Raw genomic sequence first — 115343 nt, forward strand, 5'->3', positions numbered from 1 at the left:
AGGGAGACGGGAGGGATGTTTGTTTTCCCTCCCGTCCGTGAACCCCAGTAAATAAAGGGGTTCCGAGCGAAAAAGGGAGGAAGGGAGGGTAAAATCGAAAAAACTATTTTTTGGGGGTGCGAATAAGGTACGGTTATTGACAGATAAGGGACGGTTATTACAAAATAACCCAAGGTTATGGGGAGATAACCTTGGGTATTAATGGTAGCCGGGAGTCCGTAGGCTTCGGACTCTCAGTCCGACCCGTTCGGACTGGCAGTCCGTCGGGACGGACTAAATATTAGCCAATAACGGATCATTACCTGTCTGCTATTCCAGATACGCTGATTCTTTTACCTAATGACATACTTCTTTCCACCCCGGATGTAAATGCCCTTCGAAAGTGACGTAGCGGATGCTGCCGTAGCAACTTTGCAGCCGCTGAGATCGTAGAAGTCTCCACTCGCTTCTAACCTCTCAACACTTAACTTCTGTATGCCGGTAGTGGTGATGACCTGCGTGGGCGTGTTGTTGCCCTCGACATAGTAGCCGTGGTTGACAAAGTTGACGCCATCGTAAATCTTGTTGTTGCCGCCATTGTAGGAGATAATCAGGTTGGCAGGTGCCTCACTTACCTTTGTAAAGGTATATTTGTATATGTTGCTACCTGTGTCGGTCTGTCCCATCAGCGTCATGGCATCGCCGGGCCAAGAGGTATTGATGCAGTAGGCCTCGCCACCGCCCAAGTCGCCCCATGCCCAGACGGCGTAGTCGCGCTCGGTAGCAGTCTCGAAGAAAACACTGATTTCGTCAGCGGTCTCCAGTGTGGGTGTATAGACCTCGGGAGCTGGCAGTTCTTCCTCAGGATAGGAACCACAGACAAAGACGCGGTAGCCCTTGGCCTCAAGGCTGATACTCTGTGTGACCGAAAAATATTGTGTCTTACGGCTGACCCCCTGGGCAATGGTTTCGCTGTTAAGCCACAGGCTCCAGGCTCCTGCGGTCATTCCTGTGAGCGTAGCGGAAGTTTGAGTAGTCGCCATGTTGAGCACGACCAGTACCTCGCTGTCGCCAGACTTGCGGGTGTAGGCCAGCACGTTGGCATTGGCCGGACTGATAGTAACCCAGTTGACGCCCACCTTGTCGCCCAGAGCTGGCACGGCATGCTTCAGCGCGGTGAGCGTGCGGATGGTGTGGTGCATCTTGGCGTCCTTAGTGCTCCAATTGATTTTAGCATCGGTGAAATAGTCGAGTACTTGATTGCCACCGACCTCCTGACCATTATAGATGAGAGGCATGCCGTAGAGAGTATACGCCAGCACGGTGAGCGGATAGCGGTTTTGGCCGTACTTCTCGGTCAGCGTCTTCTTGCTCTCGTTGTAGTTCTGGTCGTGGTTAGTCAAATAGAGCATCCGACCGAACGACACGCCACTGGAGGCGTTGAGCATGGTGTTGGCATTGGCCTTCAGCGTGGCGGCATAAACACCATTGCTGCCATAGTTGACCAGACTGCTCTGGTAGCCCCAGGCATAGTCGTAGTCGAAGCCTGCAGTCTTCAGGCGCGTCACGTCCTGTGCAATATCCGCCTCACCAAGGAAAGTGATGGTCTTGCCAGCCTTGTAGCCCTTGATGTCAGGGATGGCAGCTTGCCAGTAGGTGACGGGAATTTCCTTACTGCTGATATAGTCGCAGCGGAAGCCGTCGACATCGGTCTGGTCAATCCAGAACTTTAGACAGTCTGTCATGGCTTTCTGCAAGTCGGCATTGTCATAGTTCAGCTGGTAGACATCACTGTAGTTGTTGGGGTGAACCATCTGTCCACTTCCATTTTTCTTGTAGTATTCAGGATGGGAGGTCACCCAGGTGGCATTGGTAGCCGTATGGTTAGGCACCCAGTCGAGCCACACCTGCATATGAAGATTGTGAGCAGCCGTCACCAGACTCCTGAGGTCGGCGATGGTGCCATAGTTGGGATTAGTCTGTTGGAAATCGGTGGGAGCATAGGGGCTGTTGATGCCTCCCCCACGCGGATAGACGGGCATCAGCCAAAGGATGTCGACACCCAGCGTCTTCAGTTCACCCAGTTTCTGCTGGGCAGCAGCGAACGTTCCCTCAGTGGTAAAGGCACCGACGTTCATTTCGTAAATGACCTGATGGCCTGCTTCATTCTTGGCGGCGGCTGAGTTGATGTCATCAACATAGTCAGCAGCCAGCATCTGCATAGGCAGCAGTGCAAAGAGATAAATAAGAATTCTTTTCATTGTTTGTCGTATCTTTTTAAAAGCGGGTGGCCGTTCTTCCCAGAGCAGCCAGCCCGAATGTCGTTAAAATTTTAACTCTAACAAACAGTAATTTTCTGATGAAGCAATGATTACTGTTTTACGTAAACTACAAAGCCCTTGGCGTCGAGTTCGACGGGGACTTCCGTATCAAGTGTGACGTCGGTGGCTGAAGGACCGTCAGCGATGGTCTTGCTGTTGAGCCACTGCGTATATTTACCCGCTGCAAAGGCATCGCAACGAAGGGTAACGGGGGCGGTTCCGAGGTTCAGGAATACGAGCACGGGACCGCGCTGATAGGCCAGCACCTGGGGGCAGTCGGTGGCGACATATTCCACAGGAGCATCGGCAGCCAGCGAGGGCTGTGTGTGGTGGAGTGCCACGAGGGTGCGCACGGTGTGCTGCATCTTACGGTCGATGCGGTCCCACTTCACCTTGCCGTCGGTAAAGTAGTTCAACGTGTCGGGGTCGCCAATCTCCTGTCCCTGATAGAGCAGCGGCATACCGGTAAAGGTGAATTCCAGCACGGTGAGCAGGTAGCGGTTGTCGCCATAGAAATCCTTCAGCGTGTGACCACCGTCGTTGTAGTTCTGGTCGTGGTTGGTGAGATAGACCATGCGGCGGTTCTTGATAGCCTTCGACGCCTCCAGCAACTTGTCGCAGAGCATCCTCAGCGTGTCGGCACTGTCGCTGTTCTTGAATTTCCAAGCCAGTGCACCCTGGAAGTCCCAGGCGTAGTCATAGTCGAATCCGCAGGAGTCGATGCGGATATTCTCCGGGTTGCTGATATCGGTCTCGCTGAGGAATTCGATTGGTCGTTTGGCACTCATGCTCTTCAGTTCGGCAATGATGTTCTGCCAGTAGCTGACAGGGATGGTAGGACTGCTGACATAGTCGCAGCGGAAGCCGTCGACATCGCATTCGTTAATCCAGAAACGCAGGGCATCGTTCATGGTGCTGACGAGTCCTTCGTCCTGATAGTTCAGTTCGTAGACATCGCCCCAGCCATGGGGGTGAATCATCTGCCCCTTGCTATCCTTGGTGAAGTATTCTGGATGCTCTGTCACCCAGGGGTTCTCCACGGCCACATGGTTAGGCACCCAGTCGAGCCACACCTTCATGCCACGCTCATGAGCAGCGGCCACGAAAGCCTTCAGATCGGCTACCGTACCGTATGCAGGATTTACCTGCTGGAAGTCCATCGAGGCGTAAGGGCTGTGCATCATCGCGCCACGTGGATAGATGGGCATCAGCCAGAGGATATCCACACCAAGGGTGTCCAGCCGTGCCAACTGCCCTTCGGCAGCCTTGAAGGTTCCCTCTGGGGTGAAGGCACCCACGTTGAGTTGGTAGATGATGCGGTTCTCCTGTGAAACAGGCTTAGTACCATCAACCGAGAACGCACCCTTCCCTGGGCCGCAGGCTGCCAGAAGCAGCGCTGCGACGAGGGTCAGGATTGACAATAAGTTTTTATTCATACCTCATTAATTTGCGGTGAACGAATAACTCTGGTTGGCTACAACCTGCGAGATGTCCTGCTGTACACCGTCGCCCTCGCCGTTGAGGATGAGGTTGTAGGTGCCGCCGTCGTTGGGCAGGGGGAACACCAGTATGCCGTTCTCGTTGCTGGTGGGCTTGATGCCGCGCCAGCCGCCATAGATCTCGCCATCGCCCCAGGCATAGAGCCGCGGGTCGGTGTAGCCGGCATTGTTCTGGATGGTCACCGTGTTGGCAGACTCCACCCATGAGTCATTGACGTCGAAGAAATGGCTGCCTGCGGTTGATATGGCAGGACCGTCCTTCTGCGGACTTCCATTGTCATTCAGTATGAGGTTGTAGTTACCGTTGGCGGGCAACTCAAAGAGGCACCAGCCGTTGTCGGTCGTCTTCACGGGAGCAGCACCAGGCCATCCGCCGCAGGCCTCACTGTCGCCATAGACATAGAGATGCGGAGCGGCATAGCCAACGCTGTTCTTTACGGCAATGATAACCTTCTCGGCAACAGGCTGTGGCTCCGGATCAGGCGTGTCGCCACCCTCGCCGGGCTGATAGTCCTTGTCGATCACTTCATACCCACCATCGTAGATACGGATGTAGATGTCGTGGTCGATGGTGAAGTTCAGGTCGCCACCTTCCCACTGCACACCATTGTTGTTATTATTGGGTATGAGGTTAACGTTCAGACCGGTTCTGCTCTCGCCGAGGTCGAAATAGACATACTCATTGCCATTGATGACCTGTGTACCGGTGGGAGCCATACCGGGCCAGCCGCCAAACAGGTCGTTGGCATCGCTAAGGCCGTCGCCCCAGGCATAGAGCGCCAGGTCAGTCTGGCTCGACTGGTTCAGGACGAACAGTGCATAGCCGTCGTGTGCCACGCCCTCCGGTTCGCCGATTTCCTCGACGCCGTCGGCAGTAACACGCAGGTAGATGTTGCGGTCGATGGTGAAGTTGTAATTATCCAACTGTATACCGGCACCGCCGTTGTTGAAGATGAGGTTCTCGTTCAGACCGGTATTGGCCTCACCGAAGTCGAAGTACTTCCAGACGACACCGCCATGCTTCCACGTACCGGTAACCTCCATACCGGGCCAGCCGCCATTGAGGTCGTTCACGTCGCCCCACATATACATGGTGAGTGTCTCCCAGCCCGTCTGGTCGTCCACATAGACGCAGAAACCATCGTGCTTAGGCTCCGGAGCCTCGCCGCCCTGCCAGTAGTAAGCCTCCCAGCGCTGTCCCCAGATATTGGTGAACGTGCCCACTCCGGGATTGTCGTTATGCACGGCACCAGCTCCCGTGAGGGTATACTCCTGTCCCTGTGAGACGGAATAGAAGCGGAAACCGTCGGCCAGTGTCTTGCCGTCGACGAAGCTTTTGGGGTCGAGATAGATGCCCCACTTGGCATTGCTCTTCTCAGCCTTTACTAGTTTATAGGCCTCGTCAAGGGTAGGCTCTTCGTAGTTGCCCTCCTCGTCGGGCGTCAGCGCATTGCCATTGAACGGGCCGATGATGTACACCTCCTCTTCGACCGTAGTGCCGAAGGGAGCAATGAATTCCAGCAGGATGCGGTCGGCTCGCGTCTCAAACTGCTGTCGCTCGTGGTCAAACACGATGTCGTCGTTGCTCTTGCAACTGCTTATCACTCCCGTCAGGGCAAGCAGTGCGAGGAACAGACTATATATTTTCTTATTCATAAACTTCACTGTTTATTGGTTATTATCCTATTGTTGACAGGTTGTTTTACTTATATGCTGGGTTCTGAATGAGACCCGGATTGACGGAGATGGCCGTCTGCGGCAACGGATACCACTCGAATTTGCGGTCGCGCTTGGCAGGCAGGCTGACACCATCCTCCGTGGCTCGTCCCCAGAACCACCACTGGCCCTGTGTGAACTTGTCGAAGCGGCGCAGGTCGGTACGACGGCGGTTGCCCTCGCCCAGGTATTCCTTACCCCACTCAGAAAGCATCCAGTCCATGTCGAAGGCCGTGAAGCCTGGTCCGGGAATGCTCAGTGCACTGGTGCGGTCGCCGGTCTTGAAGTAACGCTGGCGTACGGCATCGACATACTCCTTGGCGACATTACCATTACCCTTGCGCATCTCGCACTCGGCGATGTTATAGTAGACCTCAGCCAGGCGGAACTGTACGTCGTCGATAGACTTGAAGCCTTCGCTGGCATCAGCGGGATAGAGCGGATACTTCACCAGACGGATACCCGAGTTATTCTCGCCCCAGCGCGGACTCATCACGGTCTCCAGGTCTCTTCCCACATTCAGGAAGGTGCCCAACTGGTCGACATAATCCAAGTCCTGTCCTTTGCGCTCGGCGTCAGACGCCATCGGTTCGCCCGTACCGAAATTGGCACGTATCAGACCTTTCAGGAACATGCCCGGTCCGTGTGTCTTGGTAGACGTGTCGTAGACATAGTTCTGCTTTCGGATGTCACGGTCGTCGAAGCGCTCATAGGGAGCACCCAACTTGTCACCATAGTCACCCAGGAAGCACTTGGCACCAATCGTACCACCACCGGGCAACACCGTTCCTGAGTTGTCGTACGACGGAACCAGACAGACACAGTTCCAGCCACCGATGCCGTCGTATTTCTGTCCAAAATACTGCTCGTAGTCCAAGGGCATGCCTACCATGGTGCGCACGTTCGAGATGGCATTGGCAGCACCCTGTCCGTCCTCACAAGCCAGTGCGAACACCACCTCAGGACTCTTCACGTTGTCGATACTGTAGAGGTTACGATAGTTGCTGTCAAGATCATAGTTGCCATATTTGCCGTTGAGGATCTCCTTCGACAGCGCCTCGCACTCGTCGTAGTGCTTCTCGCCGATGAACACCTCAGCATTCAGCAGCAGACGCGCCTTCAGCATGCGGTTCATGGCCTGGTTGGCACGGTTCACCATCGAGTGGTTGGCATCGTCCTGAGCCAGAGCGCCGACAGTCTCGTCCAGTTCGGTGGCAATGAAATCGTAGATCTTCCGGCAAGAGGTGTCCCAGTCAGGATCAGCCGTTCCAGGCACCTCACTGCCTGCCGACGTGTTCAAGGGCAGTGCACCGCCCCAGAGCTCGAAGATGCAGTAGTAGTTCCAGGCACGCAGTGTGCGAACCTCAGCCACATACTGAGCCAGTTTCTCATTACTCATGCCGATGCTTGCCGCGCTCAGTCCCTGCAGGTCGTTCAGCAGCAGGTTAGCCAGTCCGATACCCGTCCATGAGTTGTTCCATGCCTCGCGGATAATCGTCGTCTCGGAAGTCCAGTTGTGCCACGACAACACCGTCTTCATGGCCTCGTCCCATCCCCACAGGCCACCATTCCATACGCGCCACGTAATCTGGTCGGCAGGATATTCAGAGAGGTGGAAGAAATTCTCACCGGCCAGTGTCGACGACATCTGACCATAGATGGCAGCCAGGGCACCCTTCACACTCGCCTCGTTCTGGTAGTAGACACCAGCGTCGATGCGGTCGTAGACTTTCTCGTCCAGGTTGGTACATGCCGTCATGCCCATACCCATAGCCATCGCTATAATGCTATATTTTATTGCTTTCATAACTTGATCTGTTCAGTTTTAATTAATGAAATCTCACCGTGACACCCAGCGTAAAGTTGGTAGCCTGAGGATAGGCACTGTTAGAGTCGATGCCAGGAGTGATACCCGTAGAAGTGACTATCGAGGGATCATTACCCTTATAGGCCGTCAGCGTGAAGAGGTTCTTGGCAGTCAGGTACACGCGCAGACTCTCTATCAGTTCACGCTTCTTCGGCACGAAGCTATAGCCCACCGTCACGTTGTCCAGCTTGAAGTAGTTGCCGTTCTCCAAGAAATAGCTGGTGATGATACCACCACTCGAGAACACGTCGGCATCGTCGGTATAAGCCGTGCGCAGAACGTTCTCCGTACCGGCACCCCTCAGTCCCATGCCATACTTGCGCATATTGAAAATCTTGTGGCCGAAGGCACCGCGGAAGAGCGTGCTCAAATCCCAGTTCTTATATCTGAACGAGTTGGTCCACGACAGGAAATGCTTCGGGGCGCCATTGCCTATGTTACGCTTCCATGCCGGGTCGGCACTGGCAGCCGCCTGTGCGTTGCCGTCGTTGTCGTAGACCAGCAGACCGCCATTCTCGTCGACACCCGCATGCTCGTAGCCATAGAACTGACCGATCTTGCCACCCTCCTCCACACGGAAGAAGAACTCACTGCTGCCAGGTCCCGGCTTCTGATAGAGGTTGAGGTAAGCCATCTGGTACACATCACTCGACAACTTGGTCAACTTCGTGTCACCCGTACTCCAGTTGATGCCCGTAGTCCACTTCAGGTCCTTCTTAGCCAGCACGTCATAGTCGATGCTAACCTCAAGACCTGTGTTCTTGGTAGTTCCCACATTCACCAGAATGGTGTTGTAGATGAACGGAGGCTGTGGTGCCGTATAGTTATAGAGCAAGTCCTTCGAACGGCGGTCGAAATACTCCACGCTACCACGCAGGCGGCTGTTCAGCGCCACGAAGTCGATACCTACGTTAAACGCCGTAGACTTCTCCCATGCCAAGTCTGGGTTCGCATTCAGCGACGGCGCATAGCCGTTCAGCCACTGGTTGTCGATATAGTACGAGCTGTAAGTGCTGTAGGTAGCCAGCGACTTATAGGCATCAAAGTCAGAACGACCCGTCACACCGTAAGACACGCGAGGCTTCAGACTCTGGAAGAAGGCGCCGACAGACTCTGCGAACGGCGTGTTCGTGATTTCCCAAGCCAGCGAACCCGAAGGGAAGCTACCCCACTTAGTGTTCGTACCGAACTTAGTGCTACCCTCGCGACGCATAGAGGCAGAAGCGAAGATGATATCATTATAGTTGTAGTTCAGTCGCCCGAAGAAACCGATGAGCGTAGACTCCGAGGAGCCAGCCCACAGATTAGCCTTACCATCCTTCAGATAGCTGCCAGAGCCAATGCCGTGATAAGACAGCGCATCATATACAAAGCCCATGTTCTCGTTGCCGCTCTGTTCCCACTTGTTACGCTCCCAGGAGTATCCCAAGACAGCCTTCAGCTGATGCTTGCCCATAGTCATCGTGTAGTTGACAAGCCACTCCAAGCGGTTAGTCCACCACTTCTGATAATTAATACGAGCCCTACCGGCATAGCCGTTCCAATACGACTCCGACGACTTCGTCGGCGTGTAGAAGTTATCCTTCAGGTCGTTATATTGCAGCGCATAGCTCAGCGACGTGTTCAAGTTGTGCTGCTCAAGTTGCAGGATATTCACCTTCACATCAGCATTTCCCAACAGATAGATACGGTCGCCTTGGCTCACATTCTCCCTCAAGTCATTAACGGGATTGTGAACGCCTGTCGGAGAACTGGCCTGGAAGTAAGAACCGTCAGCATTCTTGACGGGAATGGTGGGATTGGTTGTCAGCGCGGTGTCAAACAATCCGTCATTGCCCCACTCCTCATGCACCTTACGGCCTGACAGAGAGGCATTGAACTGAACATAGTTCTGCAGTACGCGCTGCTCCATCACGAAACGTCCGCCGTACTCCTCGCGGTTGCTGACAATGTCAAGACCATTGCCCTTCTTATAGTTGACGGAGGCTCCGAAGTAGCCGTTCTTGGTAGAACTGTCGATAGAAATGTACTGGTTCAGGTTATAGCTGGCTGAACGGGTAATCTCTTTCCACCAGTCAGTGTCGGCGCCATAGTCGGGACCACGGCGTGAACGACGGTACTCGTCGGTAGAGAGGATATCAGGCTTTCCTTTCTGGAAGTTCAGCGCGATGTAGCTGTCGTAGGTGACGTTGGTGACACCGGCAGTGCCAGAACCTTTCTTGGTCGTAACCAGGATGACACCATTGGCACCGCGCGTACCATAGATAGCTGCCGAACCGGCATCCTTCAATACGGTGATAGACTCCACATCCTGCGTGGCAATGTTGCGCAGGTCGCCGCCAGCAATACCGTCGATGACAACCAACGGACCATTGGAGGCAGACAGCGAACCGGCACCACGCACCTGGATATCGGTCATGGCATTAGGATTCGCGTCAGCTGACGTGGACACGTTCAGACCAGCCACCTTACCGGCTACCAGTGCCATGGGGTCGCTAGCAGCACCTTGGTTGAACTGATCCTTGTTGATCTGCACTACGGAGCTGGAGATTTCCTTCTTAGCCAGCGAACCATAACCCACTACCACGACTTCGTTCAGCTGGGCTACGTCTTCCTTCAGTGTGATGTCCATGCCGTCCTGTGCCTTAACCTCCTGAGGTACGAAGCCTACATAGGTGATGACCAGTGTGGTGCCAGGCTTACACTGAACCTTAAAATTACCGTCAAAGTCGGTGACGGTGCCGCCTTGAGTCCCTTTCACAACGACGCTGGCTCCGATGATGTCTTCGCCGGTATCGTCCTTCACATGACCACTAATGGTGCTCTGTGCTGAAATGGTCAAGGTAAAAAGCATGGCCGCTGCCAGAGATAGCATACGGCGGAAAAACACTTTTCTTTGTTCCATTTTTACGATATTTTAAGTTATTAATAAGAGATAATAATTCTCACTTTTTTCATTTTTTCCTTGGCTCAATCCTGACTGCTGCACCGCCGCTGCGTGCCAGGTTCAGTATGAGTTCATGCTGACTGGTAACGTCCAACTGACGGATGGTCATCGTATAGGGATTGTGCTCGTAGTCTGCGTCAGGACCGTCCTCATAGATGATAGCACGGTATGACTTGTCGGCATCCAGGAAATCCATACTGACGCGAAGTGTGCGGGCCTCCTCATTGGTGATGCTGCCGATAAACCAGCGATCGCCGTTTCCTTCCTTGCGGGCTACCGTCACATATTGACCTATCTCACCGTTGGGTACCAGCGTCTTGCTCCATGTCGTAGGACAACTCTCGATGAATGAGAGTGCAGGCTGACCTTCGTAGTTCTCTATGGCATCGGCAGCCATCTGCAACGGACTGTAGATCACCACAAACTCACCGAGTTGCTTGGCAAGTGTGCTGTGGGGATGTGTTCCCTTCACCACTTCCGAGAAATTGAAGATAGCGGGGGTGAAGTCTGTAGGACCAGCCAGACAACGCGTGAAGGGCAGGGTGACGGTATGAGCCGGAGGATTACCACCCCTTCTGTCCCAAGCGTTGTACTCTTGTCCGCGCACGCCTTCCTGTGTCATCAGGTTGGGCCATGTGCGCTGGATGCCGGTAGGCATGGCTGGCTCGTGATTGTCAATCATGATGTGGTACTTGGCGGCGGTCTCAATCACCTTGCGGTAGTGGCGGATGCCATACTGTGACTTAGCCAGTTCCTTGCCATCGAACAGTTGGCCTACATAGCCCGTCTTCACAGCACGGATACCCAACCGACTGAACCAGGCGAAGGCCGAATCCATCTGTTGCTCGAGCAGACGACTGTTGCCCCATGTCTCCATATGACCGATGAAGCGAACGCCCTTTGAAGCTCCATAACGACAGACCTCTTCCATATCGAAATCGGGATAGGTTTTCAGGTATGAGACTTGCTCTCCCTCGCCCCATCCAGGGTTCCAGCCTTCAGCCAATACGCCACTGAATCCATGACGAGCGGCAAAATCCATATATCGTTTTACGTTTTGTGTGGTTGCACCATGTGTGGGACCCATCTCCCACGTGTTCTGCTTCTTGTGAATGCTCCACCAGATACCTATATAGCGACCTGGCTCTATCCATGAGGTATCTGTAATCTTTGAAGGTTCATTCAAGTTCAGCATCAGTCGTGACGTCATCAGTTCACCTGCGGTCTTACCTATTATAATAGTACGCCAGGGGGTTTTCGTCGTCCCCTCGCCATACACCTTTACACCGTTTTGCCAAGGACTTAGTGCCGTCAGCAGTCTGACTGCACCATTCTCAGCCTGTCGCGGAGTCAGGTTGATACTGGCATAATCCTCCAGTGCTGCTTCGTGTATGGCTAAAAACAGGTCACGCTCATATTCTATAGTTAGCGGCGTGCATACGGTATCCTTCTGGCTAAGTAAATCAGAAGTATAAATGCCTTCGAAATAAGCGGTGCGATTGGTAGGAATTGACCAAGCCTTGGCGTCGTGCGCCAAGGTAATCTCGGTCAATTCATCCTGGATAACAAATTTCTCACCTTTTTGATTAGGCAGTATGTAACGGAAACCGACTCCATCATCGAATACGCGGAACACGACATCCATGCGTCGGCCATTTTTCTCCTTGAAATTCACCGTCAGTTCGTTATAGTGATTGCGCACGCGCTCGTCCTCTCCCCAAGGCTGTACCCAGGTATCATCCTTCGAATCGCTGTGCTTGCCAGTCATCGTAACGTGATTGCCCAACTGGCTGTCGCCTAACAGGAAGCCGAGGTGCGAAGGGGTTACCAGCGTTTTTTCACCATACTTTACCGAGTAGTATGCTTTGCCGGTCTTTACCCCAACAGCGACCATCACGGTGCCGTTGGGGGAAGTAACCAAGAGTTCCTTTGCCTGAACAGTGGCAAAGCAACAACTACAAAATAAAACTACTATACTAACTAACTTCTTATACATATTGAAACATTGTTTAGGTGTTGTTTTCAGTTTCGACTGCAAAAGTAGCGGGTATTTCATGGACAAGCAAGTCGGCCTAACAAAAATCTAAATAATCAAAAACGTAACTTGTTGGTTATTAGAAGTTTTACTTGTTGACACTATGCTTAAAATCAAAACTTTTGCAAGCCGTATTAAGGTATTTTCGGCTATTTTTGCGGCTTCCTGTTTGGTGGTTTCAATAAAAAAAACTACCTTTGTCATCGAATACAAAGACTAAAAGCAGCAAAGCTATGAAACATCTATCGGTCATCCTTTTTACAATGCTAATTATCACGGCATGTGGAAGACAGTCTGCCAACACGGAGACGAGTAGGTTCTACGACACGCTGGACAGTCTGATAGCGCACCATGACGAACTCGTGGCGGCGAAGGAGGCGCAAATCAAGTCGCTTGCCGGTAGCACTCACGGGATAGCACTCACACCAGAACAGACGTTCGACCTCAATGTGCGTCTTTATGACGAGTACCTCGCTTTTCGTTTCGATTCCGCTTTCCATTACATAGACCTTAATTTAAAAAGCCCCTTGGCTGCCAACGACCCTGAGCGCTATGCCATCAGTGCCATCCGCATGGCTCACATCCTCAGCGTGTCGGGTATCTTCAACAATGCCCGACTGCTGCTGCATAGTATCCAATTGACCAAACTGTCTACCGAAACGCGCGTAGCCTATTATAACCAACAAGCCGAGCTAAACCTCTACCGATCGGAGATGGCACAATACACGCCATATTTCATGGATTATATCGACAGTGCACAGTACTATCGGCAGCTATTGTTGCAGATTGCTCCCAAAGAGTCGTTTGAATATATGACCAGCCGCGCCAGTTTTACCTGCGAACAAGGTGATGTGGAAGGGGCTATCCGTCAGTATGAGCACTATCTGCCCACGCTAAAGATGGGAGACCGCCGCTATAGTATCGTAGCCAGCACATTAGCCTATTTCTATTGGAAAAGCGGACAGCCTCAACAACAAGAGCATTACTTGCTCCTCTCGGCTATCTGCGACATGCGGGGGGCCATTCTCGAGAACAACGCCTTGCGTGAACTGGCTTCCATCCTAATGGAACGTGGAGAACACCAACGGGCTTACCGATACTTGCAGCGGGCCAGCAACGATGCACAGCAATATGGCAGCAGACTACGCAGCATGCAGGTGGCGCGGATGGCACCAATCATCACCAAGGCCTACGACACCGAACGGGAACTTGCCCAGCAACGCACTAACCGACTCCTGACCATTCTGGCCATTATAGCCCTGTCGCTGGCAGCATCCATACTCTTTACCATCTGGCTGCTACGCAAGCACCGCGTGGCCAACAGGAAGATCAGACAGATGTATGAAGTATTGTCGCATCACAACGAACAAATACAGGCGATGAACAATGAGATGAAGGAGGCCAATCGCATCAAGGACGAGTATATAGGGCGATTCCTGGAGCTGTGCAGCGCCTTCATTTATCAAGGGGAAGAGCGTATCAAGAAACTTAACCGACTGGCACGTGAGCATAAGCTGGAAGACCTCTATGCCGAGATCAAAAGCAACACACCCGTTACAGAGGGTATTCGCATGTTCCACCAAAACTTCGACACCGCCTTCTTGAATATCTATCCTCATTTTATCAGCGAGGTAAACAGCCTGATGAATGAGGAGAATGCCTTCGAGGTGAGTGAAGACTCGAAGAAACTGACCACCGAACTGCGCGTGCTGGCGCTCATTCGATTGGGTATCACCGATAACCAGAAGATTGCCGACATCCTACGTTCGAGCATCACCACCATCTATACTTACCGCTCAAAGATGAAGGCTCGAGCCCGCGACAAGGAAGCCTTCGAGGACAACGTGCGCCGCATAGCAACGTATTGAGAACGGAGCATTAGTTACTGGGACTTGTTTCACTCAGTCATAAAGTGTTCTTTCTGGTGCAAATAAGGAGCACTTATTACAAAATAACCCAAGGTTATGGGAAAAGAACCTTGGGTATTAATAGTAGCCGGGAGTCCGTAGGCTTCGGACGCTCAGTCCGAGCCGAGCGGACTGGCAGTCCGTCGGGACGGACTAAATATTAGCCAACGACTGATAATACCCCTGTAAAGCCATTTGGTCATCAGCAGGATTGGTGAAGACCTCGAGCAGCATGGGGGTGTCGCTCTCTTGACGGACAAGGGTGGCGATGCCCTTTTGCACTTCTTCCGTGTTGGTAGCCTTCAGGTAGTGCACATGATGCTGCATGCAGATGCCCTCAGCGGAGGTATGATGCTCGGCAGCTACCAACTTGTCGCGGGCAGGACTCTGGTCGAGGCCTGGCAGCATGTGGAAGATGCCGCCCTTGCCATTGTTCAGCAGCAGGATGCGCAGGTTGCCGCGCAGGTTCTGGTTCCACAGGGCATTCTGGTCGTAGAAGAAACTGAGGTCGCCAATGACGCAAAACACCTTCTCGTCGGTGACACAAGAGAAGCCTGCTGCCGTACTGAGCGAGCCCTCGATGCCATTGACGCCACGATTGCACCAGACAGGATGCCTGGCATAGATATTCGCCAGGCGAATAGCGCTGCTGTTGGCATAATGGGTGAGCGGTGAGAGGTGAGAGGTAAGCGGTGAGATGTAACGCTCGAAGTACTTCACCGCCGCCATTTCAGAATAGACAGGGTCGTAGGTCTCAGCATGGCGACGAACACGAGTCAGCAAGTCGTCCCATAGCTGAACAAAGGGATGGGGCTGTTGTTCCAGCATGAAGCGCACCTGATCGGCCACAACAGCACCGTCGCCCACAATGACATGCGTCAGATTCATGAAGGTGTCCGTCACCGCACCGGTCTCGTTGACCACCCACGTCTCCTTAGCTTTCCGCAGGAAATGCTTCAGGCGCTTGCTGACAATGCTTCCACCGATATACAAGACGAAGTCGGGCACATAGCGCTCGTCGTCCGCCACCATAGAGACCGCCTCGTCGAGGTTGGGGTTCATGGGTTGACCGGCAATGAGCATCGGGCGCTCAGCCTGCATGAACATGCGGACGACATGCGACAACACATGAGGCTGGACATCAGCAGGGGTGAGCGTTATCTTCCGCTCAACGGGCAACGACGCCACCGTGAAGTGGAACAACGGTTCGGTGATGGGCACATTGATATGCACGGGCGCATTACGGACAACCAGCGCCTCGTTGACCAGACGGTTGCAAAACCACCGTTCTTCCTCATTGCGAGGCTCGGGCAGTGACACCGCCTTAGCCACAAAACGCCCTAAGGCATCCGGCTGGGGCAATGTCTGTCCGTCCAGCTGGTCAATCCACTGAGCCGGTCGGTCGGCACTGATGACGACGACACGACGATGCTGATAATAAGCCTCGGCAACGGCAGGTGCCAGGTTCAGCAATGCCGTCCCGCTAGTCACACAGACCGCTACGGGTTCGTTCAGACACTGTGCCATGCCCAAGGCGTAGAAGCCCGCCGAGCGCTCGTCGGTAACGGGGAAGCACCGGATGGCAGGACACTCGTTCAGATTATGGACAATAGCGCCATTGCGCGAACCGGGGCAGACCACCGCATGGCGAACGCCGTGAGCCACGAGCAGGGCAGTCAATATGTTTACATGCTCTTTATTACTGTACATGATGATGAAATAAGCATCGGATAGTATCTAACTTCGTTTCCGTCTCTTGCCACTCCAGTTCTTCCACACTGTCCTTCAGCAGTCCGCCACCGGCATAGAGTCGATAGCCATCACGAAAGAGCTGCATACAGCGCAGCGTGACGAAGAGATGAGTCTGACGATGCAAGAACAGCGGTCCCAGGAATCCACTATAATAGGAACGGTCGTGATGCTCGTTCTGCCGGATAAAGCGGAAAGCCTCCTGCTTGGGGAGTCCACAGACCGCAGGGGTGGGATGAAGCGCCTGCAGCAAATCGCCCACCACGGACTCGTCGGGCAGTGAGAACAGGAAATCGCTGCGCAGATGGGCAAGATGTCCGGCGCGTGCCGTTCGCGGTCCCTCTTCGGTGAAATCGTGGGTGAACTGCTCCAGTTGGTGTGTGATATAAGTAGCCACATAGCGCTGTTCCTGAATATTCTTGTCACTCCACCGCAGTTCCTCCTCATATTTCATCGTACCCGCAAGGGCGATGGTCTGCCACCGGTGGTCCTTCCCTGCCAGCAGGATCTCGGGCGTTGCGGCAAGCCATAATCCGCTTTGAGGGGTATAGACCAGACAGATCATCATGCGGGGATAGCGCTCACAAGCCCGTTGGAACAACTGCAGCGGCGTCTCGTCGCCAGTACGAGGGAGTTCGATGCTACGCGACAGTACCAACTTCTGGAAACTGTGATTACAAAGCTGCGCATGGAAATTGGCAAAATTCATGTGGTAATCGGTATGGACACCCTTGTCTAATGCCGTCAGACCGTGCGTGTCCACCAGATCAGACAAACCGTCCAGATCTGTCAGGTCACTCGTAACCTCATCAGCCCTGATGAGCAACAGCGGATGGCTGGGCGACACCGCAAAGGGAGCCATGACAAAGCCTTGCTGCCCCGAAAGTTCATTGCACGCCATCAGTTCTTGGGGCACTCCTGTAGTCTGCACAACTAGCGTACACCGCTTCTCGTATGGCAGGCGGAACAATGCAAAACTCCTCATCATTTGCCCTGACGGATAATAAAGTTAGTCACTCTGACGGTAGATATCAGGTCGCCGGCACTATCCTTGATGTCCACTTGCCACACATGCAACTTCTTGCCCTGATGCTGCAAACGTCCATAGGCCGTCACCGTGTCACCCTCCATGACAGCCTTCACATGACTGCCGCTCACCTCGATTCCCACACAGGCACATCCCGGACACAACGACGAAGATCCCACGCCAGCTAAATTTTCAGCCAACGCCAACGAGGCACCACCACTTAAAAAGCCAAAAGGCTGACGGTTTCGATCGTCAACCTTCATTGTTGCCATACAAGTATCGTCTTCAGGGGTGGATATAAACTCCATTCCCAGCGCAGTACTCAGATTCGGTTTACTCTCGATAATTTTTCTGATATTCTCTACATCCATCTATACAAACAATGAATATTCTTTCACTTGCCAAGCTAACACACTGGCTCCAAGGACATCCCGTTCGCTGTTATCCAACTGGGAGACCACCAGTTTTACCTTTCCGCGGATATTGCCGAAGACGTGCTCGTCGAACGATGCCTTCATGGGCTCAACAAACCATTTTGACGTTTCAGTCAACTCACCCGTCAGGATGATTGCCTCAGGATTGGTGATGGTAGCATAGTTCGCTAAGCCAAGGCCAAGGTAAAAGCCCATACGACGATAGACTTCCTGAGCCATCGCATCACCTTGGTCGACACAGGCACCAATCGTCATCGGTGTCAACTCCGGCAGGTCGCGCATCAGACTGGGTTCGTCGGACGACTCCATCAGTTCACGGGCCGTGCGCACGATACCGCGATCCGACACATATTCCTCCAGACAGCCTTTTCGTCCACAGGTACACAGACGACCGTCCTCCACCACACAGCAATGTCCGAACTCACCAGCAGAACCCGTAGAACCGAGGTGAGGATGACCGTTGGTAAAGATGCAACTGCCCACCCCGCCATGACTTAACGATATCACGACAAAGTTCTGCATTCCATGAGCCGAACCATAGACATGCTCACCTGTTGCCGTAGCATGCGCATCGTTGCCCAAGGCTACTGCCAATCCTAAGCGGTCGCGCAACATGGCTGCCAGGGGGATGACGCCCTTCCAAGGCAGATTACTGGCATTCTCAATACAGCCTGTCTGGAAGTTGGCACTGGGTGAACAGACACCTACCGAGCGGACGGTATCATATCCTCCGGTGCTTTCTGCCAGGCTGACGACATGCTCACTGAGTCCCGTGATAAAGGCGTCCACCGTAGCATAGTCCGTGGTCTTGATGGTGTCACGAGCCAAAATAGCTCCGCGCAAGTCAACCACAGCAATGTTGGTCTCCGATACGCCAATATCTATGCCAACAACCTTCGTCTTGATATTCTCATTCATAGCTAACCATTATTTAAACAGCGAATATTCCTTGACTTCCCAAGCCAGCACACTGGCGCCCAAAAGATCGCGCACATGCTCGTCCATTTGGGATACGACAAAGTTTACTTTCCGCTCTATATTATGGAACACATGTTCTTCAAATGTTTGGGCGGCTGGTTCCAAGAGCCATCGGCCTGCTCGCGACACACTTCCCGTAAAGATGATAGCCTCGGGATTCAACAGGGAGCAATAGTTGGCCAACCCCAAACCCAGGTAATGTCCCGTACGGCGATAGACCTCCTGTGCCAGTTCGTCACCTTGTTCACAGAATCCTGCAATCATCAGGGGGGTCAGCGTTTCCGCCTCACGCATTTTCGATGGGAGATTGCTCTCTTCCATCACTTCTTTGGCTGTCCGCAGAATACCTTTGATTGCCGTATATCCCTCCAGACAGCCGCGATTGCCACAACCGCACGCTCGTCCGTTGTGTTCTATGCAGGTATGTCCTATCTCTCCGGCAAAGCCGTTAGTGCCCAGATAGACTGTGCCATTTGAGAAAATGCAGCTTCCCATACCGGAACCCAACGAAACAATAATAAAGTCGCGCATACCGTGTGCTGCCCCGAAAGTGGCTTCACCCAAGGCCATCACATGCGCATTGTTGCCAAGAGCAACGGCCAATCCCAGGCGGTCGCGCAGCATGGCTGCCAAGGGGATGACACCCTTCCAAGGCATATTGGGGGCATTCTCAATGCAACCGGTTACGAAATTTGCACTCGGAACACTGATACCCACCGAGCGGACTGTCTCGTAGCCGCCATTCTCATCGAGCAACTCCAAGATAATCTCGCAGAGCACAGCAAGATAATCACTGATATTCGGGAAGTCCAGCGTCGGGAAATCCTTGATGGCGATGATGTTCCCTCGAATATCTACAATGGCGCATGATGTCTTGTCAATATTAATATCTACACCGATTACGCGCGTTTTTATGTTATCTAAAATCATAGTATTATTTCTTGTTTGCGACAAAGATAGAGAATAATCCCCAATCTGCCAAATTTTTTGAAAAAAATTTTGTTTTTTTGCTCGCTTATCGTAACCTTGACTCATCATCGAAGATACTTTCGCTCGACAAAACAAATTAAAAACAAGTTTTTATTTGGTTTTTTGCTCGCTTATTCGTATCTTTGCAAGCAAAATACATATTATAAGCAGAAATGAACGTATTAGAACTTAGTGAACAAGAAATCGGCAGACGAGAAAGTCTGCAACAGTTGCGCGCTATAGGCATCAATCCGTACCCCGCAGCAGAATATCCCACAAACGCATTCTCAACAGAGATTATAGATAACTTCCAGGACGATGCTGCTCCCCGCGAGGTAAGCATTGCCGGCCGCATGATGAGTCGCCGTGTGATGGGCAAGGCTTCGTTTGTTGAGCTACAAGACTCCAAAGGCCGCATCCAGGTGTATATCACCCGCGACGACCTCTGCCCCGGTGACGACAAGGAATTGTACAACACCGTATTCAAGAAATTGCTTGACATAGGCGACTTCATCGGCATCAAGGGCTTCGTATTCCGTACCCAGACGGGCGAGATCAGTGTCCATTGTCAGGAACTGACCTTACTGTCGAAGGCCCTGAAGCCCCTACCTATTGTAAAATATAAGGATGGTGTGGCATACGATAAGTTCGACGATCCCGAACTGCGTTATCGCCAGCGTTATGTTGACCTGGTTGTCAACGAGGGCGTGAAAGACACCTTCCTGAAACGTGCCACCATCATCCGCACCCTGCGCCGCATCCTCGACGATGCCGGCTATACGGAGGTGGACACCCCCATTCTGCAGAATATTGCCGGCGGTGCCTCTGCTCGTCCGTTCATCACCCATTTCAATGCGCTCAATCAGGATATGTACATGCGTATCGCCACTGAGCTCTATCTGAAACGCCTCATCGTTGGCGGTTTCGAGGGCGTCTACGAGATGGGCAAGAACTTCCGCAACGAGGGAATGGACAAGACACACAACCCTGAGTTCACCTGCATGGAGTTGTATGTCAGCTACAAGGACTTGCTCTGGGGTATGACCTTCACGGAGAATATGCTGGAACAGATTTGTACGGCAGTCAATGGAAAGCCAGAAGTGGAGATTGACGGAAACATCATCTCTTTCAAAGCTCCTTTCCGTCGTCTTCCCATCCTTGATGCCATCAAGGAAAAGACCGGCTTTGACTGTGACGGAAAGAGCGAGGACGAGATTCGTCAGTTCTGCCTGTCGAAAGGCATGGAAGTCGACGAGACCATGGGTAAGGGCAAGCTTATCGACGAACTCTTTGGCGAGTTCTGCGAGGGCAGTTTCATCCAGCCTACCTTCATCACCGACTACCCCGTCGAGATGTCACCTCTCACCAAGATGCACCGTTCTAAGCCCGGTCTCACCGAGCGCTTTGAACTGATGGTCAACGGTAAGGAGTTGGCTAACGCCTACTCTGAGTTGAACGACCCCATCGATCAAGAGGAGCGTTTCATCGAACAGATGAGACTTGCCGACAAGGGTGACGACGAGGCCATGATCATTGACCAGGACTTCCTCCGTGCATTGCAGTACGGTATGCCTCCAACCTTTGGTATCGGTATCGGCATCGACCGTCTGGTCATGTTGCTCACCGGAAAATTCACCATTGGCGAGGTGATGCTGTTCCCCCAGATGAAACCTGAGAAGAAGATTCCGCAGAGCTCGATTGACGAGTGGGCAGAAATCGGTGTTCCCGAAGCTTGGGTTCCCGTGCTACGCAAGGCTGGGTTCAACCTCATCCAGAACATTGCAACAGAGAAAGCCCAGGGACTGCAACAGAAGATTGGAGATATCGTCAAGAAATACAAATTGGATATGCAGAAGCCGTCAGTCGACGACGTGCAGAAATGGATAGACAAGGCGAATGTATGATTGTGGGCGCATAGCGATTATTGGCGGAGGCTCTTGGGCTACAGCCATTGCCAAGATTGTGGTGGGACATACTCACCACATCGGCTGGTATATGCGACGCGACGATCGTATTGAGGACTTCAGACGATTAGGGCACAACCCTGCTTATCTGATGAGTGTCCACTTCAACATTGACGAGATTTTCTTCTCATCGGACCTCAACAAGATAGTGCAGCAGTACGACACGTTGGTGTTTGTCACGCCTTCGCCCTACCTCAAAAGTCACCTGAAGAAACTGAAGACACGCCTGCGCGACAAATTTATCATCACGGCTATCAAGGGTATCGTACCTGACGAGAACCTGGTATGCTCAGAGTATTTCCATCAGATATACGATGTTCCATATGAGAACCTGGCCTGCATCGGAGGTCCCTCACATGCAGAAGAGGTCGCCTTGGAACGATTAAGCTATCTGACGGTAGGATGTTCCGACAGGGATAAAGCACAGGCCTTTGCAGACATTCTTACCAGTAATTTCATCAAGACCAAGACATCTACCGACGTCATCGGTATCGAGTATTCCAGCGTGCTGAAGAACGTTTACGCCATTGCCGCCGGTATCTGCAACGGTCTCAAGTTCGGAGACAATTTCCAAGCTGTACTGATGGCCAATGCCGTACAAGAGATGTCGCGATTCCTGCAGGTGATACATCCTATCGAGCGCAATATCGTTGACAGTTGCTATCTGGGCGACTTGCTCGTGACAGGCTATTCCAACTTCTCGCGAAACCGCACGTTCGGCACTATGATAGGCAAAGGATACTCCGTCAAGTCTGCCCAGATAGAGATGGAAATGATTGCAGAGGGTTATTTCGGCACAAAGTGTATGAAGGAGATTAACCGTCATTGTCACGTCAATATGCCCATTCTGGATGCAGTATACAACATCCTCTACGAAAGGATTTCCCCACAGATTGAGATAAAACTATTAACAGATTCATTTAGGTAAAACGAACTATAAATTATTATGAACAACATCAAACTTGACATCACAAAAGCCGCTTGTTTCTTGGGAGCAGGCGCAGTGAAGGCTTTTGAACCTAAGGTAAAAGCCGCTCAACAGGCTTTAGAAGAGGGCACTTGCCCCGGTAACGATTTCCTTGGATGGCTTCATCTGCCAAGCAGCATCACGCCCCAGTTCCTGGATGAAATTCAAGCTGCTGCAAACACCCTCCGCGCTAAGTGCGAGGTCGTTGTCGTTGCAGGTATCGGAGGTAGTTACTTGGGTGCCCGTGCCGTTATCGAGGCTTTAGGAAACTCGTTCGCCTGGTTAATTCAGGACAAGAAGAATCCTGTTATCCTTTTTGCTGGCAACAATATCGGTGAAGACTACCTGTCAGAGATGACCGAATACCTGAAAGGCAAGAAATTTGGCGTCATCAACATCTCTAAGTCTGGTACGACGACAGAAACGGCCCTGACTTTCCGTCTGCTGAAGAAACAGTGTGAAGCACAGATGGGCAAGGAAGCTGCCAAAGACGTGATTATTGCCGTAACAGACGCCAAGCGTGGAGCTGCGCGTACTTGCGCTGACAAGGAAGGCTATAAGAGTTTCATCATCCCCGACAATGTAGGAGGTCGTTTCTCCGTTTTAACTCCCGTAGGTTTGCTGCCTATCGCTTGCGCCGGATTCGATATCAAGGCACTTGTACAAGGTGCTGCTGACATGGAAAAGGCTTGTGGAAAGGATGTTCCCTTCGAAGACAACCCCGCTGCCTTGTATGCTGCAGTCCGCAACGGTCTCTACGGTGCAGACAAGAAGATTGAGATCATGGTAAATTACCAGCCTAAGCTGCACTTCTTCTCTGAGTGGTGGAAGCAGTTGTATGGTGAGTCTGAGGGTAAGGACAAGAAAGGTATCTTCCCTGCTTCTTGTGACTTCACCACCGACTTGCACTCAATGGGGCAATGGATTCAAGACGGTGAGCGCACCATCTTCGAGACAGTCATCAGCATCGAGAAGCCTAACCGTAGCCTTCTCTTCCCCAATGACGATGAGAACCTGGACGGTCTGAACTTCCTGGCAGGCAAACGTGTTGACGAGGTTAACAAGATGGCTGAGTTAGGAACCCGTCTGGCTCACGTGGACGGCGGTGTACCCAATATCCGCGTTTCCGTTCCGGAATTGAACGAATACTATATCGGACAGCTCATCTACTTCTTCGAGATTGCTTGTGGCATCAGTGGTAACATCCTGGGAGTTAACCCATTCAACCAGCCCGGCGTAGAGGCTTACAAGAAGAACATGTTCGCCTTACTCGAGAAGCCTGGATATGAGGCAGACACCAAGGCCATCAAGGAACGTCTGGCAAAAGAGGATTAATCACTTATTCGACTATTGATTTGAAGGAAATTAATAAATACTTAAAGAAGCACGGCTTTGAGCGGTTTATTCCCAAAGCCGTGCTTTTTGATATGGATGGAGTCATCTACGACTCTATGCCCAACCACGCAGTCTCATGGCATGAGTCAATGGCTGACTATGGGTTAGACATGCCGATGACTGGCGCCTACGAGTATGAAGGCATGCGAGGTGTTGAGACTATCAAACTGCTGGCAAAACAACAATGGGGACGAGACCTGAATGACGAGGAAGCACAATTAATGTATCAGCACAAATCAGAGAAGTTTGCTGCTTACCCACCGGCAACGCTGATGCCTGGTATCGTTGAACTCATGCAGCAAATCAAAGCCTGCGGGTTAAAGATTTGCATCGTGACGGGAAGTGCCCAACATGTGCTGCTCGACAAGTTGCAAAACGACCTTCCCGGACTGGTTACCCATGAGCTCATGGTTACCGCTTTGGATGTCAACCACGGGAAGCCTGCCCCGGAGCCGTATCTGAAAGGTATGCAGAAATGTGATATTCACCCATGGGAGGCGATTGTCGTAGAGAACGCTCCTCTCGGCACAAGGGCTGCTGTTGCTGCTCAATGCTTTACGATAGCAGTCAATACAGGTCCGTTACCCGACAAGATGCTGGCCCAAGAAGGAGCCGACATCATCTATCCCAGTATGACTATATTGAGTCGTCAGTGGCAGGCTCTATTTGAGAGTCTGTGTCCATCTGGACATCACGTTTAATAACTAATTCTCCCATCCTAGACAGGCGAATGACCAAAGGAATGTATTCGTCTGTCTGCGGATGACCTACACTGGCTCCGAAAACCAGCCAATCGCCTTCGGCCTTGTCATACACAAATCCTTCAAAAAGGCCAGTCTTTCTGAAATCGTCATCCAGATAACTATTCAGTGATGCTTTTGTAAAAGAGCGTTTAAAGAACACAGAACCGTCTGATCGTGATACCGTCACCGTAAAGATGTTATCCACATATTTCTGTCCCACCTCATCTTTTATCATTTCCAATGAGTCCGAAGACTTGCGCGCAATAGTTACATGATAAGTCTTGCCAATCCACGCGACATCACGCTCATCCGTATAGTCCTGCATACGAATAGGAGCTTTGAGCTGGACTTTCTCTATGCGTGGAGCAATAATATCCTCACTTTTTTTCTTTCCTCCACATGCTGCCAAGACTGCTACCAAAACGCCAAGTCCGACAAATATAACTAGTCTTTTCATTTCTTACTTGCATTGTTTCTGTCCGCAAAAGTACGAAAAAACCTTGAAACGTGCAAGGAAATGGCATAAAAAGAAATTTCCCGTCCATCACGACGAGAAACTTCATTTCCTTAGTAATATTCTTATTTAGGGAAATACTACTAATAGAGGGGGCACGCTTGCCCAAAAAAACACTATGTTAACCTAAATCACTATGATGTTTATTTATGTCATTTCTTGTGTTGGCAACCTTTTAACTATCGTTTTGACGTACAAAAAGAGAAATAGTTTAATATCACAGCAAAAAAAAATTACGATTTGTTATCATTTTGATAATTTTTAAGTATCTTTGTGCGATGAAATGAAACAGTTTATTCTATTACTAGCCACATTAGGAACGTTGTCGGCACTCTCCATGTCTTGCAGGGACAAGACGACGGAACAGCCGGAAGCCATCGTGACAGACACGGTGCCTCCACTATTCATGCAGATACAAAAGACCTCACGACTTTACACCACCGAGTATCATATCCATAAAATCGTGACACATGACGATGTCGTAAGGCTGAAAGGCAACCTGCTGAAACAAGATTTCGACATCCCGCTCCCGTTAGGAGAACGTAAAGTGGCTATTCCGATGGATGCCACCCTCAAGGCATATATTGATTTCAGTGAATTCTCCGAGAAGAACATCGAGCGAAACGGCAAACACATCACCATCTTATTGCCTGATCCGAAAGTGACGCTGACCAGTTCCAAGATTAACCAAAAGGAAATCAAACGCTATGTCGGACTGACGCGTTCACATTTCACCGACAAGGAACTTACCAGCTATGAGCAACAAGGTAGAAAGGCTATTCTTGACAACATACCCAACATGGACATCCTGCCTACAGCACAAGCTAACGCTACCCGTGTATTAGTCCCCATGCTCACACAAATGGGCTACAAAGAAGAGGACATCACCATTGCTTTCCGCAAGAATCCCAGCATCAAACAACTCATCAACTCTAGTCTTGAAGAAAAATGAAATGGAACCCCAGATATAGTTTTTATGCTCTTACGGCCGTCATAGCAATGATTCTTCTTGTATGGCTCGTTCGCGCAGCAACCCAAACAAAGGTTGCTATTGAAGTGGATGACCGCATCAACGTCACACCAGAACAGATAGAAAGCATCAAAGCTATTGGTGAGTGGGAATTTCTTTCCATCTCCGACGAAGAGCTCATTGACACCGTGCGTAAAGGTTTTTTCTCTGACGACCATTTAGTACGTATCTACTATGGAACCGTACGCTTAGGCATCAACATGCATCAGGTAAAGCCTGGATGGCTAAAGCCTTCCGGTGACAGTATCGAGGTAACACTACCCAAAGTAGGACTGCTTGATCGTGATTTTATTGATGAGGCACGCACCAAGAGTTTTCACGAATCGGGACGATGGAATCCCACTGACCGCGAGAGTCTATACCGTCGAGCTTACCAGAAGATGCTACAACGGTGTCTGACTCCTGAGAATATCCGAAATGCGCAACAGAATGGGGAACAACAATTCCGACAAATGATGAAAACGATGGGATTTGAACATATTCTCATCAAGTGGGAGTAATCATCATTTTAAAATCTCCCACTTCTCGACACGCAAGACACCATCTGACACCCTAAACCGGATGTCGTAACCCTTGAAAGGCATGCCATACACCTTTTCTTCATCGGTATGATAGTGCGGACGAGGGTCTAATGACAAAAGTTTCTTCAGCACTTGTACATCAGCAGGCAGCAGGACCCTATTCAACTCATCAGGCAGTTCTACTTGCAACTCATTCCATGAATGCTGGTCGGTAAATCCACCACGAGCATCCGGATGACAGTCTACATAAGGAAGATATGGTTTGATGTCATAAATAGGTGTGCCATCCATCAGGTCAGCTCCCAGCACCTCAATGGATGGAGTCTTTACATCTATCGAGGCTATGCGTACTGACGACAGGCCAAGATTATTAGGCCGAAAAGGTGAACGGGTTGCCCATACCCCCATCCGCTCATTGCCTCCCAGTAGCGGTGGACGGACAGTAGCATGTTTCTCTGAGTTCACATGTTCTGAGAATCCCCATATCAGCCACAGATAATCATACCCGTCCAATCCTCTTAGCGCATCACCATTGGCATATTCCGGAACAAAACAAATCGTACCGTGTAAATCACTGACGATACCACTCTGTCTGGGAACACCAAACTTCGACGTCAGAGGTGACTGAAAAAAAGCGATGGGCTCTATCTTCATATTGATTGTCGCAAACAAGAAACATTACATCTGCAACAAGGCATCACGACACTGTTCCATAAGCCACTTGGGCGTACTGGTCGCTCCGCAGATGCCAACAGAATGGATATCAGTTAGCCAGTTCTGATCAATCTCCTCCGGTCCTTCTATCAGGTGAGCATTTGGATTTACGCGAAGACACTCGTTAAACAAGACCTTTCCATTAGAACTCTTTCGTCCACAGACAAACAGTATGAGATCATGGAGGCTGGCAAACCGCGAGATACTGGGCATACGGTTAGCAACAGAGCGGCAAATGGTATCGAAAGAACGGAAGATAGCATCAGGGGAGATATGTTTCTGGATATATTCAATAATTCGATGAAACTCGTCCAGCGACTTCGTCGTCTGAGAATAAAGATAGATATCACGTTGGAAGTCCAGTTGTCTGACATCATCGAAATGCTCAATAACAATGGCATGACCCAGCGTCTGACCTACCAGTCCGAGGACCTCAGCATGTCCTTTCTTACCAAAGATAACAATCTGGCTGTTGTCTGACGATTCGTGACTATTGGTGCCATACTGACGCTTGATGCGTTTTTGCAATTGCAGCACAACGGGGCATGTCGCATCTATGATGTCGATATTGTTTCGCTCAGCCAATTCGTAGGTCTCAGGAGGTTCTCCATGAGCGCGCAACAAAACCTTAGCATGATGTAATTGGCGCATCTCGTCATGGTTGATGGTAATCAGTCCCATATCCCGCAGACGCTCACACTCCATACCATTATGTACAATGTCACCCAAGCAATACAACTTGGTACCCTTCGCCAATTCCTCTTCAGCTTTTTGAATGGCTGTCGTCACTCCGAAACAGAATCCACTCCCACTATCTATCTCTATTTGTAAGTTTCTGCTATTTCCCATTTTACTGTTTATCATTTAGCAATTTAAAATACGTGTCGAGCAGGCTCTGTGCTGCCATGAAACTGGTCTGATGACCGGTAAGGACACGTTGTTCTGCCTGCTGCAACTGCTGCTGGATGACAGGATTGTTATAGAAATTCAGCCGTAGATGTTCGTTGATGCTCTCATACATCCAGTACTTCGACTGTTCATTACGACGATAGTCGAAATAACCGTTTTTACGAACGAAATCAATGTATTCATATATCATATCCCAAACCTCCTTAATGCCATAGCCATAAAAACCACTATAACACAAGACGCGAGGCATCCACCCACTTTCCGACTTAGGGAAGAAATGAAGGGCATTTCGGAAATTAGTTGCTGCCATATGGCACTTGTCAACGTTGTCACCATCACATTTGTTGATAACGATGCCGTCACAGATTTCCATAATGCCACGCTTAATACCCTGCAGGTCATCACCCGTTCCTGCCAGTTGGATTAGCAGGAAGAAATCCACCATCGAATGGCAAGCCGTTTCACTCTGACCTACCCCTACCGTTTCAACAAAGATCTTGTCGAAACCCGCAGCCTCACAAAGAATAATGGTCTCGCGTGTCTTGCGAGCCACTCCTCCCAAAGAGCCTGCCGTAGGACTAGGACGTATAAAAGAGTCCGGATGAACGGAGAGTTTCTCCATGCGTGTCTTATCGCCAAGAATGGAACCCTTGGAACGCTCTGACGACGGGTCAATAGCCAACACAGCCAGTTTTCCGCCCTTCTCGCGAAGCACATGCACACCGAACTCATCGATGCTTGTCGATTTACCTGCACCAGGAACGCCACTGATACCAACACGGATACTTTTTCCGCTATATGGCAGGCATTTGTTGATGACTTCCTGTGCCTTGGCTTGGTGGTCGGGGTTTACACTTTCCACCAAAGTAACGGCTTGCGAAAGAATGGTTACATCACCTTTGATGATGCCCTCGACCATCTCTCCCACAGAGAGTTCACGCCGGCGAAAACGACTGCGTTTCAAATAGGGGTTGATGATGGCGGGCTGTTCTACGCCACTATTAACTTGCAAGCCTGCATATTCTTCACTGTTCTCCGGATGTTCCATCATAGTACTTCTTATTTTGCATTAATTGTTATGGTTATCTTGGGGTTACTCGGGTCGTTGGTAATCATCAGAATACGCGGACGGGTGCGCACCTTTGACAAATCCTCGCGCATGGCCGTAATCTTAAGTTTCGTCGTCTCACCAGGATTTAAATTACGCTTGCCAAGAGACACTTTCAAACCACCTGTAAACAACTGTAACGAAGTGATATTAAGCGGTGCCCCACCCGTGTTCGTGACAATGATAACATCTGACTTTTTGGACTTCCCGTCAAACTGGATGTCGACCTGGTTCTTTGACAGTTGCATCTTGGGTGCCTGACTCTTGTCTAATGCTATACCATCGAAAGAAGGAAGGAGTACTGCCGAGACCCCAATCTCATGATCTGGACTCACCTTATCACCAGGATTGCCAGCCAGATAGACAAAGGTCTGAGTGAGACCATAGTCGCGCAACAAGGCAGAGTTAAGGACAACCGTAATCTTGCCTGAGCGACCGGGTCCCAGTCTCTCTGGTGTTACGACGGCTGTCAGGTAGGAAGGCAAGTGCATCAAGTTGGGGTGATACACCTTTATACCATTATTATAAATATGCAACTCCTGTACCTGCTGATCCCCCCGATTGACATCATCGAATTCCAAATCCGCCTTGTCCAGTCGCAAGTCGCCCATCTCAATAGGATAGGAACCTGAGAAGTCCTGCAGATCAGCCAGTACAACGCCTTTCATACGAATATAGAAAGGCTTCGACGAGCCGTTGCTGACAATAGCCGCCTGCTTGTCGAAGTGTCCCAACTGACGAGCATCATAAGTCATGCGAACCTCGAACTTCTCATTGGAGCCAACCTCGTTTTTCGGATACTCGATGGTGGTACAACGACAGTCTGGGACAACGCGCTCTATACGCAATTTGCGATGACTCTTATTACGAAACTCAAAAACAGCGGTGACCGGTTGCATGTAGCCAGTTTTACCGGCGTCCACATCAGCCTTTATCGCTACCAGTTTCTGGGCGGCCACAGGTAAGGCTGCCATTAGGAAAAGCGGGAGAATGATTTTTATTCTGTTCATCATTTATTTGATTATTGTACATTAAAAGATATCGAGGGCGCAGTAGAACGATACTCCGGAGCATAGGCACAGCCCACAGTACAGGTACCCGACTCGTAACGTCCTGCGCGATCAACATAATAGGTTGTCTCTATCACATGTTTGCCCTTAGTCAACTGATTAAAGAAGTAATGAGTTGCAGCATCCTTCGGTGATACATAGGCTCCATGACGGTAGCCTGACAACTGATTGACAGGTTCCATACAGGCTGCTCGCCTATCAATGACCTGCACAAAGTCAAGGTCACGAGAAGATTCTATGGTGATACGCACCTTAACACGGTCACCGACCTGAATAGAGGTGAGAGGTGAGAGGTGAGAGGTGAGAGATATGATTTCACGCTTCACCTTGATGCCACTCTGAGCAGCCTCTACCTCTGAAGTCTTTTGGAAGAACTGGGCATAGACGGCACCCCACGATGTACCCTCTGAAGTCTTGTTGGCTGTAAAGGTCTTGCCCTGAGGCTGACTGATAGCCGTCTTCACATAACCCAAGCCAGCAGTGGCTTTTGGCTGGTTGATGGGAGAACCGTCGATGGCAAAGACGGCAGGGTTAGTGTGACTAGTTAGACTAACTTGACTAGTATTATTTGCCATAAATGCCCATATAGCATTAACACTATTGATTGGGGTATCCCATGCCTGCGTACGTTTCTCTTGCAATAGCCAACGACGCATTTCATCAAGTACCTTCGTCTCTTTGGGTGTGACCAACTGAATAGCCTCAATAGCAGCCACCTCTGTCGGTATCTTATAGTCGTACCAGGAATAGGTCGCCCGTGGGGTATCATAGTAACGTCCCATCTCCTCAGTAAAAACGGAATACTCCTTCAGGCTCTGTACATAAGCGACAGCATTTTTGTGTTCCCCGTGCTTGGCAAGGACAACTGCCGTTAGTGCCTTTTCATAAATAGTCTGGCGCTTAATATCTTTTTTCATAAGAGCTATCAAGTAGTTGTTAGCCGACTGGACAGCCGTTGTCAAATGACGACCATCAAGTGCACAGAGGTATAACCATCGAAGAGCTGTAAATGAGGGGAATGAAGGCTTTTGTCCTATCTTCTCGGCCTTCTTCATCTCGTTGACCAGTTTGACCATCTCCTGACCTACATAATCGAATGCTTTCTGCTGCATCTGTTTGGTAGCCGACTGTTCGCCAGTCATTTTGTCCAAGCGTACCAGCATCTCCAGAACAGCAACGGTTATCTGAGTGCTACCTTGCATGCCAGGATACCATGAGAAGGAACCGTCGGCACGCTGCAGTTTATTCAGTTTTTCAACGGCAATCGTCAGACGCTGTCCTATTCCATTCTCATCAAAGAAATCAGCCAGACGCTGTTTCTGTTCCGTATCACGGTCGGCAGCAGCCACCCACGGTGTTTCGTTGAGAACGAGGTCTTTTAACTCCTGGTTCTTTTCAAGGGACGAGTGAAGAGTGGCATGTGACGAATCTTCCCGTTTCCACTGTTCGAAGACGGCTTTCACCTGTGGGTTCTGCGCCAATAACTTCTTAGCCAAAGAATTACTGTAATAGGAGGCAGCCTGATCAATAGCACTATGTTCCCAAGGTTGTCCTATGACGGGCAACGACTGTACCATCAGCCATGCTGGGTTATTGGTATATTCCACGGTAAGTTTCTGCTGAGTGGTTCCAGCGGGGAACAAGTTGGTCAGGTCGAAGGTCTTCACCCCTGGCTCATGCTGTGTATAGGGCACCGTCTTCGTTACGTATTCTTTATCCGACAGTACGGGCAGATAGTGCTGTTCACCATCACTAAACCCGTCAAGTCCATCAGTCACAGCCAAGGCTGAAACTTTACAGGTATACAACATGGGCTTCAGTACGGAACCAGGAATTCGGAAACTGACAACGATCGTTTTTCCAGCTTCCACCTCGAAGGATTCCGAGAGCGACAGCACCTCTGTCTCCACATCGTCGAGTCGCAATAGAGCCGTACCGTTTTTCAGCATATGCTGTCCTGTGTTGGTGATGCGCATGCTGATGACAGCCTCATCGCCTTCACGCAAGAATCGTGGTATATTAGGCTGAACCATCAGTTCTTTCTGGGCTATCGCCTCTCCCTCTATATTTCCGTACAGCATGTCTACCGTATTTGCCACGCCCATGAAGCGCCAGGTAGTCAGACTTTCAGGCAGGGTAAACTTCAACACGGCATGTCCGTCCTTATCCGTCTCCAACAAAGGATAGCAGAAGGCGGTTTCATTCAAGTTCTCTCGTACCTGTACCTGTTCAGCAGCCGGTTTTTCTTGTGGCTGTTCCATCTCGTCTGCCACCTGTTGGGGCGCTATGGCATCCGCATTCATCATGGTCTTTTCTTCCCTGGAAATTTCCTTAGACCTGGCCATTCCCCCCTTTGCAGCTGCCATCAGCATGGGACGGCTGCCACGGATGTAGATGGTCATATAATAGGGATAAACACTATTGTCGAAACGACTCCACTCGAAGGGGTGTTCTGCAAGATACTTGAAAGACTGGCTACCGGCAGCAACCCAGTTGTAGTCTGAATTGCTGTACCAACTGGTAGATGGACGTGGCAAGTAGTTTTCTGGCACGAACGACCATTGATGGCGGACAATAGCATCAAGACTCTTGTCATAGAGAACGGCCATCAGACTGGCATCTGCTGGAGAGCCGTCAGGATGCTGTATTTTCAGTCGCCATTCTTCCTTTTGTCCGGGTGTCAGACGATCGCGGAAAGTCTCCCACGTCATCTTCAACTTCTTGTCAGGTAAGGGACGTCTGATGAAAGCCTGGTGCGTATGACATTGGCCATTCTTTATCCATGCATAAGTCAAAAGGATACCATTTCCATAGGTTTCCTTATAGGTAAACTGACGATTGACAAGGGCAGCATCTTTGTCTGCTGCACCACTCTCTATCAACTGATTACCCGCATAAATGCCATAGACGATATGTATGTTAGGGTCTGACGAGCCCACCTGTACGGTTACGGGAGTTCCGTCACTTGCGAACTGCTGATCCGACACGTAGAACCAATCGTCGGTCTGTTTGGCAGGTTTCTTGTCGTCCAGGCCAAACACCACAAAACGGACATTCAGTGTGTCTTGTTCACAGATGGCTTCGAGGAGGTGTTCGCCACTTCTCATCTGAGAACCGAGAACAGAAGAGGAGGCGTTTGCTGCACATTGTTTCCACTTTCCTCCATCCAGACGATAGCTGACCGTACCCATAATCTCCTTCCCTGCAGCATTAAGACGGGAGAATGTCACCTGCGGCAGCTGGTCTTTACGCACCTGCGGTGCTAAGTCACACGCCAGTGCGGTAGGACGATTACCCAACGGCAGGCTCAACATGCCATGATGTGTCTCACCAGCCTGGTCGGTGACATCTGCATCCACAACGAAGTGGTAGAACATCGGACGACGAGCTGCATCACTGGGCAGGAACATCGGAACATTGATTGTAAACGACCCGTCATCAGCTGTCGTTGTCTCACCCTCTCCAAGCGATTCTTCCTGAGCATAGTAATGCCACCAGAAGGCGACCTTTCGGCGTAAGGAATATTTCACTTTTCCACCTTGCACGGGGACACCGGCATAAGTCATAGCCTTACCTTGCACACGGACTGTGTCACCCTGGCGATAGGCCTGCTGGCAGTCGGCAAATTCCACCTGGAATGTCGGACGTTTGTATTCCTCCACGCGAATACTACAACTTTGGTTATTGGCACGGATGGTAAAGCGACCATTCAACAGTCCTACGGGCAATGTCAAAGGTACTGTGCACTTTCCAAAGCGGTTGGTCGTCACCGTCTGTTCACTGACCATCCTGTAATTGGCATCTCGCAACTCAATCTTTATTTGTTTGTCAGCGACTGCCACGTTGTCGAGTGCTGACTGTTCACGCCATACGATAGCCGTCACCTGTACCGTTTGCCCGGGTCGGTAGACGCTACGGTCTGTAAAGAGACTGGTGTGTTCCCTATTGTAAAGTTGCTCGTAGTAGGTATAACGTCCATAGGCATTCTGCACAGGACAGTAGACGTCTGTCGGTGTAAAGGCATAGACTTCCTCCGGTTGTTGGTTCTGCACATAATGATACACCACCTCACCTTTCTCGTCACAAGTCAACTTCTGGGTCTGTACGGACTTCGTCCACCGGTTGAACTTAAGGCGCAAAGAAGCCTTACCGACCGGTTGGCCTGTCGTTGCGTCAACCACCACATAGCGTATGCTGTTATCTGGCTGAGCCTGTGTCATCAGACGAAGCCCTGACACGTAACAAAGCATACGTGAGACTTCAGTTTGGGGCTGGGTAGAGAATTCCAGAAGGTAGACACCAGGCGAAAGGCCTTCCAGTTGCAGCGAATCCTCAAACTCCTCATAGTCCTCTCGTCCCGTAAAGTTCAAGGTGTGCCTCATCTCCTTCAGTTCACTCATGCCAGCCTTTATCTGCTGATACTCTTTGGCATTCTGAGGATCCAACTGGCTTTCCCCTGTCAGTCGGGTACGATAAACGCTCATGGTCATGTGCTGCAGATGGCACAACTGTCGCAAATAAACCATCTGCGACTTGTTTACCTCCATCACACGCTGTTTCAGTTCTACCTGATAACGCGGTTGCGTCAGGGCTGCCATACTGTTACGAAGGCTGTTCGCCCGTTGATATGAGCCCCACCGTTGCAACGACGTCTTCAACCACGCTGCTTTCTGGACCGGCGTGTCGTTTCTCATCAACCCATAACGCTTGATGGCCAGTTCACAAGCCTCAGGCAAATCGCCATAAACGGCAATCAGCGAGTCAATCGCGCGGATGTCGTTCACCGTCTCCAATGCCGTCAGACAAGCAGCCTGCCTATGGCCAGCCTTCGCATAATAGTCATGCAGTTGCTGCCATGCGTTCAACTCCATTCCTATCACACTCAACAAGTCATGTCCGAAAATCCGGCTATCTTTCCCTTTGACGACAAACGGCACATAGTCGTCTGTCTTCACGGCAGCCAGTATGTCGGGATGAGCCATTGCCTGCTCGGCATAGTGTCTGCTCTTTTCCTGATAGTCGTCAGACAACTGTCGGTTATTCTTATAGATGAGAGACAGGACAGCATCGTAGACCGACCTCAAGGGCACATCCTTGACTGCCTTTTCCTGTTGTTCCAACTGAGCGACAGCAGGGCGCAGCGAGTCGGGAGCAATCTCCGCCTGCAGGCGAGCATGTAGCAATGTCGATTTCAGCAGTTGTCCGAAGGCATTTTCCTTCTTGGCCTTTGCCGCTATCTTTTTCAGATGACCGATAGCCGTTTGGGGCAGGTCTCTATTCTGAGCCTCCTCCACTTGTTTCCAAAGAGTCTTATAGTCCTGTCCTGCTATTCCCATAGGCACCATCAGCAGGACAGCCACAAAAACGCATATTCTAAGTCTCATACCTGTGCACATTTGATTACAATAGGACAAAGGTACGAAAAACTCGTTAAACAGCCAAGCCATTTAACGAGTTTTACCAAAAACATATCTTTTTTACGCCTCATTGACGTGTAAGGCACGCATGGCATTCAGCACAGCCAGTACGGTTACGCCCACGTCGGCAAAGACGGCCAGCCACAGGGTAGCTACACCTAGGACAGCCAGTATCAGCACAGCCACCTTCACGCCAATGGCAAACACCACATTCTGTCGGGCTATGGCTAAGGTACGGCGTGCTATGCGGATGGCCAGGGCTATCTTCGAAGGCCTGTCGTCCATCAGCACCACGTCGGCAGCCTCAATGGCAGCATCACTGCCCAGACCTCCCATCGCAATACCCACATGGGCTCGAGCCAGGACGGGAGCATCGTTGATGCCGTCGCCTACAAAGGCCAGACAGGACTGTTCCTTTTCCACAAAAGCCACCTTGTCGGCAGGCAGCAGTTCCGCATGGTACTCCGTCAGTGCTAACTGCTCTGCCACATGGGAAGCCACCTCCTTGCGGTCACCCGTCAACATCACGGTACGCTGGACACCCAGTGCCTTCAGTTTGGCTATTGCCTCTGCACTGTCCTCCTTGATACGGTCGTTGATGACGATATGTCCTGCATAGACGCCGTCAATGGCTACATGGATGATGGTTCCCACATGGGTACAGTCGTGCCACTGGGCACCCACCGTATCCATCATCTTTGTATTGCCTACACATACCACCTGCTCACCCACCTTGGCACGGATGCCCTGTCCGGCAACCTCTTCCACATCGCTGATCTTACAGCCGTCTGTAGCTTCCTCTGGGAAGGCATCACGCAGGGCGGTTCCGATGGGATGCGTAGTGAAGTGTTCCACATGGGCAGCCAGATGTAACAGATGGTGCTCGTCACAGGTATCGGGATGTACGGCAGTCACGGCAAACAGTCCGTGTGTCAGCGTTCCCGTCTTGTCAAACACCACGGTGTCTATCTTCGACAACACATCCATATAGTTGGCACCCTTCACCAGGATACCCTTGCGCGAAGCACCGCCGATGCCTCCGAAGAAGGTCAGCGGCACACTGATAACCAGGGCACACGGACACGACACGACGAGGAACATCAAGCCACGATAGAGCCACGTGGAGAAAGAGGTGAGAGGTGAGAGGTGAGCGGTGAGAAAGAGGTATAATGGCGGCAACACGGCAATGGCAATGGCGGCAAACACCACGACGGGGGTATAGATACGGGCAAACTGGGTGATGAAGGCCTCACTCTGCGACTTGTGCTCTCCGGCATCCTCCACCAGCCGGATAATCTTCGATACCGTACTCTCGCCAAAGCTCTTGGTGGTGCGCACCCTGATGACTCCGGAAAGGTTGACACAACCCGAAATCACCTCGTCGTCCACCGTGATGTCACGAGGCAGGCTTTCTCCCGTCAGTGCCACCGTGTTCAGGGCGGATGTACCTTCTATGACGACACCGTCGAGGGGTACCTTCTCACCTGGACGTATCACGATGACAGAGCCTATCTCCACCTGTTCGGGACTCCTATCGCTAAGTGTTTCCCCACTTCCCTTCTGCTCCACATGGGCCACATCCGGACGGATATCCATCAGGTGCGCAATGCTCTCACGGCTCTTCCCCTCGGCATAACTCTCAAACAGTTCGCCCAGCTGGAAGAAAAGCATGACAAACACCGCCTCTGGAAATTCCGTCTCAGCACCTGGCAGGAAGCCGATGCAGAGGGCGCCGATAGTAGCTATGGACATCAGGAAATGCTCGTTGAAGGCATCGCCTTCCAGGAGGCCCTCCAGCGCTTCCTTCAGTGTGTCGTGACCTATCAACAGGTAAGGTACCAGATAAACCAGCAGCAACTGCCATGTGGGCAACGCCCAATGGTGTTCAATGAGTACGGCAGCAACCAGCAACACAGCGGTTGCAAGGATGAGCAGCAACTGGTTTTTCATCCCACCATGATGATGTTCGTGTTCATGCTCGTGAGCCTGTTCGTGTTCATGTTCGTGATGATGTTCTGACATATTATCTTTCTCTTTTTGATGATTTCTGCTGCAAAGGTACGACAACTATTTCGCAACTCGGTTGCAAAAGAGGTAGGTCTGCACCAATCCACGCATCAACAGGTACATCAGCATGGCTATCCACAGTCCATGATTTCCATAGCGTGGCATCAGAATATATACACAAGCGAAAAAGACGAGGGCAGCAATGACTGACGACTGGAGCATTCCCCGTGTCTGGGTGATTCCGACAAAGACACCGTCCCAGATGAAAGCCAGCATACCTGCTACCGGAACCAGCCAGGCCCATCCCACATACCGGTAAGAAGCCTCCACCACCATTGGTTCATCGGTCAGCAGGCGGAGGAAAGGCTGTCCACCCAAGACATAGACGATGGTGAACAATGCCGTCACTCCGACTCCCCACCCTAATAGTCTTCTGACTATCCCCGAGAAAGCCTCCTTGTTTCCTGCTCCCCAATAGCGTCCACCCAGGGCTTCTCCGGCATAGGCAAAGCCGTCCATGAAATAGGAGAACAGCAGATAGAGTTGCATCAGCAAGGTATTGATGGCCAACACGACAGCCCCCTGACGGGCACCGGCGGCAGTAAAATACAGATTAACGGCTACCAGGAAGATGGTGCGCAGAAAGATATCGCGATTGACGCGCAGAAAGGGGGTAATGGGCAACAGGCGAGTCTTTAGCGACAACCGACGACCTCGCCACAGCCTTCGGTAGTAGCGCCAAAGGAGAAAGACACCCGTAACCAATCCCGCATACTGGGCAATGACCGTGCCCAGGGCTACACCGGCTATCTTCATGCCCAGCCCATAGACCAGGAACAACGATACGAGGATGTTCACCACGTTCTGCAACATACTTACCAACATAGGCAGGCGTGTGTTCTGCATACCGATAAACCAGCCCGTCAGGGTAAACAGGCCCAGCGAGGCAGGAGCACCCCATACCACCATATAGAAATAGGTAGCTGCCAACGGGCGCACATCGGACGTTGGTCCTATCATTTCCAGCATCAGTTCACCAATAGGCCATTGCAGGAGGATGAGAAGGAAGGCAACCGTCAGCGACACCGTTGCCGAGCGCTCCAGCAGACTGACCACCTCCGTCAAATCCCTACGCCCCCGGGCTTGTGCTGTCATGCCGCTGGTTCCCATCCTGAGGAATCCAAACACCCAATAGACCAGATTGAATATCATCGACCCTACGGCCACAGCACCGATATAGGCTGCTGCTCCCATGTGTCCGACAATGGCAGAGTCAATCAATCCCAACAACGGTACGGTGATATTCGTAACGATAGCCGGCAGGGCTATCTTTAATATGTCAAGGTCATTTTTATTCATTTTCTAAGCAAAGATAATGATAATTACAGAAAAAAGCACTATCTTTGCAGAAACTTTAATACTATTAAACATTATTGCTATGCAACTGAAAGAGCACAAATCAGCCTTGGCCACACTGGCCACATTAGGTATCACTGCGATAGCCGCAGGAGCTACTGCCGTCGTTAAGATCAGGAAAAAGCGCAAGCAACGTCTTCAGCAGGAAGCAAAGGAAGAGGCAAGCGATGGACATCTGACTGCCGACCAGATGATGGTCTATAACGAAGCCGTACGCGCCTTTATCACCATCAACGAACGCATCTACGAGTTGCGTAAGCACCGCAAAGAACTACAACCGCTCATCAAGTGGCTGGCTACCGACGGCGAGCGCCCTGCCATCACATTCGACCAGGAGGAACTGGAGGCGCTGGCCAATGAGATAGAGGTGTTCCTGACCACTCAGCAACCCTTTATCAACGCTTGTCTGAGCACCGTCAGCGACGAGGGTCTGACCTACGCCGATAGTGTGCATGCGCCTATTGACGGAACCTTCGACACCACCTTGGACGAGGAACCGACAGGCGCTGACGTCAAGGACGGCACCCCGGTCAGCTTCGTTCTGAAACTGGGTTATTTCTTCCCTGAGTCATCCATTGCCATTCATCCCGTTAAAGCCATCGTACTCGTATGATTAACCGAGAACTGTTAGACCCGCAGAGCATCGTTGTTATTGGTGGTTCCAACAATGTTCACAAGCCGGGAGGCGCTATTGTGCGCAACATTCTACAAGGGGGATATCAAGGTACGCTGCGCATTGTCAACCCCAAGGAAGACAGCGTACAGGGTATCAAGGTGTTTCATGATGCCAAGGAACTGCCTCCTACTGAGTTGGCGGTGTTGGTCATTCCTGCCAAGTTTTGTCCCGATACCGTTGAACTGCTGGCTCGCGACAAGCAGACACGTGCCTTCATCATCATCTCGGCAGGCTTCGGCGAAGAGACGAAGGAGGGTGGTGAGATGGAACAACGCATCCTGGACACTTGTGCAACCTACGGGGCAGCGCTGATTGGTCCTAACTGCATCGGGCTGCTCAACCGCAACCACCATTCCGTATTCACCCAGCCTATTCCTAAGTTGAACCCCAAGGGTGTCGACTTCGTCAGCGGCTCGGGTGCCACAGCGGTCTTCATCCTGGAGAGTGCCGTCATCAAGGGCTTACAGTTCAATAGCGTGTGGAGCATTGGCAACGGCAAGCAGATAGGTATTGAGGACGCGTTGCAATACATGGACGAACACTATAACCCTGAGACGGACTCGCCGGTCAAGTTGCTGTATATCGAGAACATCAGCAATCCCGACAAGCTGCTGTTCCACGCCTCGTCGCTCATCCGCAAGGGTTGTCGCATAGCAGCCATCAAGGCAGGCTCGTCGGAGAGTGGCAGTAGGGCAGCATCCAGTCACACGGGTGCCATTGCCAGCAGCGACTCGGCTGTCGAGGCTTTGTTCCGCAAGGCAGGCATTGTGCGTTGTCACAGTCGTGAAGAACTGACCACCGTCGGTTGCATCTTCACCCTTCCCCCGCTGACAGGCAAGCGCTTTGCCATCGTCACCCATGCGGGCGGTCCTGGCGTCATGCTGACCGATGCCTTGTCGAAAGGCGGGCTGGAGGTTCCGAAGTTGGAAGGTCCTGTTGCTGAAGAGCTGAAGACGAAGCTGTTCCCGGGTTCCAGCGTAGCCAATCCTATTGATATCCTGGCTACGGGTACGGCAGAGCAATTAGGAACGGTCATCGACTATTGCGAGCATCAGCTGGACGATATCGACGCCATTGCCGTCATCTACGGCACCCCGGGACTGACCACGCTCTACGAGGCTTACGAGGTGCTGCACCAGAAAATCACGGAGTGCAAGAAGCCTATCTTCCCCATCCTGCCCAGTCTGCACACCGCAGGTCCTGAGGTGGCTGAATTCCTCGCCAAGGGCCACGTCAACTTCAGCGATGAGGTGACGCTGGCTACTGCCCTCAGTCATATCATGAGCACGCCAGCCCCTGCGCCTCCCGAGGTGCAACTGTACGGCATTGACATTCCGCGACTGCACAAGACCATCATGGGTATCAAGGAAAACGGCTACCTGCCACCAGATACCGTCCGCGAACTTCTTTCCTGCGCGGGCATTCCCATCGTTCCGGAGATGGTGTCTTCGTCCAAGGACGAGCTCATCAACTTTGCCAGTCGCGTGGGCTATCCCGTAGTGGCGAAGGTTGTCGGTCCCGTCCACAAGAGTGATGTGGGCGGTGTGACGCTGAACATCCGCACGCCGGAACACCTGGCTTTGGAGTTCGACCGCATGATGCAGATAGAGGATGCCACGGGGGTGATGGTTCAGAAGATGCTGCGAGGCACGGAACTGTTCATCGGTGCCAAATACGAACAGCGCTTCGGTCACGTGGTGCTCTGTGGTCTGGGCGGCATCTTCGTCGAAATACTGAAGGATGTCCAGTCGGGCTTGGCGCCGCTGTCCTACAACGAGGCCTACTCCATGATCCACTCGCTGCGCGGCTATAAAATCATCAAGGGCACACGCGGACAGAAAGGACTCAACGAACAGAAATATGCCGAGATCATTGTGCGGCTGAGCACCTTGCTGCGCTTTGCCACCGAGATTAAGGAGATGGACATCAACCCGCTGCTGGCCGACGACAAGGATGTCGTTGCCGTTGATGCCCGCATACTGATAGAAAAATAGTAAATAGCCAAATGGTCAAATAGTAAATGGTCAAATAAATAGTAAATAGTAAATTGTCAAATAGTAAATTATAATCATGGAACAACAAAAACGATATGGTCACTTCGACGACGAACACCGTGAGTATGTGATTACCGACCCCAAAACACCGTGGCCCTGGATTAACTACCTGGGCAACGAGGACTTCTTCTCTCTCATCAGCAACACCGCCGGAGGCTATTCTTTCTACAAGGATGCCAAGTTCCGCCGCATCACACGCTATCGCTACAACAACGTGCCGATGGACAACGGAGGACGCTATTTCTACGTCAAGGACGGCGACACGGTGTGGAATCCGGGCTGGAAACCCTGCAAGACTCCGCTCGACTTCTACGAGTGCCGTCACGGCATGAGCTACACCCGCATCACGGGCCGCAAGAACGGTGTCGAGGCCAGCGTGCTCTTCTTCGTACCCTTGAAGAAATGGGCGGAGGTGCAGAAGCTCACGCTGACCAACCAGAGCCAGGAGGTGAAGCAGCTGAAACTCTTCTCCTTCGAGGAGTGGTGCCTGTGGAATGCCGCTACCGACATGGAGAATTTCCAGCGTAACTTCTCGACGGGCGAAGTGGAGATAGAGGGTTCTACCATCTATCACAAGACCGAATACCGCGAGCGCCGCAACCACTATGCGTTCTATCATGTGAATACTGATATCCAGGGCTACGACACCGACCGCGAGACCTTCGTAGGTCTCTACAACGAGTTTGCCAATCCCGATGCCGTCATGGAGGGCAAGCCGCGCAACTCGCATGCCCACGGCTGGAGTCCCATTGCCTCACATTATATCGAGGTGACCCTGCAACCCGGCGAGTCGAAGGACTTCATCTTCTTGCTGGGTTATATCGAGAATGCTCAGGAAGAGAAATTCGAGGCTCCGCAGGTCATCAACAAGCAGAAGGCGCACGCGCTCATCGCTGAGCTCGACACCACCGCCAAGGTGGACAAGGCTTTCGCCGAGCTCTGCCAGTACTGGGATGCCCTGCTGAATATCTATAAGGTGAAGACGGGCAACGACAAGCTGGACCGCATGGTGAACATCTGGAACCAGTACCAATGCATGGTCACCTTCAACTTCTCGCGCTCGGCATCGTTCTTCGAGAGTGGTGTCGGACGCGGCATGGGTTTCCGCGACTCCAACCAGGACCTCGTAGGCTTCGTCCATCAGATTCCGCCTCGTGCCCGCCAGCGCATCATCGACATCGCCTCGACACAGTTCCCCGACGGTGGCTGCTACCACCAGTACCAGCCCTTGACCAAGCGCGGCAACAACGACATCGGCGGCGGTTTCAACGACGACCCCTGCTGGCTCATCTTCGGTACCGTGGCGTATATCAAGGAGACGGGCGACTTCTCCATCCTCGACGAGATGGTGCCCTTCGACAATCAGCCGGGCTCTGAGGTGACGCTCTTCGAGCACCTCAAGATTTCGATGGACCACGTCATCAACAACCTCGGTCCGCACATGCTGCCGCTCATCGGACGTGCCGACTGGAACGACTGCCTGAACCTCAACTGCTTCTCGTGGGACCCCAACGAGTCGTTCCAGACTACCGAGAATGTCTCTGAGGGCACCAAGGCTGAGTCGCTGATGATTGCCGGCCTCTTCGTCGTTACCGGCAAAGAGTACATAAAACTTTGCGACAAAATCGCAAAGCACGATGAAGGGCAGCGCATGCAGAAAGCTGTGGATGCCATGATCGAGGCCGTGAAGAAGCACGGCTGGGACGGTGAGTGGTATCTGCGCGCCTACGATTTCTACGGTCGTAAGATTGGCTCCAACGAGTGCGACGAGGCCAAGATATTCATCGAGTCGCAAGGCTGGTGTACGATGGCTGAGATTGGTACCGAGGAAGGTATGGTGGCTAAGTCGCTCGACTCCTGCAAGAAGTACCTGGAGTGCGAACACGGCATGGTGCTCAACAACCCGGCCTTCTCGAAATACATCTACGAGTACGGCGAGATTTCCTCCTATCCCGAGGGTTACAAGGAGAATGCCGGCATCTTCTGCCACAACAACCCGTGGGTCATCATCGGCGAGTGTCTCGCCGGGCGCGGCAACGATGCCTGGAGCCACTATGCCAAGATCCTGCCCTCATACGTCGAGGAAAAATACCAGACGCTGCACAAGGTGGAGCCTTACGTCAACTGCCAGATGGTAGCCGGCAAGGATGCCTTCCGTCCCGGCGAGGGCAAGAACTCGTGGCTTACGGGTACAGCCGCCTGGATGTGGTACACCGTCTCGGAGTTCATCCTCGGCATCAAGCCCGACTACGACGGCATCCGCATAGACCCCTGTCTGCCCGAGACAGCCTGCGACTACACCGTCAGCCGCAAGTTCCGCGATGCCCAGTACGAGATAAACATCCACCCCAACGGACAGCAGAAGGGTGTCAAGCAGGTCATCGTCGACGGACAGCCCATCCAGGGCACCGTCATCCCCTACTCCGCCGGCAAGCATGTGGTGGAAGTCACGATGTAATAAGGACCTGCTCATAAAACAAGAATCAATGCGACGAATGTTATTCATGGCCATTATGGCCATGTACCAGTGTGTGTGTTCGCTGGCTGTCAACGTAAGCAAATACGATGCTGGCGGGGTGCCGGACATTCACCCGACGGGGTGGCTGCAGACCTTGCTGCAAAGACAGCACGACGGACTGACAGGGCACCCTGAGGCGCTGTCCTATCCCTATAATTCATGTCTGTGGGCGGGAGAGATTTCACGCTCTGACGAGAGTTATGGCGACAACTGGTGGCGCTATGAACAAACGGCATACTATACCGACGGTCTGCTGCGGCTGGGCTACGAGCTGAACGCCAGCGAGATGGTGAACAAGGCCATGGAGGGCATAGAATATACGCTGGCGAATGCTACCGATGCCGGTGTGCTGGGCAACAGATCGCTGACGGGCATCACATGGCCTATGTCGGTGTTCTTCCGCGTGCTGCAGGCGAAGTATGAGCATGATGGCGACCAGCGCATTCCGGCGGCTTTGGAGCGTCACTATCTGAACTTTACCGAAAAAGACCTGGCGGGAGGCATCGTTGGCGGACGGAATATCATGTCACTCGAAGGCATCTTGTGGACCTATGGCAAGACCGGCAACGAGCAACTGCTGAAGTTGGCCGAGGATGCGTGGGCCATACAGGATAAGTTTGCGGTCGACGAGACGGCTATCACCAGCAGCGAACCGTTCTATATGCACAGCGTGACCTTCTGCGAGATGCTGAAACTGCCGCTGCTGCTGTATGCCTATACGGGAAAGACGAAGTACCTGGACCTGGCCATCATGGCTGTGCGGAAACTGGAGCGTGAGTCAATGCTGCCAGACGGCGTACCGTCGAGCGCTGAGTTCCTCGTGGGAAACGATGTACATCATAGCCACGAGACCTGCGACGTGGTGGACCTGACATGGACCCTACACCACTACCTGGCTGTGACGGGCGAGGCAGAATGGGCTGACAAGATAGAGACGGCGGTGTACAACGCCGGACTGGGCTCTATCACCAAGGACTTCCACACGCTGCAGTATTTCTCGTCAATCAACCAGTTTATCGCTACTGGCTCGTCAAACCACAACATCTACAAACATGGCTCCACGTGGATGGCCTATCGTCCGACACACGAGACGGAATGCTGCGCAGGCAACGTCAACCGCATGCTGCCCAACATGGTGAGCCGCATGTGGATGAAAGACAGCGAGGGTGGCGCCGTGGCTACGATATACGGGCCCAGCGAGGCCACCTTCACCACGGCACAGGGCAACCTGACCATCGCCTGTGCTACGGAATATCCCTTCGACGAGGTGCTCACATTCACCGTCAGCGGACAGGACGGCGCATCCATACCGCTGACACTACGCATTCCGACATGGTGCCAGCATGCCTCGATGACCATCAACGGAACAGCTGCTGACGTGGAACTGAAGGCGGGCACCTTCGTCCGACTGCCCGAGAAGGTGAAGAAAGGCGATGTCGTAGTGCTGACGCTGCCGATGACCGTTGAGAAGAAACTGCTGGACGGACAGGGCATTTACTTCCAGCGCGGTCCGCTGCTCTTTGCCTATGCCATACCGCAGAAGATGGAGGAGGACACAAAGGTGTACGAGAACATGCACGGCAAGGTGTCGGAGAATCCTGACTTCAAAAGCTGGAACATCACGCCGACGGGAGACTTCAACTATGCCTACGATGATGACGGAGCACAGATACATGTGAACCGCCCGACGGTGGAGAAGCCCAGCGGTGCCATCCCGTTCGACGCGCAATACACACCGGTCAGGCTGCAAGTTCCCGTCAGACAGATAGAATGGGAACTGGAGGAGAACAACTTCACGCCGCATCTGCCCGAACAGGGACACTTGACATTGCTGGGCGGTGAACGGAAATACATAGAACTGGTGCCATACGGATGTACCGAACTGCGGCTGACGGTATTCCCTGACACAAAGGCCCAGCCAATGGAGCAATCCACACCTGACTACACCCGTCCGGCTGATGCCCCGGAATGCGTAAAGGTCGAAGACGGCCGCTACTGCGCCTACTTCGAACTGCCCCGCTTCTGCTGGGACGAGCCCGTTTGGTGCAAGGTGCGCAAGGCTGGCGACGACCATGTGAACCTGCATAGCAACATGGACGGAGACCCGTGCGTGATGGTAGGCACTACCGCCAACGGTCGCAAGATATGGAAATGGACAGGACCCGCCATCACGGAACCCTCACCAACGGAAATCATCTTCACCAACCACGACCTGCTGACGCAGATCATGCCTTTTGCCAATGGCGGCTACTATAACTATGAGCGCCTGATGTACAAGGCAGGACAGGCCACACCGACTAGTGTGAAGACGCTAAAGGCAGGCCATAGCGTCGACAGCTACTATGACCTGCAGGGCCGCCGCATCAATGGCAAGCCCACGCAGCGCGGCGTCTATATCAAGAACGGCAAGAAAGTGGTGGTCACGATGTAAACATACACAACGGTACTTATGGCACAAATAAGAGTGCACAGCGGAACCGCATTCTATGGTAAATTCCAAACATATTATGCGATTTAACTATATATTTAACATTTGAGTATCTATGCAGCTGATTTATTTATCTGATAGACATAATCAGGGTTGTATTTTATTCTGTCTCTAACCATTGCTACAAGGGCGTGCAGCATCTTGTTCTTGATATTATTGTGAATCAACAGAGGATGCTTGCCACGCTCTATGAGGCGTTGATAGTAGTTGTGTATATTGATATCTGACTTGATAGCTGCTAATGCTGCTTGTGAGAGTAGTGACTTAATCATCCTGTTGGCAAACGGACTGACTTTTGGCCTGCTATTGACACTGGTTCCTGATTGCCGTCCAAATGGCGCTATACCATAATAGCAAGCTATTTTGCGGGAATCCATATCAAACTTCTGGAAATTGTCCGTATAAACCATCAGGCACGTGGCATTCTGTACACCTATGCCTGGCATAGAAGTGATGATGTCAAAGATCTCCCTGAGTTCGTCATCAGCAGCAATAGTCTCTTTTATCTTCTGGTCGCATTTGTAAATGGCCTTGTTAATCTCCGTGATGAGATGCTTGCTAGTGAAGGACATGAATGCTCTCGCATCTGATTTCTCTTGTGTGAGCCGTTTCTCGTCTCTTCTGACGGTCAGTGCTACTTTTTGTCTTACAAGACTATGACGATATAGAAAAACCTCTCTTAAGCATGTCAACGAGCTACTCTGAGGCTTGTGAAGTCTAATCTTGTCATAGTTACGCATAGCATATTCTGCAATAACCATGGAGTCTGTTTTGTCATTCTTTGCCCGCAGAATACCTGCAGAGTGTTTGATCTTGTAGGCACACTCCAAGCACATATCGTAGCCAGAAGCATAGAGATAGTTGCTTAGACCAATACTGTAGGCACCAGTGTTCTCGCCACAGAAGATCCAGGTATCAATAGGTAGCCCCTCGGATTGGGCCTTCACCCACCTAACCAGACGACGGAAGCCCGATGTCTTGTTGTCAAACACTTCGTGCATACTTGGAGCACATTCCTTCAGTCCCTCCGCTTTAATGAGGGTCGCATCAAACTTTTCCTTCGAGAAATCGATGCCAATAAAGATTTTTTTCATACCTTTGTACCGTCTTTAATGAAGGAATTGGCCAATAGTTGTCTAGTCTTGGACTCTAAATAGGCTACAGTGCCGCTGGCATTCTATCTGGACTTTGCAACTAAACAGGAAGGACTTAGGCGGTTCATAGACTCTAAGGACTTTTGACCCCGTGATAGTTTCCCTTTCCTGTCGGCCTTTTCCTCCTTCTGACAACAAAGGTAAGGAATTGGCCGGTATTGAGCAAATTCTTCACTGATATTCTCTATCAGAATGCAAACTTAGAGTCCCCGTGTATGTTCCGAGTGCACAGCGGAACCGACCCTATTGTGCACTTTTTGTGCCACAGGGTGAGTGACAACTAATGTCTGATGGCTGATTGACGAGGTAGATAGCCTGTGTGCGAACAACTAAAGGGATTAACTATTTTTTGCACATAATAGTGGGGTGACGATTAGGTCAGTCCATTATTTTTTTTAATTTTGCGTCCGCAAAAAAAGGCCACACCGTGCCAGGCACGATGTGACGAATAACAAATAACAAATAACAAAATAACTTTTCCTTTCTTTATTCTTACACTTTACGAAAAATATCACTATCTTTTCCTCTCTGACATGGAGAATATAAATGCTGTGCTCATTAACGACGGTATGCCACAGGGAGAACGGCTGGTGAAACTCAATCAGATAGCTATCCAACAGATGCCGAACTGTCGTAATGATGCGTCATTGCTGATATATCATTTTAAATCCATTTCCAGAACCACTCAGCCAGAGGTGATGGACAACTGATCAACCCACCGTTTGACTGTAGATTAAGGAAAGAGAAGCGGATGCGGTGCAGAGGATGATATTTGTCGTTATACACACTCAGACTCCTCCCGCTGATGCAGTTTTCTGCTTTTACCTCAATAGGAATAATCTCGTCCTTCCACTGAATCAGCAGTTCCAGTTCAGCCTTACTATCAGGCGACCAATAATTTGGCATTTGATTGTTCATCATCGGCATTAGCGATTGCAACACAGCATTCTCTGCCATAGCGCCCTTGAATTCTGTATAGTTGGAACTCGAATCCATGATGGTACTGGCAGGCAGATGAGCAAGCTGACGCAACAGGCCACAATCGCAGGCATATACCTTAAAGGCATCTGGCTCTTCATAGGCCTTCAACGGCATGCCTGGCTTGGAAACGTTGTTGATGCGATAAATCATGCCTGCATCTTCTAACCATAGCAACGAATCCTCATAATCTTTGGAGCGAGCCCCCGTCTTGATAACCTTGAATATGAACTTACGGTTCTCTTTACCCAACTGTGAAGGCAAGGAGTGCCAGATGGCACGAATACGTGGAATTTCACGTGGTTCCGCATACTTGGCAAAATCAAGTTCGTACAAATCCAAAATGCCTTGTAGGACATCGTCCACAGATTGCATTCCTTGATTGTTGAGCATGGCAACAACAGCTTCAGGCATTCCTCCGCATATCATGTAACGGCGATATTCCAATTTCAGTTTGTTCAATATAATCTCAGGAAGATGGGCGGGCGATTCTATTCCTTCCACATATTCAAATGTCTGTTCATCACTGACGCGCAGAAATTCCCTGAACGAGACAGGATACATTCTCATGACCCGAACCTTGCCTACGGGAACAGTCATCCTGCGCCTTTTGACAGCCACCCCAAGCAATGAACCCGCAGCAATGATATGATATTGCGGGGCTTCCTCACAGAAATATTTGAGACTATTCAGAGCCTCCTCGCACTCCTGAATCTCGTCAAAAATAAGCAATGTCTTCCCTGCTATCAATGGAACATCACAATACAGAGCCAGTTCCTTGATAATGCGCTCAGGACTTTTTGAAACTTGAAAGACAGATTTTAGTTCTGGCTGTCGGTCGAAATCGAATCTGGCATATTGTTCAAAGCACTCCTTGCCAAAAGCTTCCATCACCCAGGTTTTCCCTATCTGACGAGCACCTTGTAACAGAATAGGCTTACGCTGTGGACTATCCTTCCACTGTTTAAAGTCTGCAATAATGTCTCTTCTTATATCCATACAAACACTTTTTACTGCCGATTTATGTGCGTTTATAACACTTTTCGGCACTTGTCGCTGCAAAGTTAAACATTATTTCTGAATATACAAATAAAAACCAGATAAAATGAGCAAGAATGTCAACGGAGTGTCACACGGTGCCAGGCACGGTGTGATAACAAACCCAAGCTGAGCCGCGAAGAGTTGGCCAACAAACGTGCGAAGGGCATCGCTAACCGACTGGCACTTGACGGGCAGACCACAACGAAGTTCGTAACTACTTTTATGGACTACCAAAAGGAGGTGTGGGCACTGGGGGCCAGAGTGCGCAACAAGGATATGGCCGACAAGTCTGACGCAGAGGTGGAGCAGGCCATCAAACAGCGGGGAAATCGGTGTCGAAGAGAAGAAGAGTTGTTTCAGAAGTTTGTTACTATATTCGTTTATTTTTGCTCCTTTTATGTTCAAAAAGTTAGCAAAAAGTTATGTTTTACAACAAAAAACGACTAACATAACAAAAATTGTTAGTAAATATACATTTTTGTTAGTACATATTGGCTCGTTTTTTACTACCTTTGCACACAACATTAAAAATATACGCATGAGAGTTGCACAAAAACTAAGGGTGACCGTCATGATGCTGTTAAGCGCAAGCCTGCAAGCGTGGGCTGATGGCGGTAGCGGTAGCGGGGAGTGCAAGATGGTAAAGATCGTAGCCGAACGATTGCCAGACCTGAGCATTCCCCGCCACTCGCATTGTGCATTCTTCTCTCCGCAAGGCGAGCTGACGGTGGTGGGCGGCCATACAAAGGGTTTTGTGCCGACACCGACGGCGGAGTACCTGAAGGACGGCAAGTGGCAGGTGGTGCCGATGGTATATTGCCACGACGATGGTGTCTGCGTGCCGTTGCACACGGGCAAGGTACTGCTGGCAGGCGGCTACGAGAGGAACCTGGGTATCGGTCAGACCTTCGAGGTGGAGATGTACGACCCGGCGACTCACAACTTCAACGGCTTTGGCTGTCTGGACAAGAGACGCACCCACGTGAGCGGCGTCGAACTGGCAAACGGCCAGGTGGTCATTTCGGGCAACTGGTATAACGAGGACGCCATAGCCACATGGAACGGCGGAATGTATTTCGAGAGCGTCAGCAAGGTGTCGGTGCCACGCAGCTCACCCTATCTGTTCCCCATTTCGGACGACAACATCATGGTAGTGGCTGACGAACAGGACAACTACGGAAAGCCCGTGGACGCAAGCATTGTGGACCGCATGAAGGGCGAGAGCTTCCGCGTGCCGCTGCTGGAGGAGTGGACCCCTATCCTACTTCACCACCAGACCCACGCCAATGCCTGCGCGATAGGCGACCACCAATATCTGTTCCCCGTACACGACAAGTCTGGCCAGATGGCTATTATAGAGGTACGCGACACGGTATTCTCGCTACTGCCTACAGCCTGTCCCATACCGGTGCACACCAAGTTTGGCGAAATCGTCTGGTTTACGCAGATAATGGTTGACCGTGAGCACCAGTGTGCCTATATGATGGGCTTCAACGTCGAAGAGACAAAGAAGTTCGTGCTGGCCATCAACTACGCCGAGCATCCTGCCACCATGATGTGCTACTATACCGGCCAACGGATGGCGTCAAGTGTGACGCTGCCCGTGCTGACGCCCGACGGCAACCTGGTGATAACAGGCGGATTCGACAGCAACACCACGAACTTCGACCCCACGGCCGAGGTATGGCTATTCCCCCTAGCCAACAAAGAATTGCCCCAGGCAGCAATCAACACCACGTCGTCCAAGGATTACTATCCACTGATCGGTGCCGTCGTCCTGCTGATTCTTGTCGCAGGTGGATGGATTTACTGGAAGCGTTGTCACCGCAAGGCTACGCCCGAAGTGAAGGAAAGCCCGACAGAAGAGGCTACGCCTGAAGTGGAGGAAAGTGCGTCGGAAGAGGCTACGCCCGAAGTGGAGGAAAGCCCGACAGAAGAGGCTACGCCTGAAGTGGAGGAAAGTGCGTCGGAAGAGGCTAAACCCGTTACCAGATCGCCACTCATGCCGAAAGAGGCAACCGACCAGTTGCTTCTGCGTATCCGACAGCATATGGACGAACAGCGTCCCTACCTTAACAGCGAGCTCAAGGTAAGGGACATAGCCAACTATCTGGGCACCAACAGCCGCTACATCTCCTACAGCATCAAGCGGGTCGAGCAGTGTACCTTCTCGGCGTACATCAACAAGCACCGCGTTGCCTATGCCCAGCAGCTGATACGTCGCCATCCCGACATCAAACTCACCGAGGTGTACCTCAAGTCCGGCTTCGCCAACGAGATATCTTTCTTCCGTACCTTCAAAGACATCACAGGTATGACGCCCAGCGAGTGGAAGGCGAAAGAGCTGGCAAACGAAAAGGGCGACGCTATCTAATTCCTGTTTTTTGACTAACATTTTTTGACTTTTTAGTCGTTTTTCGAAAATTGTAAGTCACTTATGGTGGTTTTCTCCTTACCTTTGTGTTATTAATAAAAATGATTCCGCGTATGATGACACAAAGACCATTCAATATGCACGTTGGTATCTATACCAAAACCCTGTGTGATGACCTCCGTAAAGGCTTGCTCATCACTCTCACCCTATTGTTTGTATGCCCTGGTGTGTGGGGAGCAAATGTTAATGTTTCACAGGCATCCAATTTTGGAACGCTAAGTAGCGGTTATTACACTTTGACAAGTGGGAATACATATACGTTACAAGAGGACATTAACCTAGAGGGTTATCTGTATATAGGATCCGGTAAAACCGTTACCATAGACCTAAACGGCCATACACTTCGCCGTAATTTGGACAGTCCAATAGCAAACGGAAATGTAATTAGTAACTCGGGTACACTAACCATTCAAGACTCAGATGCTGGGGAAACAGGTACAATCACAGGGGGAAACAAAAATTCAGGCAATGGAGGATGTATAATAAATCAAGGAGGTGGCCAGTTAATTCTTAAAGGAGGTACTATCACTGGAAATCAGACCACTGGCAACGGTGCAGGAGTCTATGTGTCGAGCTCATCAACTATTACTATGAGCGGGAATGTAAGGATTACTGGAAACACAACAGGAGGGAATCCAAGTAACTTATACATAGATAGTTCGTCTAGCCTAATCACAATTGGCGAAGGAGGTTTGACCTGTAGTGATGGCAGTATTGGTTTTAGCAGGCCATCAGTAGGAGTCATTACAAAAGAAGCCACTTTAGCTAACAATTATCTAAAATTCTTTTCCGACAATCCCAATTACGTGATAGGCAAAGCTGGTAGTACTGACTATAATGCCAAGCTGATGACGCAATGGGATGTTTTGCAAGAGCAATTGACAGCTGGTGGCGAGGTCACATTAAACCAAGATTATACCGCCATTAGCGGTGACGGTCCTCTTTCCGTCACTGGTACTGTGACCATCGACCTCAATGGATTCACTATCAATCGTGGACTGAGCAGTAGTGCCACTACCAATGGGAACGTGATAACGGTAACAAGCACAGGTAACCTGACTATCAAGGACACAAGCACTGGAGGCAAGATTACTGGCGGCTTTAACAGCGGAAATGGTGGTGGAATCATCAACCAAGGAACGCTGGCAATTGAGGGAGGAACTATCACTGGTAACAAGTCAACAGGCAATGGCGCTGGAATCTATCACAACGGCACGTCTCTGACCATGATAGGCGCTCCCACCATCACGGGAAACGCCAAAAGCAGTGCCGCAAACAATGTTTATCTGACAACAGGTAAAACTATCGCCATTGGCGCTGGAGGTTTGACTACGGGTGCAAGCATTGGCGTTACCTTGCAGTCTGTAAAAGGAACCTTCACTACGGGAGCTACAAGTGCCGTTAATACCTATTTCTCTTCTGATGACGCCAGACTCCAAGTTGTTGCTGATGGTAATAATGCCAAGTTACAAACACCTTGGGATGCATTACAGACGCTGTTAGATGGTAGTAGCACGGTTACATTGACTCAAACATACAACGCTATCTCCGGGCTTGACGGCCCTCTAGTTGTAAATAATAATGTGACACTTAATCTTGCCACATTTGATATTAACAGAAATCTGACCAGTGCAGCCACGAATGGTTATGTTATCAAGGTGGAAAGCGGAAAGACGTTGACCATCCAAGGAACGACAGGACAAATCAGAGGCGGCTATAACAATGGTAATGGTGGCGGTATCTACAACGCTGGTACTGTTGATTTGCAAGGAGGTGTTATCACTGGCAATAAAGTGACGGCAAATAACAATGGTGCTGGTATCTATAATGCAGGCACACTAAAGATGCAGGGTGCCCCACAAGTGACAAGTAATACCATCAATAATACCACTACAAATAATAATGTATATTTACCTAGCACTAAGCTAATTGATGTTTCCACCCCATTGACAGCTGGAGCTTCTATTGGCGTTACCTTGCAATCTGTAAAAGGAACCTTCACAACGGGAGCGACAAGTGCAGTTAATACCTATTTCTCTTCTGATGACACTAGACTCCAAGTAGTCGCTGATGGCGATAATGCCAAGTTACAGACTGAATGGGACTTTTTGCAAAACCAGTTGAATGCAGGAGATTACACCTTAACTAAGAGTTACGTAGCCATTCCTGGCATTGACGGACCACTGACAGTTACTGGCACCCTGACACTTAATCTTGCCACATATACCATTGACCGCAAACTGACTGGTGCCATAGACAATGGTTATGTTATCCACAATAGTGGTACTCTGACCATCACTGGTACAGGAACCATCAAAGGTGGCTATAACAATGGTAATGGTGGCGGCATCTACAACGCAGGTACACTACATCTTAATGGCGGAAATGTCACAGGGAATTATGTATCCTTAGAAAAGAACGGAGCGGGTATCTATAACGAGGGTACACTGACACTGGCTGGTTCAGCAAATGTAAATAACAATAAAATAGGTGGCTCCTCTGGAACAAAGAATAACGTCTACCTCTTGGCTGGTCAAACAATCGACATCACTGCAGCATTGACAGGAACAACAGGTATCACCCATGCAGACGGACATGCAGTATTCACGACAAGCCTTAGTGGAAATGGCACAGCAAATAATTTCTCTGCAGATATCAACAGTTATGGTATCGGCCTTGACGCTGCGGGTAATGCTATTGTAGGACAGTCATATTCGATCACAACATCATCATCAGATTATGGAAGTATTGCTGTCAATTCATCTGCTGTGGAAGGTGAAGTCCTTAATGTGACTTTAACCCCCACTACCAATTATACGACTACATCTCTTATTTATTCATATAACAGCACTGACAACCCGGTCAGTTTCCCAAGAGAATCAGATACCTTCACAATGCCTGCCTATCCCGTTACGATATCTGCAACATTCAATAGAGGAGGCTATTGCGGTGACCCCAGCGTAAATGGTGGAAATGATGTAAAGTGGTACATCAACAGCAGCACTCTATATATCATTGCTGATGGTAATAAAGCGATGAACTCATACTCGCAAAACGATGTACCTTGGAAAACCCCCTCATTTACAGCGGTAACTTTGGATAACGATTTAACATCAATAAGTCCATATGCTTTCTATGGCAAAATCATCAGTACCATTAATATTCCAGCCTCGGTAACGACCATTGGAACATTTGCCTTTGGTAATTGCACCAGTCTAACGGCAATCACGGTAGAAGGATCAAACTTCTCATCAGAAAATGGAGTTCTATATAATAATGATAAGACAACCCTGATATGCTACCCTGCTGGAAAGATGGATGAAGGATATACGCTACTCGAATCCGTGACCAGCATCACTGAGGGTGCTTTTGCCTATAACACCTATCTTACGACCATCGATGTAGCTTCCGAAACTAATTTCAAGGCCCCAGGGGGTGTATTATACAATAGTGCATTAACACATCTTTATTGCTACCCAGCTAATAAGGCAGGCGATTCATATACCGTTGCAAGCACAGTAACCAATATTATGCCATACGCATTCCATAGTAACAGAAACCTAACAGAACTCTACGTACTTGCCGAATCACCACTTACCGTTGGTGGTACTGCTATGTTTGGCAATTCCTTCCACAACTTCCGTATATGGGTTAAAGAAGGACATGGTAATGACTACAAAACAGCAGCATATTGGAGTGACTATGCCGGACAAATCTTCGAAATGACACTAACAAGTGCCGTCATCACACTAACAAGTGATGAGGATGAGTATGACTACACCGGCCCTGCTGCTCCTTATCCTGCTGAAGCTACGGTCAAACCTACCGTTGTAAGTGTGAAAGTAGCAGGAATAAGCCTGCGAGCAGAAGACTATACCGTTTCGTGGACTAACAATTATACTGCACGCACAGGTACTGTTACCATAACTCCTTCAGGAGAGTACAGTGGTTCCAACGCATCTATAGATTTTGACATCACCAGAAAGGTTGTCATTAGTGTTGCTACAGGACATTATTCTACCTATTACAACTCCGACGCAGTTCCTTTGACGGTTCCTTACGGGCTGCAAGCCTATAAGGTAACAAAGGTTGACTTTGGAAAAGGTACGACAACGATTGAAGCAATTGGATATCTTCCAGCCGGCACTCCGGTCCTGCTACATGCATCAAGCGGGACTTGCAATGGCACTTATCACTTGAAAAAGACAACAGGCGACGTACCAGGTGATTGTTCAGAAAATTATATCGGTAAGGGAGAAAGTGACGCAAGAGACTATGGTTCATTGCTGACAGACAATACTGCCATCTATGTACTGCGAAATGATAAATTCTACAGAGCCTATGAAAGTGGCAATCAGCTACCAGCTAATCGCTGCTATATCGCCAAGCCAGCAGCTGCATCCTCGCCTGCTGCTCCACCCACGTTAACTATAGGTTTCGGAGGTGGTGACGTAACAAGCATCAATATGATTGAGGATGAAAACAACGGTGCGAACGGAACAGGAAACTGGTACACCTTGGATGGACGTAAGCTGCAAAGCCAGCCTACGAAGAAAGGCATCTATATAAGAGACGGAAAAAAAGTGATTATAAAATAAATTAAGGAGGACATGACTATGAACAAGATACAAAGAATAGTATTCACAATGGCCTGCCTCCTGACATCTTTGGGAGGATATAGCTATAAGATTGTTTCAATGGGCTCTTATCCTGTAGACAAATGTACCGTTACGGCTACGTATAATAGTAATAACGTTATTGCAGGCACAACAGACATCCCAGCCAGCAACAGTAATAACGTCACGATACATATATCGAATATAACCCCAGGCTATTATCTTGACAGAATTGAATATGAATATGTAACAGACCTGGGGCAGGCAGAGGCGCCAAGGCGTGCTAGTGGTCCTGGCATCCAGACGAAAGATACCATCCCTCACAATAGTTCTCATATTACACATTATGCAGGTGACTATGGCCTTGCCATGCCAGCTTCAGATATCATTATAACAGCGATATTGCAGGAATGTACATCCATCAGCACATATAGCCTAACGCTTGACGGGACAGCCACCAGTCTGGTATATAATGGTGCAGACCATACCGTAACGCTGAAGAATGGCGGGACAACTCTGGTAAAAGGAACTGATTACACCGTCACCACTGGTAATAATACATACAAGGATGTTTTCAGTTCATCTATTACGGTAACAGGATGTGGAATATACAAGGATACAAGAACACAGGCCCTTAGTATTACAGAAGCGCCTTTGACTATCACGGCAGACAATAAGAGCAGGGATTATCTTGATGAAAACCCAACGTTTACCACTACCATTACGGGATTTGTCGGAGACGAAACTGTTAGCGCACTCACTACACCACCCTCTTGCGCCACGATGGCAACAGCCTCATCACCTATAGGGAGCTATACCATCACGCCCTCAGGAGCAGTTGCGATCAACTATAGTTTCAATTACGTGGGAGGAACTTTGACTATCAATCAAAGAAATATCGGTAGTACATCGACAAAAGGACAAGCTGTCATATCCTTGTCTGGATCTGGTTTTGATACATCTGACAATTATTTCAACTACAATGGTAATGTGCAGACACCCACTGTAGCTGTGTCATATAATAGCAGCCCTCTCTCAGAAGGTCCAACTAATGATTACACACTGACGACTACTGGACATTATACCAATGCTTTAGATTTGTCAAAGCCTGATATCTATACTGTCACAGTTACCTTCTTGGGCAACTACACCGGAACCAAGACTGCAACCTATCAGATTCGCCCGAGATTACAGTTGAAAGATGATGACCCCTATCGATGGGAGGCTTATTATAATACCGAAGCCTATAACATGAAAGTGCCAACAGGTGTTCAGGCTTGGGTTGTGAATGGTTTTAACACCACTGCTGTCGAACTTACTGGAAAAGAAGTTATAAAGAAACAGACCCCCATGTTGCTCTTTAGGGAAGGAAGCACAAAGACATTCTATCCAGAACTGACTGCAGAGACACCGACATGGACGGGAGGAGCCTATTTAAAGTATTGTGATTCACCATGGTATTTAACTACGGATCCAAATATCCAAAACGGAAATACAAAGATATGTATCTTGGTACGTGACAATTTTGTGCGTACAGTAAGTGGTACGCTGGCAGCAGGGAAATGCTACTTAGACTTAAGTGGCACAACATACTTTGGTGCTCCCTTGCGCTTAGACATAACACCGACAAGCATTGATACCCCAGAAAAGACGCTTAACGACATGAATAACGGGAAATGGTACACCCTGGATGGTCGCCAGATACAAGGCGTGCCCACCCAGAAAGGTATATATATTGTGAACGGAAAGAAGATTATTATTAAATAAGGTATAGGAAAAAATGAAGAATATGAATAAGATACATTACATTCTGTTTACATTAGCAGCACTACTTGTGTCCACCTCAACATGGGCAGCAGGTAAGGTGACGTTTAAGACCTATTCCGGTCCTAAAATAACTGCGAAATACAGTGCAACCGGGAACACTATTGTTGAAACAGCAACTGATGGAGCAACTTCTGATATCACTTCAGTTAATGAGGTTACGACAGGTGCACTTGTGACGCTAACCATTGCTGCCAGCGATACAAAATATCTTTCTGGCTTGACGATACAGGCCGTTGTTGATGCTGGCGCTGCTGCACCAAGACGAGCACTTGAGATTGTGAATACCATTTCTTATACGACAAAGACGAAATACGTTTCCTATGAGTTCGTTATGCCTAACTATGATGTTTGGATTACCCCGACGTTTGCGGATAGGAAAAACATCAGTAGTGGTACTTATGAAGCAACTATAACCCTTGCTGAATCGAGCCACGTCTACGACTGGTTGGCACACACGCCTGCTATTAGCAGTGTCACCATAAGTAGTGGTTCCGTCACTCTTACAGAAGGTACGGATTATACCGTAAGTGGCATTTCTGCTCAAACAGAAGCTGGTTCCTACCCTATCACCATTACTGGTAAGGGGGAATACAAAGGTACTAAGACTGTTAATTATAATATTACTCAACGTTCCATCAGTGATGCAAGTGTACAGTTTTCGCCAACCAGTTTTGTATATAACCACCAAAATCAGGCTCCCGCTGCAAATACAGTACAAGTTTATCTGCAGGGACAGCATTTAACGTTGAATACTGATTACAATAATGTAACCATTCCCACCTCACAAGATGCAAATACATATACGATATCAGTTAATGGTAGAGGTAACTTCAATGGTACAGCCAGCAACACCTATACCATCACAAAAATGCCAATTTCAAATTGTACGTTTACTGGCAGCACGTCCTTTACTTATAATGGAGATGTACAAACACCGACAATTACATTGAATGATGGCGTGGATAATCTGACAGAGAATACCCATTACACCATAACACACAGTAAACATGAAGAGGGGCTTCCGGAAAATAATGCAAGTAAAGATGTCGGCACCTATACCATGACATTTACTGCCAAAGAAGGAACGAACTATTCTGGTTCAAAAGAAATAACCTATTCTATTAATAGTGCTGGTTTCGCCATTACTGCTATTGCCGACCAAACCTATACAGGTGCAGAAATCACACCAACAGTTGAGGTAAAAGACGGAACAAATGTACTTACATTTGGCACCCACTATGATGTCGTTTATAGCAATAACATCAATGTAGGTACGGCAAGAGTCAGTGTGGTTGGACTCAATTCGTATAATGGCAAATTTGGTGAGGTGACCTTTAGCATCAATGCAAAGGACATTACAAGTAATGCCAATATTACAATTGCATTAGGTTCAGAGACACTCACTTATAATGGCAACAAACAACGGCCTACTGTAACAGTGAGGGATAAAGATAGGGCCACAGGTGACGGACTTTTATTAACAGAAGGTATAGACTATACCCTTAGTGACGGGGTTGTTAATGCAGGAACAACACATAAAGTCACGGTTACAGGTAAAGGCAATTATACAGGTTCGAAAGTATCCGGTAATTACACTATTGGTACTCTCAATATGACATCTACCAATACGATAGTCACCCTAGAGTATAACAGTACTGTCTTTAATGGAAGCGAACAGAAACCCCAAATTGAGAGGGTAACGGTGAATGGTATTCAGTTGACGGAAACTACTGACTATACAGTTTCGTATCCAACAACAGGCTCAGACTACACCAATCAGGGTACGAAGACGATTACTATTTCTGGAACAGTAAACTTTGCTGGTTCGAAAGATGTAACATACAAGATTACGCAGAAGCCTCTGACCAGTGATATGATTACGCTGAGCAGTAGTAATCCAACAACAGACCCGTTTGTAAATAACAGTTTTACCTATAATGGTTCTGCTCATGTTCCTGATGTAGCAGTGAGTGATATACCAACAGGACATACATCGTCTATCATTACTGGAGATGACTATACTGTCACCAATGACGGTGGAACGGCAGTAGGTGTTTATTATGTGACGGTTGCGGCAAAAACAGCAGGAAACTATTCTGGTACCATTAAGGTGCCATATAGCATTGTATCAGATAATTCAGAAACGGGTGTCACTGTCACTTGGACGGAAGCAGCTACCGATATCATCTATACGGGTAATCCTATTACTCTCCATCTCACGGTTAAAAAAGGAGAAAACACGACACTGACTGCTGGTACTGACTATGAGTTTGCCTACAATAACAACATCAACGTAGGCGAGGCCACCATTACCATCTTAGGTAAGGGTAATTATCACTTTGTAAAGTACGCAAAGTTCAACATTCTTCGACGTCCGCTGACAGCAGCGATGGTGTCATTGTCGGCAAACAACTTCACCTTTAACGGCAGTGCCCAGAAGCCAACCATTACAGTAACGTATAATGGTGTACGAACGGAAGGTTTAGACTACACACTGGTTAATGAAGGAACTACGGATGTAGGCACAGGTTATTACGAAGTAACAGGTATCGGAAACTTCTCAGGAACGTTGAAGTCAAGCGAAACAGGAATGTCAGAAAAGAGATATACCATCTCTGCGCTCGATATTTCCCCTAATTCAGAGCAGGTAAGCAAAGTGAAGATCTTCCTCTATCCATTGCCAAATGCTGTCTATGACGGCACAGACAAAGAACCTGGCGTTCAGAAAGTGGTGATTACACTGACAAACAACACCCAATTGACATTAACTTCTGGATATACTTTCAGTTACAGTAATAATAAGGATGCAAGTACAACGGCTCCAACAGTTACAATTGGCGGAGCCAACTTTGGTACAACAACTGCATCTACCACTTTCACTATCTTACCCAAGCCACTGGCTGACGATATGGTGACACTGAACACAACGAGTTATACCTACGACGGTACAGCGAAAGAACCAACGGCAACCGTAAAGGATACCTCTTTGCCCGCAGCTCTTCAGACACTGACATCTGGTACGGATTATACTATTACCTATAGCCCAGACCATACCACTCCTGGTGAAAAGGTAGCCACGATTACAGGACAAGGTAACTTCAAGGGTTCGGTAAAAAAGACCTATACCATTGTAGGAGCTTCGGACGTGACCATCACACTGCCAGCGGGCACCTATACCTACAATGGTGCTGAGCACAAGCCGGTGGTTACGGTGAAGAAAGGCGACGACCCATTGACGTTGAATACCGACTATACGGTGGCCTATAGCGCCAACATCAACGCAGGTATAGCTACCATTACCGTAACGGGTATAGGAAACTACGACTTCACACAGACGAAGACATTCACCATCGGCAAGAAGCCAATGACGAATGCAATGGTGACGCTGACAGGTGCTCCGTTTACCTACAATGGCAGTGTACAGAAGCCGGCGGTTACCGTGAGTGACGGAAGCCCCTCTATCATCAGCGCCAGCGACTATACCATCAGCAATGACGGAAACATCAATGCGGGCAACTACACCGTGACGGTGACGGCAACAGCAACGGGTAACTACTCGGGTTCGGGCAGCCAGAGCTATACCATCAATCCCTACACGCTGAACGCCACGAATACCAGCGTTATTCTCGACCAGTCGACCTTTGTCTATGACAGGACGGCAAAGAAGCCGAATGTTCTGCTGGTCAAGGTGGGCGACACGATGGTTGTGCCGACCTTCACCACTGCCTATAGTAATAATGTGAATGCAAGCAATACGGCAACGGTGACCGTGACTGGTTCGGGTAACTTCACGGGCGCTGTAGATAAGACGTTCGTCATCACAACGAAGTCTGTCACGAGCGACATGATCAAGTTCAACAAGGAGAATTTCGTCTATGATGGAACAAACCAGAAGCCGACGGTGACGGCAAAGGACGGCGAGAACACGATGACGCCGGGTACAGACTATACACTGACCAACGAGGGTGGTACCAACGTTGGCGTATATTATGCCTATATAGACGGTAAGGGCAACTATAGCGGACGTGCCTCGAAGCCTTTCTACATCATCACCCAGAACGCAGCGGCATTTGTTGTCAGCGACATTGCGGACACCGAATATGACGGAACGGCCAAGGAGCCTGTCATTACGGTTACCGACAACAGCACTGCTCCGGGTACGGTACTGGTAAAGGACGAAAACTATACGGTGAGCTACCTGAACAACAAGGATGCCGGTATCGCTACCGTCATTGTGACGGGTATGGGCAGCTATGCGGGTACGGTGACCAAGAACTTCAACATCACGCCCAAGCCCCTTGCTGCCGAGATGATATCTGTGTCGCCAGGCACCTTCACTTTCAACGGTAGCCTGCAGCGGCCTGACGTTACCGTGACGGACGGAACCATCATGAAAGCCAACGACTACACGGTCATCAACAGCGGTAATGTGAATCAGGGTACGTACTATGTCACCGTCATAGGACAGGGTAACTATAAAGGCACCATTACCAATGTCGCCCAGACAAAATATACGATTACACCGCTCAGCATTGCCGAGGCCGACGTCAACCTGTACGAGTTGCCGAGCTATGTCTATGACGGAACGGCCAAGAACCCCAGCGTGCGCGAGGTACTTGTCAACAACTACGTCGTTCCTACGACAGGCTATGATGTAAGCTACGGTACCAACATTGTTGCTGGACCGGCAAGCATCACCATTACTGGTAAGGGCAACTTCACGGGCACCAAGACCGTTAACTTCACGATTGCTCAGAAGGACATCACGAGCGACATGATTCTGCTCAGCAACACGGAATACATCTACACGGGTGAGCTGAAGAAGCCGGAGGTTACCGTGAAACAAGGTGAGACAACGCTGACGCTGGACACGGACTATACCCTGTCGAACAATGGCGGTATCTACGTAGGCCAGTATAACGTGACGGTCACCGGAAAGGGCAACTATACGGGTACGGCTTCCCAGACGTATAACATCATTGCTCAGGAAGCAGGCAGCTTTGTGGTAACACTCAGCACGGAAAGCGTGGTATATACCGGTGGCGAGCAGAAGCCTGCCGTCACGGTGAAGAAAGGTGATGTGACCCTGAACGAGGGCACCGACTACACGGTCATGTACATAGACAACATCAACGTAGGTATGGCTACGGTCACCGTAAGGGGTAAGGGCAACTACGAGGGTACCGTCAACAAGACCTTCTTCATCACGCCCAAGACGCTGACCGGCGACATGGTGACGCTGAGCGCCAGCTCGTTTACCTACAATGGCGTACAGCAGCGACCGGGTGTGACTGTCAGTGATCATGACTTCCTGACATCCAACGACTATTATATCACCAACGAAGGTGGCGTAAACATCGGCTCCTACAATGTTATCATCACAGGTAAGAGCAACTATACGGGAACGGTTACCAAGCAGTTCAGCATCACGCCGCTCAGCCTGAACGACGCCAATATCGTGCTTTACGAGATGGCCAGCAACATCTACGACGGAAAGCCCAAGAACCCAGGCGTACGCGAAGTAACCGTCGGCACACTGGTAGTTCCTACCACCGGCTATACCACCAGCGTATCGCCTAACATCAACGTAGGCACAGTAACCGTGACGGTGACCGGTAAGGACAACTTCACGGGATCGGCAGAAACCACGTTTGTCATCATGCCGAAGCCTCTAACCAGCAGTATGATGACGCTGACACCGACGGTATTCAACTACAACGGTACGGTACAGAAGCCTAGCGTAACCGTAAAGGACGGCAAGGTGATTCTGACCGAGGACACGGACTACACGCTGACCAACGAGGGTGGCAAAGAGGCTGGAACCTATGAGGTGACCGTGAAGGGTATCGGCAACTACACCGACGAAGCCACACAGTCGTTCATCATTGTAAGCAGTGGTGCAAACACCTTTGTGGTGACCCTGGAGACCAGCGAATACACCTTCGACGGCACAGCACACAAGCCTGCAGTGACGGTAACGATGGAAGAAAGGACGCTGAGCGAAGGAACGGACTATACCCTGACATACAGCAAGAACACCAATGCCGGAACGGCTCTGGTTACGGTGAAGGGCGTAGGCGACTATACCGGTGAACAGGTGAAGACCTTCACCATCCTGCCGAAGGCATTGACTGACGCAATGGTAACACTCGACAAGACTTCCTTTATCTACAACGAGAAGGTACAGAAGCCGGAAGTGACCGTTGCAGACGGCACCATCATGACTGCGGACGACTATACCGTGACCAACGACGGTGGTACGGATGAGGGCACCTACCAGGTAGTGGTTACCGGACAGAACAACTACAAGGGTGTGGTTATCAAGTCGTTCACCATCACCCGTGAGGAGATTCACGGCGACGACGACCCAGAACATCCTGACGAGAAGCCTATCACCTACACGCCAACCGAGGAAGGTAGCGACGAGGTGAAGGTTTCGAGCCTCGAAGGATCTGAGACCGAACTGGAACAAATCACAAGTGTGACTATTCCTGCTACCTGTACCGCTAACGGAAAGACCTATTCCGTAGTGGGTGTTTCAGCCAACGCCTTTGCCAACGTGCCCAACCTGACAGACATCTATCTGCCCGACACGGAAGAGCCGCTGGAGATTGCCGAAGATGCCATTCCCACATCAGTCACCGTACACACTACCCTAGCCCTGCTTGATGACTACGCACTGATGCCCAGTCTGTCGGAGAACTTCAAGGCTGGCAAGATAAAGGCTACCGTAACGGCGAAAAACCGCTACTGGACCTTCTCGAGTGGTGTCGATGTATATGTGCCGGACGGCGTGTCGGTGTACATTGTCCATGAGCGGAACAATGCCGCAGTGACCATCGTAGAACTGTCGGACAACGACCTGACAGTGGGCGGACAGCGTATCATCAAGCACAACAACGGCGTACTGATCGGCAGTGAGGGTAATGAGACTCCTTACGACCTCGTGGCCTGCGGACGACGCATGAGCAGTGGAAGCACCATCACCACGGACGACTTCAAGGACTACGGTTCACAGAACTGTCTGGTACCCGTCATCGTACCGACTCACTTCGATAAAGGCTACTACTTCTTGAGGAACAACGAGTTCTACAGCATCCAGGAGGAGGGCGAAGACGTGAAGGTACCTGCCGGAAAGGCTGTGCTCTACTTACACCAGGCAGCTTCCAGTCCGTCGTACAGCTCTGTTATCCAACTGGTGAACACGGGCGAGATCACGAATATCAACGGTGTTGAGCGTGATGCCGACGAGGGCGACTGGTATGACATGAGCGGACGTAAGCTCAACGGTCGTCCCACGAAGAAAGGTGTTTACATTCAGAACAACAAGAAAATCGTAATCAGATAAAAATGCGTATTATGAACAAGAATATTCTTTTCGCCATCATGTCACTGCTGTTGCTGGTAACAGCCTGCAACAAGAATGATGATATTGAGAGAGTGCAGTCGATGGTATTTGTCCCGGAACACAGCAGCGGTTGCATCCGTGTGGACGGGACCAGCCCGATGACGTTACGCTACCGTGTTGAACCCAAGAAGATGATACCGGAACTGGTAAACAACAGCAAGGCATTCACCTTTGAGAGCAAGTCGCTCAGCGAGACGCCGTCGCTCACCATCAACACGATAACAGGTGATGCCACCAGTGGTGTGCTGACACTGGAAGTGACGCCAAGCGCAGGGTTCGAGCATAACGGCGACTATGCCTTTGCACTGCACTACAGCAACGACGACACCGGATTCACCAGTGCCTTTACCCCCGTCTTGGTGGTGGTACACCCCACCAACCTGACTTTTGGAGGTATAGACATCACGCAGCCGCTCATTGCCGGCAACACCTACAAGCTAGAGCCCGTCTTCACACCGACGTACACGACGGAGAAGGGTGTCACATGGGCTTCGAGCAACACGCAAGTAGCCACTGTGGACGAGAACGGCCTGTTAAGCCTGTTGGACAACGGCCAGACAACCATCAGCATCACGTCAACAGACAATCCGGACATCGGATATAGCATCACCATCACCGTGTCGGGAGGTAACATTCCTGTCAATCCAGGCGACGGGACAGGACAGGACCAAGCGGAATAATAGCGGAACAGGCAGGCAATAAACGGCTTGCCTGTTCGTTATTATATACGTATGCGAAAGATATTGCACCTGACAATAGTATGTGTGGTCTCCATATTCCTCATGGGATGTGGAGCCGACGCGGCTATGAAGAAGGGTGACAAGTTCTACGCTCTGGGTGAATACTACGATGCGGCAACACAGTATAGGAAGGCATATTCGCAGACACCTTCCAAGGAATGACAGCTGAGGGGACAATCTGTCCCTGCGTTCCACTTTAGTAACGAAATTTCATACACAAAAACGGGGTTTTGTGCATTGAGGATTATTAACATAAAAAAGAGTGGGTTGCCTAATGGGCAATCCATTTTATTTTTGTAAATTTGCCGATGTTTTTTGAAAACCGATAACTGAAAAGGATACATATATGGCTAAAGATGCAGAGGAACTGAAGATAATTCTCGATATGGCCGCCAATGGCGGTAAGATGCAGGCTCAGAACGAGATGCTGCTGAAAAGGATTGCGCAACTGGAGAATGACTTAAAGCGTCAGAAGAATGAGAACAAGAAACTGAAAAACGACTTGGCGGATAAGACGAAGGAGTGTGAGGAGAAAGACCATAGGATAGAGGAACTGGAGGCGAGGCTGATGTGTGAGACGCCGTCTGGGAATACGGAGACCTGTGCCCAGGGGCCTGTGCTGATGGTAAATAATTTCTACTACGTCCTGTCGTGGCCTAAGACGGTGGAGTATGTGGGCAAACTGGACTCTCAGGGGCGCATGAGTGCAGGACATTTTATCCATCAGACGTTGCCTGACGGTATCAACATGAGTTTCGTGAAAAGGGTGGACGAGCTGACGAAGTTGGAGGCTCCTCAGGACCAGCGACTGGCTGATGCTATGGAGAAGGTGGCAGGACGTCCGACAACACAGAACATCTATGGCGACAAGAATGAGTTCACGGAGGACTCGAAGATGGTGAAGCTGGCTCTTCCCAATGATGCTGATCCGGCAGAGATAGTCACGCAGATAACAGAACAACAGAAACTATTGGATTAAAACGATGGGTGATACGAAGGAATATATCAGGGGCGACAAGCATGTGCATCAGGCAGGCAGCGTGATGATTAAGTTCATACAGTATAACGTGCCAGGCCAGCAGAGTGACTGGAAGCAACAGGAAGTGCGGGAGGCGGAGGTAGTTCGGGATGATGGCGAACTGATAGAGAAACTGAAGCCTATCTTCTATAACAACGAAGAGGATGTGAAACTGTTCTTGAAAGAAATCACGGGTATGAAGCCTGGCGATATTACCGACCTGGTAAACAGGTGGGTGAAGGACAAGCGGATTTCCGATTACGGCTACAGCAGGAAGGGCGTGCTCTGGGAAATACTATACGAAGCGGGGCTATATACGAAAAGCCGACAGAACTGGTGTAAGAGAGTCGATTGACTCTCTTTTTTTATGCCTTTTTATGAGGTTTCCGAAGCTGAAAGTTTACGGTTTCGGTTTATAAAAGTTTCAAGTAGTTTATAATGGTTTACGCCTTTTAAACTACTGTTTTTTTTCTTTCAAAGACTACTTTTTTGTGCCTAATTTTGCAGTGTGAATCAATCACAAGCGATCTTTGAGCTTCGCTCGAAAATCGGTTTCGCCTCAGCAAAGTTTGAAAACGAGTTTTCACTTTGCATTCGGCTCACGCGATCTTTGACATACTGGAACAACGAAAACGACAGATGGAGCTGGCGGAATAATAATTGTGTACCATGGTGAACACACTTTTTACCAATAACACATACGTGCGCAAGTAAATATGCGTGCGTACATTTATTAATCTTTAAAACAACAATTAAAATCATGAAACAGAAAGCAATTACAATCAGTTTGATTAAGAAGAACAACAACATCGAAGACAATGCCGCTGTGCAGCGCATGACCTCACTGGAGATTGCCGAGCTCACAGGCAAGCAACACAAGAACGTGATGCAGGCCATCAGAAACATGGAGCCTGCGTGGGAGAAAACAGCCGGGCTGAAATTTCAGCTCGGGTCTTACGAAGACGCCAACGGACAGATGCGACCCTGCTACTCACTGACCAAGACGGAGTGCTTATACATTGCCACCAAGTTCAACGACGAGGCACGCGCAAGACTGGTGTTGAGATGGCAGGAGTTGGAGATGGATCAGCGCGAGGCACTGGAGTGGGAACGCTGGAAGGCACGCTGGAGCCAGATAGAGCGTCCGAAGGGTTCTATTGCCCTGCTGGGATGCACCGAGGAGGAGATCCTGGACGAGGCCGACGACATCATCGGCGAGGAGCTGGACGAGCTGAACCAGCGAAGCGACGACTGCTACACACCTTCCGAGATTGGCAAGCCTTTCGGACTGGAAGGGCGCGACCTTAACTCGTTCCTCTGCGACCTGGGCATCATCCAGTGGGCGAAAGGCCAGTGGATGCCGACACGCAAATTCATGAATCAAGGGCTGACGGAGAACCGCAGCGTTGTTATTCACGGTCGTAACGGTCGACGCCGCACGGTGTCGCGACTGGTATGGACAGCGAAAGGGCGCGACTTTATCATGAACATCATTAAACAATAACCAATAATTATTTAAAAACACACAGAAAAGCTATGGAAACATTAGTAACTATTCAAGCGGTAGGCGCATACGCTGAGCGCCAATATCAGAGACAAGACGGAACGACAGAGTATTTCAAGAGTCGTGGGGTAACAATGAGACGTGGAGGTGACATCTTCTATGGTGAGATGACTGGCGAGTTGGCCTCTAAGAACCGTGATACACAGTATGCACAGAACATGCCATACATCGTGAAGGGCTTCTGGAAGCACCGCACATGGGGCGACAACAACGACCGACACGAAAACACCTTCTATATTACTGACCTGCAACCCCTGTGCTAACAACCAATAGTCAAGTATGTTTTGTATTCAAGACAACCAATATTTTTCTCCCGCAGTGCCCGGCACTCGGGAGAAATTTCATGAGGTACTGGACTCGCCACTGGTAAAGTGGAAAATAGAAACAATACGCAAGGTCAGGCTACCTGAGGCTATCAAGCTATGGGCATCGAACGCCGACTTTCAGAAATTCTGCCTTAAGGAAGCAGGAAAGAAAAAGACGGGTGACGCCTTCAAGAGTCTCACGGACGAGGAGAAACTGGCTCGATGGGCTAACAGTCTGAAGGAGTCGTTGCCATGCCTGATTTTCGGGGCACGTGACTTCGACGAAACGCCCATGAAAAAGGATCCTGAGAAGAAGATGAAACGCAGGGTGCTGCAAGGCATCCATCTGAGTGGCCTGTTCATGTTCGACGTGGACCATGTGGATAACCCGCGTGAGATTTTCGAACGGACACAGCAAGAGGGATTTCCCTGGGAGGTGGTGTTTGCTCATGTGACGTCATCGGGTCACGGATTGCGACTGGTGTGCAAGGCCAGAAAGGAGATTGGCAACATTGCCGATAACCAATTGGCACTGGCCAAGGAACTGGGCGTGACGCCCGACCTGAGCTGCATCGACGCATCAAGAATCTCGTACGCTCCCATGCGTGAGGATGTGTATTATTTGAACGAAGAAGAACTATTAAACTATTATGATGAAGAATTTGACAAGAAGTATTGCGAGGCTTATCGGCAGGGGAAGACTAACGGGAACGGGAACGTTAACGGGAACGGGAACGGGAACGTTAACCCTAACCTTAACCCTAACCTTAACGGGAACGGGAACGTTAACGGGAACGGGAACGGGAACGGGAACGAAGATGTTGAACTAAAGTATCATGGAATTGAATATGGAAAAATCTGTGAAGCGTGGCAGACCGCGCAAGGTGGTGCGCCTGCCGTGGGAGATCGCCACCGAACCATGCTGCAACTGGCTCTCGACCTTAGGTATATCTGCGATAACCAGCCGGAGATGGTGTGTAGGGCCCTTAAACGGTGTGGATTTGTGCAAGACATCATCCGTGAGCGAGGAGAAGAAGAGGTCAGGGCAGTTGCTGATACGGCTTGTGAGCGAAGAATGTACAAGGACATCCCGAAAAGGATGCAAGGGGTGCTTGAAAGTGCAGGTGTACAACTCGGCCAGTCAGCAACAGCTGAGCGACCTGTGGCAACGGTTGACATCCCTTACGAGCAGTTCGCTGAAAGGCTGGAACCTCTCCTTAGCGCTCCTTATGCCGAAGCCTGTAGAGGTGTGAGCCGACATAACCGGCTGGGGGCTGTGATGGCTGCTGGAGCCATGTACTGCACCCTGCTGACACGATGCTGGTATGAGCACTTCAACGGTGCACGACAGCGCATGAACCCGCAGGTGCTGATTATCGGTGACCCTGCCTCGGGAAAGTCGTTTGCCAAGGATCTGGACGACCAGATCATGAGTTCCATGAGGGCGAAGGACGAGGAGGTGCGCGCCCAGGAGACTCGCTACAAGCAGGAACAGAAGAAGCGTGGCACTTCGTCGAAGGCGCAGAAGCAGGACGCACTGGTGGAGCCTGACGGTATGATCAGATACCTGCCTACGAAGACGTCGAACAACATCTTCTTCCGACGACTGAAAAGGGCGAAGGAGGAAGTGAACGGAGAACTGCTGAACCTGCACCTGTATATGTTCGACTCGGAGCTGGACTCCAGTATCACGGCACAGAGCGGTGGCTCATGGATTGGCAAGCACGACCTGGAACTGAAGGCGTTTCATAATGAGCTGAGCGGTGTTGACTATGCCAACAACGACTCCATCAACGACATCCTGCCCATCTACTGGAACTCGGTGACCACGGGTACGCAGATCAGCCTCTACAAGAAGTTCACACCCCGGAACATCAACGACGGACTGTGCAGTCGTGTAGCCATCTTCCCGATGGAAACGGCACGATACCAGATGGTGAAGAAGAAGGTGGTGGACTGGCAGGCCAATGAGGCCATGAAGTTGTGGGGATTTAAGTTTGAACAGTTGCATGGCGAACTGCCCTTGCAGCGACTGACGGACCATGTGTATGACCTCTGCGAGCTCAGTGCGCAAGAGGCGGAGGCTGCTGACGACCACGTGCTGGACTATCTGAGAAAACGTGCGGTGTTCTATGCCACCTGGCTGACCATTCCGCGCATCCTGGCTCGTGAGTATGACACGTTCAAGAATACAGGAAAGCTGGAGGTGACGGACGACGACTTGAAGTTCTCGACACTCATCTACGATGCCGTCATTTACTTCCAGGACCACTTTTTTGGACAGATGTTGCAGGACTCCTGGGACAATGCGGCACGTGAATATGTCCCCAGACGCAGGAATACCAAGAATGCAGAAGCATACAAAAGTCTGCCTGAAACCTTTGGGGTGAAGGAAGTAATGAGTATGCTGGATTTGGAGAATGCTGCAGCTCACAAACAATGTCAACGCTGGATGATGCACGGGTTCGTAGAACGTGTGAAACAGGGAAAGTACAGGAAAGTGATCAAGGATGTAATGGTGTAGAAGTTTAAGAATTGAAAAATTGAAAAATTGAAAAAATAAACCGCAGATTACGCAGATTATACAGATTTAAAAGAATTGAAGTTGTGAACAGTGAAAAATTAATGAAACTCAGCGAGCATTTTTCGCTCGCTGAGCTTTGCAAAACAAATACGGGAATAGAGAACGTGCCGAATGAGGCACAAGTAGAGAACTTAAAACGGGTGTGCCGATGGCTGGAATGTCTGCGGAAGCGGTGGAACGACAAGTACGGCGATGGTGATGACCCGATTATCATCAACTCGGGATTCCGCTCGGAAGCGGTGAACAAAGCGGTAGGTGGTGTGCCTACGTCGAACCACCTGACGGGGTGCGCGGTGGATATCCGTTGCATCGGGATGGAACAGGCATTGCGCTACGCTGCCATCTTGCTCGACATCAGCGATATGAGCCGCGAGGACTTCGACGAGCTGCTGATAGAGCAGAAGCGTAGCGTCGTCTGGATTCACTTCGCAGTGCGCCCCTCGGGGAATCGGAGACGGTGTAATTTTAAACGGTAAATCGAAAAAGAGCTTCCGAATCAACGCGGAAGCTCTTTCTTATGGTCGATAAGTTTACTCCTCTTTAATAATCGGTTTCTCAGGATTGATGAAGGCGAACAGCACGGCACTGACTATCAGCATGACGGCAATCATATAGAGGGGCAGGTTGTAGTTGCCCGACTGCTGCACGAGTTCTCCAAACAGAATGCCACAGCAGAAGCCACCGATGTTGCCGGCGGTGTTCATGGCGCCACTGATGGTGCCGGCATGGCGCTTGCCCAGGTCGATGCAGAGTGCCCAGGCGGAGGGCAGCATGAGGTCGAAGATGCCAAAGCAGAGGGAGAGGAACACGAAGACCGCCATCTTGCCCGGAATGAAGGCGGCAAGGAACATGCAGACGGCTGACACGGTGAGTGACGTGGAGCCGAGTGCCTTGCGACCCACCTTGATGCCATAGCGGCGCGTCAGCCGGTCGGTCAGGTGACCTCCAGCAATGTTTCCTATCATGCTCATGATGAACGGAACGGCGACGGCATAGGTCAGCTCCGACTTGTCGAAGCCGCGCCCCAGTTCCATGAACGTGGGGAACCAGGAGAAGAAGAACCAGGAGCCGAAGGCATAGAAGAAATACATGCCGCAGATGAGCCAGAACTGAGGAGAAGAGACCCACCCCCAACCCCTCCCTGTATGGAGGGGTGCAGATGGTTTCGGCACCGATTCTTCTTTCTCAGAGCAACTACTCCCCTCACTCGCAGGGAGGAGCTGGGGGGTGGGTCTATAATACCAATACCACACAACGGACCAGACCACACCCAGAGCACCTAAGAGATAGAATGCAGCACGCCAGCCAACGGACATCATGACGGGGATGACCACAAAGGGGGTCAGCGCACCGCCCATGCGAGAGGCTGCCCACACATAGCCCTGTGCCTTGCCCACCTCGCCCTTCTCGAACCAGCGGCTGATGACACCCGTTGTACAGGGTGACGAGCCTGCCTCGCCGATGCCGAACATGAAGCGAATGACCAACAGCGAAGCCAGTCCGCCTGCCAAGCCTGTGAAGGCGGTGAAGGCAGACCACCACAGCACGATAGCTGCCAGTATCTTACGGTGTCCGAAGCGGTCGCCGAGCGCACCCATCGGTATCTGTAACAGGCCATAGGAGAGGATGAAGGCACTCTGCACCCATCCCCATTCAGAGGGCGACAGGTTGAGGTCGTGCATGATGCTCGACCCTGCCACGCTGATGTTGATGCGGTCTAAAAAAGTGACCATGCCCAGGATAACGAGCATGGTCAGGATGATATTCTTACGTTTCATAAGCCCAGGAACTTACGCAATCCCTTGACACCCAGAACGGGACTCGAGAGCACGGGTTTGCCCGTCAGTTCAGAGAGCCGCTGTTCCATTCGCGCCATGGAACCTTGAGCCAGCACGAAGGCATCCACTTGCGATGCGATACGGCCTGCAGCCTCAGCAATCAGCCGGTCGTGCGTCTCACCATCTCCACTCTGTCCAGCGGCAAAGGCACCATCAGCCAGTCCCTCGACAAGCGTCACTGCCCTACCCGCCTTACGGGCCTCGTTCTGAAGTAGTCGACAGGTGGGATCGAGCGTAGTGGGCAGTGTGGAGATGACACCGATACGGTCATACTTAGCCACAGCCTCAGCAGCCATCGGCTGGTCGATGCGGAACACGGGAATGCGGGCATACTGGTTGCCGTAGTCTGCCACGTCGCCCACGCTGGAACAGGTGTTGAACACCACGTCGGCTCCGGCATCGGCAGCGGCATTGTAATAGGCCTGCAGACGGCGGCGCACGGCAGGCGTCACCTCGTTGTTGGCAATGACCTCCTTGATGAGCGACGAATCAGCGATATGATTCACGTTCACCTCGGGCATGAGTTCGGCAAAAAGTTTGGTCAACGGCTCCACCAGAGCCATCGCCGTGTGTACACAGATTACATGTTTCATTGATTAGTTCTTTGAGTTTGTCGTATTATTTGGAACCACCGCCCAGAGCGATGTACAGTTCGATAACAGCCTGGGCAGCATCATACATATTCATAGCAGCACCCAGCTGGGCATCGAGCAGCGACTCCTGTGCCTTGAGCACTTCCAGGTAGCTGGCCTTGCCGTTGTCCATCAACTCGTGGGTACCAGTGTATGCCTCGTGGAGCACCTCCACCTGACGACGGAAATAGGCGTGCTTGTCACGTGCAGCCATGCAGTCGGCCATTGCCTCGTTCACCTCGTTGCCGGCATTGATGACGGTCTGCACATACTTCTTCTGAAGGTCTTCCTCAGTCAACTGGGCGATCTTCTTGTTGGCAATGAGCTTGCCGCGGGCGAAGATGGGCTGTGTGAGCTGGGCCATGGCAGTGAGCAGCATCTTACCTGGGTCAACGACCATTCCGCCGGCTGAGTTAGTCCATCCGGCAGAACCGTTGAGCGTGATACTTGGATAGAAGGCCGAGCGGGCGGCTGCCGTGTTGTAGAAAGCCTCCTCCATGGCATGGTTGGCCATACGGATGTCGGGACGGTTCTCCAGCATCTGGGCTGGCACGCCAATCCTCAGGTACTTGGTATCGAACATGCGCTGTTCGACATCACCCATGGCTTCTGCATGATGGAGCATGGAACTGCCCCACTTCTGACGACTGATGTGCTGCGGACTGACGGCAAGCAGCTTGCAGATGGCATTCTCGACGGCACGGATATTGCGGCGCGTGTCCACAATCTGCGTCTTCACACTCAGGTAGGATGCCTCCATCTGGTTGACAGCAGTGCTGTAGGCCTTGCCATTCTCCCAGAGAGCCTGCTCGGTCTCGAGCGACTTGTTCCACAAGCTGTCGGTTTGCAGGAGGATTTCCAACTGGCGGTCGAGCACTTGCAGCAGGAAATACTGCTGGGCAGTGACGGAGACAAGATTGGCGCGCACGGCATCCTGACGCAGCTGAGCCTGCAGGAGAACGGCCTTGGCAGCACGCTTCTTGTTGGTGATGGAACCAAAGACATCGATATCCATCGACAACTGCAGCGGTAGGTTGTAGGTCTTCACGGCAGCGCTCTTGTCGAAACTGCTGAGCGTGCCCTGTGGGGCCAAGCTGAGCGCTGGCAGATAAGCCATGCGGGCAGCAGTCAGCGAGGCCTGGCTCTTCTCAACGGCGATGCGGGCAGAGTTGAGGTCAGTATTGTTTGCCAGCACCTGTTCGATAAGTTGTTGGAGCATCGGGTCAGTGAAGAACTCACGCCACGACATTTGCGCCAGCGTGCCCTCACCCTGGGCAGCAGTACTGCCCAGCATGCCGGCATCAGCACCGAAGGCATTGGCAGGTGCCTCCACCTTCTGCTCATACTTGTTATATATTCCGCAGCCCGTGAGCATCATACTCACGGTGGCTGCGGCTACGACTTTCTTGAAATTCATATACATCATTCTGAAAAATTAGTTAGTGGTAGCGATGGGAAGAATCTGCAGCAGCATGGTCAGCAGGTCGGCATAGTCTGTCGAGGTGACGCTTATCCGCGAAGCAGTCTGTTGGTAGAGATTCATGAGCTGTGCATAGGTGTCGGCATCCACGATGTCTTTCAGCAGCGTGTAGTCCGACGAGTAGTCAAGGGCGAAAGCCGGCATCTTAAGCGTGGTCTCGCCTTCCTGCACATCGACGAACTTCATGGGAATGGCACTGCCATCCTTGCCGCAAGCAATCTGCATGTCGCCCTTGATGTTGCCCGTGACGTACAGGTCGTCAAGGATGCTGGAGCTGACTGTTATGCTGTTGACCGTTTCCATCATGCCGCGTATCGACTTGATGACATAATCGGCAGGCAGGGGAATGTTCATGTTCGCATCCAGGATATTCAACTTGTTCTGCACATAGCCTAACTGGAAGTTGACATTGCCATCAGACTCCCTGGAGCCTACGATGTCGATGGTGCTGGCCTTGGCGGCGTCCTTGGCATCGGGCAGGAAGTAGTCTATCTTGCTCTCGAAGCTGAACGTGCCCAGGGTGATGGCCGCCATGCCCGGAAAGTCGGAAGTCATCTTGACGGAAGCCACCGAACTGTTGAGGACGACCTCCTTGTCCTGATACATGCAACTTAACGTCACACGGAGCAGTTCAGGGACTTCATTAAAGTTCCTGTTGCTGGCCATGGACAGCTTATAGAGCATTTTCCCATATCCGTCGACGGTGGCGGGGAAGATAAACACCATGCCTTCGGAAGGACCGACCTGGTAATTTCCCTTCTCGTCAAAGATGATACGCAGCCCATGGGAGTTTGTCCGGTCGGTAAGGTTCTGAATGGTCAGAAGCGCTATCATCTTCTTGACATCCTCCTTGAAAGTACGGCTCTTGTTCATCAGCGCCAACAGTTGCAACGTTGTCTGGGAAGACAGCGTGATGGCGTCGAAGTTCAGATTGTCAGCCAGCACGGAGGCGTCAGCCTTGAAATGCGTGGCCAGCATGTCGCGGTTCCTGTCTGCCTCGGGATTATACGGATCATCCGCAACAGCACACCCCACCAGCAAGGAAGAGCCGCTTATCAGAATCAGGGCAATGGCCCAGTTGAGCATTCTTTTCATATCTTACTTGCTGTATTTCTTACCATTGAGAATATAAACGCCCTTGTTGGGTTTGCCATTGAGCTGACGACCCTGCAGGTCGTAGTAGCGGTTGCTGCCGTCGGTATCGATGGTGCGGATGGTTGCGATGCCTGTCGTACCACCGCCCTGTACCATATCACCTGCATAAAGGTCAGCAGGGAACTTCACCAGACCGTCGTGTTCGAAGGCATCAACACCAAGCGCACGCTTTGGAGCATTTGCACTATTGATGCTCTGACGTACCATCGGGGTAAAGTCGGTCTTTTCTGTTGCCTCGTTCATCTTCATGAAGGCATGGAACGAATTAAGGTACATGCCTGTTGGCAGTGGCTTCCAGTGACCATCAGTATCCATGACGAAAGCATTGGTCAGTCTCTCGTCATCGCTTGAGGCATTGCTGAAGAGACCTTGCCATGTTCCTACAACGGAAGGTTCTGACTCGTTGCCATAAGCGTAAACATCGCTGCTCTTAGACTGGTTGGTGACAGTTGTCTGAATAGCGTTCAGACTGATATTGCCGTAGTTGACAACTACCAGGCAAGGCTGACCTGCAGCAACATTGCCATCGGTCTTGCTGAAGATGAACTCGTTGTAGAAATTATCCACGAAGCTGAGCTTGTAAACGCCTACCTGCTCCTTGGGATAGTAAGCAGAGAAGTTGAAGTCGTAAGGCAGGCTGAGGGTGTATGCTCTGCTCTTCCATGTGCCATCCACGTTCTGTTCTGCCGACAGCTCACGGTCGAAGTCGATATTGACCACCTTACCATTATATTCATCCAAGATTTCATGATTATCTGCATTTTCAGATATCTTCACTGGCTCATCGGGGTACTTCAGGCCGAGGAAGTTGTCGAGCGAACCGGTTCCCTGGAACTTCAAACGATAGACTCCTGTATAGGGAGCCTTGAAATAAACGGTTCCGGACTGTGCGTAATAATTGTAAAGAGTCCATTCCTTATCAACGTCACGACGATAGTACACAAAGAGCACAGCGGGGTCGCTACTGCCATCGAATGCACCTGCCATATTGCTCATCATGTCGATATCAACATCGAACTTGAGGACATCGCCCTGAACGGCTTGCAGACGCGGGGTAATGAGTTCGTATTCTTTTGATTCGGTAGTGGCCATCCATGTCTTGGGCTCACCACCGCCACCAAACATTTCCATCATGCCGCCGCTGGGCTTGGTAACCTTCCATCCGGTAGATTCCCATCCCTCGGGCAACTCGCGGGGAACAGACTCGTCCTCCACGACATATGGGGTTTCGAAGTCTTCCGACCATGCCTGGTCACTAATCTTATAGGCTCTGACAGCCACGGACTTCGCCTGCAGCACTTCGCTGGCTGGAGCAAATATCAGCAGGGAATTATTCTCGCCATAGGCAGCGGATTCGTAAACGAACTCGACATCCACGAAGACGCTGTCGGAAGCCGGTACGTCGATGGTGCCAGTCTTGACGCTGAACACCTTCTCGTCGGTAGAGCTGACGTTAACGACAACAGGACCGGTTCCTGAGTTATAGATCTTGAAGGTCTCCTTGACGTTCTCCTTGCATTGTCCGTAGAACACGTAGTTCGTCGACTTGCCATGATGATAGACGTGCACGTCAGGGGCATTCTCCTTGATCTTGAAGCCTGCAACAGAGTCGATAACAACACTGTCAGCTGAAACGAAACGGAAGCGATAGTCGCCAGGTTCAATGCCGGAAATCCACTGCACGCTATACACGGAGTCGATGTCGCTGATGATCTTTACCTGTTCCCACTTGTCACTGCCATAGACTGACTTCTCCATGGTGATGGTAGGACCATTGCCGCCACCGCCCATCATGCCACCCATGCCACCCATGCCACCGCCGGCATCGCCGTCCTTCACGGAGAACAGCAGGGCTTGTGTGTTGCTTTCCACCGTCACAGGGGGTGTGGTCAGGTAGAATGCCGAGCCTCCAAACATACCAGTGCCACTGGGCTCAGCGACTGTTGCCACGCCATGGCCGACCTTCCATCCTTCTACTATCCAAGACTTGGGGGCCTCGTCAGCGTTGAAGTCCTCCACCCATACGTTGGGCTCGGTAATGATGGCATAGGTCATGAACTCATAGTTCTCCACACGGCTGTCAGTAGGCTTCAGGGTAGCGAGGGCCTCGTTCTTGCCTGGCTGGCCTGCAGCGAAGGTGAACTTTATGTTGACATCCAGCGAGTCGCCTGCCGCAATCTCCATCGTTGACTTGCTGAAAGAGAACTTATTGGCATCCGACATGCTGTTGTTAACCTTCAGCTTACCCGTAGCGGTGTTCACCACCAGCACTTGCCTAACGGCATCTGACTTGCAAAGGCTGAAGTCTATCATCTTCACCGCACCCTTGTTACCACCAACGGTATCTATGACGAGAACGTCGGGGGCATCCATATCAATCGTGAAGCCTGCGACGCTGTCAATCATAACCGTACTGGCGGAACGGAAACGGAAGCGGTATTCACCGGCCTCTGTGCCCGAGATGGTGAAGGTCTGGTAGTCAGAGGTCACCTCGGTGGTAAAGTCGGCCACCTGTATCCACTTGTGCTGACCATAGATGGTACGCTCTACGACAAAGGTAGAGTCCTTGCTTCCCATGAAGGAATCCATTCCTCCTCCACCTTTCTTGGCAGAGAACACCAGGTTCTCGCCGCTGGCGACTTTCAACGGAGGAGTCATCAGATAGGCAAAGCCTTCATCGCTTCCACCCATCATCTGTTTCATGTCAAAGCCTCCAGAGGATGAGCCTTTCTGAGCGGCATTGTCCTTTACTGTCCAACCATCGGCATACCATCCGTATGGTATCTTACCGTCATTGAACCTTTCGTCCATCTGAGCCTTTATGCTGTTTGCTCCCATGACAAGGAGCATACCGCTCAAAACCAATAATCTATTCATCTTCATTTTCTTCTGTATTAGTTAGTTTTTGAGGATTCCCCTGGAATTTCTCATGCAGGTTCTGGAACACGATAAAGAATGCCGGTACGACGAAGAGCAGGGCAACGGTGCCAATGCTCATACCACCAATGACACCCAGGGCAAGGGCGCGGTTACCATTGGCACCGGCACCACCCTCGATAACAAGGGGTATCATACCAATAATCATCGTGGCCACCGTCATCAGGATAGGACGCAGACGCTCCTTACAAGCCTCGAAGGCTGCCTCGGAAATGCTCAGTCCTTGCTTGCGACGGTCTGTGGCAAACTCGGTAATCAGGATGGCGGTCTTCGACAACAGACCAATCAGCATGATGACACCCGTCTGCAGGTAGATGTTGTTGTCCATGCCTGGCAATCCTTGTGTATAGCCCAGATAGGCAAATACAAAGGCACCCATCAGACCGAACGGTACGCTGAACAACACGGCCCACGGAGTGAACCACGAGTTATACAGAGAAGCCAGGATGAGGTAGATCAGGATGGCACAAATGACGTAGATGAGCGCCGTGGCGTTAGAGCCGGAAGTCTCCTCCACCTCGCGCGACATACCGCTATACTCGTAGGTGGCAGTTTTTGGCATCTCCTTCTCGAACACCTCGGCTATGGCCTGATGAGCGTCGCCCTCGGTGTATCCACTGCCGGGTTTCACGATACAGGTGATGCTCTGGAACAGGTTGAAGTGCTCGATATTGGACGGGCCGACAATCTGCTTCAAGGTGACGAACTGGGAGATGGGAGTCATCTTGCCACCTTTCACCTGCATGAAGATGTTTTGCAGCGACTGCGGATCGAGACGATACTCGGGTGACGAAGCAGCCATGATGCGGTAGACCTTACCAAACTGGTTGAAGTTACCGATATACGCACCACCGCAATAAGAACCTAGCGTGTTGAGTACGGCTTCAGGTGTCACACCGGCGCGGTCGCACTGGGCGGCATCGACATTGACCTGATACTTCGGGAAGCGCTCAGAGTACGTCGACATGGCAGTAGCTATCTCCGGGCGTTCTGCCAGTTTGGCCAAGAAGTGCTCAGTATGCTTGGCAAACTCCGACAGGTTACCATCTGTGGGATCTTCTACCATGAGCATAATGTCGTTACTGGTACCATAGCCTGGAATCTGAGGCATCTCGAACGGAATCACCCGCAAGTTCTTGATATCTTGGCAGTCAAAGTAGAAACGGTACATGACGAGCGTCAGCAGATGGTTCATGCCAGGACGCTCATCCCAGTTCTTCAGACGTACCACCATCGTACCATAGTTGGAACCGGCGCCCGAAATCATACCATAACCACAGACTAAGGCGAAACTCTCCAGTTCGGGAATCTTCTTCACCTTAGCCTCAACGGCTTTCGCCATCTCACGGGTCTGCTTCAGTGTAGAGCCTTCTGGAGCTTGTATCTCAACCAAGAACACGCCCTGGTCCTCCTGAGGAACGAGACCTGAAGGCAGGCTCTTCATGAAGAACACCAGCAGCACGGCAGCCAGCGCCAGGAAGCTCCATGCCAGGATGGGGCGCTTGATGAACTTTTGGACAGCCTTACTGTATTTATTATAGATAGCGCTATAGCTGACTTCATACGCTTTCTTGGTATAATAGGTCAGGCTCTTGCCTTCCTTCTTGCCTTCTGTCACGCGCATCATGATGGCACAGAGGGCTGGACACAGCGTCAGGGCCGATATGCACGACAGACCTACGGACGAGGCAATGGTGATACCAAACTGAGTGAAGAACGTACCCGAGGTACCTGGCATGAAGGTCACGGGGATGAACACCGCCATGAATACCAAAGTACATGATACAACAGCAACCGACACCTCGTTCATGGCCTGACGAGTAGCCTCACGGGCATCGCTGATACCATTCTCCATCTTTGCCATAACGGCCTCCACCACCACGATGGCATCGTCCACCACCGTACCGATGGCCAGCACCAGAGCGAACAGCGTCAGAATGTTGAGCGAGAAACCGCATATTGACACGACGGCAAAGGTGCCCAACAGCGACACGACAATCGAAATAGAAGGAATGATGGTGGCTTTCAGGTTCTGTAGGAAGAAGAACACCACGAGTACCACCAGAATGATGGCGATGACAAGCGTCTCCACCACATTGTGGATAGCAGCGAACAAAAAGTCATCGCTGGTCATCAAAGTCACGAACTCCAGTCCGGCAGGCATCGTTGCCTTCATCTCCTCAAAAACCTTATTGATGCTTGCATTCACCTGAGTGGCATTAGCACCTGGAGCCGCGAACACCATGCAGATAGCACCCGGCTTGTCCTGGATGTTCGATGTGAAGTTGTAGCTCATAGCACCAATCTTCACCTCTGCTACATCACTCAGGTGCAGCATACCGCCGCCACTGGTACGCAGTACGATGTTGTTGAACTCCTCGATGGTCTTCAGCGTACCCTTGTACTGCATAGAGTACTGGTAGGAGTTCTCCGACTGTTCACCCAAGGAACCCACACCAGCCACGAAGCTCTGTCCACCGATGGCGGCGAAGACGTCATTAGGCGTCAGTCCGTACTGTGCCATCACGTCGGGCTTCAGCCAGATGCGCAGGGCGTACGTGTTACCTAAGCTCAGTACATTACCTACACCCGTGACACGCATCAGTTTCGGCTTGATGTTGATATCGATATAGTTCGACACGAAGTCTTCGTCGTACTTGCCGTCGGCACTCTTCACAGCGAAGATGCGCAGGATGTTGTTCTGTCGCTTTTCCACCTTCACACCGACCTTGTTCACGTCAGCAGGCAACAGGGCCTGTGCACGGGTGACACGGTTCTGCACATTTACCGTTGCCATGTCGGGGTCGGTACCCTGCTTGAAATAGACGTTGATTTCCACATCACCATTCGACGAGGCTTTTGAGGTCATATAGGTCATATCATTCACGCCATTGATGGCCTCCTCCAGCGGCTGGATGACCGATTTCATCACTGTGTTCTCGTCAGCACCAGTGTAGCTGGTGCTGACATTGACCGTAGGCGGTGCAATGTCGGGATATTGCTCTACTGGCAGCGTGCTCATGGAGATGTAGCCCACCAGCGCTATCACTATCGAGATGGCACACGCCATCACGTACTTATTAATAAATATATTGTTCTTCATAATGCGGAAGCGTATTATTCACCTTTCACTTCTTCTTCAGAAAACAGCACCTTCTGGCCCTCTGTTACATTATTGGCACCAGTAGTCACAATCTGGTCGCCCTCTTTCAGACCGCTTGTCACGATAAAGTCCTTGCCGTTGCCAGTGTCTTCTGTAGTCACTTCGATAGCCGTTGCCGTGCTGTCGGCCTTAACCTTATAGACCTGCGCCTTGTCCTGCAGACGTACCACGGCATACTGCGGAACTACGATAACCGACTTCTCTGCGAAAGGCATGACGATAGTGCCTTGAATACCAGAGTACAGATGACCGTCGGGGTTGGGGAACGACACCTTGCTGGTCAGCGAGCCCGTCTCTGAATTCACGACACCTGTCAAGCTGATCACGCGGCCTTTGTGCGGATATTCCGTACCGTTCTTCATCACAAACGTGGCGGGGGGAAGATTAGCGATATACTTCTCTACCTCGCCGGCTTTCATGCCTTCCTTCACCATGGCTTCGACAATAGCCTCAGTTACTGAGAACTCTGCGTACATCGTCGTATTGCCACTCAGCATGGTCAGCTGTGTCATAGGCGATACCTGGTCACCGACACGCACGGGAATTTCACCGATAATACCGGGTACGGTTGCCGTGATGGTGCAGAAACCGAGGTTCACCTTCGCACGGTTCACCGCTGATCTGGCCTGGGCCACTGAAGCCTGGGCTTGCTTGTAGGAGTTCTCAGAGTTGTTGAGCATATAGCTGCTTACGATTTTCTTCTCAAACAGGTTCTTGTTTGACTCGTACTCCAGCTTGGCAGAGTTCTCCTGAGCCAGGGCTGCCTGCAGGTTGGCCTGTGCAGCCTCCAGTTCCAGTTGAGCGTTGCGTGAGTCAATGATAAAGAGCGCCTGACCCTTCTTGACCTGCTGACCTTCTGTCACGCAAATCTTCATCAGCTGACCGCTGACCTGCGGTGTAACTGTCACATCGTTCTGACCTTTCATCTTGGCACTGAACTTGTATGGTAATTCAATGTCCGATTTCTTCACTGTCATCGTTTCAAACGATGATTTCGTCTCCTTGGGCACGTCTATGCCGCAAGCGGTGAAACTTACCGCTACCGTAGCGACGGCTACTGTCAACTGCAAAATACTTTTCTTTTTCATGTTGTTATTTGTTATTTCATTAAGTAATAGTCTATTCTCGTTCGTTCAAATTATCAGTAAAAATCTTGGTCATATTATTGCTTCGTTTCTCTGATATGGGGGAAAGGAAGATATAAAAAGAAATGACGATAACAGCAAAAATGCCCATCATGCCACTCCTAGGCAGCGAATTACCAACAATAAAAGCAATGAAGGCTGCAGCAATGGCTAAACGGAGAATGCCAAAGGCCCAGAGTTTTACGCGCTCGACGCTACCTCCTTCATACCACAGTTTATTGACGTTGGCACTATTGCCACCCCTACGCATCAGCGACCATAAGAAAGGTGAGCAAATAGAGAGTGTGACAAAGGCAATGACAATACCTGACCATGGATCAGGAAGCAGTTTCAAAATCAGGGGTGCACCATAATAATACATAAGGGCAATAACCGCTACGCAAAGCACGCTATTTATCAGCAAGATGAACACATAGCGCTTGAACTCTTCACGCCATAGTTGACGCATCTCATTGGTCTCTGGCTCTTCTGTTTCTTCGGTCGTATCACGTTCCAGCTTCTCCAACCACCGCTCCGGTAAGATACGTACCACCATATGGTAGGCTGGTTCTGCCAAACGAATCATATAAGGTGTCGTAAAAGTCGTGAAGACTGATACGGCGACGACAATGGGATAGAGAAAATCGCTGGTGACATGCAACGACGTTCCCAATGTGGCAAGGATAAAGGCAAACTCACCAATCTGTGTTAGGGAGAACGAGCATTTCATGGAGGTCTTCAGCGACTGACCTGACAACAGGAAACCGCCTGTGCTAAGAATGGTTTGTCCCAACATGATGGCGACAACAATGCAAATGATAGGTACGATATACTCGATGATGAGTGACACATTGACCATCATGCCAACGGATACGAAGAAAATAGCACCAAAAAGGTTCTTGACTGGCGAGACCAGGTGTTCTATATGTTCTCCCTCCGTTGTCTCTGAAAGGATGCTGCCCATGACGAAAGCGCCAAATGCTGCAGAGAAACCTACAGCAGAGGCAAATACCACCATACCGAAACAGAAAGCGAGTGCTATGATGAGCAGCGTCTCTTCGTTCAGCAGCGGCTTCACCTTACGTAAGAACAGCGGAATGGCATAGAGCCCCACCACAAACCAAAGAATCAGGAAGAATCCCAGTTGAAGGATAGAGGCTAGCATCTGTGTGCCTTCAAACTCCTTGCTGACAGCCAGGGTCGAAAGCATCACCATCAAGACAATAGCCAAAATATCTTCGATAATCAACACACTGAGCACTAGACCGGCGAAGCGCTCGTTTCTCAATCCCATATCGTCAAAGGCCTTGAAAATAATCGTAGTCGACGACATGGCGAGCATGCCACCCAGATAGATACAGTCCATCTCGCTCCACCCGAACAAATGACCAGTAAGGGCTCCAACATACATCATCCCAAGGATAATGGCAATAGCAGCTATAATCGGTGCTGCACCCATTTTCAGGATTTTCTTGAACGAGAACTCCAAGCCGAGGGCAAACAACAAGAAAATGACACCTATCTCACTCCAGAGGTGGACGCCATGCATGTCGGTCACGCTGGGCATGTAAGGCATGTTCGGCGAGGCGAGGAATCCCGCTACGATATAACCTAACACAATGGGCTGCTTGAAGCTCTTGAAAAGGAGCGTCATGACACCAGCACAGATGAGAATGAGTGCAAGGTCTGCAATAAGTGGTTCTAGTTGTGACATAAAGTTAGTAGTAAATTATGATAATATGCAAAGATAAGCAAAATCAACAAAATAACATTTTCACTGACACCTGCCAAATGCTGTTTTGTGGATTTTTAAATGCTTTTAACAGCTTTTATGTTTCCGATATAAAACAGGCCACAAGTCCATAAGTGATGGTAGGGCGTATCCAGATTTCCGTAAGCAGATAGTCTGTGTATTCGTCAATAGGCTCCAGATAATAGATGTCATAGTGGTACAACAAAGCAATTACCATATCAATGACAAAAATCATCCAAAGATTACGCTTGGTATAACTTTTCCAATCCTTACGTGAATAAAAATAGGTAAGTGTCATGAGAAGCCACACTGAAAGGGTGAGGCATGTCAGGCGGAGTGGGTAACTGATTAGTTCGGGGGCAAAAAGGATGTCGCGTAGCAGAATAGTCACTCCCAGACATAGAGAGCACCAGTAGTTGAACTGGTCTGGCTTGAGACGATTGAAAAAGTACAACCCTGTCATGACTAGACAAGCGATATAAAACAAGTTGAGGAGGAGTTCAAACCACGCCACTTCCAGTCCGAAATGGGCAACACCATAAAGCATAACACCTACCGAGAGCATAGCTGCCACACTGGTAACACTCACATCCATCAGTTTCAATCTGTTTTTGAATCTTATCATAATAGATTTTTTGTTATTGAATATTACGTTAGTCTATTTTAGTTATTGAAGAACACTTTTGTTAAAGTGTAGAGAGACTCCATTTCTGAAGTCTCTCTTTATGGAATCACCGCAATGCGAATTACTTTGCGTATGCCACTGAGCGGGTCTCGCGGATGACTGTAATCTTCACCTGTCCAGGATAAGTCATCTCATTCTGAATCTTCGATGCAATCTGTCCACTGAGTGCTTCGGTCTCTGCATCATCCATTTTGTCAGCACCGACGATGACACGAAGTTCACGACCTGCTTGAATAGCATAGGTCTTGGTAACCCCGGGATAACTCATCGCAATAGCCTCCAAGTCATTCAGACGCTTGATGTAGGCCTCAACTATCTCACGACGGGCACCAGGACGGGCACCTGAGATAGCATCACAAATCTGTACGATGGGCGCGAGAAGTGTTTGCATCTCCATCTCGTCGTGGTGTGCACCGATGGCATTGCAGATATCGGGTTTTTCTTTGTATTTCTCCGCAATTTTGGCACCATAGATTGCGTGTGGATCATCAGTATCCTCATCAGGAACCTTACCGATATCGTGCAACAAACCGGCACGCTTAGCTTTCTTGGGATTCAAACCTAATTCGGCTGCCATGACAGCACAAAGGTTTGCGGTCTCTCGTGCATGCTGCAAGAGGTTCTGGCCGTAAGAAGAGCGATATTTCATTTTACCGATGATACGGATGAGCTCAGGATGCAAACCGTGGATACCGAGGTCAATAGCTGTTCGTTTTCCTGTTTCTATAATCTCGTTCTCCAACTGTTTCTTCACCTTAGCAACAACTTCCTCAATGCGTGCAGGATGTATACGTCCGTCAGCCACCAACTGATGGAGTGCCAATCGACAAGTCTCACGACGCACGGGGTCAAAGGCTGAGATAACAATTGCCTCAGGAGTATCATCGACGACGATTTCAACACCACAAGCAGCTTCCAATGCGCGAATGTTACGTCCTTCACGTCCAATGACACGACCTTTGACATCGTCATTATCGATATGGAAGACGCTGACAGAGTTCTCCACAGCAGTTTCTGTGGCTACGCGCTGAATGGTCTGGATAACGATCTTCTTAGCCTGTGCATTGGCGTTGAGCTTTGCCTCGTCCATAATCTCGTTGATATAGGCCTGCGCATCTGTCTTGGCTTCATCCTTGAGCGACTCGACTAAACGTGCCTTAGCTTCTTCAGCAGAGAGTCCCGAAAGTTCTTCGAGTTTAGCACGCTCCTGCATCTGCATTTTTTCAAGCTCTTCTTGTTTCAGTGAAAGCAATTTTTTCTCGTTGTCTATGCGGTTCTGCTGGTTGTCGAGCTCATTCTTGCGACGTCCCAACTCTTCCTGACGCTGGTTCAGCGAGATTTCGCGCTGTTTCAGTTTGTTCTCGTTCTGCTGGATGTGCTGATTGCGCTGCTGAACTTCTTTCTCCAGTTCACTTTTCTTGTTGAGGAATTTTTCCTTAACTTCAAGCAGTTTCTTTTCCTTGATAACTTCCGCCTCTTTCTTGGCGGCATCAACCATCTCATTATATTTTCCCTTGATGACAAAGCGGAAAATCAAAAAGCCACACACACCACCCAAGACAAGGGCAGCGACGATGGCGATAATAGCAACAATGATATTCATAAAAATTTTATATAGAGTTAATGTTCTTACGCTTTTTGCTTTTCATCAAGAGCGCTTTCTATCTCAGCAGTAAGCCGTGCAAGAACATTATCATAGGGCAAGGTATCGTTGTGAGCATGCTCTCTCTGATACATCAGCGAGATATCTATCAGGGTCATCAGCGAGATGACATGATCACTTTTACGTCCCTTATATGCCTGAGCGTAGGCATTGTAACGTTCGGTAATCAGTTTGGCTGCCAAGCGATAGTATTCCTCATCTTCACGATTGATGACAACTTCTATCTCTTCGTCATAGACGTGCAGCCTGATATGTAATCGATTCTTGTCCTGTTCCGGCATGGCTTGTTCTCCTTATTGGTTTTCGTCACTGAGGATTGCAATGCACTTATTGACGTCTCGTATCAGCTTTGACAATCGGTCTTTGGCATTAGTCAGATTGCCGTCAGTAATCTCGATCATCTTAGCCATCTTAAGCGAATTGTAGTCGTTCTGCTGTTGTTCCAACTTTTCACTCAGCGAAGCGATTTCCTTCTTGCTGTTTTCTAACGATACACACAAACGAGCATTCTCCTTTTTCAGTTCTTGGAAACGGAGAATCATCTGCCGCAAGCGAGTTTCAAAGTTCGCTAAAGTTTTCTCATTAGCAGTCATACTCTTCACTTTATTCTACAAAGGTAGCATAATCGAATGAAAAATGAAAGATGGAAGACCAAAGATTAAGTTTTTTTAATACTTCAGCCTGCCAATCATGTCCTCCGACTATTATTCTTTTGAGCTCGGTTCTTTTTTTGCCAACATAACAACCTTATAGACGAAATTGGTGGTCCATTCCTGAGTGAATCCCAATTTCTGGGAATATTGTCGGATAGCAACAACGGTCTTCATAACCCCCGGATCATTGAAATCATTTTTATGATAGATGTCGTTGACGGTCTTCTGCGTCATCGTAAATATGGCACTTTTGAAAAATCCGGGTAGCCGCAACTTAAACTTCATCAGATTGCCTGTAAGCATCATCAAATCTTGAGTGAAGCCAGAGAACTGGTACATATAAGTTTGTACGTCCTGCACTTTTTTGCAGCGCTTATGGATACTGGCGTCTATCTCCTTGGTAAAATTGTCATCCATACCATAGAGTTCCTTCAACATCTTCTTACAGCGTGACTTCTCAGCCAACCCAAGTCGATTGTTCTGTGTAGGCACCTTCAGCGTAGCCTTGAACACACGCAGATCGGGCAATGCCGCCAAATTAGTAATGCCTAGGTCTGCTGCCATAACAGCCTGAAAATATACACGAATGAGCGTCATGAAGTCCTCCATGCCGCCAGTTTTTTTTTCATCCCCCTTCTTTCCGAATAGCTTGCTTATGATACTCATTATTAAACTGTTTTATCCATTTTTGCGTGCAAAGATACAAAATAATTGGTAATAGACAATTGATAATTAATAATTATTTTCTATCTTTGCAACGAAAATACAATAAAACAACATAAAATGAAAGGCATCGTACTTGCAGGAGGCAGTGGAACACGCCTCTACCCTATCACAAAAGGTGTGTCAAAACAGCTTATTCCTATTTTTGACAAACCCATGATTTATTACCCCATCTCTACACTGATGTTGGCTGGTATCCGTGAGATCCTCATCATCTCAACGCCTTATGACCTGCCAGGTTTCAAGCGTCTGTTAGGTGATGGTTCTGACTTAGGTGTTCGTTTTGAATATGCTGAACAGCCCAGTCCCGACGGACTGGCCCAAGCATTTATTATTGGCGAGGACTTTATCGGTGAAGACTGTGTCTGCCTGGTTCTTGGCGACAACATCTTCTATGGGGGTGGATTCACAGGTATGCTGAAACAAGCTGTAGCCAATGCTGAAGAGAACGGACAAGCCACCGTATTCGGCTACTACGTTAACGACCCTGAGCGCTATGGCGTGGCAGAATTCGACAAGGATGGCAACTGCCTTAGCATTGAGGAAAAACCCGCAAAGCCCAAGTCAAACTATGCCGTCGTCGGACTATACTTCTATCCCAATAGTGTGGTGGAGATTGCCAAGAACATCAAACCCAGTCCCCGTGGTGAGCTGGAGATTACCACAGTCAACCAGGAATATCTGCACCAAAAGAACCTGCTGGTACAAACCCTGCAACGAGGATTTGCATGGCTCGATACAGGCACACACGACTCTCTGTCTGAGGCTTCCACTTTTATTGAAGTCATTGAGAAACGTCAGGGTCTAAAGGTTGCCTGTCTGGAGGAGATAGCCTTCAAACGGGGATGGATAGACAAAGAACAACTCAAGAAACTGGCCGAGCCGATGGCCAAAAATGACTATGGAAAATATCTGCTCCGTCGCGCAGAGGAAGACGTCAAATAGCGAATTCCTCTACGCAACGGCGTAGTGCTTTGGGATTTCCCATATCATACATATCACCTTGCAGGCGGATGCCCATCATACCGCTCTTCTTTCGCACAGCCTCAAGGGCTGAGGTCAGTTCTATCTCCCGAGTGTTATCGCCCTCGGCATCGGCATTTTGAATATCAGTTTCCAATTGTACAAAGACGTCTGGAGTCAGGATGTACTGTCCGAAAACGCTATAGTACTCACGCTGTCCTTCGGCATTGCGCACACCCAGGAACTCTTCAGCATAACTTGCCTTGGGTTTCTCGTGCATCACTGATACGTTAAGAATGGTGCGTTCCTTGTCTTCCCATACACCACTTAGAATACCATAATGGCTAACTTCGGCCAACGGCACAGGATGAATGCTAACCATTAACTGGTTATAGCGTTCGTACTCCTCTATCATCTGCAAAGCACAAGACTTATTGGTACGCGTACGGTAAAGCGTGTCGCCCAACAGTAGTAATACCGGTTCATTGTTGGCAAACTCAGCAGCTTGATATACGGCATGACCGAAACCACGTTTTTCGTGTTGGTAGACATAACGCAAACGCTTACCGATAGCAAGAATGCGGTTCTCGTAATCTTGGGCCTCAGTATTCAACTTATGAAGATGTTCCTCAGAAAGAGGACGTTCGAAGAATTCTGTATACAGAAGGCGTTCCTCCTCTGAACCGAGCACGAGACAGATTTCCTCTATCCCACTCCGTACCAACTCCTCCAACAAAATCAAAATGACTGGACGTACCATGCCGTCAGGACAGGGGATTGGAAAGAAATCTTTCTTCAGAGCACGGGTAGCAGGATAAAGGCGGGTGCCGAAACCTGCAACAGGAATGATGGCCTTGCGCACGGTATGAACAGGATGGATGGTCAGCGGATAGGCTCTCATTCCCAAAGCGTTCAGGTAGTCAATCAACTGCTGTTGGCTCTCAGCATCGCGAGCTAAGAACTGCACGCTACCGTCGCCATGGGAACCTACGCCCTTGCCGCCATAGGATAGCGCCTTGACGCGTTCGTCTTCCAGTATCTGATGCAGTCTAGGAGCCTCCAACGCATGGGACATGGGGACTACATATTTGTCAAACATTGTTTCCGCCTCGGTCATCAACCGTCCAAGGGCCTCCACGTCACCCTCCGCCATATAGCTAATAGCTCTTTCTACGATTTCCTGATTCCACTCCCCCAACGCCTTATGCAAGTTCTCTTCTGCCTCATTAGAAGCAAAAGGGTATGCCTTGTTCAAGTCTGACAGAATCTTAATAGTATCCTTCGAGGCACAGAGGTCGGCAAACACCCAGCGGAGTGTCTTCTTCACATTTAGAGCCTTCACCTCGATCTCATCACCATCAAAGGTCATCAGGTTTGGTTTTACACCAAAAGCACACGCCTGGTCCAAACGGCCGCAACGCGAAGATGTACGCAACTCGCCAACATAGGCGATATTCATCTCGCCCAATGTATTCAGGTTCAACTGATACAGTTGGTTAAAAGCACGTGCTACCAACACGCAAATGGCTGCCGAGGAAGACAGTCCGCTCTTCATCGGGAGCGTCATATGGGTAATGCGAATGCGAACTCCACCCACCTTATACCATTCCAGCATATAGGAGGCGACACCAGCACAGTAGCAGAAGAATGAACCCGACTTAGCCACCGACTTCAGCTCGGCCTCGTTCATACGGCATGAGAAGTCACTCCATTCCTGGGATATCTCAGGGGCATCACTGTACATCTCAAAGATAGACGATTTTTCCACCTCAGCATAGATACCTTGCTCTATTCCTGTCACGATAGAGGCACCTGGCATGATGTCCGCATTCATGGTGCGGTAGTGGCCCGCCCAGTCTGTATGTTCCCCAAAAAGGCACAAACGCCCTGGAACGAAAAGATTTACCATAATCCCTTATTATTAATCGGTTGAAAATTTGCACAAAGGTAATGCAAAATATTGGAATTATGCATTTTTTAAGTATTTTATTTGGTCATTTAGATATTTTTACCTACTTTTGCACTCGATTGTTACAATTATTAATAACCCATAATAGAAAACGCCTATCGAAAAAGCTCTACTTCATTAAACAAAAACATTTGAAAAATGAAGAATTATGTTGGCTATACCGACGAGCAGTTGGCATTGCTTTATGTAAAAGGAGACAACGAGGCTTTTGATGAGTTATTATCACGCAATCAGAAGGCTATTTACTCGTACATACTTTTTCTTGTCCACGATCCAGAAATTGCAAATGACATATTTCAGGAGACCTTTGTCAAAGTTATCTCCAAACTTCAGGAGGGCCGTTACACGGATTCTGGAAAATTTTCGTTTTGGGTTAAGCGCATTGCACACAACATCATCGTCGACACCTACCGTCACCAGAAGTCGACCCACATCGTCGAACCCACTAAGGACAACGACCTAAGCGTTCTGAGTTCAAACGACCTCATGGACATCAACCGTGAAAATGAACTTGTCAACACACAAGTAGCTATCGACCTAAAGAAAATGATGGAATCGCTGTCTGAGCCTCAACGTGCCGTCGTCCACTTGCGTTTCTATCAGAATCTCTCGTTCAAGGAGATTGCTGAACAGACGGGGGTAAGCATCAACACGTCACTTGGGCGCATGCGCTATGCACTCATCAACATGCGTCGCATGGCACGTGAAAATGGTCTCCAACTACATTGGGAATTATAATAGCGACTATCTAAAGACTACGCAGTTGACGGATAGTCTCCTCGGGAGTCGCACTCTTGAAAACGTAGCTGCCACTAACCAAAACATCAGCACCCGCTTTCACTAAGCGAGGAGCGGTTTTTTCTTGTACACCTCCATCAATTTCTATCAATGCCTTTGATCCGCTTTCGTCTATCAGCTTGCGCAAACGACTGACTTTCTGGATGGTGTTCTCAATGAAGGTCTGCCCACCAAAACCTGGGTTGACACTCATAAGCAACACCATATCTACATCGCAGATAATGTCTTCAAGCACTGAGACTGGTGTTGACGGATTTAGGGTCACACCGGCCTTCATACCAGCAGCATGAATTTCCTGCACCGTGCGGTGCAAATGCGTACAAGCCTCTACGTGAACATTCATCATCATGGCACCCAACTTGGCGGTCTGCTTGATATACTGTTCGGGATGAACTATCATATAATGGACATCCAGCGGCTTCTGACATTTCTTGGCAACGGCTTCCAATACAGGGAAGCCAAACGAAATGTTCGGAACGAACACGCCGTCCATCACATCCAAGTGTAACCAATCAGCCTCACTACGGTTAATCATTTCCAGCTCACTGTCAAGATGCAGGAAATCAGCAGCGAGCAACGACGGAGATATTATTGTAGCCATTTCTTATTTTTTTATTCTCATTACACATACGAGCAAACTGTTTCAGAAACAGGATGGTCGAAGGGGTAGGCTTACATTCGTCTTGAGTAAAATGTTGCATAGGCAGTTATGTTTTGTATTCATTTATCTCTATAACGAATATTAAATTCCTTTATTGTATCAAATTAAAAATTATTTCACGCGACAGAGCTCGATGTCTTTCATTCCATTCAGGAAGTCATGTGTCTGCATGCGTTTCTTACCTGCCAACTGCAGTTCTACGATTTCCAATTGTTCGTCAGCTGCTGAGATGCAGAGTGTCTTACCGTCTAAGTTGAGCACACCGATCCCCTGCCCTTTCCTTCCTGTCTTATGCGTCATGTAGATTTTCAGTATAGTTTCCTTTCCGTCCGGGGAGACCAGTGTTGTCCACGCGCCGGGGTAAGGACTCAGTCCGCGTACGAAGTCATACACCTGCTTAGCAGTCTTCGACCAATCCACCTCACACGTTTCCTTAAAAATCTTGGGGGCTGGTTTTAAATCTGCGACATCTTCCTGCGGAATACTCGCGGGATGTCCGTCTGCAGCCACAATTGTGTCAAGCGTCTCCAAGCATATCTGAGCCCCCAGGTGCATCAGTCCGTCATAGACATATTCCACATCCGCATCGTCTGGAATATCGAAAGTTTTCTTCATGATGATACGTCCTGTGTCGATGTCGTGATCAAGGAAGAACGTCGTCACACCCGTCTGTGTCTCTCCATTGATGACAGCCCAGTTGATAGGTGCTGCACCACGATATTGAGGCAATAGGGCTGCATGCACATTGAAAGTTCCGTATTCCGGCATTGCCCATATCACCTCTGGTAACATTCTGAAAGCCACCACCACCTGCAAGTTAGCGCTGTATGCGCGCAATTGATCCACAAACTCCGGGTCCTTCATCTTTACCGGTTGCAACACCGGCAACCCATGAGCCACAGCATATTGCTTTACTGCCGATGGTTGCATCTCTGTCTGATGACGGCCTACGGGTTTGTCTGGTTGTGTCACCACCGCCACCACGTTATATCCATTATCCATCAAAGCCTGCAATGTTTCCACAGCAAACTCCGGTGTACCCATAAAAACTATCCTCAAGTCTTCTTTTGTCATACCTTATTTGTTTATTGATGCAAAGGTAGTGCAAATCGAGCGGAATGCAAAATAAATTAGAATATATTTTCACTACCGAAAATGATAAAAGCGGTGTCTTTTTCGATGACCTGCCTCCTTTAATCCTGACTAAGATCGTGAACCATTTTGCGATACATGTTATACATGCGTTTGCGGGAGATATAGCCCTTCAAGTGACGGTTGGCATCAAGGACAGGGAGCCAGTCGGCCTGAGTGCGTTCGAAAGTTTTCATAACTTCCGTCATCGGAGTACCGTCGCTCAGTACAGCAGCAGGCTCTACCATCAGTTGATGAGCCTTGAAATGGTTATATAGTTCGGTGCGAAAGACGACATGACGAATTTTCAGGATATTGATTTCGCCCAATAGTATTCCCGCTGCATCAGTCACAGGAAGCACAGAGTTGCGCGAACGACTAATCTTATGTACCATCTGCCCCAACTCCATATCGGCATCCACTGCCTGATAGTCGCGGTCGATGACAGAGTCAAGGCTCATCAAGGTCAACACAGCATGGTCGGTATGATGGGTGACTAGTCGTCCCTGGCGCGCCAGTCGCATGCCGTAGATGCTATGTGGCTCGAAAATAATGATGGTGAGATAGGCTGACACTGAAACAATCATCAGCGGCATGAAAAGATTGTAGCCACTGGTAATCTCGGCAATAAGGAAAATACCTGTCAAAGGAGCATGCATGACACCCGACATAACTCCTGCCATTCCCAATAGGGCGAAGTTTTTCTCTGGGACATAGACTCCTATCTGATGGATATTCCACAAACGGGCAAAGAGGAAGCCTGTGAAGCAGCCGATAAACAAAGAAGGAGCAAACGTACCACCACAGCCTCCGCCACCATTGGTAGCAGATGTTGCAAACACCTTCGTCAGCAATACCAGTCCAATATAAGCAATCAGGTATTCGGGATGTCCATAAAATAGTGAACCGTCCAACAGCATATTCCAGTCGGCCTCAGTACTTCCGTTAAGAAGGAGGTTGATGGCATGATAGCCTTCACCATAGAGTGAGGGGAACAGGAAGATAAGGGTGCTCAAAATGATACCGCCAATGAATAACTTGACATAGGGTTTGTCCTTAAAACGAGCAAACATGTCCTCGCAGGCATTCATGGTACGAATGAAATATAGGCTTACAAGTCCGCAGCTGATGCCTAACAGAATGCTGGCAGGGACACGCTGGACGGTCCAGTCTGAATCCAGATGAAACGAGAACAGCACCGCATTGCCACTAAAAATATAGGTGAAGCAGGTGGCCGTAACACAAGACACCAAGATGGGAAGCAGCGAGGCCATCGTTAGGTCAATCATTAGCACCTCGAGAGTGAACACCAAGCCGGCAATAGGAGCCTTGAAGATGCCTGCAATAGCACCTGCAGCACCACAGCCAACCAGAGTCATCAGCGTCTTGTTATCCATGCGGAACAGTTGCCCGAGATTAGAGCCAATAGCTGATCCTGTCAGCACAATAGGAGCCTCGGCACCCACCGAACCACCAAAACCGATGGTAATGGCGGAGGCAATAACGCTCGACCACGTGTTATGCGACTTCAATCGTGAGCGATTGGACGAGATGGCATAGAGAATACGCGTGATGCCGTGTGATATATTATCCTTCACCACATAACGCACAAAAAGCGACGTCAGATAAATACCGATGACGGGATAGACCAGGTATAACCAGTTGTAGGAATCAGCCTGGAAACGTCCCGTCAACAAGGCAACTATCTGGTTAATAAGACCATGAAGGACAAAGGCAGCCACAGCAGCGAAAAAGCCTACAAAGAAAGCAAGAACAAGTAAGAACGTCCTGTCACTCACATGTTCCACCCGCCATGTATGCAGTCGCTGCAACCAGGTAGTTTTTTCTGTTTTTATTGCTTTATCCATTCGCAGACATAAAAATACAAATAGGTTTGACTATTTTCGAATAATCGTTACCTCTCCATTCTCTTTAAGGCGGATAATGCTCGAAGGCTGATGCGGTTTATGTTCTTGACGACGCGACCAACAGACATAGTCGACAGCCTCAACGAGACGAGGGTCAATATCGCAATAGTTCTGGGCAGCAGGCTCACCACTGATATTCGCCGAAGTAGAGACCAATGCCTTCTGAAAACGGTAACAAAGCTCCTTGGAGAAAGGTTCCTGCGTGATGCGCATACCGATACTCCCGTCTTCAGCTATCAGGTTCGCAGCCAAGTTGACTGCGCCGTCTAGGATCAGAGTAGTAGGTTTACCATCGCCGTCTTTCAAGCTATCTATCAACTGCCATGCGACATCAGGTACCTGTCGCACATAACGCTGCATACGTGCATCAGAGTCTACCAGACAGATGAGCGCTTTCGAGTCATCACGCTGCTTGATTTCATAAACACGTTTTACAGCCTCTGCATTGGTCGCATCACAACCGATGCCCCATACCGTATCTGTGGGGTAAAGAATCACCCCTCCTCTTTTTAATACCGCTACAGCATTCTTGATATCTTCGTCCCTTGTCATAGTTGAAAGTTAAAATTCTGACGTAAAGTGGAACTTGATGTTCTCAAAATCTTGTTGGGCCATAGAAAGCACGTAGCCAGAGTCGGCAAGGAACACGTCACGACCTTCCTTGTCTTTCGCCATATACTGGTATTTGCGTTTCTTGAAGTTATCAAGTTCCTGAGGGTCGTCACTCTCAATCCAACAAGCCTTGTAGAGATGAACGGGCTCCCAACGACACTTGGCATTGTACTCATTCTCCAAACGGTACTGGATAACTTCAAACTGCAATTGTCCGACCGTTCCGATAATCTTGCGGCCATTGAATTGGTTGACAAATAACTGGGCGACACCTTCGTCCATCAACTGGTCAATACCTTTCTGGAGTTGTTTCGACTTCATGGGGTCATCGTTCTCGATATACTTAAAAAGTTCTGGCGAGAAAGAAGGCAGACCACGGAAGTGCAATTGTTCGCCCTCAGTCAGGGTGTCGCCAATCTTGAAGATGCCATTATCGGGCAATCCCACAATATCACCAGGCCACGCCTCATCAATGGTCGACTTGCGTTGTGCCATAAACTGTGTCGGTGAGGAGAAACGGAGCGTTTTTCCTTGACGAACATGCAGGTAGGGCTGATTACGCTGGAACTTACCGCTACACACCTTACAGAAAGCGATGCACGAACGATGGTTAGGGTCGATATTAGCCGTTATCTTGAAGATGAAACCCGTAAACTTTGGTTCCTCTGGTTGTACCATACGTTCTTCTGCCTTTGTCGGCTTAGGACTGGGGGCTATCTCAACAAAGCAGTTGAGCAGTTCCTGTACGCCGAAATTATTGAGTGCTGAACCGAAGAAAACGGGAGCGACATCAGCAGAACGATAGGTCTCTACTTCAAACTCTGGATAGACGCCGTCCACTAGTTCCAGATCTTCACGCAACTTGGCAGCATCCTGTTCACCGATACGAGCATCCAGGTCGTCACTATCAATGGCAACTTCCACTTTCTCCGTCACGCGTTGCTTGTCAGGGGTAAACAAGTCGAGTTTGTTTTCATAAATATTATAGACACCCTTGAACTTGGCCCCCTGATTGATTGGCCACGACAGAGGACGTACCTTGATTTCCAGTTCCTGTTCAAGTTCATCCAGCAGGTCGAAAGGATCACGTCCCTCACGATCCATCTTGTTGATGAAGATGATAACGGGTGTGTTTCGCATACGACATACCGACATCAACTTGCGTGTCTGTGTTTCCACACCTTTTGCACCGTCAACGACGATAATGGCAGAGTCGACAGCCGTCAGCGTGCGGTAGGTGTCCTCGGCAAAGTCCTGGTGACCCGGGGTATCCAGGATGTTTACCTTATATTCTACGTCAGAACCGTCAGGTGTGTAGTCGAACTCCATCACAGAAGTCGACACAGAGATTCCACGCTGCTTCTCAATGTCCATCCAGTCAGAGGTGGCAGTCTTCTTGATCTTGTTGTTCTTGACAGCGCCCGCAACTTGTATCTGACCACCGAAAAGCAGGAATTTCTCCGTCAGCGTTGTTTTACCGGCGTCAGGGTGCGAAATAATCGCAAATGTTCTTCTTCTCTCTATTTCTTGATTCATAATTTCTCAATACAATCTTTTAAACTCTCTTCCCAATAAGGCACCTCAATACCGTAAGTTTGCTTCACCTTGGTCTTGTCGAGCACACTATAATGAGGACGGTGTGCCGGTGTGGGATACTCCTTGGTATGGAGCGGACGCACATGACAGGTGGTGATACCTGCCAAGCGATGTATCGCCTTCGTAAAATCATACCATGAGATAACACCCTCGTTGCTGAAATGGTATATACCAGGATGTATTCCCTGCTCTATAGCCGTCATAATAACACGGGCCAGATCTCGGGCATACGTCGGGGTGCCTATCTGATCAAAGATAACGCCCAACTCAGGTTTCTCCTGTCCAAGACGAATCATGGTCTTCACGAAATTATTGCCAAAGGTACTGTAAAGCCAGGCTGTACGGATAATCATAGCCTTCTTACAGAACTTTGACACGCCTATTTCCCCTGCCAGTTTGGTAGAACCATAGACACTATTAGGACAGGGAGTGTCGGTCTCCACATAAGGAGTGTGCTTGGTGCCATCAAAAACGTAGTCAGTGCTAATCTGAACGATCCAACCGCCGCGTTTCTCAACAGCTGCGGCTAGATAGGCGGGAGCCACAGTGTTCAACGTGGTACAAAGTTCCTTGCTGTCTTCGGCTTTGTCAACAGCCGTATAGGCCGCACAGTTGACGATGCCGTCAATCTGGTTCTCGGCCACGAACTGTTCAACAGCCAGTTGATTGGTGATATCCAACTCCTGCACATCGGTATTAAACCACTTATACTGGGGATATGATTTCTCCAGCAGTTGCATCTCGTTTCCCAATTGGCCGTTACAGCCTGTGATCAGAATATTCATATTATTCAAACTCCAAGGGTTCTTGTTTATCTTTTAAATAATAGTCATTCAACATACCAATAAAGGTAGATATCTCCTTGACGGCATGCTGCGTATTCAGTGTAATTTCCTTCTTTTGCAAGCGCAGCATCATCACACCATACAGGGAGTTGAAACAGGTCTCTATCTCGTTTTCTTCCTTATTGGCACCACGGTTGCGCAATTCAACAATGTAGGGCAGCACCTTGTAGTATTCTGCATTATAGAAGGGGAACTTGGGCGATGCCAGTAGTTGGGCATGCAATTCTTCCAATTGTTGCAGCGTGACTTTATTGATTTGCAGATGGCCCTGATCGCGACAACCTTCCGAGTTCATCATCCTGATGAGGTTGCCAAACCAGTCGGCCTCCTCGTCCTTCTGTTCGTCAGTATAGTCAAAATGGTCTATATACTCTCTGCGAATACGACTCAGCGAGCAACCGAAGGCACGAATGGTGTCTTCTATCTGCCACATATACAACAAGTATTCGGCAATATTGCTTTTTCTTAATTCGTGTGCTATAAACATATAAGGATATAACTAAAAGAATGTAAACAGATTGAAAACGGTTCCAAACAAGTAGATAACAGAGAACACCGTGACCACAGCACCGATAATCTGGTTGATAATGCGAATACCATCTTCCTTGAAAATCGTACGTATCTTATTGACCAGCCAAGTCAATCCATACCACCACAACAGCGCACCGCCTACGATACTGGCAAAACCGATGAGCATCTCAAAGGGACGGTCGGGGATGACAAAAGCGAACTGGGCAAAAAGGCCCATAAAGAGAAATACGATTAACGGATTAGAGAAGGTGACCAGGAAAGCAGTCCACATGTTGTACCACAAGGAGCCACGCTGCTGCCCGGACCTGTGCATATTCTTTGTAGGATCCATGCGCCATGTATAAATGCCAAAAGCCAACAGCAAGACGCTTCCGATAATCTGCAAATAGAACTTGTTCTGCTCATTATTGATGAAATCCATAACAAAGGCCATGCCAAAACCCGTAATGCCAGCATAGATAATGTCACTGACTGCCGCTCCCACACCAGTCACCATACCATACCAGCGTCCCTTGTTCAGCGTACGTTGTACACAAAGGACACCCACTGGGCCCATCGGTGCAGAAGCTACCATGCCTATCAGCATACCTTTAAGCACCAAATCTACTATATTTATATGTATAGGAAACGGCATATCGGGTGCAAAGGTACGAATAAGTGAGCGAAAAAGCAAATTTATTTGCATTTTTCCGAACGTGAGGATTAAGACCAAAGGTCAAAGGTACGAATAAGTGAGCAAAAATGCAAATTTATCTGAAACTTCTTGCCGTTTCAGAATATTTTCGTACCTTTGTGCACACGAAACGTGAATATTAACAACTAAAACATATTACGAACATGAACGAACAACAAGGAATCAAGCCTTATGTGATTGGCTTAGACTTAGGAGGAACCAATTCTGTATTCGGTATTGTGGATGCTAGAGGAGAGATCAAGGCCACCACAGCCATCAAGACAGGCGGCTTTAACTCAGCAGAGGAATACGTAAAAGCATCAGTAGAGGCCTTACAACCTATCATCGAGCAGGTTGGTGGTATCGAGAAAATCAAAGCGATGGGCATCGGAGCACCCAACGGAAATTATTACAAAGGAACGATAGAAAAGGCACCCAATCTGCCTTGGGCTCACGACACCATTGTTCCATTGGCCGATTTGTTCAGCAAGCAACTGAACAACATCCCCGTAGCACTGACCAACGACGCCAATGCTGCCGCCATCGGTGAGATGGTCTACGGAGTGGCTCGAGGCATGAAGAACTTTATCGTCATCACTTTGGGCACCGGTGTCGGTTCTGGTATTGTTGTCAATGGCCAGTTGCTTTATGGACACGACGGCTTTGCTGGCGAACTGGGACATGTCACCATGGTACGTGGCACCGAGGGCCGCTCATGCGGATGTGGCCGCACCGGATGTCTGGAAGCCTATTGTTCTGCCACAGGCGTTGCTCGCACAGCACGTGAACTATTGGCAAAGACCGACCGTCCGTCCCTGCTCCGCGAGATGAACCCTGAGGATATCACCTCGTTGGATGTATCCATCGCAGCAGGAAAGGGAGACGAACTGGCCAAGGAGATATGCGAATTCACCGGCAAGATGCTGGGAGAGGCCTGTGCAGACTTTGCCGCTTTCTCATCACCGGAAGCCTTCATCTTCTTCGGAGGCATGGTTAAAGCAGGCGACCTGATTATGGAGCCTATCAAGAAGTCATACAACGAGCATGTATTGCCCATCTTCCGCAACAAGGCCATGTTCCTGGTCAGTGGACTTGACGGGGCCTCAGCTGCCGTATTGGGTGCTTCTGCTATTGGATGGGAAATTCAGTAACGTGACATTCACGTTAACGATAAAAAGTCAGGCTGTCCTCCAGCCTGGCTTTTTTCATTGAAAAGAGGTTGGTGCAGGACGCTACCAACCTCAACCTATGAAAGATAAGTGAACCAGCAAAGGCTGGAATAGACTTATCGGGGGCAAATATAGATATTAAATAGGTAAAAAGCAAATTTTTCTCTTGTTTTTTTTATTTTCCCACCAATTTTTCGTCAACAACCCTTAATAAGACCTTTATTTGCACCAATAATCAAAAGACGATATTAATTAAAGTGGAAATGTTAAAAACCGAACATTTCCATCTTTTTATTTGGAAGATATTCGAAAAACACCTATCTTTGCGCCACGAATTTCATCATTCTATCATAAAAAACGACAAGTAATGAAGAACAAAACCATCATTGATCAAAACAGCGCGCGAGCGGTTTCGTTGCAGATATAACCTGTCTGTGATGTCTGGAGGGCTTGTCCCTGCAGTGATGATGATGTGCGTTCTTTGAGGCTTGCCTCAAAGACCAAGGCGTTCGAAAGAGTTAGGAAGCACACTTTCTCTCTTTGCTCGCTGTTGCGGTCTTTGACTTATTGACACAAAAGGCTTTTATGATAGAGAATACAACACGTAAGTTTTCTCTATGATGCTTAACAGGCAGGTGCTTCGGCATTGTGCCTGATGACTCTTGCGCCCCGATTGGTTGGGGTGTATTCTTTTTGTTGATAGATGTGTGACTATGAATGATGTGGATTATGCAAAACACAAATAGGTTGATTGATGATTTTAAGAACCAGACCAAGACGACGATCTGGAAACACTTGGATGCCATGGCGGCTAACTATGTCGTCTATTCTACGCACCTTAACGGCTTGGACCCTTTTCTGAATGAATATGATGTTTACCTGTATTGCAATGAGACGAATGTGGTGGTGGTTTGTCTTGACTGTTGCGGGAACGGGGACGACCAGATTTACGAGGAATCGGAATCGCTCGGTTTGTTTACATACAACGAAGGGGATGAGCCTCGCGTCAGCGTGGTAAGGAGACTGGCTGAGGCGGTAAAGCTTATCAAGGAAACACGGCTTGGGTACGACTCGGCCATCAAGGTCTATGGCGTGCTGCTGACAGAGGCGGAAATCCTGAACAGCTACAAGCTACAGAGGTTGTGGGATGACGCAGACGTCATGGTGATTGACGGTTTCAGACGACTGAAATACAGGAAGATTAAGGTGAATGAGGATGACTGCCTGGACTGCAAAGCGTACATCAGTAAGATCTTGGATGCCAATCATGGGATTTTGGATGCCAAACATGGTATTATGGATGCCAATTATGGTATTATGGAGGGACAAGCACCAATGACAAGTGACATATTATCGGAGAACGACGAACTGAACCTTGACGACTTTCCGAAGGGTAGCGTTCGCATTGAGGACGAGGACGACGATGAATTTAGCAAACTGCTGGACCAATTCCTAAAAGAAGGTATGGAGGTGGTCGATGAAAAACCCGATGCGGAAGATGATGAAGATGAGGAGGACCCTGAAGAGGACGTTGAAGAAGACCCTGAAGAGGAGTTTTTTCCCAATGGAGAGATTGAACAGAACTTGAATGTGAATGTCAAAGTGGACATTCTGCGCCCTATTGCCAATCCGCGTGAGGAACTGGACAAGCTGGTGGGGTGTGCCGACATCAAGCGACGCATGGACGAGCTGGTGGCACTGACCAGCTACAACAAGATGATGCGCGACTTGTTTCCTGACAGCAAGCAACATGAGGTGTCGCTGCACAGCGTCTTCCTGGGACGCCCGGGAACAGGAAAGACGACGGTTTGCAAGATATTCGGTTCGCTGCTGAGAAAGGTGGGTGCCCTGTCGAAAGGACATGTGGTGGTGTGCGACCGCGGTACTTTCATCGGCACACTGTGGGGCGACGAGGAGCGGTCGATGAAGCAGGTGCTGAAGATGGCGCAAGGCGGCGTACTGATGATAGACGAAGCGTATCTGCTGGCCAGTAAGAACGAGAACGACCCGGGAAGGCTGGTCATCCAACTGCTGATGAACGTGCTGGCCGACGAGACACAGCGCGACATTGCCGTGGTGCTGTGTGGATACAAGGAGCCGATGATGAAGTTGCTGGACAGCAACCCAGGCTTATACTCGCGCTTTCCTAACAAGTTTGAGTTTGCCGACTTTACGGTGGACGAGCTGTTGGAAATCACCCAGTGCCGCGTGAAGGACTACGACTATCAGTTTACCGCCAAGGCTTGGGAGAAATACCGCCAGGTGCTGCTGCAGGCTTATCAGGTACGCAATCCAGAGACGTGGGGTAACGCCCGCTTTGTAGCCAACCAGTTGGAGCGTATCTACATACAGCATGCCACGCGCTGTGTGAAGCACCAGCCTAAGGACAAGCGCGAACTGCTGAAGATAACACCCGAGGACATCCTGCCCATCGAGGTGCCCCGCCAGAAAGCGAAGATAGGGTTTTAAAGTCTGCAAGCGATGAGAAAGAAAGTTCCTTACAGGGTGTGCCAGTGCATGCCCAACGGTACTGTGACCCAGATGGAAGCCCGACTGCTGAAAGAGTTGGTGAACAGGGAGATTCATCCCATCCGCTGCGCATCCTCCTGTGGGCGAAAAGCCCAAAAGGGGCTGATGCTCGGCGACCTCTGTGCCGAAACGCGCCATCTGATGTGGGCACTGAAGATATGGAAATTCACCTTGGCAGAGATTCACTCGAAGGACTATGACGACTGGATAGAGGTGCGGTTCAATACGGAGCGCGTGCAACTGAAGGATGTGATTTCCGACGGTGTCTGCGAGCTGATAGGCAAACGGATTGACAAGGTGGAGCGCGACTTAAACCTATCGGACGCACAAGGTCGTGACAGCTGGGAGTATTGGGCTGGCGACGGGTGGTATGACTCATTGTTCTATGAGAAATATGATTACGACTGGGATAGTGCGCGAGACTATTACATAAAGGTTCGTGACGAGGCTAGAGACAACCAACAGACAGAGCGCTTTTTCTATGAAGCCCAAGGCGATCTGCCTCCCCAGGCGCAAAACTTCTTCAACTACTGGAACGACTGCAATCCGATGGCGCAAGAGGATTTCAATTTCAAAGTTGATGACTGGGACTAGCAATCTATTATCCGCCATTTCTGCATATTCATTGTATAAATCTATAACATCGGTAGGAAATGTTTCAACGATTGCTGCAAAACTGAAAAATAATCGTTCAAAAATTTGCAGAATAAGAGAATATTGTATACTTTTGCCACCGAATTGGAAACAAAACTAGCAAAATGAAAGTAATGTCTAACAATTGGTGGTGGCGTAACTCGAGATTAGAATAGTCGCGGGGTACGAAGCCATTGCATTCAGTTAGCATCAGATAAAAAAGGGGCTCGTCGGTAACGCGACGGGCCTCTTTCCTGTTAAAGAACCTACCGGCAAAAGAATCATCAATAAAAGAATTAACAATAAAAGAACCAACAAAAAAACAAAAGATATGAGTTATTTAGTAGATGAAAAAGGATTTTACGGAGAATTCGGTGGTGCATACGTGCCAGAGATTCTCTATGCCACAGTGAAGAACTTGCAGGAGGAATACCTGCCAATCATCCAGTCTCGCGAGTTTCAGGAAGAATACATGTCGCTGCTCCGCGACTATGTAGGACGCCCTTCGCCTCTCTATCATGCCAAGCGCATGAGTGAGAAGTATGGTTGTAACCTTTATCTGAAAAGAGAAGACCTTAACCACACGGGTGCTCACAAGATTAACAACACCATTGGACAGATTCTGCTGGCGAAGAAGATGGGCAAGAAGCGTATCATCGCTGAGACGGGTGCCGGCCAGCATGGTGTGGCAACGGCAACGGTCTGTGCGCTGATGGATATGCCTTGCGTGGTGTATCAGGGAGCATTGGACGTAGAGCGCCAGCATGTCAACGTAGAGCGCATGAAGATGCTGGGAGCCGAGGTGCGTCCCGTCAAGACCGGCAACTGGACGCTGAAGGATGCCACCAACGAAGCCATCCGCGACTGGTGCTGCCATCCTGCCGACACTTTTTATATTATAGGCAGCACCGTCGGACCTCACCCCTACCCCGACATGGTGGCGCGCCTGCAGAGCATCATCTCTGCGGAGATTAAGGAGCAGTTGCAGGAGAAGATAGGCCGCGACTATCCCGACGTGCTGATGGCGTGCGTGGGTGGCGGGAGCAATGCCGCCGGCACCATCTATCACTATATTGACGACGACAGGGTGAGGATTGTGCTTGCCGAAGCCGGCGGTCAGGGTGTCGAGACCGGTCACACGGCAGCCACCATACAAGCCGGGCGGATGGGCATCCTGCACGGATCGAAGACGCTGGTGATGCAAACGCCCGACGGACAGATTATCGAAGCCGAGAGCATCTCAGCCGGCCTGGACTATCCCGGCATCGGTCCGATGCATGCCAATCTGGCCACCCAGCACCGTGCCACTGTGTATAGCATCAATGATGACGAAGCCGTGAGGGCAGCCTACGAACTGACCCGCATGGAGGGCATCATCCCCGCCTTGGAGAGTGCGCACGCCATTGCTGCTCTCGGCAAGATGTCGTTCAAGAAGGACGACGTGGTGGTGCTGACGGTCAGCGGACGAGGTGACAAAGACGTGGAGACCTATCTGAACAACAAGCAGATGGCAGGAGAATACAGTTTTTAAATGAGTAATTAGTAATGAGTAATTAGTAATGAGTAATGAGTAATTATGATTACCTATAAATTTCAGACAACAAGCAAGACCATCCTGGCGGATTTATACACGCCGGTGGGAGTATACATGAGACTGCGCGACCTCTATCCGCAGAGTGCGCTGATGGAAAGTTCGGACTACCACGACCAGGGCAACTCGCGGTCGTTCATCGGCATCAACCCGATGGCCAGTGTGGCGATTGGTCACGGCGTGGTGACCCTCGTTTATCCCGACGGGACCACCGAGCGTAAGCCCTTGAGCACGGACTTCGGTACTGCCGAGGCTATCCACTCGCTCATCGACCGCATTGACGTGAGCGGTGACGATGCTCATCTTTGCGGGCTGTTCGGCTATACCAGCTTCAATGGCGTGCGCTATTTCGAGCACATCGACGTGAAGGACGAGACGCTGGCGAAGAACGATGCTCCCGACGTGCTATATATATTATATAAGGTGGTGATTGTCTTCGACCATCACAACAACCTGCTGAAGGTGGTGACGCTGGGCGACGCCGGTGAGATAGACGACGTGCTGAAGGCGATGAACAAGTCCAGCGTGAAGGCTTACGACTTCCATCCGGTGGGTGACGTGCGCTCGACGCTGACCGACGACGAGCACCGCGAGAACATCCGCCGCGGCATTCGCCACTGCCTGCGCGGCGACGTGTTCCAGATAGTGCTCTCGCGCCGTTTCATCCAGCGCTACGAGGGCGACGACTTCAAGCTGTATCGCGCCCTAAGGAGCATCAATCCGTCGCCGTATCTGTTTTATTTCGACTTCGGCGGCTTCCGCATTTTCGGTTCCAGCCCCGAAACCCACTGTCGCATTATTAGGGGTGAGAGGTTAGAGGTGAGAGGTGAGAGGAATGCCTATTATCGGGCTTACATCGACCCGATTGCCGGCACGACGAAGCGCACGGGCGATGCCGAGGCCGACCGGCGGGGTGCCGAATTCCTGCGCAACGACCCGAAGGAGAATGCCGAGCACGTGATGCTGGTCGACCTGGCGCGCAACGACCTGAGCCGCAACTGTCACGGCGTGAAGGTGGACTACTACAAGGACATCCAGTATTACTCGCACGTCATCCACCTGGTCTCTCGCGTCAGCGGCCTTCTGAACGAGGATGCCGACCCCATCAAGGCTTTTATCGACACGTTTCCCGCCGGCACGCTCTCGGGTGCCCCGAAGGTTCGCGCCATGCAGCTCATCTCGGAGTATGAGCCGCACAGCCGCGGTGCCTACGGCGGCTGCATCGGCATCATCGGACTGGACGGAAGCCTGAACCAGGCCATCACCATCCGCACCTTCGTCTCGCGCAACGGCGAGCTGTGGTTCCAGGCGGGCGGCGGCATCGTGGCCAAGAGCGACGTGGAGTATGAACTGCAGGAAGTGAACAATAAACTGGGGGCATTAAGAAAAGCAATTTCCAAAGCTGAAGCATTATGAAAATAGTCATCATCGATAATTACGACTCGTTCACCTATAACTTGAGTCATCTGGTAAAAGAACTGGGGGCGGAGGTCACCGTGCTCCGCAACGACCAGTTCGAACTGTCGCAACTGCAGGAGTTCAGCAAGATTATCCTCTCGCCCGGGCCGGGCATCCCGTCGGAGGCGGGCTTGCTGCTCGACGTCATCCGCACCTATGCCGGACGGAAGCCCATCCTCGGCGTCTGCCTGGGTCATCAGGCCATCGGCGAGGCCTTTGGCGCACGGCTGGAGAACCTGAGCGACGTGTTCCACGGGGTGGCCACGCCCTGTCATCTGACCGGCGACGACGCGCTTTTCTCGGGCATCGCCAGGGACTTCACCGTGGGCCGCTACCACTCGTGGGTGGTCAGCCGCGACGGACTGCCCGACTGTCTGGAGGTGACCGCCGTATCGGACGAGGGGCAGATTATGGCACTGAAGCACAAGGAGCTGAACGTGCGCGGCATCCAGTTCCACCCCGAGAGCGTGCTGACGCCCGACGGCAAGAAAATGCTGCAAAACTGGATGTTCTTATGACTGAAATCAATCATACGTATCACCGGAATCAATCATGCGAATCATCAAAAAACGACATCAGAAAACATAAAAACAAACAATATGGAACAGACTATGAAAGGCTATCTCTTCCGCCTGCTGAATCACGAAGAGCTCTCCCGCGAGGAGATGAAGACCATCCTGATTGGTATCACACAGAGCGAATACCCCAACGAGCAGATTACCGCCCTGCTGACCTGCCTGCAGATGCGAGGCGTGACGGTCGACGAGTTGCTGGGATTCCGCGACGGCATACTGGAAACCGGCGTGCCCGCCATCCTCGACTGCGACCGCTACATCGACGTGGTGGGCACCGGCGGCGACCGCAAGAACACGTTCAACATATCGACCACAGCCTGCTTCGTCATCGCCGGCGCAGGCTATAAAGTCGCCAAGCACGGCAACTACGCAGCCACCAGCGTCAGCGGCGCATCGAACGTCATCCAGCACCACGGCATCAAGTTCACCGACGACATCGACCGCCTGAACCGGTCGCTCGACGAGGCCGGCATCGTCTATCTGCACGCCCAACTCTTCGCCCGTGCCATGAAGTTCGTCGGACCCATCCGCAAGGCACTGCAGTTCCCAACCATCTTCAACCTGCTGGGACCCATCGTCAACCCCTCGCGACCCAAGTGCCAGCTGCTGGGCGTGGCCAACCTCGACCAGATGCGACTCTACAACAACGTCTATCAGCGACTCGGCATCGACTACGGCATCGTGAACTCAATCGACGGCTACGACGAGATCAGCCTCACCGGCGACTTCAAGGTGACCACCCGGCAATACGAACGCATCTTCAAGCCCAGCGACCTCGGCTTCCAGATTGCCAAGCCCGAAGAACTCGTGGGCGGCGCCACCGAGGAAGAGGCTGCCCAGATATTCGACAGCGTGCTGGAAAACCGCGCACTGCCCGCCCAGAAAAACATCGTGCTGGCCAACGCCGCATTCGGCATACAAGTGCTCGAAAAAGGACAGAAGGCCATCGAAGAGTGCATCGACATTGCCCGCGAGAGCATTGACAGCGGAGCCGCCCTCCGCACCTTCAAGAAATTCGTTGAACTTAACTCATAAGCCCTATGAGCCCCATCAGCCCCATTAGCCCCGACATCCTCCAACAAATCATCGCCCACAAGCAACAGGAGATAGCACACCTCTGCGCCCCGAAAGCCTCCTTGCGCCACGCCCTGCTGACTTCCGACACGGGCATCATTGCCGAATTCAAGCGCCGCTCGCCATCCAAAGGGTGGATTAAACAGGACGGACGACCCGACGTCATCCCACTGTCCTATCAGCAGAACGGCGCCGCTGCACTGAGCATCCTCACCGACCAACACTACTTCGGTGGACACGACGACTTCATCCGACAGGCACGACAGAGTGGCGTCACCCTGCCGATACTCTACAAGAACTTCGTCATCCACGAGGCACAGCTCTATGCCGCAGCCCTCTGCGGAGCATCCGCCGTACTGCTCATCGCCGCCTGCCTCACCAAGCAGGAGTGCAAGGCGCTGCTGGACAAGGCCCACCAGCTGGGCTTGGAAGTACTGCTGGAGATGCACTCCGAGCCGGAACTGGAATATGCCGAACTCGCCCCCGACCTCTGCGGCATCAACAACCGCAACCTGGGCTCCTTCGTCACCGATGTCGAAAACAGCTTCCGCCTGGCAGAAAAACTCCGCTCCGTATGCGGCGAAGCCATCGCCACACAGAAGACGGCACTTGTCAGCGAAAGCGGCATCTCAAATCCCGATACCGTCCGCGCCCTGCGCCAAGCCGGCTTCCGCGGCTTCCTCATCGGCGAGAACTTCATGAAAACCCCCGACCCCGGCCTCGCCCTCCGCGACTTCATCTCCCAAACCCATTAGCCCCATGACCCCCATTGGCCCCATTGGCCCCATTGGCCCCCTCACCAAAGTCTGCGGCATGCGCGACGCAGAAAACATCCGCGCTGTCGAAAGGCTTGGCATCAACCTGATGGGCTTCATCTTCTGGCCACACTCCAGCCGCTACGTGTCAGCCCCCCCCGCCTACCTGCCCACAGCCTGCCGCCGAGTCGGCGTCTTTGTCGATGCCACTATCGATGACGTCCGCCAGCACATGGCCGACTACAGTCTCGACTACATCCAGCTGCACGGCCAAGAGTCGCCCGAATACATTGAGGCTCTCCGTACCGTATGTGGCGATTCCATCGCCACCATCATCAAGGCCTTCAACATCGCCACCGCCGCCGACCTCGCCCAGACCAAACCTTACGAGGGACTGGCCGACCTCTTCCTCTTCGACACCAGAGGAAAGTCCGTCGGTGGCAACGGCTCCAAGTTCGACTGGACGGTCCTCACCGACTACAACGGCACCACACCTTTTATATTAAGTGGGGGCATCGGGCCCGACGACGCTGAGCAACTTCGAGCCTTCCATCACCCCAAATGCACCGGCATCGACCTCAACTCCCGCTTCGAGCTGGTTCCCGGTCTGAAGGACGTCTCCGCCCTCCGAAAATTCTTCGCTGAACTAAATCGTTAAACAAACTGTAAATGACATGATGAACAAGATTAATTCCCTCTTCGCCAACCGAGGCGACAAAAAACTCCTATCGCTCTATTTCTGTGCCGGAGCACCCACCCTCAACGCAACCGGTGACGTGATTCTCACCATGCAACGCCGCGGCATCGACATGATTGAAGTGGGCGTCCCATTCAGCGACCCCATGGCCGACGGACCGGTCATTCAGGATGCCGCCACCAAGGCACTTCGCAACGGCATGAACCTCAAGACGCTCTTTGCACAACTGCAATCCATCAAAGAACAAGTACAGATTCCACTCATCCTCATGGGCTACCTCAACCCCATCATGCAGTACGGCATCGACCACTTTTGCCAGTCATGCGTGGAGAGCGGTGTCAGCGGAATGATCATCCCCGACCTGCCCTTCAAGGACTATCAGGAAGTCATAAAGCCCGTTGCCGACCGCTACGACCTGCGCGTCATCATGCTCATCACACCCGAGACAAGCGAAGAGCGCATCCGCTTCATCGACGACAACACCGACGGTTTCATCTATATGGTCAGCTCGGCTGCCATCACCGGCGCACAGAAGTCGTTCGACGAGGCCAAGCAGGATTATTTCCGCCGTATCAACGCCATGAACCTGCGCAATCCAAGAATGATAGGCTTTGGCATCAGCAACAAACAGACGTTGCAGTCGGCTCAGCAGAACGCAGCAGGTGCCATCATCGGCTCCAAGTTCGTCACACTGCTCGACGAAGAAAAAGGGAATGCCGACAAGGCGCTCGACCGACTGTTTGAAGCGTTGAACTCATAAATTATGTAAAAGCGTGAGCGTTTTCATTCTTTTTAATTACCTTTGCAGTCAGAATCTACTAAACAAAGTAAACTGACATGAAAAAGTTCCTACAGACGCTATTGCTATGCGCCCTTGTTACCTTGACCGCCCAGGCCAAAGGATGGGACCAGCAGCAATACAAGCAGATTGAGCAGAGCATCCGCCAACCTCAGTTTGCAAACCGTGAGTTCCCCATCACCAAGTATGGTGCCAAGCCTGCCAACACGGCTGCGAAAAACCAGAAGGCTATCCAGAAGGCTATCGACAAATGCTCAGCCAAGGGCGGAGGGCGCGTCATCGTGCCGGCAGGACAGAAATTCCTGACTGCGGCCATTCAGCTGAAGTCGGGGGTCAACCTGGTCGTCGAAGAGGGCGCCGTGCTGGAATTCGCCTGCCAGCCTGAGCTATACCCCGTCGTTCCCACCCGTTGGGAGGGCTTGGACTGCTGGAACCTCAGCCCGCTGATTTACGCCTACCAAGCCAAGGACATCGCCATCACGGGTAAAGGCACCATTGACGGAGGCGGCTCAAATGACACATGGTGGCCCTGGTGTGGCAATTCGCGCTTCGGCATGAAGCCTGGTGGCATTGCCCAGAATCAGGGAGCGCGTGCCAAGCTGCTGAAATATGCCGAGGACGGCGTGGACATGGACCAGCGCCGTTTCGGAACAACCGACGGACTTCGTCCTCAGATGATTAACCTGAACCAGTGCGATGGTATCCTCATTGAAGACGTCACCCTGCTGCGTTCGCCTTTCTGGGTGATTCACCCCTTGCTGTCTAAGGACATCACCGTTCGTGGCGTCCACATCAACAACAACGGTCCTAACGGTGACGGATGCGACCCCGAGTCGTGCGACCGTGTACTGATTGAGAATTGCTACTTCAACACGGGCGACGACTGCATCGCTATCAAGAGCGGACGTAACAACGACGGACGTGAAGGTGGTCAGGGACGTTATGCCGGCAAGCCTTCGAAGAACATCATCATCCGCAACTGTAAGTTTAACAATGGTCACGGTGGTGTGGTCATCGGTTCTGAAATCAGCGGTGGCTGTCAGAATGTCTATGCTGAGAACTGCGAGATGGACTCTCCGTCCCTGGACCGCGTGCTCCGCATCAAGACCAACTCGTGCCGCGGTGGCATCATTGAGAATATCAACATGCGCAACATTACCGTCGGACAGTGCGGTGAGGCTGTGCTCAAGCTCAACACCGACTATGAACCGCGCGAAGTTTGCTGTCGTGGTTTCTATCCCACCATTCGCAACGTCACGATGGAGAATGTCACTTGTCAGAAATCGAAATATGGCGTGATGATTGTTGGCTATCAGGATCCACAGCATGCCAACACCATTAATAATATCACCGTCAAGAACTGTACGTTCAACGGTGTCTACAACAAGCCCGTACACCAAGTGGGACTGGCTCAGGATGTTACCTACGACAACTTGATGGTCAATGGCTCACTCGTTCTACAGAATCCTCCCTACAAGCACTATTCTGAATGGTTGACATACAGTGAGATGAAACGAGTTCCCAAGTCATACATGCTTGACTTCTCCAAGAAGCCCAAATGGAGTTATGTCATGGGAATCGAGTTGGAGGGTATGCTCGACACTTACCTGCGTTATGGTGGCGAGGACATCCGTAAGTACTGTCAGGAATATACGGACACCATGATTAATGAAAAGGGCGACATCCGAGGATATGACATTCTGGACTACAACCTCGACAACATCCGGACAGGCCACTTCGTCACCCGCATGTATCAGAAATGGTCTGAAAAGAAAAACCTGTTGGCCATGCAGACCATGATGAAGCAATTGCAGGACCAGCCCCGAACCATTGCCGACAAAGTCTACTGGCACAAGGCGATTTATGCATACCAAGTTTGGCTGGACGGTATTTTTATGGGACTTCCGTTCCGCACACTGACTGCGCCCATCACCGAAACAGC

The 115343-nt window shown here is 50.3% G+C and carries 79 protein-coding genes and 1 pseudogene (1 of these 80 running past the window's edge); 37 read left to right on the plus strand and 43 right to left on the minus strand.

What is annotated here, in order from left to right; translation table 11 throughout:
- Positions 1–332 precede the first annotated feature (332 nt).
- The 6 genes from BLU47_RS08255 to BLU47_RS08280 all read right to left on the minus strand — a co-directional run bounded on the left by BLU47_RS08255 (position 333) and on the right by BLU47_RS08280 (position 12325).
- Positions 333–2240, minus strand: a complete 1908-nt coding sequence (locus BLU47_RS08255; RefSeq protein WP_091961064.1) for an alpha-amylase family glycosyl hydrolase — start codon at positions 2238–2240, stop codon at positions 333–335.
- 110 nt (positions 2241–2350) lie between these two features.
- Positions 2351–3736: an alpha-amylase family glycosyl hydrolase gene (locus BLU47_RS08260; protein ID WP_091961067.1), complete on the minus strand. Its 1386-nt coding sequence runs from the start codon at positions 3734–3736 to the stop codon at positions 2351–2353.
- Positions 3737–3742: 6 nt separating this feature from the next.
- Entirely contained in the window at positions 3743–5455 is a 1713-nt protein-coding gene (locus BLU47_RS08265) for a starch-binding protein (RefSeq protein WP_091961069.1), read from the minus strand.
- Between the two features lie 46 nt (positions 5456–5501).
- Complete coding sequence (locus BLU47_RS08270; protein WP_091961071.1) at positions 5502–7322, minus strand: RagB/SusD family nutrient uptake outer membrane protein; 1821 nt, start codon at positions 7320–7322, stop codon at positions 5502–5504.
- 22 nt (positions 7323–7344) lie between these two features.
- The gene (locus tag BLU47_RS08275) at positions 7345–10287 is read right to left on the minus strand and encodes a SusC/RagA family TonB-linked outer membrane protein (protein ID WP_091961074.1); all 2943 of its coding nucleotides are present in this window, start codon (positions 10285–10287) and stop codon (positions 7345–7347) included.
- A gap of 49 nt (positions 10288–10336) precedes the next feature.
- Positions 10337–12325, minus strand: coding sequence for a glycoside hydrolase family 97 protein (locus BLU47_RS08280; RefSeq protein WP_091961077.1), 1989 nt, complete (start codon positions 12323–12325; stop codon positions 10337–10339).
- A 272-nt stretch (positions 12326–12597) separates the two neighbouring features.
- Here BLU47_RS08280 and BLU47_RS08285 point away from each other — a divergent pair, with 272 nt between their 5' ends.
- The gene (locus BLU47_RS08285) at positions 12598–14232 is read left to right on the plus strand and encodes a DUF6377 domain-containing protein (RefSeq protein WP_143025507.1); all 1635 of its coding nucleotides are present in this window, start codon (positions 12598–12600) and stop codon (positions 14230–14232) included.
- A 192-nt stretch (positions 14233–14424) separates the two neighbouring features.
- Here BLU47_RS08285 and menD read toward each other — a convergent pair whose 3' ends face one another.
- Genes menD through BLU47_RS08310 form a run of 5 tightly spaced genes read right to left on the minus strand, consistent with a single transcriptional unit; the run spans position 14425 to position 19389 of the window.
- Positions 14425–15981, minus strand: coding sequence for a 2-succinyl-5-enolpyruvyl-6-hydroxy-3-cyclohexene-1-carboxylate synthase (gene menD / locus BLU47_RS08290; protein WP_091961082.1), 1557 nt, complete (start codon positions 15979–15981; stop codon positions 14425–14427).
- The gene (locus BLU47_RS08295) at positions 15971–17008 is read right to left on the minus strand and encodes an isochorismate synthase (RefSeq protein WP_255402128.1); all 1038 of its coding nucleotides are present in this window, start codon (positions 17006–17008) and stop codon (positions 15971–15973) included. Before BLU47_RS08295 ends, menD begins: the two co-directional genes overlap by 11 nt.
- Positions 17005–17418, minus strand: a complete 414-nt coding sequence (locus tag BLU47_RS08300) for a PaaI family thioesterase (protein WP_091961084.1) — start codon at positions 17416–17418, stop codon at positions 17005–17007. The genes BLU47_RS08295 and BLU47_RS08300 overlap by 4 nt, the downstream gene beginning before the upstream one ends.
- Complete coding sequence (locus BLU47_RS08305; RefSeq protein WP_091961086.1) at positions 17419–18399, minus strand: ROK family protein; 981 nt, start codon at positions 18397–18399, stop codon at positions 17419–17421.
- A gap of 9 nt (positions 18400–18408) precedes the next feature.
- Entirely contained in the window at positions 18409–19389 is a 981-nt protein-coding gene (locus BLU47_RS08310) for an ROK family protein (RefSeq protein ID WP_091961089.1), read from the minus strand.
- Between the two features lie 212 nt (positions 19390–19601).
- Between BLU47_RS08310 and lysS the strand changes: the two genes are divergently transcribed.
- The 4 genes from lysS to BLU47_RS08330 are packed head-to-tail and all read left to right on the plus strand — an operon-like array spanning position 19602 to position 24455.
- Positions 19602–21332 (plus strand): lysine--tRNA ligase, encoded by a 1731-nt coding sequence (gene lysS, locus BLU47_RS08315; protein ID WP_091961092.1) that lies wholly within the window; start codon positions 19602–19604, stop codon positions 21330–21332.
- Positions 21325–22320, plus strand: coding sequence for an NAD(P)H-dependent glycerol-3-phosphate dehydrogenase (locus BLU47_RS08320; RefSeq protein ID WP_091961096.1), 996 nt, complete (start codon positions 21325–21327; stop codon positions 22318–22320). The genes lysS and BLU47_RS08320 overlap by 8 nt, the downstream gene beginning before the upstream one ends.
- Before the next feature lie 18 nt (positions 22321–22338).
- Entirely contained in the window at positions 22339–23694 is a 1356-nt protein-coding gene (locus BLU47_RS08325; RefSeq protein WP_091961099.1) for a glucose-6-phosphate isomerase, read from the plus strand.
- 20 nt (positions 23695–23714) lie between these two features.
- Positions 23715–24455, plus strand: a complete 741-nt coding sequence (locus BLU47_RS08330; RefSeq protein ID WP_369796972.1) for an HAD family hydrolase — start codon at positions 23715–23717, stop codon at positions 24453–24455.
- Here BLU47_RS08330 and BLU47_RS08335 read toward each other — a convergent pair.
- Complete coding sequence (locus BLU47_RS08335) at positions 24391–24954, minus strand: DUF4738 domain-containing protein (protein WP_091961104.1); 564 nt, start codon at positions 24952–24954, stop codon at positions 24391–24393. The genes BLU47_RS08330 and BLU47_RS08335 overlap by 65 nt on opposite strands.
- A gap of 340 nt (positions 24955–25294) precedes the next feature.
- Here BLU47_RS08335 and BLU47_RS08340 point away from each other — a divergent pair, with 340 nt between their 5' ends.
- Together BLU47_RS08340 and BLU47_RS08345 are read left to right on the plus strand one after the other, a co-directional pair.
- Positions 25295–25963, plus strand: a complete 669-nt coding sequence (locus BLU47_RS08340; protein ID WP_091961107.1) for a DUF4230 domain-containing protein — start codon at positions 25295–25297, stop codon at positions 25961–25963.
- A complete protein-coding gene (locus tag BLU47_RS08345) occupies positions 25960–26541 on the plus strand; it encodes a DUF4230 domain-containing protein (protein ID WP_091961109.1) in 582 nt (193 codons plus the stop codon). The genes BLU47_RS08340 and BLU47_RS08345 overlap by 4 nt, the downstream gene beginning before the upstream one ends.
- A 3-nt stretch (positions 26542–26544) precedes the next feature.
- On the opposite strand, the gene tsaA is transcribed toward BLU47_RS08345, so the two are convergent.
- The 7 genes from tsaA to BLU47_RS08380 all read right to left on the minus strand — a co-directional run bounded on the left by tsaA (position 26545) and on the right by BLU47_RS08380 (position 39146).
- The gene (gene tsaA, locus BLU47_RS08350; RefSeq protein WP_091961112.1) at positions 26545–27216 is read right to left on the minus strand and encodes a tRNA (N6-threonylcarbamoyladenosine(37)-N6)-methyltransferase TrmO; all 672 of its coding nucleotides are present in this window, start codon (positions 27214–27216) and stop codon (positions 26545–26547) included.
- 24 nt (positions 27217–27240) lie between these two features.
- The gene (locus tag BLU47_RS08355; RefSeq protein ID WP_091961115.1) at positions 27241–28125 is read right to left on the minus strand and encodes a 4-hydroxy-3-methylbut-2-enyl diphosphate reductase; all 885 of its coding nucleotides are present in this window, start codon (positions 28123–28125) and stop codon (positions 27241–27243) included.
- A gap of 1 nt (position 28126) precedes the next feature.
- Positions 28127–29233: a methylmalonyl Co-A mutase-associated GTPase MeaB gene (gene meaB, locus BLU47_RS08360; protein ID WP_091961117.1), complete on the minus strand. Its 1107-nt coding sequence runs from the start codon at positions 29231–29233 to the stop codon at positions 28127–28129.
- A gap of 11 nt (positions 29234–29244) precedes the next feature.
- Complete coding sequence (locus tag BLU47_RS08365; protein WP_176780508.1) at positions 29245–30303, minus strand: DUF1573 domain-containing protein; 1059 nt, start codon at positions 30301–30303, stop codon at positions 29245–29247.
- An 11-nt stretch (positions 30304–30314) separates the two neighbouring features.
- The gene (locus BLU47_RS08370) at positions 30315–35747 is read right to left on the minus strand and encodes an alpha-2-macroglobulin family protein (RefSeq protein WP_176780509.1); all 5433 of its coding nucleotides are present in this window, start codon (positions 35745–35747) and stop codon (positions 30315–30317) included.
- A gap of 93 nt (positions 35748–35840) precedes the next feature.
- Positions 35841–37730: a heavy metal translocating P-type ATPase gene (locus tag BLU47_RS08375; protein WP_091961382.1), complete on the minus strand. Its 1890-nt coding sequence runs from the start codon at positions 37728–37730 to the stop codon at positions 35841–35843.
- 117 nt (positions 37731–37847) lie between these two features.
- Positions 37848–39146 carry an MATE family efflux transporter gene (locus BLU47_RS08380; RefSeq protein WP_091961125.1) on the minus strand — a complete coding sequence of 433 codons (1299 nt, stop codon included), beginning with the start codon at positions 39144–39146 and terminating at the stop codon, positions 37848–37850.
- Between the two features lie 79 nt (positions 39147–39225).
- Here BLU47_RS08380 and BLU47_RS08385 point away from each other — a divergent pair, with 79 nt between their 5' ends.
- From BLU47_RS08385 to BLU47_RS08400, 4 genes are all read left to right on the plus strand, one after another.
- Complete coding sequence (locus tag BLU47_RS08385) at positions 39226–39816, plus strand: hypothetical protein (RefSeq protein WP_091961128.1); 591 nt, start codon at positions 39226–39228, stop codon at positions 39814–39816.
- The gene (locus tag BLU47_RS08390) at positions 39813–41873 is read left to right on the plus strand and encodes an acetate--CoA ligase family protein (RefSeq protein WP_091961131.1); all 2061 of its coding nucleotides are present in this window, start codon (positions 39813–39815) and stop codon (positions 41871–41873) included. Before BLU47_RS08385 ends, BLU47_RS08390 begins: the two co-directional genes overlap by 4 nt.
- A gap of 76 nt (positions 41874–41949) precedes the next feature.
- The gene (locus BLU47_RS08395) at positions 41950–44391 is read left to right on the plus strand and encodes a glycoside hydrolase family 94 protein (RefSeq protein WP_091961133.1); all 2442 of its coding nucleotides are present in this window, start codon (positions 41950–41952) and stop codon (positions 44389–44391) included.
- A 28-nt stretch (positions 44392–44419) separates the two neighbouring features.
- A complete protein-coding gene (locus tag BLU47_RS08400; protein ID WP_176780510.1) occupies positions 44420–46882 on the plus strand; it encodes a beta-L-arabinofuranosidase domain-containing protein in 2463 nt (820 codons plus the stop codon).
- A 110-nt stretch (positions 46883–46992) separates the two neighbouring features.
- Here the strand turns inward: BLU47_RS08400 and BLU47_RS08405 are convergent, their stop codons facing one another.
- Positions 46993–48033, minus strand: coding sequence for an IS110 family transposase (locus BLU47_RS08405; protein WP_091961140.1), 1041 nt, complete (start codon positions 48031–48033; stop codon positions 46993–46995).
- A gap of 584 nt (positions 48034–48617) precedes the next feature.
- Here BLU47_RS08405 and BLU47_RS15150 point away from each other — a divergent pair.
- Positions 48618–48803 (plus strand): annotated as a pseudogene (locus tag BLU47_RS15150) (hypothetical protein); the annotation flags it as partial.
- On the opposite strand, the gene BLU47_RS08410 reads toward BLU47_RS15150, so the two are convergent.
- Entirely contained in the window at positions 48757–50070 is a 1314-nt protein-coding gene (locus tag BLU47_RS08410) for an ATP-binding protein (protein WP_091961143.1), read from the minus strand. The pseudogene BLU47_RS15150 and the gene BLU47_RS08410 sit on opposite strands and share 47 nt — an antisense overlap.
- A 580-nt stretch (positions 50071–50650) precedes the next feature.
- Between BLU47_RS08410 and BLU47_RS08415 the strand changes: the two genes are divergently transcribed.
- The 12 genes from BLU47_RS08415 (at position 50651) to BLU47_RS08465 (ending at position 73084) form a co-directional block, all read left to right on the plus strand.
- Positions 50651–52486, plus strand: a complete 1836-nt coding sequence (locus BLU47_RS08415; RefSeq protein ID WP_176780511.1) for a helix-turn-helix domain-containing protein — start codon at positions 50651–50653, stop codon at positions 52484–52486.
- 866 nt (positions 52487–53352) lie between these two features.
- On the plus strand, positions 53353–57144 hold the full coding sequence (locus BLU47_RS08420; protein WP_176780512.1) for a leucine-rich repeat domain-containing protein: 3792 nt from the start codon (positions 53353–53355) through the stop codon (positions 57142–57144).
- Positions 57145–57564: 420 nt separating this feature from the next.
- Positions 57565–58929 (plus strand): MBG domain-containing protein, encoded by a 1365-nt coding sequence (locus BLU47_RS08425; RefSeq protein ID WP_143025508.1) that lies wholly within the window; start codon positions 57565–57567, stop codon positions 58927–58929.
- A gap of 22 nt (positions 58930–58951) precedes the next feature.
- Entirely contained in the window at positions 58952–66337 is a 7386-nt protein-coding gene (locus BLU47_RS08430; RefSeq protein ID WP_143025509.1) for a hypothetical protein, read from the plus strand.
- Between the two features lie 11 nt (positions 66338–66348).
- Positions 66349–67077, plus strand: coding sequence for an Ig-like domain-containing protein (locus tag BLU47_RS08435; RefSeq protein ID WP_176780513.1), 729 nt, complete (start codon positions 66349–66351; stop codon positions 67075–67077).
- A 51-nt stretch (positions 67078–67128) separates the two neighbouring features.
- Complete coding sequence (locus BLU47_RS14765; protein ID WP_176780514.1) at positions 67129–67299, plus strand: outer membrane protein assembly factor BamD; 171 nt, start codon at positions 67129–67131, stop codon at positions 67297–67299.
- 184 nt (positions 67300–67483) lie between these two features.
- A complete protein-coding gene (locus BLU47_RS08440) occupies positions 67484–68116 on the plus strand; it encodes a hypothetical protein (protein ID WP_091961159.1) in 633 nt (210 codons plus the stop codon).
- A 4-nt stretch (positions 68117–68120) separates the two neighbouring features.
- Positions 68121–68510 carry a hypothetical protein gene (locus BLU47_RS08445; RefSeq protein WP_091961162.1) on the plus strand — a complete coding sequence of 130 codons (390 nt, stop codon included), beginning with the start codon at positions 68121–68123 and terminating at the stop codon, positions 68508–68510.
- A gap of 405 nt (positions 68511–68915) precedes the next feature.
- Entirely contained in the window at positions 68916–69659 is a 744-nt protein-coding gene (locus BLU47_RS08450) for a phage regulatory protein/antirepressor Ant (protein WP_091961166.1), read from the plus strand.
- A gap of 32 nt (positions 69660–69691) precedes the next feature.
- On the plus strand, positions 69692–69982 hold the full coding sequence (locus BLU47_RS14550) for a hypothetical protein (protein ID WP_143025510.1): 291 nt from the start codon (positions 69692–69694) through the stop codon (positions 69980–69982).
- Positions 69983–69998: 16 nt separating this feature from the next.
- A complete protein-coding gene (locus BLU47_RS08460; protein ID WP_091961172.1) occupies positions 69999–72548 on the plus strand; it encodes a BT4734/BF3469 family protein in 2550 nt (849 codons plus the stop codon).
- A gap of 101 nt (positions 72549–72649) precedes the next feature.
- Complete coding sequence (locus tag BLU47_RS08465) at positions 72650–73084, plus strand: D-Ala-D-Ala carboxypeptidase family metallohydrolase (RefSeq protein WP_091961174.1); 435 nt, start codon at positions 72650–72652, stop codon at positions 73082–73084.
- Between the two features lie 54 nt (positions 73085–73138).
- Here the strand turns inward: BLU47_RS08465 and BLU47_RS08470 are convergent, their stop codons facing one another.
- The 13 genes from BLU47_RS08470 to BLU47_RS08530 all read right to left on the minus strand — a co-directional run bounded on the left by BLU47_RS08470 (position 73139) and on the right by BLU47_RS08530 (position 90357).
- Entirely contained in the window at positions 73139–74386 is a 1248-nt protein-coding gene (locus BLU47_RS08470) for an MFS transporter (protein ID WP_091961177.1), read from the minus strand.
- The gene (locus BLU47_RS08475; protein ID WP_091961180.1) at positions 74383–75039 is read right to left on the minus strand and encodes an aspartate/glutamate racemase family protein; all 657 of its coding nucleotides are present in this window, start codon (positions 75037–75039) and stop codon (positions 74383–74385) included. The genes BLU47_RS08470 and BLU47_RS08475 overlap by 4 nt, the downstream gene beginning before the upstream one ends.
- A 25-nt stretch (positions 75040–75064) precedes the next feature.
- Positions 75065–76495, minus strand: coding sequence for a TolC family protein (locus BLU47_RS08480; protein WP_176780515.1), 1431 nt, complete (start codon positions 76493–76495; stop codon positions 75065–75067).
- Positions 76496–76513: 18 nt separating this feature from the next.
- On the minus strand, positions 76514–77653 hold the full coding sequence (locus BLU47_RS08485; RefSeq protein ID WP_143025511.1) for a hypothetical protein: 1140 nt from the start codon (positions 77651–77653) through the stop codon (positions 76514–76516).
- A gap of 3 nt (positions 77654–77656) precedes the next feature.
- Positions 77657–80590: a hypothetical protein gene (locus tag BLU47_RS08490; protein WP_143025512.1), complete on the minus strand. Its 2934-nt coding sequence runs from the start codon at positions 80588–80590 to the stop codon at positions 77657–77659.
- The gene (locus BLU47_RS08495) at positions 80583–83753 is read right to left on the minus strand and encodes an efflux RND transporter permease subunit (RefSeq protein ID WP_091961191.1); all 3171 of its coding nucleotides are present in this window, start codon (positions 83751–83753) and stop codon (positions 80583–80585) included. Before BLU47_RS08495 ends, BLU47_RS08490 begins: the two co-directional genes overlap by 8 nt.
- A gap of 14 nt (positions 83754–83767) precedes the next feature.
- Complete coding sequence (locus BLU47_RS08500) at positions 83768–84901, minus strand: efflux RND transporter periplasmic adaptor subunit (protein WP_091961194.1); 1134 nt, start codon at positions 84899–84901, stop codon at positions 83768–83770.
- A gap of 31 nt (positions 84902–84932) precedes the next feature.
- Complete coding sequence (locus tag BLU47_RS08505) at positions 84933–86651, minus strand: cation:proton antiporter (protein WP_091961197.1); 1719 nt, start codon at positions 86649–86651, stop codon at positions 84933–84935.
- 115 nt (positions 86652–86766) lie between these two features.
- Entirely contained in the window at positions 86767–87315 is a 549-nt protein-coding gene (locus BLU47_RS08510; RefSeq protein ID WP_091961200.1) for a hypothetical protein, read from the minus strand.
- A 121-nt stretch (positions 87316–87436) separates the two neighbouring features.
- Positions 87437–88978 (minus strand): ribonuclease Y, encoded by a 1542-nt coding sequence (gene rny / locus BLU47_RS08515; RefSeq protein ID WP_091961202.1) that lies wholly within the window; start codon positions 88976–88978, stop codon positions 87437–87439.
- Between the two features lie 26 nt (positions 88979–89004).
- The gene (locus tag BLU47_RS08520) at positions 89005–89319 is read right to left on the minus strand and encodes a cell division protein ZapA (RefSeq protein ID WP_091961205.1); all 315 of its coding nucleotides are present in this window, start codon (positions 89317–89319) and stop codon (positions 89005–89007) included.
- A gap of 12 nt (positions 89320–89331) precedes the next feature.
- Positions 89332–89631, minus strand: coding sequence for a hypothetical protein (locus tag BLU47_RS08525; RefSeq protein WP_091961206.1), 300 nt, complete (start codon positions 89629–89631; stop codon positions 89332–89334).
- 111 nt (positions 89632–89742) lie between these two features.
- The gene (locus BLU47_RS08530) at positions 89743–90357 is read right to left on the minus strand and encodes a hypothetical protein (protein ID WP_091961209.1); all 615 of its coding nucleotides are present in this window, start codon (positions 90355–90357) and stop codon (positions 89743–89745) included.
- 117 nt (positions 90358–90474) lie between these two features.
- On the opposite strand from BLU47_RS08530, the gene rfbA reads away from it, so the two are divergent.
- The gene (gene rfbA / locus BLU47_RS08535) at positions 90475–91359 is read left to right on the plus strand and encodes a glucose-1-phosphate thymidylyltransferase RfbA (protein WP_091961212.1); all 885 of its coding nucleotides are present in this window, start codon (positions 90475–90477) and stop codon (positions 91357–91359) included.
- On the opposite strand, the gene BLU47_RS08540 is transcribed toward rfbA, so the two are convergent.
- Entirely contained in the window at positions 91352–93286 is a 1935-nt protein-coding gene (locus BLU47_RS08540) for a sugar phosphate nucleotidyltransferase (protein WP_091961214.1), read from the minus strand. The genes rfbA and BLU47_RS08540 overlap by 8 nt on opposite strands.
- A 198-nt stretch (positions 93287–93484) precedes the next feature.
- On the opposite strand from BLU47_RS08540, the gene BLU47_RS08545 reads away from it, so the two are divergent.
- On the plus strand, positions 93485–94084 hold the full coding sequence (locus BLU47_RS08545; protein WP_091961217.1) for a sigma-70 family RNA polymerase sigma factor: 600 nt from the start codon (positions 93485–93487) through the stop codon (positions 94082–94084).
- A 10-nt stretch (positions 94085–94094) separates the two neighbouring features.
- Here BLU47_RS08545 and rpe read toward each other — a convergent pair whose 3' ends face one another.
- The 8 genes from rpe to BLU47_RS08585 all read right to left on the minus strand — a co-directional run bounded on the left by rpe (position 94095) and on the right by BLU47_RS08585 (position 102082).
- Complete coding sequence (gene rpe, locus BLU47_RS08550; protein WP_091961219.1) at positions 94095–94745, minus strand: ribulose-phosphate 3-epimerase; 651 nt, start codon at positions 94743–94745, stop codon at positions 94095–94097.
- A gap of 171 nt (positions 94746–94916) precedes the next feature.
- A complete protein-coding gene (gene fmt, locus BLU47_RS08555) occupies positions 94917–95879 on the minus strand; it encodes a methionyl-tRNA formyltransferase (protein WP_091961221.1) in 963 nt (320 codons plus the stop codon).
- Between the two features lie 119 nt (positions 95880–95998).
- Positions 95999–97804: a chloride channel protein gene (locus tag BLU47_RS08560; protein WP_091961224.1), complete on the minus strand. Its 1806-nt coding sequence runs from the start codon at positions 97802–97804 to the stop codon at positions 95999–96001.
- 30 nt (positions 97805–97834) lie between these two features.
- Positions 97835–98416, minus strand: a complete 582-nt coding sequence (locus BLU47_RS08565; RefSeq protein WP_091961227.1) for an L-threonylcarbamoyladenylate synthase — start codon at positions 98414–98416, stop codon at positions 97835–97837.
- 9 nt (positions 98417–98425) lie between these two features.
- Positions 98426–100012: a peptide chain release factor 3 gene (locus BLU47_RS08570; protein ID WP_091961229.1), complete on the minus strand. Its 1587-nt coding sequence runs from the start codon at positions 100010–100012 to the stop codon at positions 98426–98428.
- Positions 100009–100857, minus strand: a complete 849-nt coding sequence (rfbD, locus tag BLU47_RS08575; RefSeq protein ID WP_091961231.1) for a dTDP-4-dehydrorhamnose reductase — start codon at positions 100855–100857, stop codon at positions 100009–100011. Before rfbD ends, BLU47_RS08570 begins: the two co-directional genes overlap by 4 nt.
- Position 100858: 1 nt before the next feature.
- Entirely contained in the window at positions 100859–101404 is a 546-nt protein-coding gene (locus tag BLU47_RS08580; protein WP_091961234.1) for a DUF4924 family protein, read from the minus strand.
- Positions 101405–101416: 12 nt separating this feature from the next.
- Positions 101417–102082, minus strand: a complete 666-nt coding sequence (locus BLU47_RS08585; RefSeq protein WP_091961236.1) for a LysE family translocator — start codon at positions 102080–102082, stop codon at positions 101417–101419.
- Positions 102083–102285: 203 nt separating this feature from the next.
- Between BLU47_RS08585 and BLU47_RS08590 the strand changes: the two genes are divergently transcribed.
- From BLU47_RS08590 to BLU47_RS15275, 11 genes are all read left to right on the plus strand, one after another.
- Complete coding sequence (locus BLU47_RS08590; protein ID WP_091961238.1) at positions 102286–103272, plus strand: ROK family protein; 987 nt, start codon at positions 102286–102288, stop codon at positions 103270–103272.
- Between the two features lie 747 nt (positions 103273–104019).
- On the plus strand, positions 104020–105759 hold the full coding sequence (locus BLU47_RS08595) for an AAA family ATPase (protein WP_143025513.1): 1740 nt from the start codon (positions 104020–104022) through the stop codon (positions 105757–105759).
- Positions 105760–105771: 12 nt separating this feature from the next.
- The gene (locus BLU47_RS08600; protein WP_143025514.1) at positions 105772–106413 is read left to right on the plus strand and encodes a hypothetical protein; all 642 of its coding nucleotides are present in this window, start codon (positions 105772–105774) and stop codon (positions 106411–106413) included.
- Positions 106414–106783: 370 nt separating this feature from the next.
- The gene (gene trpB / locus BLU47_RS08605) at positions 106784–107983 is read left to right on the plus strand and encodes a tryptophan synthase subunit beta (RefSeq protein WP_091961245.1); all 1200 of its coding nucleotides are present in this window, start codon (positions 106784–106786) and stop codon (positions 107981–107983) included.
- A gap of 45 nt (positions 107984–108028) precedes the next feature.
- Positions 108029–109459, plus strand: a complete 1431-nt coding sequence (locus BLU47_RS08610) for an anthranilate synthase component I family protein (RefSeq protein WP_091961247.1) — start codon at positions 108029–108031, stop codon at positions 109457–109459.
- A complete protein-coding gene (locus tag BLU47_RS08615; RefSeq protein ID WP_091961250.1) occupies positions 109456–110019 on the plus strand; it encodes an anthranilate synthase component II in 564 nt (187 codons plus the stop codon). Before BLU47_RS08610 ends, BLU47_RS08615 begins: the two co-directional genes overlap by 4 nt.
- 93 nt (positions 110020–110112) lie before the next feature.
- On the plus strand, positions 110113–111111 hold the full coding sequence (gene trpD, locus BLU47_RS08620) for an anthranilate phosphoribosyltransferase (protein WP_091961253.1): 999 nt from the start codon (positions 110113–110115) through the stop codon (positions 111109–111111).
- Positions 111112–111116: 5 nt separating this feature from the next.
- Positions 111117–111905, plus strand: coding sequence for an indole-3-glycerol phosphate synthase TrpC (locus tag BLU47_RS08625; protein WP_091961255.1), 789 nt, complete (start codon positions 111117–111119; stop codon positions 111903–111905).
- Positions 111906–111909: 4 nt separating this feature from the next.
- Entirely contained in the window at positions 111910–112563 is a 654-nt protein-coding gene (locus BLU47_RS08630) for a phosphoribosylanthranilate isomerase (RefSeq protein ID WP_091961258.1), read from the plus strand.
- A 19-nt stretch (positions 112564–112582) separates the two neighbouring features.
- A complete protein-coding gene (gene trpA, locus BLU47_RS08635; RefSeq protein ID WP_091961385.1) occupies positions 112583–113362 on the plus strand; it encodes a tryptophan synthase subunit alpha in 780 nt (259 codons plus the stop codon).
- A gap of 77 nt (positions 113363–113439) precedes the next feature.
- On the plus strand, positions 113440–115343 hold the beginning of the coding sequence (locus BLU47_RS15275) for a glycoside hydrolase family 88 protein (RefSeq protein WP_091961262.1). It continues 2926 nt past the right edge of the window; the window shows 1904 of its 4830 coding nt (coding positions 1–1904); its start codon is at positions 113440–113442; the stop codon falls past the right edge of the window.

This window comes from Prevotella sp. tc2-28 (assembly GCF_900107705.1).
Lineage (GTDB): Bacteria > Bacteroidota > Bacteroidia > Bacteroidales > Bacteroidaceae > Prevotella.

Excerpts from the sequence above, each read along its gene's own strand:
- BLU47_RS08255 (WP_091961064.1), bottom strand. The coding sequence starts at position 2,240 with ATGAAAAGAATTCTTATTTATCTCTTTGCACTGCTGCCTATGCAGATG.
- BLU47_RS08260 (WP_091961067.1), bottom strand. The coding sequence starts at position 3,736 with ATGAATAAAAACTTATTGTCAATCCTGACCCTCGTCGCAGCGCTGCTT.
- BLU47_RS08265 (WP_091961069.1), bottom strand. The coding sequence starts at position 5,455 with ATGAATAAGAAAATATATAGTCTGTTCCTCGCACTGCTTGCCCTGACG.
- BLU47_RS08270 (WP_091961071.1), bottom strand. The coding sequence starts at position 7,322 with ATGAAAGCAATAAAATATAGCATTATAGCGATGGCTATGGGTATGGGC.
- BLU47_RS08275 (WP_091961074.1), bottom strand. The coding sequence starts at position 10,287 with ATGGAACAAAGAAAAGTGTTTTTCCGCCGTATGCTATCTCTGGCAGCG.
- BLU47_RS08280 (WP_091961077.1), bottom strand. The coding sequence starts at position 12,325 with ATGTATAAGAAGTTAGTTAGTATAGTAGTTTTATTTTGTAGTTGTTGC.
- BLU47_RS08285 (WP_143025507.1), top strand. The coding sequence starts at position 12,598 with ATGAAACATCTATCGGTCATCCTTTTTACAATGCTAATTATCACGGCA.
- menD (WP_091961082.1), bottom strand. The coding sequence starts at position 15,981 with ATGTACAGTAATAAAGAGCATGTAAACATATTGACTGCCCTGCTCGTG.
- BLU47_RS08295 (WP_255402128.1), bottom strand. The coding sequence starts at position 17,008 with ATGATGAGGAGTTTTGCATTGTTCCGCCTGCCATACGAGAAGCGGTGT.
- BLU47_RS08300 (WP_091961084.1), bottom strand. The coding sequence starts at position 17,418 with ATGGATGTAGAGAATATCAGAAAAATTATCGAGAGTAAACCGAATCTG.
- BLU47_RS08305 (WP_091961086.1), bottom strand. The coding sequence starts at position 18,399 with ATGAATGAGAATATCAAGACGAAGGTTGTTGGCATAGATATTGGCGTA.
- BLU47_RS08310 (WP_091961089.1), bottom strand. The coding sequence starts at position 19,389 with ATGATTTTAGATAACATAAAAACGCGCGTAATCGGTGTAGATATTAAT.
- lysS (WP_091961092.1), top strand. The coding sequence starts at position 19,602 with ATGAACGTATTAGAACTTAGTGAACAAGAAATCGGCAGACGAGAAAGT.
- BLU47_RS08320 (WP_091961096.1), top strand. The coding sequence starts at position 21,325 with ATGTATGATTGTGGGCGCATAGCGATTATTGGCGGAGGCTCTTGGGCT.
- BLU47_RS08325 (WP_091961099.1), top strand. The coding sequence starts at position 22,339 with ATGAACAACATCAAACTTGACATCACAAAAGCCGCTTGTTTCTTGGGA.
- BLU47_RS08335 (WP_091961104.1), bottom strand. The coding sequence starts at position 24,954 with ATGAAAAGACTAGTTATATTTGTCGGACTTGGCGTTTTGGTAGCAGTC.
- BLU47_RS08340 (WP_091961107.1), top strand. The coding sequence starts at position 25,295 with ATGAAACAGTTTATTCTATTACTAGCCACATTAGGAACGTTGTCGGCA.
- BLU47_RS08345 (WP_091961109.1), top strand. The coding sequence starts at position 25,960 with ATGAAATGGAACCCCAGATATAGTTTTTATGCTCTTACGGCCGTCATA.
- tsaA (WP_091961112.1), bottom strand. The coding sequence starts at position 27,216 with ATGAAGATAGAGCCCATCGCTTTTTTTCAGTCACCTCTGACGTCGAAG.
- BLU47_RS08355 (WP_091961115.1), bottom strand. The coding sequence starts at position 28,125 with ATGGGAAATAGCAGAAACTTACAAATAGAGATAGATAGTGGGAGTGGA.
- meaB (WP_091961117.1), bottom strand. The coding sequence starts at position 29,233 with ATGGAACATCCGGAGAACAGTGAAGAATATGCAGGCTTGCAAGTTAAT.
- BLU47_RS08365 (WP_176780508.1), bottom strand. The coding sequence starts at position 30,303 with ATGAACAGAATAAAAATCATTCTCCCGCTTTTCCTAATGGCAGCCTTA.
- BLU47_RS08370 (WP_176780509.1), bottom strand. The coding sequence starts at position 35,747 with ATGAGACTTAGAATATGCGTTTTTGTGGCTGTCCTGCTGATGGTGCCT.
- BLU47_RS08375 (WP_091961382.1), bottom strand. The coding sequence starts at position 37,730 with ATGAAAAACCAGTTGCTGCTCATCCTTGCAACCGCTGTGTTGCTGGTT.
- BLU47_RS08380 (WP_091961125.1), bottom strand. The coding sequence starts at position 39,146 with ATGAATAAAAATGACCTTGACATATTAAAGATAGCCCTGCCGGCTATC.
- BLU47_RS08385 (WP_091961128.1), top strand. The coding sequence starts at position 39,226 with ATGCAACTGAAAGAGCACAAATCAGCCTTGGCCACACTGGCCACATTA.
- BLU47_RS08390 (WP_091961131.1), top strand. The coding sequence starts at position 39,813 with ATGATTAACCGAGAACTGTTAGACCCGCAGAGCATCGTTGTTATTGGT.
- BLU47_RS08395 (WP_091961133.1), top strand. The coding sequence starts at position 41,950 with ATGGAACAACAAAAACGATATGGTCACTTCGACGACGAACACCGTGAG.
- BLU47_RS08400 (WP_176780510.1), top strand. The coding sequence starts at position 44,420 with ATGCGACGAATGTTATTCATGGCCATTATGGCCATGTACCAGTGTGTG.
- BLU47_RS08405 (WP_091961140.1), bottom strand. The coding sequence starts at position 48,033 with ATGAAAAAAATCTTTATTGGCATCGATTTCTCGAAGGAAAAGTTTGAT.
- BLU47_RS08410 (WP_091961143.1), bottom strand. The coding sequence starts at position 50,070 with ATGGATATAAGAAGAGACATTATTGCAGACTTTAAACAGTGGAAGGAT.
- BLU47_RS08415 (WP_176780511.1), top strand. The coding sequence starts at position 50,651 with ATGAGAGTTGCACAAAAACTAAGGGTGACCGTCATGATGCTGTTAAGC.
- BLU47_RS08430 (WP_143025509.1), top strand. The coding sequence starts at position 58,952 with ATGAATAAGATACATTACATTCTGTTTACATTAGCAGCACTACTTGTG.
- BLU47_RS08435 (WP_176780513.1), top strand. The coding sequence starts at position 66,349 with ATGAACAAGAATATTCTTTTCGCCATCATGTCACTGCTGTTGCTGGTA.
- BLU47_RS14765 (WP_176780514.1), top strand. The coding sequence starts at position 67,129 with ATGCGAAAGATATTGCACCTGACAATAGTATGTGTGGTCTCCATATTC.
- BLU47_RS08440 (WP_091961159.1), top strand. The coding sequence starts at position 67,484 with ATGGCTAAAGATGCAGAGGAACTGAAGATAATTCTCGATATGGCCGCC.
- BLU47_RS08445 (WP_091961162.1), top strand. The coding sequence starts at position 68,121 with ATGGGTGATACGAAGGAATATATCAGGGGCGACAAGCATGTGCATCAG.
- BLU47_RS08450 (WP_091961166.1), top strand. The coding sequence starts at position 68,916 with ATGAAACAGAAAGCAATTACAATCAGTTTGATTAAGAAGAACAACAAC.
- BLU47_RS14550 (WP_143025510.1), top strand. The coding sequence starts at position 69,692 with ATGGAAACATTAGTAACTATTCAAGCGGTAGGCGCATACGCTGAGCGC.
- BLU47_RS08460 (WP_091961172.1), top strand. The coding sequence starts at position 69,999 with ATGTTTTGTATTCAAGACAACCAATATTTTTCTCCCGCAGTGCCCGGC.
- BLU47_RS08465 (WP_091961174.1), top strand. The coding sequence starts at position 72,650 with ATGAAACTCAGCGAGCATTTTTCGCTCGCTGAGCTTTGCAAAACAAAT.
- BLU47_RS08470 (WP_091961177.1), bottom strand. The coding sequence starts at position 74,386 with ATGAAACGTAAGAATATCATCCTGACCATGCTCGTTATCCTGGGCATG.
- BLU47_RS08475 (WP_091961180.1), bottom strand. The coding sequence starts at position 75,039 with ATGAAACATGTAATCTGTGTACACACGGCGATGGCTCTGGTGGAGCCG.
- BLU47_RS08480 (WP_176780515.1), bottom strand. The coding sequence starts at position 76,495 with ATGAATTTCAAGAAAGTCGTAGCCGCAGCCACCGTGAGTATGATGCTC.
- BLU47_RS08485 (WP_143025511.1), bottom strand. The coding sequence starts at position 77,653 with ATGAAAAGAATGCTCAACTGGGCCATTGCCCTGATTCTGATAAGCGGC.
- BLU47_RS08490 (WP_143025512.1), bottom strand. The coding sequence starts at position 80,590 with ATGAATAGATTATTGGTTTTGAGCGGTATGCTCCTTGTCATGGGAGCA.
- BLU47_RS08495 (WP_091961191.1), bottom strand. The coding sequence starts at position 83,753 with ATGAAGAACAATATATTTATTAATAAGTACGTGATGGCGTGTGCCATC.
- BLU47_RS08500 (WP_091961194.1), bottom strand. The coding sequence starts at position 84,901 with ATGAAAAAGAAAAGTATTTTGCAGTTGACAGTAGCCGTCGCTACGGTA.
- BLU47_RS08505 (WP_091961197.1), bottom strand. The coding sequence starts at position 86,651 with ATGTCACAACTAGAACCACTTATTGCAGACCTTGCACTCATTCTCATC.
- BLU47_RS08510 (WP_091961200.1), bottom strand. The coding sequence starts at position 87,315 with ATGATAAGATTCAAAAACAGATTGAAACTGATGGATGTGAGTGTTACC.
- rny (WP_091961202.1), bottom strand. The coding sequence starts at position 88,978 with ATGAATATCATTGTTGCTATTATCGCCATCGTCGCTGCCCTTGTCTTG.
- BLU47_RS08520 (WP_091961205.1), bottom strand. The coding sequence starts at position 89,319 with ATGCCGGAACAGGACAAGAATCGATTACATATCAGGCTGCACGTCTAT.
- BLU47_RS08525 (WP_091961206.1), bottom strand. The coding sequence starts at position 89,631 with ATGACTGCTAATGAGAAAACTTTAGCGAACTTTGAAACTCGCTTGCGG.
- BLU47_RS08530 (WP_091961209.1), bottom strand. The coding sequence starts at position 90,357 with ATGAGTATCATAAGCAAGCTATTCGGAAAGAAGGGGGATGAAAAAAAA.
- rfbA (WP_091961212.1), top strand. The coding sequence starts at position 90,475 with ATGAAAGGCATCGTACTTGCAGGAGGCAGTGGAACACGCCTCTACCCT.
- BLU47_RS08540 (WP_091961214.1), bottom strand. The coding sequence starts at position 93,286 with ATGGTAAATCTTTTCGTTCCAGGGCGTTTGTGCCTTTTTGGGGAACAT.
- BLU47_RS08545 (WP_091961217.1), top strand. The coding sequence starts at position 93,485 with ATGAAGAATTATGTTGGCTATACCGACGAGCAGTTGGCATTGCTTTAT.
- rpe (WP_091961219.1), bottom strand. The coding sequence starts at position 94,745 with ATGGCTACAATAATATCTCCGTCGTTGCTCGCTGCTGATTTCCTGCAT.
- fmt (WP_091961221.1), bottom strand. The coding sequence starts at position 95,879 with ATGACAAAAGAAGACTTGAGGATAGTTTTTATGGGTACACCGGAGTTT.
- BLU47_RS08560 (WP_091961224.1), bottom strand. The coding sequence starts at position 97,804 with ATGGATAAAGCAATAAAAACAGAAAAAACTACCTGGTTGCAGCGACTG.
- BLU47_RS08565 (WP_091961227.1), bottom strand. The coding sequence starts at position 98,416 with ATGACAAGGGACGAAGATATCAAGAATGCTGTAGCGGTATTAAAAAGA.
- BLU47_RS08570 (WP_091961229.1), bottom strand. The coding sequence starts at position 100,012 with ATGAATCAAGAAATAGAGAGAAGAAGAACATTTGCGATTATTTCGCAC.
- rfbD (WP_091961231.1), bottom strand. The coding sequence starts at position 100,857 with ATGAATATTCTGATCACAGGCTGTAACGGCCAATTGGGAAACGAGATG.
- BLU47_RS08580 (WP_091961234.1), bottom strand. The coding sequence starts at position 101,404 with ATGTTTATAGCACACGAATTAAGAAAAAGCAATATTGCCGAATACTTG.
- BLU47_RS08585 (WP_091961236.1), bottom strand. The coding sequence starts at position 102,082 with ATGCCGTTTCCTATACATATAAATATAGTAGATTTGGTGCTTAAAGGT.
- BLU47_RS08590 (WP_091961238.1), top strand. The coding sequence starts at position 102,286 with ATGAACGAACAACAAGGAATCAAGCCTTATGTGATTGGCTTAGACTTA.
- BLU47_RS08595 (WP_143025513.1), top strand. The coding sequence starts at position 104,020 with ATGCAAAACACAAATAGGTTGATTGATGATTTTAAGAACCAGACCAAG.
- BLU47_RS08600 (WP_143025514.1), top strand. The coding sequence starts at position 105,772 with ATGAGAAAGAAAGTTCCTTACAGGGTGTGCCAGTGCATGCCCAACGGT.
- trpB (WP_091961245.1), top strand. The coding sequence starts at position 106,784 with ATGAGTTATTTAGTAGATGAAAAAGGATTTTACGGAGAATTCGGTGGT.
- BLU47_RS08610 (WP_091961247.1), top strand. The coding sequence starts at position 108,029 with ATGATTACCTATAAATTTCAGACAACAAGCAAGACCATCCTGGCGGAT.
- BLU47_RS08615 (WP_091961250.1), top strand. The coding sequence starts at position 109,456 with ATGAAAATAGTCATCATCGATAATTACGACTCGTTCACCTATAACTTG.
- trpD (WP_091961253.1), top strand. The coding sequence starts at position 110,113 with ATGAAAGGCTATCTCTTCCGCCTGCTGAATCACGAAGAGCTCTCCCGC.
- BLU47_RS08625 (WP_091961255.1), top strand. The coding sequence starts at position 111,117 with ATGAGCCCCATCAGCCCCATTAGCCCCGACATCCTCCAACAAATCATC.
- BLU47_RS08630 (WP_091961258.1), top strand. The coding sequence starts at position 111,910 with ATGACCCCCATTGGCCCCATTGGCCCCATTGGCCCCCTCACCAAAGTC.
- trpA (WP_091961385.1), top strand. The coding sequence starts at position 112,583 with ATGAACAAGATTAATTCCCTCTTCGCCAACCGAGGCGACAAAAAACTC.